Here is a 114112-nt window from a genome sequence, read left to right as displayed (position 1 = left end):
CAACGCCTCGGGCTCGATCACCGACATCTACTACTCGATGCGGTACGCCGGGCCCGTCGCCAACGCCCTTGGCGTCTCGCTCCAGGACACCGCCGCCGCAGTCGGCATGCTCGGCAAGAGCGGCATCCTCGGGCATACCGCCGGAACGAGCCTGCGCGGGATCTTCGCGAACCTCGCAGCACCGACCCCCCAAATGCAGGGCGCCCTAAAGGACTTGGGCATCGATGCCTGGGACGCCGAGGGAAAATTCCGCGGGCTCCGGGTGGTCATCGATGGTCTCTCCAAGGCCGAACACAACCTGTCCCAGAAAGACTTCACCGCGGGAGTCACCAAGGCGTTCGGCAAGCCCGCGCTCAGCGGCGCCTCAGCACTCGCCCACCAGGGAACCGAGTCCTTCGACGCCCTGTCGGTGGCGGTGCGCCAGACCGGTGCCGCCGCGACCATCACCGCCTCGCGCGGCCAGAGCCTGACCGGCGCGATGACCCAACTGCGCACCCAGGCACGGCAGACCGGTCTCGCGCTGTACGAGGGCATGGCACCTGGCCTGGAGTGGGTGACGCGCCTGCTGACGCGCGGCATGGCGGGTGCGACACCGTACCTGACCACGGCGCTGGAGTACGGGCGCAACCTTGCCGTGCTGTACGGGCCCGAGCTGAAGGCCAAGACGAGTGCAGGGCTCGGCGGGCTCATCGATGAGGCCCAGGCGCTGATCGGTCCGCTGAAGGAGCTCGGCGAACACACGCTGGCCACCGGCCTGAACCTGCTGATCAACGCGGGCCACACGCTCGGCGACGTCCTCAGCAACGCTGCCGACGGCGCGGAGCCGATCCTGAAGGCCATCTCCGGAATCGGACAAGACGGCGGGGCCGCTGCCGGCACGCTCGACATCATCGCGACCGTCGCCAACCTGGCGATGGACGCGGTCTCCGGACTGTCCGCCGTGCTGGTCCCCATCGGCCATGTCGTCGGTGGTCTCGTCAGCGCCTTCGGCGCGCTGCCCGCCCCCATTCAGTCGGCGGCCCTGGCGATGCTGCTGTTCCGCCGTGCGCAGCCGGGCCTGACCAACCTTGCCAACACCGTCACCGGACCTGTGCGCAGCGGCTTCGCCAGCTTCAACCAGCAGATGCGGGTCCAGCAGAGCCTGGCGGCGAGCGCGGGCGTATCGCTGTCCCGGTACGGGGCGGCGTGGGCGGCGGTGCAGGCCCGCGTCGGCTTCCTCGGCAACATGACCGCCGCGTTCCGCAGCGCGAACGGCGCGGGCGTGACGTTCATGGGGACGATGAACGGAGTGTCCCGCGCCGCCGGTTCGGGCCTGCGCTCGGCCATGTCCGGCATCTCTGGAGCACTGGGCGGGCCCTTCGGTATCGCGATGGCCGGCGTCTCCGTCGGCCTGGGGCTCCTCGCGGCCCGCCAGCAGCGCGCGGCGCAGGCAGCCGCCGAGCACCAGTCCCGGATCTCCTCCCTGACTTCCGCGCTGCGTGAGTCGGGCGGCCAGATCAACGGCAACGTACGAGGCCAGGCAGCTCAGGTTCTGCTCGACACCAAGGTCAGCCAGGGCCAGCTGACCAAGGTGATGGAAGACGCGGGAGTGTCGGTGTCCTCCCTGACCGACGCCTACCTCGGCCAGGGCACGTCCCTGGACGCGCTGCAGAAGAAGCTCCAGGCCACAGCAGACGAGAACAAGGAGTACGTCGACAAGGCCGGCGGGAAGGTGAGCACCCTCGAATACACCGACGTCGGGCAGCAGTACAAGGACGCCGCCGACGCCCTGGGCAGCGTCAAGGGCGAGATGGCCGAGTCCATCAAGAACGCGAAGGAACTGGCCAAGGCCACCAAGGGCGCGGGCGACGGCACCTCGGCGTACGACCGCCTCAAGGGCGCTGTCGGCGGCCTCGCCGACGAGACCGCCGACGCCGACACCCGCACCCGTTCCCTCAAGAGCGCCCTCGACCTGCTGTCGGGCGGACAGATCTCTCTCCAGGCCGCGAAGGCCAAGGTGAACAGCGCCGTCCTCGACCTGAAGGAGGGCGGCAAGAACGTCAACCGAGACCAGGGCTACGGCGGCAAGCAGCTCGTCAACGACGACAAGACCCTCAACACGACCACGCGCAACGGCCAGCAGCTCTACACCCAGCTCACCTCTCTGTCCGACGCGGCGGCCGATGCTTCCGTCGCCACCTTCGACCTGGCCAAGCGAAACGGTGAGACCCTGCCCGCCGCGCTTTCCAAGGCCCGCGGGGAGATGAGCCGGGCAAGAGCAGAGGCGATCCGGGCCGCCCGCGGCTACGGACTGACCAAGGCCCAGGCCGAGGCCGTTGCCGACAGCCTCGGCCTGCTGCCCTCCAAGGTCAGCCTCCTGCTCCAGACCAAGGGCATGGACTCCACCCTGGCCAACCTGATCGCCGTGCAGGCCGAGTTCCACCGGCTCCCGAAGGCGAAGACGATCAAGGTCGACTCGCTCTCGGACGGGGCGCAGAAGAAGCTCCGCGAACTCGGGTTCACGGTAGAGACCGTGCCGGGAACCCGGCAGATCAAGATCACCGCGCCGACCGCGGGGGCGAAGAAGAACCTCGACACCCTGATCGACAAGCTCGGGCAGACCCCCAGCAGCAAGAACGTGAAGGTGTCCGCGCCGACCGCCGCGGCGATCAAGAGCCTGGAGGCCGTACAGGCGAAGATCCGCGCGACGCCCGGAGCGAAGTCCGTCATCGTGTCCGCGCCAACGGCCGAGGCCCGCAAGCAACTGGAGGCGCTGGGGTTCCGGATCGAGAAGGTCCCCGGCTCGAAGGATGTCAAGATCACGGTGCCCACCAGCGGCCCGCGCAAGGCGGCCGACTCCATCCAGCAGCGCATCGACGCACTGCGCGGCAAGCAGGTCACGGTCACCACCCGGCACGTCTCGATCTTCGACGACCTCACCGAGCAGAACACCAACATTGCGGACGCCATCCGGCGCCAGGCCGACGCTCAGGCGCGCGCCGCCAAGAAGCACGCCGATGGCGCGGTGGTGGACTACTTCGCGGACGGCGGCGTCACCGGCGGTCCGCGCCGTGAGCGGCACGTTGCGCAGATCGCACCGGCCGGGAGCTACCGCATGTGGGGTGAGAGCGAGACCGGCGGGGAGGCATATGTGCCTCTAGCCGCGTCCAAGCGCGGCCGGAGCAAGGCGATCGTGGAGGAAGTGGTCGGCCGGTTCGGCGGCCAGGTCGAGTGGTTCGCCGACGGCGGCGTCCGAGGAGCCCGAGGCCGCGACTACACGCCGTTGCTCGCCAGCTCCTTCAAGCAGGCCCGAAGCGTCGCGGCCATAGCGGGCGTCGTGCGCTCCTTCGACCTGCGCACCGGTAGCGACCACGCCCGCACCCGAGTCGTCGACGCCCGGGCCGGCGGCCGGGTCCAAGTCGTGGTGGTGCGTGAGCAGCAGCCGCTGATCGGCTCGATGCCGGTCACCGTCACCGACAGCGCCGCCACCCCCGAGCAGATCGGCTCCGAGATGATGCGCACCCTGCGCAACGCGCAGCGGGGCGGGAGAGTGTGATGACCACAGCACCGAACAAGAACCCCGAACTGGCCCCGTGGCAGTACGAGATCGGCGGCGTCGTCCTCGGCACCGGCAGCCTCGTCCCGATCGGGAACATCGAAGGGCTCGGCTCCCCGGCCACCCGGCCGCAGGACGCCGACAACGCCAACGGCGACGGCACCGCGCCCGGCCGCGACTTCTACGGACCGCGCCCCTTGCGTTTCGAGGCGGGCATCAAGACACCCGGCGACCCGGTGAAGGCGGCCGAGACCCTCGCCCGGCTGGAGCGCGCCCTGGACACCCCGGACGCACGCACCAACCCGGACGGGCGCCACATCCTGCGCGGTCGGTGGCCCGGTCACAGAACACGCCGCATGTACGGGCGACTTCGCCGCATGGAGGCCACCAGCACCGCTACCGCCGTGCACGGATGGATACCCCTGGACATCGAATTCGTCGGCCTGGACAGCCCGCGCTGGTATGAGGACGAGCTGTCGAAGCTGACGCTCGGCCTCGACCAGGCCGCCCACGCGACCAGCGCCGACCGCACCGTTGACGAGGCGGTGGGCCGCGCCAGCGGCTGCCGCCCCTTCGCGCCGGAGCGTCGCCCGGCCGACGACAGGCCCGGCTGGGTCACCAACCACGGGGACGTGCCGACCTACCCGAGCCTGCGTGTGCACGGACCGGTCACCGCCCCGCGGATCTGGAACACCGCCACCCGCCGCGTCCTCGAACTCGATCTGTCGCTGCGCGAGGGCGAGTGGGTGGAGCTGGAGACCCGGCCCAACACCTGCTGGGCCCTGCGCAACGGCACCGTCAACGTCGCCAACGACCTGAGCCCCGCGAGCCGTCTCGACCTGTTCACGCTTCCGCCCGGTCGGTCCGAAATCGCCTGGACCGCGACCGACCCGTCCGGCACCGCGCGCCTCGAGGTGGCGTGGCGGTCCGCGTACACCTCCCTGTGAACGGAGCACTCGTGACGCTGCAACCCCCCATGATGGTGCGCGGGGCCGACCACTCAGCCCGTGCGATGCGCCTGATGATCCGCGACCTCGCCCGCGGCCGGCAGGGCGTCGCCGAAGGCGAGGACCTGAAGGTCCGGCCGCTGGAGACCCCCGGCCCCGGTATCCGCGTCGGTGACGGCTCGGCCCTCATCCACGGCGCCCGGCCGTGGCAGGGGGCCTATACCCAGAGCAACATCGGTGACGCCAGGGTCGATGTCGAGCCCACCGGTCCGTTCGCACGGACCGACCTGATCGTCCTGAGGATCGAGGACCCCGAGTGGGAAGGAGAACGCGACCCCCACACGCAGGAGATCGGCTACTTCCACGTCGTCAAGGGCGTGGTCCATGACGCTACCGCCGTGCCCGCGGACATGACCGGCCTCGTTCTTGCCCGCATCGCTCTGCCGCGCAACACCGCGGCGATCACCGCGGGGATGATCACCGACCTGCGACAGCTCGCGAATCCGCGCACCGAGCGCATCCTGCGCACCGTGCACCCGACGAAGACGGAGGAGGTGCCGGGCAAGCACGGCCAGTGGGCGGCATGGCCGCAAGAAGCCGCCTGGGATCTCGACGTCCCGGCCTGGGCGACGACGGCCACCGTCGTCGTCACGCTGTCCGGCCTGCGCTCGGAGGCGGGCTCGGTGTACGCCGAGCTGCGCACCCGCCTCGGGGAGCGCGCCGCAGCGCCGACCGTCGTGGACGACGACGGGACCACCACCCGCCGCTCCGGCGCGACCCTGGCCGACACCCTCGCCGTGCCGCCCGCCTACCGGGGCACCCGCCAGCGCCTGGCCGTCGAGATCAACCAGAACGACAAGTACGGGGACGGCAAGTTGACCGTGGCCAGGGGCACCACGGCCGTGCTCGACATCGCTTTCACGGAAGGGCCTGCGTGACTGACGATGGCCAATTACCGCTACATCGTCGCGCGGGCCGCGACGGGTGACGTCCTGCACTGGAACCTGCCGCTGAGCGAAGTCGAGTACGGCCCGGAGATATCCGGCCCCGGCTCGCTGAAGGCGACCTTGTCGACCGCGCTCCGCCGCTCGCTGAGCGACACGCTCGACGCCGGCGACACGGTGCTCCTGGTGGAGCGCAACGCCCGCCTCGACTGGGGCGGGGTCCTTTGGCGTGCCGAACCGGAGGGCAACGCCCTGCCCGTTGAAGCGTCCGGCTTCACCAGCTACCTCCATCGCCGATTCGACCTGCACGGCAACCTCGATGGCCGCGGCCCGTACATCGAGGCCGACCCCTGCCAGGTGATCCGCGACCTGTGGGCCTACGCCCAGTCCCAGCCGGACGGCGACCTCGGCGTGAGCGTGGACGACACGAAGTCGAAGGCGAAGACCGGCACCGCCAAGGACCCGTACACCACCTCCAAGACCGACCCGCGCAACCTCGGCGAGATGGTGGACGAGATGGCGGAGATCGATGACGGCCTGGAATGGTCGGAGTCGGTTACCTGGCGCGGGCGCCGGGCCGAGCGGCGCATCCTCCTCGGCGCACCTCGCCTGGGGCGGCGCCGGGAGGACCTGACGTTCACCACCGGCGCGAACGTCGTCGGCACGCCGCACGTCATCAAGGACGCCGACTCCTACGCCCAGTGGGTCATCGGCCTCGGCGCGGGCGAGGGCAAGAAGCGCAAGGTCGTCGTGGACGGCGTCCGCAACGGCCGCCTTCGACTGGAACACCGGCTGGAGACCAGCGAGAAGGACGAGGCGAAGCTGAAGCAGCGGGTGCGCCGCGAGCGGCTGGCTCGTCAAGTGCTTCCCTCGCTGACCGAGCTGGAGATCACCGACCACCCCGCGGCTCCCATCCACGCACTACAGGTCGGGGACGACATGCGGGTCCGCTTGTTCGAGCCCCATACCGAGTTCGACGGCTGGTGCCGGATCGTGGGGTGGACGGTGCGGCCCGGCGAAGGCGAGACCGCGGAGCGCGTGACGCTGAAGCTGGAGCGTACGAACAAGCCCGAGGACGAGGCGGGAGAGGGAGAGGAGCAGTAGATGCCGGACACGATCGCCACCCTCGGCCGCCGACTGGCCAAACTGGAGCGGAGGGTCACCACGCTGGAGCGCGCCCGCCGCGCGCCGTACCCGGAGTGGCGGGACCTCCCGCTCACCGGAGACACCGCCGTCCCGGACGAGGACCAGCCACCGCAGTTCCGCGCCAACCCGTGGAACACAACGGAGTTCTGCGGCCGGATCGGCCTGACCGCCGGCCAGGCAACGGACGGGCAACTCGTCGCGCTGCTGCCGGAGGGGTACTGGCCGGAAGTGCCGCGCACGGTCGACGTCGCCTCCGACGCTGCGCGCCGCGCCCTCCAGCTCGACGTCGACCCCAAGGGCCTGGTGCGGCTGCGTGTCCAGGGCGGCGGCAGCGTCCGAGCGACTTGGGTCAGCCTCGACGGCACGACGTTCCGCACCGACCACGACGACTCCTGACCGGCGGTGCTGCGGCCCCAGCCGGAGCACCGCCGGTAGCATGACGCGCGGGTGACCCTCCACCCGCTTCCCACTCCCGAGGGACCGGACCGCCGCGGCGGCCACGGCCGACTGCCATCCGGCGCAGGGGAGATGGACGAAGCGCGTGGCTACACCGCTGAGTGCGGACAGGTTCCTGTCCGTACTGAAGGGCGCCGGGCTCGCCGTGGTCGAGCACGGGAAGTGGCGCACCCACAACCGCGACACGCACGGCAACTGGGGTCCCGCGAACGGGATCATGATCCACCACACGGGGCCGTACAGCTCCGAGAAGGACATGGTGGAGCTGTGCCGAACCGGCTATGAGGACTTGCCGGGACCGCTGTGTCACGGCGTGATTGACCGCTCCGGCACTGTCCACCTGGTCGGCTACGGACGGTGCAACCACGCCGGGATGGGTGACACCGACGTTCTGCTCGCCGTCATCGCGGAGAAGACGACTCTTCCGCGCGACAACGAGGCGGATACCGACGGCAACCGGCACTTCTACGGTTTCGAGTGCATCAACACCGGCAGCCAGCCGTGGCCGACGGCCCAGTTCGATGCGATGGCGCGGGCGGCGGCGGCCATCTGCCGCGCGCACGGCTGGAACGAGCACTCCGTCATCGGTCACAAGGAGTGGCAGCCGGGCAAGCCTGACCCCGGTGGCATCGACATGGACGACTTCCGCGCTCGCGTCGCTCGGCACCTCAAGAACGACGGCAAGCCGAAGCCTGACCCCAAGCCCAAGCCCAAGCCGAAGCCGAAGCCGGGCCCGAAGCCCAAGCCGAGGCCGACGCCGAAGTATGCGGCCTACCCGGGTGCCCAGTTCTTCCGAGAGGGGCGTTCCTCCCCGGTGATCGCCGCTATGGCGAAGCGGCTGGTCGCGGAAGGGTGCGACTCCTACGACACCCCGCCCGGCCCGGTGTGGAACGAGGCGCACCGCCGCTCCTACGCGGCCTACCAGATCAAGCGGGGCCACCACGGTGCCGACGCCGACGGGATTCCCGGCCCGCAGACCTGGGCGGATCTCCACGTTCCGCATCAGGCCAGTGGCGACCCGGCCCCTACGACCCCGAACCAGGAGCACGACCCGATGCCGCAGGCCCTTGCCGATGTCGCTGAGCGCACCATCGCCACTTACCTTCAGTCGCTACTGGGCCTGATGGCGGCCTCCAGTACGACGGACATGGTGTCGTTGTCGGCGTGGCAAGCCGCCGCGGTCTCCGCGATGCCCGCTGCGCTCAGTGCGCTGAAGTCCACGCTCGGCACCATGCTCGGCAGGTCCGGCACGGCGTCGTGGCTGCCGATGAAGCGTGACCCCGCTACCCCCAAGCACTGACCGGCCAATGAGAGGAGAGTGGGAGACGGTGCCGGAGGGACAGGTCGCGCTCGCGCTGGCCGAGCTGCGCCAGACTCTGGAGGTCGGGTTCGCCCGCATCGACGGCCAGCTGGCCCTGCTCGTGCAGCGCAGCGACCAGACGGACAAGGCTCTGGAGGAGCTGGAGCAACGAGTGGCCGCGCTGGAGAGGACACGGTGGCCGCTGCCGACCGTCGCGGTGCTGGCCAGCATCACCGCCGTAGTGCTCACCGTGGTCAGCCTCGTGCGGGCGTGAGACGCCCCTTGGTGGGCCAGGAGGTGCTGTCCGACAGCGCGCTTAGCGTGAGGGCGCATTGTTCCTGCGGCCATGGGGGTCACGATGGATACGACACACCTGCTCGTCACCGACTTGGAGGTGGACACCGCGCTCGCGGACCAAGGGGTCCCGCCGGCGATCCGCGCGGTGTGGCAGTTGATCTGGGAGTCGGAGGTCGGGCTGGATGAGGTCCTGGCGTTCGATGTGCCGGATGCGGAGTTGGATGACCGGCTCGTCGTCATTCGGCACGCGAAGGAGGGCGGTGTCCTCGAGGCGGGGGTCACCGTCTCTGCGGCCAACGTGCTCCGTGAGCTGATTGGGGCGCGTACCGAGGGGCCGCTGTTCACCGTGGACGGGCGGCGGTTGACCAAGGCCGCGGCGGCGGCAGCTTTCCGGAAGGCGAGCGGCGGGCGCACGATCCACGCTCTTCGGTTCACGCGGCAGATGAAGGCGAGGCGTCCCGCCCGGCTCAGCGCCGGAGCAGGGCAGCCGGAGGAGAAGTCCGCGTGAGGCGCGCGGAAATGCACACGGCCCCCGCCGAGGCGGGGGCCGTTTGGCCTCTTGGAGAAGACCGCCGCCACCATAGCAGCGTCTCGCCGGCGTGCGCGTGCGGCTACGCTGCCCTCTGCATTCAGGACGGACAGCGGAGGACGGGGATGAGCCGGCACGAGCCCAAGCCGTACTTGGTCGGGCACCAGGAGTTCGCCGCGCTGTACCGCGTCGATCCGAAGCAGGTCGCGCAGTGGCTGGCCCCGAGCCGGGGCGTGCTGGACCCAGAGACCTCCATCGTCGTCAGCGGGGTGCGGTACTGGCCGCTCGGCTTCGCGGCCAGGTGGGGCGCGACGACCGCGCGGTTCCGCCAGGTCGACCTCGATGTCAAGGCGCGGATCATCGCGGAGCAGGGCAAGGGCTGGGAGGCGGACCTGGGAGATGAGCTGCCGCCGATCGTCGGCCAGCAGGAGGTCATCGAGCTGTTCCACCTGCCCGCACAGGGCAACTTGGCGACGACCATCGCGACAGGGCGGTTCCCGGAGCACGACTGGCTGCTTTCCGGGTCGATGCTCTGGATGCTGGACACCGTCCTGGAGGCAGTTCCCCAGCTCCGGGAGAGCGCCAGGAGCCTGCCGTGGGATGTGGACGAGGACGTCGCTGCCGCCTTGCGTGACGGCACGTACGACGGTCCCGGCAGCCGCGTCCTGACCCGAGGGCGTCACGCCCGAAAGGCCCTCTGACCTGCGCAGAAACTGTACTTAGCTCCGAAATGCGAATAAGATATAAGTAATCCCCTTCGGGGGTTCGGATTCGCCAAGGAGGCAGTAGTGCAGTTCATTGCGACGCAGGATGGCGGAGAGGTCGCCATCATGGACGCCCGTGAGGCCCTGGTTATGGAGGGTGCCCTCTCGCTCTACGTCCTGAAGCATCCCGACTCGAACGTCGCCATCGGTGCTCTGCGGGCGGCGTCGGCGGCCAATGAGGCGCGCGAGGCCCACATGGACGATGCGGCAGAGCGGGCCTCTGCCTGATGTGAGGCGGGGTGCGAAGTCGTCCCGGTAGCCGGTGGGGTTGATCATCTGTCCGCCGACCCGCAAGATAGGTGACATTCTTGAAAGATGTCACCAGGGGGTGGGTATGGCAGCCGTCCAGGACGAGATACCGGGCCTGGTCATCCACACCGTGAGGCAGCCGGAGGGCCAGCCCGCGTCGATCCAGGCTCAGTTCGAGACGTTCCACCAGCTCAACCCCTGGGTGCTCTGCGCCCTGGAGGCGTTGACCGCCGACTACTTGGAGCGCGGCGCAAGTCGCGTCGGGATCGGGATGCTCTTCGAGGTCCTGCGCTGGCGGTACGTCATGGCGACCGAGGGCGACGAGTTCCGCCTCAACAACAACTTCCGCAGCCGGTACGTCCGGTTGCTCATCGAGCGCCACCCCGAGTGGGCGCGCGCATTCGAGGTCCGCAGTCTGCGGACCGACTGACTCTTGGAGAGATCGTGACCGACGAACCATCCGCCGAGCCCGCCATCGTGGAGGGCATGGTGGTCGAGACCGCCCGAACGGCAAGCCCCGCCGTCCGGCCGAGCGCCATCGTCCTGCGCGCCGATCAGGACGAGTTCGACCACAAGCAGCTCTCGACGCTGGCCTTGATCAGCCCCGGCCTGTCCGGCGCTCCGCGCGGCCACCTGGCGATGTTCTTCCACTACTGCGTACGGACCGGACTCGATCCGTTCGCGCGGCAGATCTACATGATCGGCCGCACCAACTGGAAGGCGGCTGACAACCCCGACGAGCCCGAGAAGACCTGGACCATTCAGACCGGGATCGACGGCTTCCGCACTGTCGCCCACCGGGCAGCGGCGAAGGCCGGGGAGTCCATCTCCTACGAGGACACCGTCTACTACGACTCCGAGGGCACCGCCCACGACGTCTGGCTGTCCAAGTCGTACCCGTCGGCGGTCAAGGTCACCGTCGTGCGCGGTACCGCGCGCTTCCCGTTCATTGCCCGGTGGGACGAGTTCGCCCCGACGTACTACGACCGCAAGGCGGGCGCGTACGTCGTGGCGAAGATGTGGCAGCAGATGCCCGCTCACATGCTCCGCAAGTGCGCCGAAGCCGGATCGCTGCGCATGGCCGCGCCGCAGGATCTGTCGGGCGTGTACGTGGATGAGGAGATGGAGCGGGCCGACGCCGAAGCCGTCGTGCGCGAGGCGGAAGAGGCGACCCGACGGCTGCGCGAGGCCGCCGGACTGGAAGCGGGCAGCGACAAGGACGGTGAGGCGAGCAGCAAGCCCGCCGGCACCCAGGAAGCGGACCAGGGCGACGGCGCGGAGGAGCCCGCACCCAAGAAGCGGGCACGTGCCGCGAAGAAGGCCGCCCCGAAGCCCGAGCCGGAGTCCGCCCTCGAGCCCGACCAGGCCGAGGAGGCCCCCGCCCCGGCGAAGCGCGCACCCCGGAAGCGTCCCGCCGCGTCCCGCCGCGCCGCCTCCTGACCCTGACGACACCGGGTGCCGCTCGCTGTCGGCGGGCGGCACCCCATCCTCTTGGAGAACACCGTGACCACTATGGCCATCGCGCCCGAGCGGCCGGTCAGCCTGTGGCCCGCCGCTCACGCGGCGGACGCACGCCGTCCCCGTTCCCAGCAGACCAAGCTCGGCGCCAGCGACACCGTATGCGCACGCCGGGCCGGGTACCTTCTGCACGGCTGGACCCCCACCGACCTCGGCGAGAAGCGCAAGGCGATTCTCGGGACCTGGCTGCACGCCGGGATACTCGACGCCGCCCGCGAGGAGTACGGCTGGCTCGTCGAGCGCCGCGTCGAGGACCAGACTGTCCGGGGCCACATCGACGCCGTCCAGCTCGACCGCGCTACCGCCGCCCGTCTCCCGAAGCGGCTGCGCCCCACACTCCCCGCCGGGGAGACGACCGTCGAGGACGTGAAGACCAAGAGCACCTACCAGTGGGACAGCGTGCTGCGGTACGGGGCGAGCGAGGCCGAGCTGCGGCAGGTGTACCTGTACGCCGACCTGCTCGGCAGCGAGGGATTCGCCAGCGTCCGGGGGCAGCGCCAGCTCGCCCACCTCGGGCCGGTGCCGGTCGCCCGTATCCGCTTCAGGTTCATCAACCGGGACAACGGCGACGACCACGTCCAGGAGATCGCCTACGAGGCCGACCGTGCCCGCCGCGCCCGCTGGTGGGTCCAGCAGGTGCGCTCCGCCGCCTCTCCGGAGGAGCTTCCCCGCACCTTCCAGGGGCCGGGCATCTCCGCGATCTGCGACCACTGCCCGTTCCGCACCGCGTGCTGGGGGCCGCTCGTTGCCGGGCGTTCGCCGCAGAGCCTGCTCATCCACGACGACGAGGAGCGCGCCGCGGCGCTGACCGAATACGTCGAGGTCTCCGAGCAGATGAAGCCGCTCAAGGAGCGGCAGAAGGTCCTGCGCGCCCAGCTCGACGGTTCCGAGCCCGGCGTCTACGGCGACAACGCGTTGAAGTGGAGCGGCGGCAACCCGACCAAGGTCGATGACGTCGAGGCGATGGTCGCGCTATATCGCAGGGCGGGGCTTGAGGTGCCGATGGCCCCGGACGCCGCGGCGATGAAGGCGACGCTGAAGGAGGTGGGCATCCCCGTGCCCACGCGCCTCGACCGCGACCGGCGGACCGCGGTGAGCATCAACGTCACCGCGTGCAAGAAGCCCTGATCGCCAGGTGCGCGGGCGCGGGGCCGGCGTGCTCCGCGCCCGCGCGGGGCGGCAGGACCCGGACGCAATCACGGAGAGGTGCCGGTGAGCATCCAACTGATGGTGGTCGCTGCCTACTTGCCGAAGGAGGTGATCAACACCACGCAGAAGCTGGTCCTCATGAAGATCGCGGACTCGGCCGACGACCAGTCGAGGCTCGCCCGGCCGGGCCTGGAACGGATGATGGCCTGGGCCGGCGTGGGCGAGAAGCAGGTCATCACGGTGGTGACCCAACTCGTCGGGCTCGGCCTGGTCGAGCGGGTCACCATCGGTCGCGTGGGCCGCCGTGCCGAGTACCGCGTGTTCCCGCACGGCGTTCCGCCGATCCCGTCGACCGAGGAGTTGATCGAGCGGCGCCGTGCGGCGCAGCGCGCCCCGACCAACCCCCGGCTGGCCCGCAAGACCCCACGCCGCAAACCGTCGTCGGCGGCCCGTACGCAGCAGGACGTCGCCGCAAGGGAAGAGGCGCGGGCCGCCGCAGGGGCGGCTTCCGAGCCAGGGTTGCCCCGGGGGAACCCTGCGGGGGCCGAGGGCAGGGTTGCCGAGGGGGAACCCAGTGGGTTGCCGCAGGGAAACCGGGCGGGTTCCCCTGGGGAAACCTCTTCTCTTCCCTCTCCTTCCTCTTCTCTTCCTTACCCCCCTACCCCCACGGCTGGCGCCGCAGGGGAGCCGGGGGCGGGGCAGGAGGAGGAGCAGCGTGCGGGCTGCCCGAAGCACGCCGAACCGGTGGCGAACTGCCGGGGTTGCGGTACCAACCCGCGTGCGGGGCGCGAGCAGGCGCGACGCGAGGCGGCCGACCGGGAGCGCCGTGGCCAGCAGGACTGGCTGAGGGAGTTCTTCGCCGAGCAGGAGCGGCGCGTTGCGGAGACGGACCCTCAGGCGCTGGAGATGGCCCGCCAGCGGGTGAGGGACCTGGCCCGCATGGGGCGTGAGGCAGGGGCCAACTCCCGGCGTGGAGCTGGGCGTTCACGAGATCGGAAACATTGACGCCCAGGTGTATGCCATTAAGATATAAGTATGAGTTCGGAACTGGCCGAACTCGCCAACCTCTTGGAGACCGTCTTGACCGACACGCTCACCACCACCCCGGCCCCCGACGCCTACGTCGTGGTCGCCGAAGTCATCCACGGATCGCACCTCCCTCCGCGCCTCGGTCGCGGCCTGTACTGCTCGGCCGAGTGCGCCGAGCATGGCGTGCACGAGCTCGTCGGTGAGCTGGCCAAGGAGGAGGGTGGCAGCGGCTTCGCCCTGCCCTACGACGGGCGCACGATCGGCTGCGTCGTCACCCACGGGGGCCGGATATGGGCGGTGCAGATCCTCGCCCGCAGCGAGCTGCCCACCGGCTGACACTCACGTCACAGCAGATAGGTGACATTTTTCAATGGCGGTGCGCATTCTGCGTGCCCGCCGTGCACACCCTCTTGGAGAACGGCACATGACCACCACGATCGCGGCTCTGCCCGACCACAACGGCACCACCGACCCCCTGTGGCAGGAACTGTTCCGTCGCTACAGCCACGTCATCAGCCCGCTGCGCTACGCGGGCTGGGTCACCGACATGGAGACCTGCGGCGGCGAGTTCTCTGTCCGCGCCGACCTGCGCGACGGCACGGAACTGATCATCGCCTCCGAGCACAGCCTGCCCGCCGACCCCGCCGAAGTGCGGGGGTGGAACGTCGTCCGCCAGAACGTGCAGGACCCGAGCCGGCACACCGTCCTGTACGACTCCACCCCCAACGGCCCGCAGCGCCACCACGGCAACAGCCTCATCCCGCCGATGGTGCGCATCGACGCCCTGGACGTGCCCAGCCGGGGGCCCCGGCTGATCGTCTCGGCCACGCACATCGCTCCGTACGGCGCCAGCCACAACCAGGTCGCCGGGACCGAGGGCGCGGCGACCGCCCTCGCCCGCCACTCGGAGTGGTCGCAGCGGCTCACCGGCGATGAGGGCTACCGCCGCGTCTGGCAGCGAAGCGAACGCGAGGGCTACCCGCTGTCGGTGTTCGAGAGCGCCGGACACATCACCACCGTCCGCGTCACCCGCAGCGATGACTGACCGGCCGCGCCGCGCACCGCGCCCCGCCGGGGGCGCGGACCGGTGATCTGGCTGCTGATCGTGTGCGCCCTCGGACTGCTGGGGTTCACCGCCCTCGGCATCGAGGACAGCCGCCACCACCGCGCGTTACGCGCCACCGACCAGTCCTGACCACGGCCGCCCGGCCCGCACACCGGGCCGGGCGGCCCCGCCTCTTGGAGACCACGACCTTGCCCCGATCCATCCACCTGCTCTGCGGAGCGGGCGGAGATGGCCAGGGTCTGCTCGAAGCCGGATTCGAGCCGATCCTCGGCATCAATCACTGGCAGACCGCGATCGACACCTTCTCGATCAACCACCCGACCGCGTCGGCTCGCTGCGCCGACATCCAGAACTACCCCATGCGCTGGCTCCCCAAGGCCCTGGTGCTCTGGGCCTCGATCATCTGCACCGAGGTCAGCCCGGCCGGCGGGCGGAAACGCCCCGACCCCGTGCAGGACGCCCTCTTCGAGGAAGAGGAGCAGTGGCGCGAACTGCCGCCCGAGGCCTTTGAGATGACTCGGGTGACCGCCTGGTGCGTGCTGCGCGCCGTCGAGGCGAAACGGTTCCCCTGCGTCGTCGTGGAGAACGTCGTCGAGTTCATCACCGACTGGCTGTTGTTCCCCGAGTGGATTCGCGCGATGAAGAAGCTCGGCTACCGGGTCCAGATCGTCTCGGTGTCCTCCGCGCACATCGGCTCGGAGACCAATGCGTACGCCCCTCAATGGCGCGACCGCGTGTATCTGGTCTTCACCCTGTCCGGCATCCGCCGCCCCGATCTCGCGCCGCGCCCGCTGGCCTACTGCGTGGAGTGCGGGCGGGACGTCAAAGCGCGCCAGAGCTGGCGCGACCCCCGGGTGAAGGTGGGCAAGTACCAGCAGCAGTACGACTACCGGTGCCCGAACACCCGCTGCCGACACTCCCTGGTGGAGCCCTACGTCCGGCCCGCCTCCGACGTGATCCTGTGGGACAACATCGGCCAGCGGATCGGGGACCGCACCAAGCCGCTGGTACCCAACACCATGCGGCGGATCGCGGCCGGTCTCGACAAGTTCCCCTACGAGCCGTCCGTGGTCACGCTCACTCACGGCAAGGACGGAACGGACCGGGCCTTCTCCCCGCACACCCGGCCGCTGCCCACCCGCACGGCCAAGCTCGGCGAAGCCCTCCTGGTGCCGGTCGGCGGCTCGTGGAACGACACCGCCTCCTCGGCGGCCGAGCCGATGCGCACCCGCACCACCCGCGAGAGCGAAGCCCTCGTCACGGTGGACCCGTTCATCGTGGAGTTCCGCAACAACTGCGACGCCGCGCCGATCGACGCTCCGCTCAGCACGATTGCCACGGCCCGCCATCACGGCCTGGTCGTGCCTGATGGCGACGTGCGGACCAGGGCGCGCAACACCCTGGTCATCCCGTACCGCAAGGCGGCGCCGAAGACCGCGGCCGGGCCGCTGCACACCCTCTCCACCCGCGACTCGGCGGCGATCGTGCGCAGTGCCCCAGCCATCGATGACTGCTACTTCCGGATGCTTCAGCCCCGCGAGCAGCTGTCGGCCCAGCGGTTCCCCGAGACGTACGAGGTCGTCGGCACCAAGGCCGCCCAGACCCAGCAAGCCGGCAACGCGGTGAGCGTCAACGTCGCGCGCTGGATCGGTGAACGCCTCAAGCCCGTCCTCGCCTGACCCCCACCTCCGAAGAAGAAGGGACATCCCTGCCATGACACCGGCAGCCCACGACGCAGTGACCATCCTCGCCCAGCAGCGAGACCACCTGGCCCTCGCGCTCCGCCGAGCCGAGCAGGCTCACTGTCTGGGCATCACCGACCACCTTGCGGCCAAGATCCGCGCCCGTTGCCCCCAGGCCGCCTACGTGGCCTTCGACCGGAGCGGCGAACACCGCAGCGTCACCGTGCACGGCGTGCTCGGTGAGCAGACCAGACCGCTCGGGGGGTGCCCCTGGCTGTGGGACGGCACCGAGCCGGGCCATCCGCTCAACGAGATCGCCGAGGACATCGCCCTCGACACCGAGCACGCACTCATTCCCCCGACCTCACCGGCGTGGGCGCTCGTGCACCGCAACACGGCCATGGACGGCAGCTGGCTCCTGGAGCTGCCACCGGTCGACCGAGTGGCGCGCGTGGCCGAGCTGATACGCGGGCACCACCCGGCAGCCACGGCGGTCGTGGTGGACGGCCGCGCTGGCGGGGGCCGCGTCGTCGGAGTCGTCGAGGACCAGCACGACGGTGAGGAACGCGTTCCCGCGGTCCGGCCGCGCCTCAGCGACTCCTGCGACGACGCCCTCACCCGCCTCGTGGCGCAGATCTTCCTCCTGCCGCCGCTGGCTGACCGTCACCTCACACCGGTGCCGCCCGGCTTCGCCCACCCGTACGGCTCCAGCGTCAGTGACCAGGTGCGCCTGATGCCGCTGCCGCCGACCGCCTAGATACGAGAGGAGGAGCAGATGAGCGGCATCGGGTGGGCCGGCGAAGCCCCCTGCGCTGGGGACATCCGCTTCACGTCCGAGCGGATGGTGACCGAAGCCCCGACGGAGTCGCTGGTGCGCGCCCTCCTCGCGATCTGCCAGAGCTGCCCGTTCCGATCCCAGTGCATCGACCTGGTCCTGCCGAACATGAGCCTGTTCGACGGCGTGTGCGGCGGGCGGTTCTGGCGCAACGGGCGGGTCCTTGAGACCTGCAAGGGCGCGCGGCCCGCCGAACTGCTCGAACGCGGCCGTCGTCCGATCACCCACGGCACCGAAGCCGGTGCCCGTGCCCACAGACGGCGCAGGGAGCGCACCTGCTCCCTGTGTCTGGAAGCCGACAAGCTCGCCCAGCGGGCCCGCCGGGCCCGCAAGCGTACTTCCGGCTTCCGTCCTCACCCCGACAACTCCTGCGGAGAATAGCCGTGTTCAACATCAAGGCCCGAGACGTGGCGGTCGTCCTCGACCAGGCCGCCCCGCACCGCTACCAGGCCGACGACACCTGCGAGCCCGAAACTCTGATCCTCGACTGCGCCTCCCGCTACCTGCACGTCGTCGGATGCAGCGCCCGGACGCTCGCCGTCGCTCGCGCGTCGGGCGAGGGGAGCGACGTGTGGACGGCGCCTATCGGCTACGACGACGTCGCCGCGCTGCGCGGCTGGCTGGAGTCGTCCGACACCGTCACCATCGAGCACCTGACCGTCGAAGGCCACCAGCTGCTCCGCTTCACCGAAGGCGTCGCGCAGCTCACCGTTCCCGCCGCATCGCACCTTCACCGCCTGCCCTGGCGCGTGCTGCTGCGCATCATGCTCGACGCTCGCAACCACCCGCTGGCCCAGGGGCGCCCCGTGCAGCTCAGCCCCGATGACCTGTCCCGGTGGCTGAACGCCGGCGCCAACGGGGAGGCGATCGAGTTCCGCTCCCTGGGCCCGGTGGGCACCCTCGTGACTGCCGGAAGCGACTTCCTCGGCCTCCAGACCCCGCACGGCTGGGACGGCCCCGAGCCCGGCGCCGGGTGGTCCATGTCGCTGCGTGTCCGCCGGTTCTCCTTCTCCGGGCAGTTCCTCGAGGTCGGGGCGCGCTACGCCGATGCCACCGGCACGGTGTGGATCGTGCCCGGCAAGCCCGGCCGCGGTGAGGAACCGCACCTGGTCTCGGCCGACTTCGTGGCCGTCGCTCTCCCCATTTCCCAGGTTCTCGCGGCCGGGAAGTTCCTGGTCCGTGTGCACGACTGACTCAAAGTAGGTGACATTTATGAATCACCATATGTGCATTCGTGGTCCGGCCTGTGAGCAGTGCGCGGACCCCGGCTTCGGGCTCCATCCCTGGCCCGCGGCGTGGCGTGCGCGCCCCTCGACTCCTGCGATCCGCTCGAATCGGAAGGAAGACCCAGTGAACAAGGCCCAGCTCATCGAGGTGGTGGCCGCGGCGACCGGCGACCGCGCCCAGGCCAAACTCGCCGTGGAAACCACGCTCGACGCGATGGTCCGCGCCGTCGTCGGCGGAGAGGTCGTCTCCGTCACAGGCTTCGGCAGCCTGACGCCCGAGACGTGCCCGGCCCGAACCAGCCGCAATCCCCAGACGGGTGAGCCAGTGGAGATCGCTGAGCGCCGTGTCGTGAAGTTCCGCGCCGGCGCGCGGTTCCAGGACCTCGTCGCGCTCCGCCGGGCGATGCCCGAGTCCGGCAACTGCATCCAGAAGGACCCCAAGACCCCCAAGGCCGCCCGCCCGTAACGCTGCACACCTGGGGCCGTCTCGGCGTGCCGAGACGGCCCCACCGAAGGAGAACGACATGAACGACCGTTCCGTGGGCGTACAGGTCGAGGCCACTGCGAAGTGGCTGGAGGAGCGGGGCATGGTTGGCGCGGCCGGTCTGCTACGGCGCGTCGCGCGCCAGAGGGACGAGGCCGTGCGGCGGCTTGTCCTTCGCCCCTCCTCGCCCGCGCATCAGGCGGACGGTGGCGGGTGCACCACTTCGCGCGACCTGGACGCCGCCCTTGAAGCGGCAATGCTGCGCACCGACGTGGCGCGTTTCCAGGCCCTGGCCGAGCGTGCCGGCTGGGTGCCCGACCCGGACGCGAAGCGCCTGTGGAGCTGGCGCGACGGCTGGTGGGAACTCAGCTACCGCCGCAGGAATCCGAAGGACGGCTACCACGACACCGGCTGGTACCTGTGGGGGCCGCCCGGCAGTTATGACGGCGAGTGGACGGCCCGGGCCAAGACCGCGGCCATGGCTGAGGCCAACCGGCTTGTCGCCGTCCATCGCGCGGCAACCGACGAGGGTGATCGGTGACTGCCGAACTTCAGAGCGCGCCCGTGACCCTGCCGAGCGTCCAGGAACAGGGGGAGTGGCAGCCCCGCGTGGTGGGCCTTGACCTGTCGCTGACCTCGACCGGCATCGCGGGTACGGACTGGGCGCACGCCTGTCGGCCCGGCCGACGCCGAAGCCATGAACGGCTGGACTGGCTGGTCGCGGCCGTCGCGCTGAGCGTGAAGGACGGAGCGGACCTGGTGGTCGTCGAGGGCGCCGCGTACGCCCAGGGTGCGCAGGCCGGGCACCACGAGCTGGCCGGGCTGTGGTGGTTGGTCACCCAGTACCTGTGGCGGCACCGCATCCCGTACGCCGTCGTCACCCCGCACGGGCGGACGATCTACGCGACCGGCCGGGCGAACCCCGCTCAGGAGTGGCCTCGCAAGGACCGGTCCCGCGTCGCGAAGGGCATGGTGCGCTCGGTGGCCGTCGAGCGGTACGGGGTCGAGTGCGAGGGGCCGGGCCGCTACGACCAAGCGGACGCCACGATCCTCGCCGCGATGGGCCTCGACTGGCTCGGCTACCCCACCGTGCCCGTGCCCGACTCGCACCGCCGCGCGCTGGAGTCGGTCCGTTGGCCCGAGCTCATTCCGGCCGCCGCGAATTAGGGAATTGAATTGCGGAAACTAAATTCGCATTCGGTTGGGTGTACCTTGCTTTTGGGGTATTTGCCATTAAGATATAAGTAAGGAATTCGGGAAATGCCCGAACCGGAAGGGGAATTGGAAGTGGAAACCCAGAACCAGGGATGCGGCTGCGAGTGCAACAGCGGCGGCTTCTGCGGTGGCTGCGGCCACGCCGGATGCGGACGCCGCTAGCCCGGCCCGAACCCCAGAGAACCCCGCGCCCCCGGCTTCGGCCGGGGGCGCACCCATACGCGCAAGCGCCTCTTGGAGAACCCCATGAACGACTACTCAACCGGAGTCCTGCAACTCGCCCACGAGATAGGGCTCGACCCCGAACACGTCGCTCACGCCATGCGCCTCGCCTCGCGCACCTTCGCCCGGGTGCAGGTGTCGACCGGCATGACCCTCGACCAGTTCCGCCGCCTGTTCACCCAGGACCGGCACTCCATCGTCATCGTCGCCAACATCGCCATGCGCCACGCCGGCCGCCGCGAAGACGCACAACTCCTCATGGACATCTACAAGGCCGCCGTCGGCCGCCTGCCGTACGAGCGCCCCATCCACACCGGCGTCGGCACCCTGCCCGAGCACCACAGCCACCCGCACGTCCAAGAGGCCGTGCGCATCCTGACCGCCGCCGGAATGCCGCCCATCCACACCGACGGCATCCACGAACTGCGCCCCGGCTTCCAGGTCATGCCCGACGACACCGGCCAGTTTCCCGGCTGGGTGTTCATCCAGCCCGACCCCGGCGCCAAGGCCCGCACCGGCTTCGCCGGCGGAGACCTCGGCTACCTCGCCGTCATGCGCTGGGCCGGATGGGGCGTCATCACCGAACGCCTCCCCGGCGGCCTGTACGCCGCCTGCCACCCCGACCACAAGAGCGACCCCTTCCCCGCCGCCCCCACCTCCTGACCACACCCGCGCCCGGCCGCACCACGCGGCCGGGCACGGCCCACCCGAAAGGCACCAGCCCGTGAAGCTCCCCGTTGACGACGCCACCCTGACGTCCTGGGCCCAACTGCTCGGCCTCACCGACAACCAGACCGCAACGACCCTCGCCGAGATCGAAAAGACCCTGCGCGTCGGCTACGAGCACCGCCCCGACGAGCTGCGCGACTCCAGCTTCGACGAGCTCATCAGCGACATGGACGCCGAGGAGGCGGCCCTGATGTTCCTCATCGGCGGACTGCGTCAGGCCGGACACCCCGAAGCCGCGTACGCCATCGAGGTCCGCGGCATCTTCGCCACCCTCCGGGACCTCCAGCAGACCAGCTGATCCCGCTCCCAACCCCCTCCGCACCGCCCCGGTCGCGCACCGCGCACCGGGGCGGCCCCATGCGCGCCCGCAGAAAGGAATCCGCATCCATGTCCGACGACTTCTTGCCCCGCGCGGCAGCCCCGGCCACCGCCGCGCGGCCCGCGCCCTCATGGGCGAAGAAGCCCCCGCCCCGGCCCAAGGCCCGCTCCACGGGCAAGATCACAGCACGCCGCTACGCCGCCCCACGCGACCCGCACGAGCACGCCCGCAAGATCGCGGAGAACGTCCTCGACGCCTGGTATCAATCCTTCGGCGGCAGCAGCATCGACGTTCCCCTCGGCACCGTTGCCGGGCTCTCGCTGCTGCGCAACGTGCCCGGCCTGGCGGACTGGGTGCTCAACCTCCAGCCCGAGCAACTCCCGCAGCTGCTCAAGGAGATCTACCTCGGCCACTGGATCAAGCGCCCCGACCTGATCAACCGTGCGATACGCCTGCACGACTGGGCCTGGAACCCCGAGCCGGACAAGCAGCAACTCCGCGCCGTGCACACCGTCACCCGCGCCGCCATCAACACCGGCCTGATGGACCTCACCGGCCACGACGACGTCTGGCGACGCTCCGAGGCCGACGTCCTCAGCCCCCTGCTCACCGGCCTGCGCCACAAGAGCGACAAGAAGTGGCGCGGCGAGTACCACACGCCGGCGTGCATCACGGACCTGATGGCCAACATGACCGTGGACAAGGACTTCGCCAAGCCAGGCATGTCCTTCCGCGAACCCGCCGTCGGCTCCGGCACCATGTTCCGCTCCGTCGCCCAGCGCCTGCGCGACCTCGGCCTCAACCCGCACGACTTCCACTGGTACGGCAACGACATCGACTCGCTGTCGGCCGGGTGTGCCGCCGTCAACGCGATCATCTGGGACCTCGGCCCGCGCTGCCTCATCGGCTGCGCCGACTCCCTCGCGCCGGACGACGACTACGCCAAAACCCGTGCCGAAGCCGCCGAAGCCTTCGAGCAGCGCGACGAGTACATGGACACCGCCACCACCATCATCGCCCACCGTCGGGCCCTCGCCCTCCTCGACGAGCTCATGCCCAGCAAAGAGAAGGTCGCGTGACCGAGCCCGACCCATTCGCTCGACCCGGCACCACCCCCACAACACGCCGCCGACGCCCGGCCTTCGCCGGACCCCGCGACGAAATCGACGTGCCGCCCCTCGACCGCATCGCCCCCACCCTCGACCCGCCCTGGCACAAGGAGGACACCGACACACCCGAACGCACCGCCACCTACCACCACCCCGACGGGCACCGCATCGGCCTGCGCATCCAGTCCCGCGGCCTCGCCATCCAGGCCTGGATCACCGCGGGCCCCGACCTGCCGCCGATCCCCGGCGGCACCGACATCGAGCAGGCCGAAGCGCAAGCCGCCAACGACGCCCGGCTCCAGCCCGGCCGCACCTGGCACACCGTCCTGACCACCCGCACCAGCAAAGCCCTGGCCGCTGATCTCGGCGACATCGTCCGCGACCACGTCATCCCGGCACTCGCCTGCAAGCCCAAGCAGGTCAGCACCACCAGCACGACCACCGACGAACCACAGCCCAACGCCACCACGGAAGGACCCGCCACATGAACCCGTCGCCCCTGCGCATCGCCAGCGCCAGCGATTTCATCGAGTTGATGCCGTTCCTCCTCGGCCACACCCCGGAGAACTCCCTCGTCCTCCACGGCATCGTCAACAACGGCACCGCCGGACCCACCATGACCGTCCCGCTGCCCACCGACCCGACCCACTGGCACGCCGTCGCAGAAGCCGCTGCCCCCGAATTCCTCGCCTCCACCCGAGAGCGCGGACACGACCTGCTCGACGTCGTGGTGTGCCTGTACCGGACCCCGCAGCCCGGCCGCAGCTCTGAGGAGACCGCTCACCTCCTTGGTCACATGGCCGACTGGATGATCGACGCCTTCACCGAACTCGGCGATGCCCCCGTCAAGGTCGTCCTCGGCATCGTGGGCGACAAGTGGTGGGACTATGTCTGCGACTGGCCCGGCTGCTGCGAAGGCGAGCGACTGCCCGCCGGCGACCACCCCGAGAGCATCACTGCCCAACTCCGAGCACTCGGCCGTACCCCTGGACGACCCAGCAGCGAGATAGCCACCGAGTTCCGCCCCACAGACACCGACGCCGCCCGCCACCGCCAAGCCATCGAGCAGGCCAGCGCGACCCTCGCCCGAGACACGGGCACCCCGCGCGGGCAGCTCCTCGCACGCCAGCGCACCCTCAGCCTCATCGACACGGCCCTTCAGAACCTGCGCACCGGCAAGCCCATCAACGACGAAACCGCCGCGCGCATCATCCTCGGCCTCAACGACCGCCGCGCCCGCGACCGCGCCCTCTCCCACGGCCCGGACGAGGACCTGCCGTACGAACGGCACCTGTGGGCCAACCTCGCCCGCCGCTGCGTCCCCCCGTACACCGACCTGGCCCCCTCCCTGCTTACCCTCTTCGCCTGGGTGACCTGGCGGCAGGGCGACACGGTCACCGCGCGCCACGCCCTGCGCGAGGCCCTGGACACCAACAGCACCTACACGCTCGCCCAGCACCTTCACACGGCGATCAACCAGGGCATCCCCGCAGACGGCTTCCTCGACATCTGCCGCACCTCCGAACGCGAACAAGAAGCAGAGGACGAAGCCGCCCTCCGCAACAACTGACCACCACCGCGGCCCCGGCTGGCGCAGCCGGGGCCTACCCTCTGTAGGCCTAGCCCAAGGACGGATGTGCTGGCCGGCTGGCCTGCTGAAAGACGGTCACACAGTTGGCATGAGTGCCGTGTCAAGATTCTGCTTGAAGATGCGGACGAACGTCTCGAGAGACCGTGGTCTGTCGCCTGAGAACCATTCAAGAAGGACGTCGTAACCTCCGTGAGCATACTGGTTGAAATGCTTCACCCCTTCGTCGCTAAGGTTATGGGGCGCTGCAGGATCGACGAGTTTCGCGATTGAAGAGTGCACTTCCTTCTTTTCGTCCATGGTCACTCCGAGATATGCGAGCTCTCGGGTCAGGAACAGTGCGACAAGAAGCTTACCCCGTTCTGCGTATCGTCCAGGGAAGTTGGATACGAGCTCCGCCGTATGCTCGTTCGTGACAGGAAGCTTTCGAGTCTTGGCGACTCCGGCAATGAAGCAGAAGTAGAAGACGTCGAAGTCGATTTTGAAACTTTCATCATCGCGGAGGCCTTTGAACCATTCACGGGCATCTCTCCTGAGGCGGAAAGGCTGCATCAGGATGCCTCCTCAGTCTGGACTTGAAACTCGTTAAAGAAGGGCTCACCGTGGACGACGATCCCGTCACGGGTTTCTACGTGGTCGGAGGTCACTCGCGCAGCTTCGATTAGCTGCTCGTCGACCTTCCGGAACAGCGTGATGAACTGCACCCCGTCATCACATGCTGTTTTTAGATTCGGTACGAACTGCTCACGTTCGGAAGAGATAGTGAAAGCGATGAACTGCCGGGTGAGTCGAGGAATTAGAGGGCCAATTCGGGATCGATTCGCCAAGTCGATAGGGTTTGCCGGGCTATCAACGATGAAGGGAAGCTGATGCTCGGAACGATTGAATAGCGAGGCTAGGAATGCGTAGGCGATAGACAGGTTCTCCCCGACGCTTCCACCTTCTTTTCCAGCAAGCACCAGACACTTCTCGATGCGCATGATTTCAATCTCGTTATGCGGCATCAGTTCCCTGATCCGCTTATTCGCCTCCTCGCGGACTTCGTCCAAGATGCCTTGACGAGCGGTGTGATATGCCTCCCTGAGGATCTTTCTCAGGATATCTCGCTTGCGCTTGAGGGTGATGGTCTTCGTAATTTCTGCGACGTCGTCCTCCGCATCTTTGACCCGCACAGCAAGCACGTTCACATCGCGCGTATTTTCGCTGGTGTCTCCGTTGGTGTGCTGGTCCAGTTCATCCGAGATATCGGCTAGCCTCGTTTCAAGCCTTCTAATCTCCTCGCTAGCGTCCCGGACGGCTGGGTCAGCCTGTTCCGCTGCTCGCTGGAGGAGATCGACTTCGTTTCGGGCAGACCGTTCTTCCCCCATAGCCATACTGAGGTGATGCAGTTTACGGCGGAACTCTTCCTCGGCAGACTCGTGGGACTGGCCTACTGCATCCTGGATGGCAGTCTTCATAGAGTTAAGAAGAGTTACATCGTCGGAGCCCAGGTATTGCTCTGCTCGACTACGAATTTCCCCTCTGATGTGATCATCGATGGGCCTTCCGCAAACGCAGAATTCCTCATCTGCAAGCTCCGTAAAGAACTCGCGAGCAGCACTCTCCGGGAGTTTGACGCGATCCAGGCCAATTTTGAGATCATGGAGCGTTCTCGCGAAGATTGGCGAAAGGGCATTGGGGGACCGCATGACATCGAGGATGTCAAGTGCTTCCTCACGCACTTGCTTTCTTAGGGAGGCGGCTGTGTCTTTGCGTTGTTCCAGCTCTTGTGCCCGAGACTCTTCCTTGCTGATTTCCTGCTCGTAGGCAGCGTATTGCTGCTGCAGCCGGGCTGTAGTCTCGTCTCGCTTACCCTCAAGGTCTTCCTTCTGTGCCCTGCATCTGTTCAGGCGCTCACGCAGCCTTTTCAGCTTGTTTTGGCGTCTGGTGAGGGCTACCTCTTCGGTTGCAGATTTTTTGGTTACCTCATCCCAGTATTCGGTTATCTTGTCTTGAAGTTTCTTGAGTGTGCCAATCTGGAAGAGGTCCTCTACGATCTCCTCTGCGCGGAGATGCTTCTCATCCAGCAACCGTTCCGCCAACTCCCCATCGAATACGAAAGCCTCCACGAAGGCTTCACTCATGAAGCGTCGAAATTCGTAGGGTGGCTCAAAGCCATCCACCTGTCCTTCGCCTCGGGTGGTCTTGTAGCGAACCCGCGAAACTTCGAAGTCGAAGTTCATGATGATGGTGACCCGCTCGGAACCAAGCATGAGCCGTACTTCGAACGAACCATTAGTCTGATCGCTGCCGAGCTTCCGGTATTTCGTCATCTCGGTGCCGTCCCAGCCGCCTTTGGCGGCCGAACCCGACAAGGTGGCTCGCAGAAGACCCAAGGTCGTAGTCTTACCCGTTCCATTGGGCATCTGAATAAGGGAGACTCCGTGCGGAATGTCGCCAGACTGCCGGAAATCTACCTCGTGATCCGGGCATCGAAGTCCGTCGGCTTTCCACCCGAGGATCTGCATCACGGCAGACATTTAGAGGAGCCCTCCGCCATCTCGATTAGTGCCATCGATTTCCGTTGCTGCGAAGAGAAGGTCCAGCCGGCGGTCTGCGTCACTCGCGTCATTCGGATCAGCATTTCCCGAGGTCACCGCTTCCATCCAGGTGATCAGCCGATTTGCCAATACTGGTCCCTGCCCTGCCTTATCCACAGCTTCCCTGATTGCATGACTAATCTTTGGGTCGAGGCTCATACGGGAATATCCTTGCATCGTAGGGCAGTCAAGGCCATCAACCACTCCGCCCGATCCTGATCAGAGTTCTGAGTATCACCTGCAGAATCCCGAATGAAATCAATAACACGGGCCACTTTTTGAGGGTTCGCCGGATCAGATCGAAGGCACCTTCCAATCCGCTGAATGGTTTCTAGTCGAGCTCGCGCCGAAGAAAAGAGGATGACGGTGTTGAGGGACTGGATGTCAATGCCCTCCGAGAGTCGATGGCAAGTGATTAGGCATTGCAGATCACCCCGGGCGAATCTGCTTAGCGTCGCCGAATTCTGGGCGGTGAAGTATGTGTGGAAGTCGGGTCGGTATTTGTGAACGACGTCAAGAACCCGCCGCCCATACTCTTGAGTCTCAACAAAAATGATGCAACGTTCCAACAGTTCCTGGTGGGACGAAATGAATTCGTCGAAAACGGGAAGCTTGGCGAGGGATGTCTTGTGAACCTTCGCCAATTCGATCCAGACCTCTTCTTCTCGCATGGGATTGCCGGACGCAGCCCTGGCTGCTTGCTTTCGGTAGACGTCCCGCATTCGCTCGCGGTCTTGCTGGGTCAAATCGTATGGCAATGGATAGTATTCGAAGGGTGCAAGAATTCCGCGCTCGATCGCATCACCAAGTTCGAACGACATCAGCACCGGGCCAATGTGCTCCTCGATGAACGTGTTTCCCTCTTGGTCGTACTCGCGGTCCGGAGTCGCGCTCAAGCCCAGCCGATAGCGCACCGGGTCGGACAGTCCCGACAGGCGCTGCCTCGTTCCTGGGCTACCGAGCCGGTGGACCTCGTCGTGGATGAGTAGCGTTCGCTGAGCCGATCGGTTGTCCAGCTGCCGTAGAGCCGACGCAAGCGGGTCACGGCGTTCATCACCTCGGCGTGAGACAAGAAGAATGCGCTCCTGCGTCGACAAGGAAAATTCCTGCAACTCCTTGTGAAGGTCGTAGTCACGGTAGACGTGCGGTACCCGACCCAGCTGGCGCCGAGCGGACAACAGCTCGTTGTGCCACTGGTCCAAGAGATCGGTACCGTCCATCGCCACGATGACGTTGTCGATTTCTCCCGCTTCGAAGAGTGCCTTCGTGATCTTTAGCGCCGTGCGTGTCTTTCCTGTGCCCGTCGCCATGTTGAGGACGCCACGCCGTGCAGCGAGAAATGTGCGCAGAGCCTCTTCCTGATGGCGCCACTTGTCATGCCGCGACTGCTGAGCGCCCGCTCGAGCGCGATAGGCTTGCAAGAGCTTCTGCTTGGCCGCATCAGGGAACGAGTACACCTCGACTCCGACATCAGTGCCGGCCCAGACTTGTTCGAAGTGGTTTCGCTTACGCTGTGCCCGAACAGGTGAACCCCAAGCCGTATACACGTCTAGGCATTCACGGTTGTGCTCAAAGGCATTGCGCGACTCGTTTGATGATCCGCTGAACGCAACATAGTCGTGGTTGGCGTCGAAGAAGAGGCCAATCTTCTCGTGGTAAATACCCGTTCCGTGCCTTGGGACTGCGATACGGATCTCCAGTCGCCCCAACTCAAGCAGGCGGCTGAGCCGTGCGACCCCGTCACCGATGCCATCCGCGAACTCTTCTTCGACGATCTGCTGGAGCCGCTCGGCGCAGACCGTTTCTTTCGAGGCCCCTCTTGAGATGGCTTCCAAGTCTGTGTGAGTGAGCTGGACACTAGTGACCAAGCGGATCTCTCCGCCATTCATCACGAACTCGCCAAGCGGAGAGCCGAAGGACTCCAACGCGCTGCTTGAAAAGTAACCGACCGCCCGCCAGTACAACCTAGCCTCGCGGAGCGAAGGACGGAAGAAATCTTCGACCAAGTTGTTGTACCCGGAGCGGTAGTCCTCCTGGTATTCAACGCTCCTCAAGGCCATGGGCGTTGTGCGCTCCCTCCAGGCGTAAGCACACGAACACCACCTGGGAGTCCTCTGCGCGCTGGACGTTCATCCTCGATGATGTCGGTAGTTGCCCCTAATGTGCCGGGCTGTGCCGGATCATAGCCGAAGTCGGCGCTTCAGCTCGTACAGTTGAGCGTTCTGCCCACGCCCAACGTGCCCTGCACCCCGCGGCCGACTCAACGCCCGGCAAGGCACTCTCAACATCATCGACGGGGCCTTGAAGGACAGGCGCAACGGCACGCCCATCGCCGACGAGCGCGCCGCACGCATCATCCTTGGCCTCCAGGACCGGCGCGTCCGCGACGCGCCCTCTCCTGGGGACCGGAAGAGGACCTGCCGGACGAGCGGCAGCTCTGGGCCGACCTCGCCCGCCGCTGCGTGCCGCCCTACTCACCCTCCTCGCCTGGGCCACGTGGCGAGAGGACGACACCGCCGCGGCCCGCCTCGTCCTCTGCGAGGCCATGACCACCATCGACAGCGACTACACGCTCGCCCAGCACCTCCACCAAGGACTCAACCAGGACGTGCCAGTAGCCCGCTCCCTCGAGGTCTTCCGCACCACTGCCGCCCAGGACCACGCCGACTATGGAGCTGCGCTCCGCACCCTCTGACCGCCACCGTGGCCCCGGCCAGCACGCCGCCCGGGACCGCCCCGCACGGAGGCGAACCATGATCCACACGAACGAACCGCGCGGCGCCATTGCCTGGCACACCACCTATCTGCCCCTCTTCTGGGGGATGCAGGACAGTCACACCGCCTGGCGCATCGACTGGGACCACCCCCGCCACCACCAGTGCACTCCCGAGCGACCAGCAACCCACCGTCCTCGTACGCCGACGGGATGGCCCGGTGCTCCTCCTGAGCGGTTACTGGTTCTGGACCCACCACAAAATGCCCGCCACGAGTGCTGAGCCCAGTGCCCAGCATGCGCCACGGACCAGACTGAAGAGCGCGGCACGGCCCAGCTTGCGGGCTACGGGCGTGGTCATGTTCATGTGTTCCTCTCCTCGGTGTCCGCCGGCCGGGGGGGCCGGACAGGGATGACCGTGCCGCGTGCGGGTGGTGGATGTCCCAAAGGACGGGCAGGGCGGGCGAAGTGCCTCTACGCTCCTGGTCATTGCCGTGCCCGCTGTGCCCTGAGGCGGGCAGACGGGCGGCGGCGGCACTCTGGGAAGGCGGAGTAGGTGGGGGAGTCGTCCAAGGCTCGTGAGCTGTACGACGCGCTGCGGGCCCTGGAGGCCAAAGCCAAAGCTGCCCGCCGTCAGGCAGGGCAGGAGCATTCGCGTCGTGCTGTCGCCCGTGCGGTCGGCGGCCGTGATTCGAAGGTCGACCGGCGCCTGGCGGAGTGGCTGAACCCCGACTGGAACAGAGCGAAGACTCCGGATCCGAGCAGCAGTGAGCAACTGATCGCCGTGGTCCAGCAGTGGAGCAACTGGGCGAATGTGCGGTGTGACACGCGTTGGTGGCGCACCCTGTTGGATGACGCCCAGCCACTCCGTTCGCCTCTCGCGCCTGCGAAGCCGTCATCGTGGGGAGACGAGAGCCACGCCGCTTGGATCGAGCAGTACGTCCTTCCCGTGCAGCTGCTGGAGAGGGATGCCGAGCTACGGGAACTGAGCGCGTTCTGTACCGCAGCGGATTCTCCTGACACATCCGCGTACGGGTGGTGGCAGGCGCCTGCTTGGGCGGGCAAATCAGCCTTGGTCTCCGACTTCGTTCTCCGGCACCGGCCGGACGGCGTGGAGATCGTGTCCTGCTTCGTCACCGATCGCCTGGGCCGCAACGACCGGCAGGGATTCCTCCAGACGGTGATGCGGCAACTGGCGGCGGTCGCCCAGCGGGACGTTGGAACCGTGGGAAGCCGGCCCGAGGACTTCCCCGACCTCTGCCGAGCCGCAGCGGAGGTGTGCCAGGGCCGGGGGCGGCGCCTGGTGCTGATCGTGGACGGCCTCGACGAAGACCAGGGACCCGCAACCGACGGGCTGAGCATCGCCGCCCTGCTGCCGAAGGTCCCGCCAGGCGGCATGCGGGTGCTGGTCACCGGCCGGCCCAGCCCGCCCGTTCCGGACGACGTTCCTGCCGACCATCCGCTGCGCGCCCGACACGTCGTCCGCACGCTTGACCCTTGGTCTCACGCCCCGGGCATCAGCGCCTTCGCCCGGCATGAGCTGCATCGGCTCCTGGACGATGAGGAGGTCGGAGTCCCCCTCCTCGGCTTGCTGGTCGCGGCCCGCGGCAGCCTCACGGCCGCCGACCTGGCCCATCTTGTCAGCGTGCGCCCCTACCGGGTGGACAGGCTCCTGCGGGGGATCACCGGCCGCAGTTTCATCCCCGGCAGCCACGGCCAGGTCCTCGTGTCCGACTCTCCGACCGCCTCGCACGCCCATGCGCTGGGCCACGAGGAGCTTCGTCGGGAGGCCCTGACCGCCTTGGGCGACGTGACCGGGTTCGAGAGGCAGCTGCACGAGTGGGCGGATGGCTATCGCGCCAGGGACTGGCCGTCCGATACTCCGTCCTACCTGCTCTACGACTACCCGCGCATGCTGCACAGCGTCGGCGACATCCAGCGGCTGACCGAGATCGCACTCGACCCGCATCGTCAACGTGCCCTGTTGGAGCGCGCCTCACTGGATACGGCGTTCTCCCACATCGAGCTGACTGCTCAGACGGTCCGACGCCATCGTCCCGACGACTTGGTGGCGTTGACGGCGCTGGCGGCCTCCTCGGCCATGCTCGCCGAGCGGGCCAGGGCCCTGCCAGCAGGTGTCCCGGTGGCGTTCGCCAGGCTGGGACACGCTCGGCGCGCCATGGATCTTGCGCTCGTTGCACCCTTTCCGGCAGAGAAGGCTGTCCGGCTGGCGAAGCTGGCCCATGTGCTGGTCGGAATCGACGACCGGCACGCCGTTGAGGCGGCGTCGGAGGCCGCTCGATGGGCTGAGCGAGCCCGCCGGGAAAGTGCTCCGCCAAGCGGGGATGAGCAGGAGGCGGAGGAGGCCACCGGGGAGGCCGCTGTAGCACTGATGGCCGTCGGCGAGCTGCGACAGGGATGCGAACTGCTTGGCAAGCTCGGGGCGTCGGCAGCAGCCGGCGACGAAGCCGGGGCCACTGTGGTGGCCCGGGCCGCCCTCGCAGCCCAGTCTCACGACCCCGCTTTGGCTCAGGAGTTGCTGGAGCAGGCCGAGCGGTATGCCGAGGAGCTGGCCGACGGCTCTCCGGCCGATCCGAGCGCGCCCGTGTCGGCATGGGCCGCCGTCGCCGCGGCCGCCGAAGGCGAACAAGCCGACCGGATGTACGAACGGATCAGCCAGTACACCCAGGCGTTCCCCGCACGTCTCACCGCCTGCGCCGTCGACGCTTCCGCAGCCTCGGCCCTGGCCACCGCCCGCCCGCAACAGGCGGACACCCTGGCTGACCGGGCGGCACAACGCCTGGAGGCTGCGCTGGGAGACCCCGATGCCCTGTCGGCCGACGACGGACCCGATCTGACCATGCTCCTCAGCCCCATGCTGACCGCCGTCGTACGGGCCCTGGTGGACACCGGCTCAGTGGACCGCGCGCACGGTCTCGTAGCTTGCGTGCCGGAGGAGAGGCACATCGGGCTAATGGGTATGGACACGCTCGCCGGGGCCCGGGCCACGCTCGCCGATGGCCTCGACGACCCGGGCGAGGAACCATCGGCACAAACGCTGGCTCAGCAGGCATACCGACTCGCGGAGCGCAACGAGCCCGACGAGGCGAGTCGGCGGCTGTCCCAGGCGCTGGAAGCACTCGGATCTCCCCAAGACCGAGGCACCCGGCGCAACCAGCCGCTGGAGACCTGGCTCATCTCGTTGTGCGCCGCGCTTTCGGCCGTCGGCCGACAGCGTGACGGCGCGCAGTTGGCACGGAGTCTGCGGAACCCTGTCGAGCAAGTGCAGGCGCTCGCTGCGGCAGCCGCCACAGCCTCACCGGCTGGGTATCCCGAGGATGCTCGACGACTGGCGTGCGAGGCCGCCGACCGTACCCGGACGCTGGAAGGCGCGGGCAACTTCTCCTTCTTCGACGGCGCTCCGGGCCGGGAGGTGGCCGACGCGAAGGGCGCTGCTGCGCAGGCCCTGGCCCACGTCGGCGAACGTGACAGTGCCCTGGCCCTCGCCGAGGAGACCGGCCCGGCGGATCACGACAGAAGGCAGCGCGCGCTGGTGGCCGTCGCGGCCAGGCTGGTGTCCTACGAGCTGGCCACCGCCGTGGACCTCATCGACCGCCAACGAGAACGTCTCCTGACCGCGGACTCATCACCGCGTGGTTGGAGCGGACGTATGGCCGAGCTCGGTGAGCTCTTCGCCGCCATCGCCGATGCAGACGCAGGATGCGCTGACCGGCTTCACCAAGCCGCCGAACACGTGGCGCTAAAGCTCAAGGAATCCGAAACCTGGCTGGATACGGAGGACCTCCTCATGGTGCTCCTCCTGCATGCCCGGGAAGAACGCGACAACGCCCGTAACACGCTGACGTCGTGGGAGGAGAAGTCGACCGGCAACGCCCCGTGGGGGCTGCCAACCGGGGCCATCGCCATCGCCCACGCGGCACTCGGCAACCTCGACGCCGCACGCCATCGCGCAAGCCGACACAACGTCCCCTACGACCGTGCCGAGGCATTCGCGGCCGTGGCCGGCTATCTCACCCGGACACCGTCAGGCATCCGCGCCGTCTCAGCATCCACCAGCACAGCCTTCACCGACACGTTCCGAACACTCGCCATTGCCCGGATCCCGCCCGACACGGCGGAAACGGCGCAGGACGCCCGGCAATTCACGGCAAACGCGCTCGCCGGCGACGGCTGGCACCACGCCTTGCCCGTACTGGCCCGCATCGCCCCAGCCGCTGTAGAACGGGTGAGGGACATAGTCTTCGCTCACCGCCGCCTTCCGCTGCCGAGCTGCTGAACCGCGTGTGCTGCTTCGTGAAGGTCCTTTGAAACCGGAACCCCACGCTCTCCCTGGACCTGGCGGTCACACCCGTGCGTGCGGATGGCCTCACGTCGGCACGATTTCGAGTCCGAACTGGTGCAAGAGTCCTTCTGCGAGCTCGGTGGCACCGGCGATGAGGGCTTGATCGTCGGCGGAGGGCGCCAGATCGCTGTGGGCGGGCTGCAGGGCGGAGGGCTGCCGTGCCCATTCGGCTACCTCGGGGCGACTGTGGCCGAGGACGACGGGAGTGAAGCGGAAGAGTCCAGTGCGCTGCGTCCCGAGGACGGCCCGAAGCTCGATGGGAGCGTCCATGCGCAGCGCCAGTCGGTGCTCGTGGACGAGTGCGACCGTCTCGAAGACAGCACTGGTGAGTACCGGCGTGGCCACTGGCAGTCCGACTCCCGACTGCGGCGCTGGCAGGGCGTTGTGGGAGAGATCGACGGCAGTGACGACGGTGCCGTCGTGATGGAGCTCCACCAGCACGCCGCGTCGGCGCGTAGCGCGGGACGGGACGAGCATGTTGGTGTCGACCCAGCGCCGCAGGCCCTTGCGCGGATTGTTGTCGAGGAGATCATGGAAGAGCCGGGGGACCCGTAGCCGGGGCATCGGTACGGCGTCAGCGAGCAGGGCCTCCGCGCGCTTCCCGCTCTGGTACATGACATGCTGCGCCTCCGAGCGGGACAGCGGTGGCACCATCCTGGGGATGGGACGCGTGGGCCGTGCGGCGACGACCAGCCATGCCGCAGGGGCTTCCGACCCTCCCAGGACGAGGTCCGTGACGTGCTGGACGTGCTGGTCTAAAGCGGCTTCGGCGGCCGCCTGGCGGGCGAAGCGTTCCCGGAACGCAAGCTCGATCTGGTGCTCCGCCATGTAGTCGGTGTCGTCACGGTGCCGGAAGGGGGCGTTGAAGGTGGTCTTGTCCTTGTCCTTCTGCTGCCATCCGTAGAGGAAGTGCGGCGCCATCTCACTGGCCGGGACGTCGACAACGAGGATGTCCTTGGCGGTGCCGTCGGTAGCCGGGAGCTTGAGGTAGCTCACTCCGCTCACTGTGGGTTGCAGATGGACGCGCAGCCACTGGCCCAGCTGCTTGTCGTTGACCTCGTCCAGGTCGATGCCGACCATCGCGATGTCGTCGCTGACGCCGTAGACGAGCAGACCGCCGCGGGTGTTGGCCATAGCGGCGACGTCTTTGGCGAACTCGTTCCACTCGCCCTTGACTGGCGAGGTGGCTGGTAGGGCCTCCTTCCAGTCCAGGTCGTCGCTTTCGCCGAGCTTCCGCTGAACGGCCTCGGCGACCATCTCGTATGTCACCGGTCCCGGCGGGTGGCCGAGGAATTCGTGCAGCCGGGTCCACGATCGTGCCATCCACGCAGCCTAGTTCCCGAACGGGCGAGCATCCTTGAGGTTTTGACAACGGACGGACCGGGCTACAGGGGGCTCTGCCGCCTGGCGCACGAGCTCCGTCACCTGGTTCGGCACGTCGTACGCGTTGGGGAAGCAGCCATGCGCTGGTACGACTTCAGCGCCAGCAGCTGCGCGAGCTGGTGCTCGTTGAAGTCTGCGGCCTTCTCCGTTCAGGCCCGTTCCTCCTCGGACGACGTGAAGAACACATGCAGCTCGCGCGCGGTGATCAGTCGCTTGAACCGCGGATACGCGGTCCGCTCGATCGAAGTCATCCCCAGCCCACCGTGCGCGCTTCCGGTCCATACGGACTCCAACCATTGAGGTATGGCTTGAGGTCTTCAGGCTCGAACGCCAGCCCAGACGGCATAGTCGGTAGTTGTGTCAGCGGGTTCAGCGTCTCTACGTACTCGCGTGCCCACCGCAACCAGGCACGAGCCGATTCGACGTCGGCATCTGTTCCCGTCGGTGCGTCGAGTCTGAGTTCCAGGGCGTCGCAATACTGGCGGAGCGCGTGCGCTTCCTGCCACTGCTTTGCTTGCTCACGGAGGATTGTTCCCAACCGAGCCTGAGCAGCCTTTTCTTTGGCAGCGTCCATGGCCGCTTCCCAGCGGATGCGGCGCTCTTCTTTCGCGCGCTTCTCATCCAACTCCCTCTGCCGCTCCTCGACCGCCCGGGTCTCCAGCTCCTGAAGCACGATCCCCAGGACGTTTTCGAGTTTCGACCGCTTGCGGTCGCCCCAGTGGTGCTGCCTATGTGATCGGCTGTAACCGACCTCCAGGGCGAGCTGCTGGGAGCGATCTAGGTCAGCAGATTGGGGAAATTCCTGCTTGATCGTGACGCTACAGGTGAAGCCATCGATGACGATGTCCAGCACCCCTTCCCGGCAGCTCGCGGGGAAGTACCGGCCGTTGTAGCAGTGCGCTGAACGATTGTCACGCTCGGGGGCGGGATGCTCCCGGACCTTGTACCCCCGGCGCTCAGCCTCTGCGGCCAGTCCCTGGAGCAGCAACAGAGCTCGGCGTCGCAGGGAGGGTGGCATGAGAAGCCGGCGCTCGCTGTCTCGCAACCCCTCCACGACGCGGTGCGGTGAGCGCAGCTGCGCAGGTACTGGAACTCGCGGGTTGTCCACCGAGGACCTGTGCCCAGAGTTGGCGTGTGGGCCATCCACCAGCGATATCTGCAGGTCCCGACCCGCATTCCAAAGTCGCTGCTTCTCAATGCGCTTCCCCGCCGGAGCGAGTCCGTGCCGCTTGGCGAAGTCGACGACACGCCGCCACTCGGTCATCTCAGCTTCGTCCGGCTCCGAGATGACAACATGGCGCTCTGCGACCAATCGCTCGACGAGCCTGGTTGCCTGAGCCCGGCGCGCTACAGGGATGGGCCTTTCGCTGTAGGGCGTTGGCGGCTTCTTCTGCGCCGTCGTGCCCTTGCGCCGGCGCGATGTAGTTGTCGTCTCGGAATCGCGGCCTGTGCCCGTTGCCACGGTCACCCACGTCTTTGACCCTTCACCCGGAGCGCCGCCAAGTGTCGGATGCTCTGGATGATGACCGCGCTCCAAGTAGAACTGACCAGCCTCGGTGACCTGCGCCTGCCAACCGCCACCCTGACGGCTGACCGTCACCAGACCTCGATCGCGCAGCGCATAGGTTGACCGCCGCATGCCCGGGTCCTGGGCGCTGGGATCCTTTCCAACGGCGATGTTTCTGAGGAGGGTGAGCTGTCGGTCGTTCAACGCTGTCCAGCGGTGCATGCCACAAGTTCACAAGGGAACGGGGGCGCTTCACAAGAGCGACCGTCGCGGCGCTCGGCCATAGTTGCCAGTACTGGAGGGGCGACAGGCCGCTCTGGGGGGGGCCTTCAGCCCGGGGGCGCGGCCGAAGCGGTGGGATGTCGACGATGGGACTGTGGCGACATCAAGCGACTGCTGCCGAGGGTCGAGCGACGCTCACCCTGCGAAACCGTCGTCATCCGGAGCCAAGTGGCGCTAATGCGATGCCAGTCTATGGTGGTTTGTAGGGCTTGTGTGACGTGCGGACGAAGCCGATCCGGCTGAAGTCTGCGGAGCGACTCCTATCCCAGAGGCATGCCGTGAAGCCTGTCTTCCTCCTCCTTTTCGTCGGTGAGCCATCCCCCTCCGAACAGGAGGGCCTCCGCCTCGGACAGTCGGTGCAAGGGCCTGGGGGCCATGTATTGCGGACGTCCTATGGCCAGCCTGAAGACGTAGGGCGCTTCCTACACGAGGCACTTGCCAGTGGACGGGTGCGAAGTGCTGCCTTCCTGCCTGAGCTCCCGCCGGCGCATCTTCGATGGCTTGCCACTGAGTGGTGGGGCGCGCTTGTCGCCGACCTCGACCTCATCGATCTTGTCATCGGCGTGACGCGGAATCAATGGAGCCGGGAACAAGTTGACGAAGAGCGGCATGTTGCTGTCCTGCGGCCCAGCCGGGAGCACCCGGAGGGTAGACAGGCAGCAGCAGCGGTCCGCGAACTGGAGGGCACGGCAGCCGCTTACCAGCAGGCTCTATTCAGCGCCACACCCTCTGCGATGCGCGTGAGCTTGAGTGAAGTTAGACAGGACACCCGCGCCTGGTTCGGCGACCTCGCCGACCCCAATGTCGGTGGCGCGATCGCTTTGCTTACCCTCTCAGGTGCGCATCACTACTCGGACGACCTCGTACTGAGAAACCCTGCTGCCCTTGGCCTGGTCTGTGAGTATCCGGATGATTCACTCGCCGCACATCGACGAGATGGCAGGGTTCAGGTTTCGGCCGTCGGCACCAACGGGCAGGCGGCTCTTGGCCACCTGGCCACCTTTCGCACCCCAGCCGATGTCTGGGCGAGTGAATTGGCCGCACTTCGGGCCACAGAGGGTGCCATGGGGTACGTGGCCTTGCTGGAACTGACCGGGCTGAGTGATCCCGAAATTGTGATCGGTGAGGGGCTTGTTCTCGAACAGACAGGGCTTACTGGGGCACAGACTCTGGCCGCTACTCATTCCCGTTCTGTGAGGGTTGACGTCGGTGACATCGTCCCAGTAGCCCTTCCTGCGTGGTGCCTCAATGCCTCACTCAGGGCACCGGGGGGTGAGCCAGTCAGACCGACGCCGCTGCGTTTCGTTGCAGGTGGTTCACAGCAGAATGTGTGGGATGCGCAGTCGGAACTTCATGCACGGAGTCGGATATGAGGGAGCAACTCTTCATACCGCAACGCCTTCAGGGTGAGATCCGCAAGCATGTCATGAAGTGCTCTGAGACTCGCTTGGCGCAATTGGTCGACGAAAGCATGGACGAATACCGAAGTACCCCACTTGTCATCAAGTACACCTCGGCTCGGCTTGCCAGTAGCTATAGTGCTGGAAGTGGGCACCTTTATATATCCAATACTCCTGGGTTCACTTGGGGTGACGCCACCTATGTCACTCCGCTTGCCTTCCCGATCTCATCAGCCATCTTTGGGCGGGTTGGCGTGGTGGCCCGGTTCGATCCAACGAAATGGCTGGTCTACGATGCCACTCAGCCACTTCTGGAGGAGTTGTATATGAGGTGGACCGCACTTCAGCCTCGTAGCCGACAGTTGTTGCTTACGTGCCACTCGCAACTGGCCAATCAGTTCATGCGAAACCTCTTCAGGGCAGCCTTCCGGATCGATTGCGTGTTGTTTAAGCCCGACCAGCGCAACCGCTGGTATACGCGCCATGGTGATGTATGGATGGCCGTCTCGGACTGGGATTCAAGCCATGAGTTGGTGCATGTCGGTGCCAGCGGTTCCTTCACAGACGCGCGCGTCACGGTGCTCACGGAAGAGGAATTCGAACCAGTCCACTACGATCTTCGCCGAAATGCGCTGATCGGCCCACTGACCCCACGGGAGGCGAATCCGGTTGCCGCAGCGAAGATTCGTAAGGCTTACGCTGGAAATACCCTCGTACATCTCCACGCGTAAGGATTCTTGAAATGAAGGGGATCCTCGGACTAAGTGCCAACTTCATCGATTATATGACGAACCCTGTGCACGGAGACGAAATCAACCAGACATACGCTTCGCGATTCATCGAGCTCACTCAACGCGACGAAGGTCTGATCGGCCAGCTTGCAGCAGACGACCTATCCGCGAGTGACACAGATCTACTTTCGATGCAGTCCTGGCTTTGGTACCTGAAATGGCTGGCCACTCGGACAGCACTACCTCGGGACGAGTTCCTAACCGCCCTCTATGCGGATGCTGATGACTCCTTGATTCGCCTCATCATACTTGACTCAGTGTTGGCTCATCCAGCGGTGGTGCGCGCCTATAGCGACATCCAGGAGGGTCAATTCGTGCATCTAAATGAGCTTCCGCCGAGCTGGCCAAGGAACCTTCTTCTCAGTCTCGTTTCCGAAGGGCAAGCAACGGGTGGCGACGTCGGCGCCAGCCCGACTGAACAACTGGAAACGACTCTAGAGATAGCATCCTCCCTGCTTCAGATAACCAGTCCGTCCGCTATGGCGTTGCTGCGTGGGCTGCTGCAGTATCCGTGGCAAATGCAGGACGAAGTCGCTCGGTTGATCGATGGCGTACTGCAGTCTTCAGGCATGAGTGCCTCAGAAGTCGACCAATTGAGGCACAGGCTAGGGCTGATCTAGGTCGGATCTTTGACGGGGGGCGCATGGCGCGCGGCCGAGATTATGTGTGGCAGGGGAATCGTCGACGTGTGGTTCTGACGACCCGTTTGCGGAAGGCGCCCAGTCGGCGCCGGAGTAGGACACTGGTTCTGCTGCCTGCCACGCCTGGCTTACCACCAGCCACGTGCCCGGCCCAGCGCGGCCGCAGCGGCCATCCCGCCGACTGCCCACCGGCCTGCATAACCACGGCGCTGCATTGCGAGACGCACCGCCAGGCCGCGGGCCAGCACAAGGGTCGCGATGCGCAACGTGGCGCCCCATCCTTGGGTTGCTGCGCGTTCGTTCTCCGTCTCGCCCCGTATCTCGCCTCCGCTGGGCATCTGGCCCCCCGACGGGCCTGGCGGACGCTCCCATATGTCATCCATGCCCTCAGCGTCGCGTTTGGGGCGCCTATGAAAATAGTGGCTCTTTTATGAAACCCTTGATGGCAGAGCATCCTGGCAGGATGCGCGGTGCTGAGTCGGCAGGGGTGCGACAGTGTCCGGAGAGATTCGGCCCTTCAGCCAGGACGTGTGGTTCCTAGAAGGTGGGTTTCTCGACGCCCTGTTGATGGTGCGGGAGGTCATGCGAGCACGCGCCGAAGGTGATGCGGCACAAGAGCGCCGGGCACTGCGTGACGTCGCCGCGCACTCAGCGTTCGCCGGCGCCGGGCCTGCTGCCGAGGCGGTCGCCCGCGGGAAGTGGATCACTGAGCGCGTGCTGTCCGCGGTGGGTCGACTGCGCGAGGGCCTGCCTGCACTGGCCACCGAGCCTGAGGGTGAATCGGCTGACAAGGTAGTCGTCCTGTGGGAAAGCGCACTCTCAAGGGGACGGTCGCCCGGCGAGCTGGTGGCATGTTTCCCACGGATGTTCCCCGTCCGGGACAGCGGATCGCGGCGCTCCGACCGTGGTAAGACCGCTGCCGCGATGCGGGTGCGCGGGACGATGTGGCTGCGAGGCAATCGTGAGCTGAAGCGGGCCTGGCCAGGCATCGAGCGCCTCTACTACGAGGTCATGAACGCCGTGCGGATCCCGGTCGCCAGCCAGACCCCGCTCGCCGAGCCGGCTTTCGCCTACGAGTGGGACCGCCTGTCCAGCCGCCCGTCTGAGGAGCGCCAGCTGCTGACGGTGCTCGGCTTCCTGGCGCCGCGCCCCCTACCGTTGGTCCTCCTGGTTACCGGTTGGGAGGGTCTGCCCTCACCGCTGCGCCGGGTAGTACGCGACCCCGCCGCCGTAGGGCAGACGGTCGATGACCTTGCCGTACGGGGCCTAGTGGTCGCTGACGTGGACGGCGTGACCTGCGCAGAAGCCGTCCAAGACGCCGTGCGTCGCACGCTCGACGACAGGTCCGCGCGGTCTGCAGTGGCCTTCGCACTGCGTTTTCTACGTGCGGCGCTGCCACCCGACACGCACTTCCACGGTTCCTGGGCTGTGTGGCAGGAGGGACTGGCCCATCTGGAGGCAGCGATCGGGCACGCGGACGTTCTCGGCGTGCGACTGGAGGATGCCGCGTACCTACTGGACCGGGCCTCCGTGTACCGGAGAGAGGCAGAGTCCGACGCATCGACGGCCATCGAGACCTCTCAGCGGGCGCTCGCCTTGGCCGATCGGGCCGGCAGGCCCGATCCCATTGAGTACGCCATCTATTTGGGCAACCAAGCAATGGCCCTGCGTGCTGACCGCCAGCTCGGCCAGGCAGTCGCCGTGATGCGGCAATCGCTTGAGGTCACTCGCGCCAGCGTCGGCACCGACCACGAGGAATACGCGGGCAGCTTGAACATCCTGGGCAGCATGCTGGAGTCCTGGAAACGCTACGAGGAAGCTGAGGCCGCTCACCGCGAGGCACTGTCCATCATGCGTGGCCTGGAGTCCCGCAGCTCCGACTCGGCTGTGGTCCAAACGTTGGTGGAGGTGCTCAACGATTACGCGGCTCACCTACTGCGGGAGGACAATCCGGCCCGGCCGCCCGACGCCGACCAGCGTGCCGCCGACCTGCTGCAGGAGGCCTCCGCCTTGAAACGCCCTGGCGAGCATGGCTGGCGGCAGATCACCGCCAACACCGGCCATGCCCTGGCCCGCGCCGGGCGACTGCAGGAGGCCGAGTCCCGGTTCCGGGAGGTTGTACGGTACTGCGAGGAACACCATGGCGACCCCTCGTACGAGCTCTACGCGGCGCTGCGAGACCTGGCTGACGTTCTCCATGAACGTGGCGACCCCGAGGCCGAGCAGGTGTATCTGCGGGCGCACGAAGTCGACGACGCGGTAGGCCCGGACACCCCACCACCTTGATTAGACGGCACACCGCAGCCCAGCGCGCTGCGGAGGCCCACTGGCACGCACTCAGACCACGGCTTTCGTCAACAGGAAGGGCTGGCCGCTCCCGACGACGACTGCGTTGGTGGTGTCGACCCATACGCAGCTCCGCTGAGCAGCGCACTGGGGCGCAGGAGTGCGAGGCGGCAGCCGTCGCCCTCGGACGCGAGATCACGAAGCAAGGCTGGAGTTCCGGTCGCTGGAAGCAAGGCGGATACGCTGTGACCACCGGTTGACCTGCGAGGAAGCCGTGAGGCTCCACCCTCGGGCGAAGAGGGCGGAGCCCTTTTTCATCGGTAAGGCACTCCGCTGCGTGAGAGTTCGAAACCTCAACTGCCTGGTCGCTCAACCTGCGTTGATTCAGCCAGGCACCCCCAGCCACTCCAACAGGAGGGTTCTCGGGGGATCGCCAGTGGACACGCAGTGGACGGAAGGACCCGGAAGGATCAGGAAGGCCCGCGCAAAGCCAGAACGGCGGAGTGGCTCTGACCTGCAGTTATAGGAAGATCGAGGCAAGAGCAGGGACGGATCGGAAGATCCGATAAGGACTCATAATCCGTCGGCCGTGGGTTCGAGTCCCACCCGCCCCACCACTCGCTACGCGAGAAGAACCGTTTCCACCTGCGGGCTTGGCCGGCGTGGGGCGGTGGAACCGCCGGGCGGCCGCGGGGGATCCGGGACCGGGCTGTCGGCATCGGGATCGAAATCGCTGCGGAGCAAGGGCAGTTCGGCGGCCGCGGTCGGGCGGCGGGGCGGTGTGATGCTTGTCGGATTGCTGTGAAGGGGGAGCCTCCGCGGGCTGAACACGCGTACGCTCGCGCCGAAGGAGGGTCCATGGCCGCGCACGCGAAAGCGATCAACATGTGGTGGCTGGCCACGCTGACAGCCGTGACCGCGGCCGTCATAGCGGTCGTCCTCGTCATCCAGGCGGACTCCGGCGAAGCGACCGCCCCGGCACCGGGCAGTTCCCCCGCGAACGTGCCGAAGACGTCGACCGCGTTGCCCTAGGGCAGTTGGGACGGCCGGCCTCTCGGTAGGGTGGTGATCGTTCCGGTGACACGCGACGGTCGGCTGAAGGAGCGGGAATGCGGCTTCCTCGGGCCTTCGTGCTGTGCGCCGTCCTCGTCGTGTGTCTGAGCGGGTGCGGTGGGGTGCAGGGCGGTGTCCGGGTCGAGGGGCCCGCGGCGACGTCGATTCCCTGGTCGGGGCCCGTGTATGTGGCGGACTCCTACGGGCGGGCCTGGCAGCACCCCGAGACGATCTCCCTGGCCGAGCTCGTCCTGCTGGAGGGGATGAAGTGGCGGGGCTGGGGCTCGACGCGGGCGCGGGGCACCGGCGAGGTGCCCTGTCAGGCTGCCTGCTCCGGTGACGAACCCGGCAGCTACCGGGTCGAGGTGACCTTCAGTGATCGGGTGCGGCGCGGCTCCGTGTCGTACTACAGCGAGGTGGCGATCAAGCCCGTCGATCCCCCCGCGCCGGGCTGGGCGACCGGCATCGACAAGATGGGGACCCTGGATGTGCCGGACTCGTGACGACGATGCGAGAGCGGCCGTCGGGAAGGTCGCCGAGGTTGGCGAGGTCGGAGAGGAAACGTATGCACGATCCTCTGGGCGCCTGCGTCCGGCGGCCGCGCGCATGAGGGTGCCCGCCGTGAACGTGGGGACGAAGGTCGCGCTCGCCGTCGCCGTCGCGGCCGTGTGCGTCGCGGGTGCGATCGGGGTGCTGGTGCACCGGAGCACCGCCGCCGACCAGCTCGCCACCGCCCGCTCCGACCTGGACCGGCAACTGCTCGGCGCCGCCGATGACCTGGCGGCCGGCCGCCGCTCGCCGGGCTGGGTCGACCCGCCGGATCTGCCCGCTCCGGTGGCACGGGCGGTGCGCGGGAACGTCCGCGTGACCTATCTGCAGAGCGGGGGCGCGCATCGGAGGCTGTGGGCGGCGACCCGGATCTCGGGCGGGAAGGTGCTCGCGGTGCGCCGTTCGTACGCCCCCGAGGAGCGTTCGCTGTCCGCGCTCGACCGGACGCTGCTGCTCACGGGCGCGGCGGCCACCGTCGTGGTGTCGCTGGCGGGGCTCTTCCTGGGCGTACGGATGGGCCGTCGGGCCACGGTCGCGGCGCGCACGGCGGAGCGCATCGCCGACGGTGACCTCGACGCCCGGGTCCGTCCCGGCGGCCGGGACGAGATCGCCCGGCTCGCCGCCTCCGTCGACACCATGGCGGACGCGCTCGGCGCCCGGCTGGAGGCCGAGCGGCGGGTGACCGCCGACATCGCGCACGAACTGCGCACCCCGGTGGCCGGGATGACGACCGCGGTCGGGCTGCTGCCGCCCGGCCGGGCCTCGGAGCTGGTGAAGGAGAGCGTGGACAAGCTGCGCGGGCTGGTCGAGGACGTGCTGGAGGTCGCCCGGCTGGACGCGCAGGTCGCGGCAGTGGAGACGGAACCGCGTGAGGTCGGCGCGATGGCCCGGCGGGCGGGCGGTCCGCTCGAGGGGGTGGAGGTGCGCGTCGTGGCGGACACGGTCGTGACGACGGACCCGCGGCGCGTCGAGCGCATCCTGGTGAACCTGGCCGCCAACGCGCTCCGGCACGGTGCGCCGCCCGTGCTGGTCGAGGTCGACGGGGCGGTCGTGCGCGTCCGTGATCATGGTTCCGGCTATCCGCCGGAGCTGCTCGCGGTCCTGAACACCTCCGGTCCGCAGCGCTTCAGCAAGGGCTCCAAGACCGGCGGCACCGGCCTGGGGCTGACCATCGCGACCGGTCAGGCCCGGCTGCTGGGCGCCCGCCTCGACTTCCGCAACCATCCGGAAGGCGGGGCCGAGGTCACGTTGTCGCTGCCGGCGGACAAGGCCGCCGACCAAGGTACGGGCACGTAAGCCGCGGGCGCCTTCGGTGCTCAGCCCGCCTCCGCGCGGAGTCCGTCGCGCAGGTGGCGCAGGTCGTCGGCGTGGCGGCCCAGGCCGTTGAGGCGCAGGCGGACGGCCTCGGTGCGGGGGTCGGGACGCAGGGTGAAGGCCAGGTTCAGGGACTCGCGCAGCATCCAGAGGTCGAAGGCGAGGAGCCGGGCCGCGTGGGCCCGGGCCTGCAGCAGGTCCGGGTCGGTGAGCTCGAGGTCCTGCAGACGGGTGCGCAGGCGGTGCAGGGTGATGCTCTGTTGCCCGCACGAGCGTGCCGTCCCGCTGGAGACGGGACCCGGTTCGCCGCAGGCCGCCACCGCCGCGTCGGCCGGGGTCTGCGCGGCCACCGCCTCGTCCAGTACGGCGACCAGCGCGCGCACCTGGGCCGGGCGCGAGGGGCGGGCAGGGGCCGGGGCGCGTTGCAGACGCACGAGGATCCGTACGGCACGGTGCCACCGGACGGTGCCCGGAGGGGTGCGTATACGCATGGCTCCAGTGTGCGCCTCGCCGCCGGACGCGGGCCCTCGGTGGAGGGGCGGTCAGCCGTCGGTGGCTGTTTTGCGTTCCGTTTCGGTCAGGGGCGGGGCCTGCAGGTGGGGTCTTCTCGGGCCGAAGAGCATGGGGATCAGCATGTCCGGTGAGAAGAGGCGGGTCGCGGGTCTTTCCAGGCTCATGACGTCCAGGAGGGCGCCGAGGGCGCGCGGGTTGCGGGCTCCGGTGGCGACCGCGCGGTCGACGAAGCGGGCGAGAAAACGTTCCAGCGCGGTGGGCGGAGTGTCCGTGGCGCCGGGGTAGAAGGCGTCCTGGCCCACCGCCAGGTCCCAGGCGGCGGCGACCGGGCGGGCGGCGGCGCGCTGGAGGCGGCGGGCGGTGCCCGGCGCGGTGAGGGCGGCGGTGCGCAGGACGGTGCGCAGGGCGAGGGCGGACTGGGCGGCGACGGTGAGGCCGTGGCCGTAGACCGGGTTGTAGCCGGCGACCGCGTCGCCGAGGACGGTGAAGCCGTCGGGCCAGTGCGGGAGTTTCTCGTAGTAGCGGCGGCGGTTGGCGGTGGAGCGGGTGGTGGCGACGTCGCCGAGCGGCTCGGCGTCCTTGATCAGTTCGCCGATGACCGGGTCGCCGAGGCTGAGGGCGAAGTCCGCGAAGGCGGCGGGGTCGGAGGTGGGTTCGCCGCCGCGGGTGCCGGCGAGGGTGACGATCCAGCGGCCGTCCTCGACGGGCAGGATTATGCCGCCGCGGCCGGGGGGGTTCGCGGGGTTCGCCTGGACGTTGACGATCGGGAAGTCGATGTCGGCGCTGGCGCCCGGGGCCCGGTACAGGCGGGTGGCGTAGGCGACGCCGGCGTTCACCTCGCGCTCGGTGACCTGCGGCAGACCGAGCTCCGTCAGCCAGCCGGGGGCGTGGGAGCCGCGGCCGGAGGCGTCCACCACGAGGTCTGCGGTGAGGGTGAGTTCGTCGTCGGTGCGGACGCGGACGCCGGTCACGCGCGCGGAGTCGCCCGACAGCCCGACGGCGGTGGTGTTCTGACGGAGTGTGATGCGGTCGTCGGCGAGGACGCGGGTGCGTATCACGGCGTCGAGCAGGTCGCGGGAGCAGACCAGGTTGCGGTGGTGGGTGGCCGTGAAGCGGCGGAACCAGATCTCGTTGGGGGCCCGGGAGACCATGTCGCCCATGATGTGGGCCAGTCGGGCGCCGCTCGCGACGATCTCCCCGACCAGGCCGGGCAGCAGCTCGTCGAAGGCCTGCACACCGCCGCTCCACACGAGGTGCGCGTGCCGGGCCTGCGGGACGCCGCGGCGGGGCTCGGGCCCCTCCGGGAGCGTGTCGCGTTCGACGACCGTGACGTCGGCGAACTCGGTGAGCGCGGCCGCGGCGAGCAGGCCGGTGACGCTGCCGCCGATGACGACGGCGCGGGCCCGGCGGGCGGTGGGTCGGTCAGGCATGTGCGATCGGGCTTTCTGTACGGGCCACCCGCCGGCGGAGGGTGTGGATGGTGCGGGGGCGCTTCAGCGCCCGGGAGACGGACTCGATGTCGGCGCTCACGTGCGTGCCGGTCCGAGCGGCACCGGCACCGTCTGCCTGTGGGGCTCCCGCGCGGTGCGCGTCGAGCGCGGCGCGCACCGCGACCGCGCCGGCCACGCCACCCGCCTCCGCCTCGCCGAGCTCCGGCAGCGCGGCCTCGTACGCCTGCTGGTACAGGGCGGGGTCGAAGTACGGGTTGAGCAGGCGCAGTGCGTCGTGGATGTGCTGGCGGCGCTGCATCAGACGCAGGTCCAGCGGGGCCCAGCGGCCCAGGCGGGCGGGTGCCGCCGAGGCCCCGAGGACGCGGACCGCCCGCCACAGCGGCCGCAGCCGACGGTGCTCGCGGCCGTCCCGGACCCACTTGTGCAGGGACGGTCCCACCTGCGGCACCAGGAAGCCGAGCGCCACCAGGGCGGCCTCCATCAGCGCGAACGGCGGGGCCATGCGGGTGCTCAGGGCGTCCCAGTCGGTGCCCGACCAGCGGGCGGCGATCGCCGTGAGCTTCGCCGCGTCGAAGAGCAGGCCCGAGGCGAAGCCGAGCTGCAGCAGGACGACGCCCGACTTCAGCCAGCGGTCGGTGACTTCGGGGAACCACCTCCACAGCATGGAGGCGGCGACCAGCGAGGACACCATGTGCGCGGTGATGTAGAGCAGGATGTGCTCCCGCATCCACGGCGTCGAGGCGTAGTAGGTGTCCAGGTCGTAGATCCGCGGCTCGGGTGCGTGGGCCAGCAGGAACGTCCCCCACAGGGCGACGACGACGCCGGCGTAGACCCAGTAGATGCGGCGCATCCTGCGGCGGCGGCGCTCGGACGGTTCCTCCCGCCAGCGGATGATCATCGTCAGGCCGGTGGCGCAGAAGGCCGTGAGGAACGAATAGGCCCACGGGGAGGCGATGTTGGGCACGCCCGTCAGCTCGTTGAGCCGCCGGATGTTGACCGGGGTGATGACGACGAGGACGGCCGTGGCAAAGGTCAGCAGCAGGGTCGTCGCCCGTACGTCGGGGTCGCGCCAGGCGCGGGCGAACGTCGGGAGCTTCACGACGAGCGCCGTCGCCAGCAGCACGGTGGGCACGGCATAGGGGATGTGGAAGTGAAGGGCCGTCACAGGAGGCGTCCGCCGCGGTTGCTCAGCGACAGGTTGATACGGCCCTCCACGGTGGCCGGCGTGACCGGACCGCGCGCGTACCGGCCCGTCATCCACGTCCGCACCTCGCGGCCGAAGAGCAGGCCGAAGGTCTCCGCGTCCACCTCGTGGTCGTCGGCCGAGACCGAGCGGGCCGCCGCCGTCAGCCAGGCCTCGCGGGGGACCTGCGTCCCGGCGAGGATCTGCCGCGCGACACGCTGCAGCGACTCGGGCGTCTGGCCGGGGGCGAGGGCGCGGGCGGCCGCCGGGCCGGGGGTGTGGCCGTCGCAGGAGCCGTGCTCCTCGTGCCACAACTCATGGCCCAGGATGACCAGTTGGGCCTCCGGGACGGTGCCCTCCTCGACCACGATGATGGAGTGGTCCCCACAGTCCAGGCGCAGGCCGGAGACCGGGATGTCCGGCGGGAACGCCCGGAACACCAGCTGGATCGGCCGGCCGGTGCGCACGCTCATCGCCCGGCAGAACCCGTCCATCACGGCCCTCGGCTCCGCCGGCCGCCGGATCGACTTCGACGCCTCCCGGCCCAGCGCGGTGAGCAGGGACTTCATCGCCTTGACTCCGTTACGGTCCATCAGCGGCCGTACGAGATCCGGCTGTTCGGTATGCGGGGCTCCACGCCTGGCAGCTTAGGGGTTCCGGGGCGGGTCCTGGCGGCGGTTTATGGCCAAAAGTGATCGCCCGACGGCCAGGCTCTGTGCAACGCGAGGGGCGGGTGCCACACAGAGCGAGAAATGGGACGTGGGAGGACGATGGGAACAGCGGCGCCCGTGACGCGCCGGGTGTCCGGGGCCGCGGTCGAGGCAAGGAGGCGGCCATGGCCCGCGCCGGTTCTGCGACAGCGAAGAAGACAGCTCCCGCCCTCCCGTTCGGCCAGGTCGAACGCGAGGACCACCCCTGGGCGATCCAGCTCGTCAAGCATTCGGAACGCTCCGAGTCCGCGCACTTCCGCGCCGCGAAAGAGGTCGCGCACAAGATCCTCGACGAGCTGGCGAAGGACGAGCGGCCGTACGGGCCCGGTCCGTACGAGATGCACCACGGAGGCAGCCTCTGGGTGCGGACGGGCAGCGGCTGGCGGATGTTCCGGGCCCGGGTCGGCATCGAATGGAGCATGCAGTTCTGCGCCGACCCCGCGAAGATAGAGCGGCTCCGGCAGGAGGCCGCCGACCTCGTCGCCGCCTTCCCCGACACCCTCCCCGCCCTGGAGGCCCTCGGCTACAAGCGGGCCCGCAAGCTGCTGGACACCCCGATCACGGACGCCGACGGCGTCGCGGCCTGGACCGACTCGCTGTTCAACGCATGCGTGCCGCTGACCCGCGGGCACCACCAGGGGATCCTGCCCACCGCGGCCGGCGAGCACCACTACCCCTGGCCCATCAAGGGCGCGGACTACATCCGGTACGACGACTTCAACCTGTGGGTGACCCTGCCCGACGGCACCCACGCCGCAGTCGCACCCGTGAGCGCCCGGGGCTCCGGCGACGGACACCTGCGCATCGTGCACGCCCGGCACGGCACACCGGCCGGAAACGTCCTGGCCAAGGCGCAGCGGCGGCGGCTGATGGCCGTCCTGCCGCCGGACAGCCCCATGGCACTGGAGGCGTTCCAGCAGCAGATACCGCCCGGGGCGCGCACCGCCTCCGGCCGCCCGCGGTCCCGCACCGCGCGCGGCCGCACCCGGCAGAACGGCACTTAAAGGCGTGGGGGGACCCCCAGCGGCGTTGTCGTCAGTCGCCGACTCCCCCACTCTCGGCTTCGCTCGAGCGGGGGGACCCCCATCGCGTCGACGCCCTCCTCCGCCTTGCGGCTGCACGCTCTGCCACGCTCGAACGACCTCGCGCGGGGGCACCCCCATGACCACGCTCGGGGCGGCCAAGACGCGCCGTTCGCTGTAGCCGACCTGAGCCGGACAGGCCCCAGGCGGATTCGGCCACGTCGCGCACTCGCATCAGGGGGTCTCGGGGTCGGTGTCCTCCCCGGGGAGTAGCGGCTCATGCACCGGCTCATGCTGCGGAGGCATGACAAGTGCCTCCGTGGGCACGATGTGCCGAAAGGGCGCGCGGACCGGGCTGGTTCACGTCAGCCGGAGCAGGTCCGAGACCCGAGGAGGGCGTCATGAACCGCCAGATCCGCGTCCGCGTCACCCGCCGGCCGTCGGCCCCCCGCGACACCACCATCGACCGCAGGACACCGTCGGGACGGATCCTGCCGTACTGATCCCGCGCGCCGCTCTCAGTCCAGGCAGTGTGTGATCGCCGTACGCAGTGCCCGGCGCAGTTCCTCGGGCGGGGCCGGGCCGTCGGTCTCGGCGCCGGCCGTGACCGCGGCGGCGACGGTGTGCAGCTTGATGTTGGAGCGCTGCGAGGCCTCCCGCAGGATGTCGAACGCCTCGTCCGAGGTGCAGGAGTGGGTGGCCATCAGCACACCGCGCGCCTGGTCGATGACCGGGCGGGAAACGATCGCCCGACGCAACTGCTCGACCTCCTCGCGCAGTACGCCCAACTGCTCCGCGCGCTCCATTGCGACCGCGGAGACGGCGCGCGGGCCCGGCTCCGGGTCGGAGGGGTGGGCCCTGTGGTGCAGCGGGTCGGTGGTGTCCAGGCCGGCGAGCTCCAGGATGCGGCGCGGCTGGCCGTTCCAGTGCGTGGTCCGCACCGGGACGCGGTGCCGGTGGCCGTAGCTGTCGAGAAGGTCCAGGAACTGCAGTCCCGCCGTGTCCATGAAGACGACCCGGCCCATGTCCAGGTCGATCCGGCCGGTACCGTCCGGCAGTTCGGCCAGTGTCCTGGCCAGCGTCTCCGCACAGCCGTGGACCAGCTCTCCGCGAGGGATGAGGACCGCTCGTTCGGCGTCCACCCGGCTGTCGATCGTCAGGGCGTTCAGCCGCCCCACGAGAGGTGTGTATGTCACTGAGGTCATGGCCTGCGCCTCACTGCTCCCCGACAGTCGTCACGACGTTGAGTCACCTGGTGCCGTCGGGTCCGGCGCGGAGAGCCGTGGGTCGTGCTCCGCGGGGACCCGGCGGTGCTGACCATGCGCCTGCCCTGAGCCTCGCGGAGTACACGTGGACCGGGGGAATGACCGGTTCTTGTCGGGGGTACGGGGGCACACGTCCTGGGAGAAGAGGAAACCGGTGGGGGAAGCCGGACGAGAGGGAAGAACCGACCGGAGGAGGGCAGGAGGATGAGCGCCGCGACCGACCCCTTCACGCCCTTCGCCGAGGACCCCTTCGTCCACCCCGCGCTGTTCTACGCCGACGAGGAGGAGTACCTCGCGGGCATCGTCCCCTTCGTCCGCGAGGGCATCGAGGCCGGCGAACCCGCCGCGGTGGCCGTGCCCGCGGAGAACCTCCGGCTGATCCGGGACGCGCTCGGCGGCGCCGCCGGTGCCGTGCGGTTCCTGGACATGCGGGAGGCCGGGCGCAACCCCGGCCGGATCATCCCCGGCGTGCTGCGCGCCTTCGCCGACGCCCAGCCGCGCGGCACCCGTGTGCGCATCGTCGGCGAGCCGATCTGGGCCGGCCGCAGCCCCACCGAGTACCCGGCCTGCGTCCAGCACGAGGCGCTGATCAACGCGGCCTTCCAGGGGCGTACGGCGACCATCCTGTGTCCGTACGACCTCGAACGCCTCGACCCGCAGGTCATCGCCGACGCCCACGCCACCCACCCCACCGTCGTCCAGGGCGGCTCCGGGCGGGAGCGGCTCAGCGGCACCTACGCCCCCTCCGACGTCGTCGCCCGCTACAACGAACCGCTGCCGCCCGTGCCGGACGCGGTGGCCTTCCGCTTCGACGTCGGCTCCCTCGCCGTGACCCGGCACCTGGCCACCGACGAGGCCGTACGGCTCGGTCTCGCGCCCGCCCGCGCCGAGGACCTGGCGCTGGTCACCGCCGAGCTGACCACCAACAGCGTGGTGCACGGCGGCGGTTCGGGCGCCCTGCGGGTGTGGGCCGAGAACGGGCACGTGCTGTGCGAGGTGCGCGACAAGGGCCGCCTCACCGACCCGCTGGCCGGCCGCCGGCCCGCCTCCCGCGACCAGCGCGGTGGCCGCGGCCTGCTCGTGGTCAACCTGGTCGCCGACCTCGTCCGCGTGCACACCGGGCCCGAGGGCACGACGGTCCGCTGCTGGTTCGCCCGCCGACCGCGGGGCTGAGGGCCTGTCTTTCGGATCAGCTCGGCGTCGCGGGGTCTGGCACGCGCTCCCCCGGAGGGGGGACCCCCAGCGGCGTTGTCGTCGGTCGCCGACTCCCCCCCACCCTCGGCTTCGCTCGAGCGGGGGGACCCCCATCGCGTCGACGCCGTCCTCCGCCTTGCGGCTGCACGCTCTGCCACGCTCGAACAACCTCGCGCGGGGGCACCCCCAGGACCCCGCTCGGGGCAGCCAAGAAGCAGCGTTGCCCGGGGCCGACCTGATCCGAAAGACAGGCCCTGGCCGCGGCGACCGTCGTAGCGTGAGGGCATGCGGGTGCTGGTCGTCGAGGACGAGGAGCGGTTCGCGGCCGGGCTCCGGGACGGGCTCGAGGCCGAGGGCTTCGCCGTCGACGTGGCGCCCGACGGCGTGGACGGGCTGTGGCTGGCCCGCGAGAACGTCTACGACGCGATCGTCCTCGACATCATGCTGCCGAAGCTCAACGGCTACCGGGTGTGCCGGGCGCTGCGCGGCGAGGGCGACTGGACGCCGATCCTCATGCTCACCGCCAAGGAGGGCGAGTGGGACGAGATCGAGGGCCTCGACACCGGCGCCGACGACTACCTGACCAAGCCGGTCTCCTACGGCGTCCTCCTCGCCCGGCTGCGGGCGCTGCTGCGGCGCGACGCCCGCGAGCGGCCCGCCGTGCTCGCCGCCGGTGACCTGCGGCTCGACCCCGCGACCCGCACCGTCACCCGGGCCGGACGGGACGTCGAGGTCACCGCGCGGGAGCTGGCGCTGCTGGAGTTCCTGCTGCGCCGGGCCGGCGAGGCGCTGTCCAAGCGGACCATCCTCGACCATGTGTGGGGCGACGACTTCGAGGGCGACCCGAACATCGTCGAGGTGTATGTACGACGGCTGCGCAACAAGGTCGACCGGCCCTTCGGCCGGCGGTCGCTGCTGACGGTGCGGGGGCACGGGTATCGGCTGGTGCCCGATGACGGGTGAGCGGCGCGGGCAGCGCCGTCTGCGGGCCGTGCGCGTGCGGGCGACGCTCATCGCCGTGCTGGCCGTCGCGGTGGCGCTGGTCGCGGGCGGCACGGCCCTCGTCCTCGGGCTGCGCACCGAGCTCGGCAACGACGTACGGGACGCGGCGCGGGCCCGGGCGCAGGAGGTGGCCCGGGTGATCGAGGCGGGACGCGGGGTGCCCGCACCGACCGTGGCCGACCCCGACGAGGAGTTTCTGCAGGTCGTGGACTCGGCGGGCAAGGTCGTGGCGTCCAGCAGCAATGTGGAGGGGCTGCCGGCGCTGGCGAGGCTGAAGCCCGGTGAGCGCGCCTCCGTGAAGACGCCCCTCGACGAGGACCGCTTCCTCGTGGTCGCGGTCGGTGCCGAGGACGGCGACCGCAAGCTGGTCGTCCTCGACGGCCGTACGCCCGCCGGGGCCGCCGAGGCCGCCAGGACGGTCACCCGGCTGCTGCTCATCGGCCTGCCCGTGCTGCTCGTGCTCGCGGCCGCCGCGACCTGGGCCGCCGTCGGCCGGGCCCTGCGGCGCGTGGCCCGCGCCGAGGCGGCCCAGCGCCGCTTCGTCTCCGACGCCTCGCACGAGCTGCGCTCGCCCGTCGCCGCCGTCCGCCAGCACGCCGAGGTCGCCCTCGCCCATCCCGAGCGCGCCGACGCCCGGGCCCTGGCGGACACGGTCCACGAGGAGGCCGTACGGATGCAGCGCCTCGTCGACGACCTGCTGCTGCTGGCCCGCGCCGACGAGGGCGGCCGGGTCACCGCACCCCGTCCCGTGGACCTCGACGACCTGGTCCTGGAGGAGGTACGGCGGCTGCGGTCGGCCTCGCCCGGCCTGCGCATCGACGGCACGGGTGTGGGGGCGGCGCGTGTGACGGGCGACGAGGACGCGCTGCGACGGCTTGTGCGCAACCTCGGGGAGAACGCCGCCCGGTACGCACGCACGCGCGTGGCGTTCGCGCTGGCGGACACGGGGGACGGGCGGGTGCGGCTGGTCGTCGAGGACGACGGCCCGGGGATTGCGGAGGCCGACCGGCGCCGGGTCTTCGAGCGCTTCGTACGGCTCGACGAGTCCCGTTCGCGCGATGCGGGCGGCGCGGGGCTCGGCCTTGCGATCGTCGCCGAGGTGGCGGCGGCGCACGGCGGGAGGGCGCTGGTGGAGGACGGGGCGCGGTTCGTGGTGACCTTGCCGTCGGGGGAGTGAGCGGGCGGGACGTGGGGCGGCGGGGCAAGCGGAGCTGAACGCTCCGTCAGCTGCGTTCAGGGTCTGTTCAGCGGGCGCGAGGCACGCTCGGTGCAGTACGTCGAAGGACGTGGACGCCGAGGAGGCCGTCATGCGACACAAGGCCCTGCTGCCCGCACTGGGAGCCGCCGTCCTGCTGGCCGGCGCCTGTTCCGGGAACGCGAACAGCGACACGAACGCGAAGAAGAGCCCGTGCATCCACGTCGTCGACGAGGACACCGGCCGCACCGGATCCGCCTGTCTGCCGCTCGCCCCCGACAGCGCCCGCGTCGACGTCGCCGCACCGCACTTCACCCACCCGACCCCGATCACCAACCCGACGCACCCCACCTCCGAGGTCGCCCAGACCGTCTACGGCGGCCAGGAGTCCGGCAAACCCTTCCGCACCGAGGTCACCCTCCTCCCCGGCACCAAGACCATCACCTGGGGCGGCCGCACGATCCACGCGGCGATCTCGCAGTACGTCGCCTTCTCCGGCGGACGGATCCACGAGGTCGCCGACGACTGGTACGCCCAGGCCGACGACGGCTCGGTCTGGTACCTCGGCGAGGACGTCTTCAACTACGACAACGGAGTCGTCGCCGACACCGAGGGCACCTGGCAGGCGGGCCGCGACAAGGCCCCCGGCGCGATGATCATGCCCGCGCACCCGCGCAAGGGCGACGTCTACCGCACCGAGAACCTCCCTGGCGTCGTCTTCGAGCAGGTCACGGTCCGGGCCGTCGGGCGGAGCATCGAGGGGCCGTACGGGAGGATCCAGGGCGCGATGACCGTGCACGAGCTGCACATGGACGGCTCGACCGAGGACAAGGTCTTCGCTCCCGGGTACGGGGAGTTCTCCACGGGCTCCGCGAGCGGTGACCTGGAGGCGGTGTCGCTCGCCGTGCCGACGGACGCGAAGCGGGCGCCGGTGCCGGCGGGGCTCGGCGCGCTCACCGCGGCGGTGCGTACGGCTCACGCAGGCCCGACGTCGACCATGGTGCGCGCGGTGCGCGGGGCCTGGGACGCCTACCGTGCCTCCGACGCCGTACCGGCGCTGCTGGAGCGGCAGATGACGCGGGACCTGGACGCCTGGCAGAAGGCGCCGCGGGACCGTGCGGCGGCGCTGCGGGTCGAGCAGAACACGACGGATCTGCGGCTGCGGTACGAGTCGGTGAGGACCGTCGACCGGGAGCGATTCGGCATGTGGGCACGGCAGTTGGGGATCGACGCGGGCGCCGGGGACGAGGGAGCGGTCGCCGGGGACGTCACCGGCCTCGAACTCGTCCGGCAGCGGCTGACGGGCACCGACACCGCCAAGTCGGCTGTGATCACCGCCGACTTGAAGAAGGCCCGGGATGCGGCCGACCGCAGGGACACGGCGGCGGCCGGACGGCTGGCACGCCAACTGGCCCAGGACCTCGCCGCATTGAAGGGATGACGACGGGCCGCCGGGCTGTGTGTCAGGGGGCTGTGTTTCAGGTGGTCAGGTGGCGGACGTGTCGAGTGCCAGCGGCTCGATCTTGCCCTCCAGCATGTAGCCGAGGCCCTGTACGGCGCACACGTCCGGCCGTTCGGCGATGTGCACGGGCATGTGGGTGGCGTGCATCAGCATCTGGTCGAGGCCGGGGAGCAGCGCGCTGCCGCCGACCATCATGATCCCGCGGTCGGCCAGGTCGGCGACCAGGTCGGGCGGGCAGTCCCTGAGCACCCTGCCGATGCCGTCGAGCACGGCGGTCAGCGGGGTCTCGATCGCGTCGCGCACGGCGGCGGTGTCGACCTGCACGGAACGGGCGAGGCCGGTGGTGACGTCCCGCCCGTGGATCTCCGTCGACTTGGGGCCCTGCATGGTGAGCCCGTTGCCGGACAGGGCGAGGTGCAGCGGTCGTACGGACTGACTGGGGAGCATCAACGCGTGCTGGTGGCGCAGGTGTTGGACGATCGCATGGTCGACGGCCTCGCCGCCGACGGGAATGCGCTCGGCGGTGACGATCGAGCCGAGGGAGAGGACGGCCACCTGGGTGGCCGCGGCCCCGCACACCATGACCATGGTGGCCTCGGGCTGCTCGACGGGCAGCCCGCACCCCACGGCGGCGGCGATCAGCGTGTCGACGAGCTCCACGCGCCGCGCACCGAGCCCGACGAGCGTCTCGATGGTCGCGCGTGTGGCCAGCGGGTCGGAGTCGTGCGGGGTGCAGGCCGCGGCCCGCAGGAAGGGCTTGCGGCGCAGGGAACGGCGGATCCGGTCGCCGAGCAGCTGCCGGAGCATGCGCTGGGCCATCTCGATGTCGACGACGGTGCCGCCGGAGATCGGGCGGACGACACGGATGTAGTCGGGGGTGCGGCCCTGCATCTTCTCCGCGAACTCGCCCACGGCGATCAGGGCGCCGGTACGGGTGTTCATGGCGGCCACGGACGGCTGGTCGACGACGAGGCCGGCGCCCCTGACATAGACGCGGGTCCGGGCCGCCCCCAGATCGACGGCGAAATGGCAGCGGCGAAGCTGCTCCAGACTTGCGGTCATGCAGATCCTCCCGAGAGCGCAGAAGCGGGGCCGCCTGTGGGGCGGCGGGCCTCGTTCGTTCCATGGGGCCTGGGCCGCCGGGTGGCGGGCCTCTCTGGCATCGTGCGGGGACGAGGGGGCGGGCGCCGCTTGGAGGGGGCCGGGTGGGGGTGCCGCCGAATGGTGGGTTTCATCCCTTATGCCTGAAGTGAATGTCAAGTAAATACCGTATGAGGGTGTATGCGGTGCGGATGCCTGGCGGGAACCCACCACTGCGCCGACCCGCCACAGTGAGGTAGTCAGGGGCGGGGGTGGTCCGCGGCTCGGACGATGCCTCGGATCACTCCCAGCTCCACCAAGTCCTGGGGGCGGATGCGGAGCTGGTCGGCCGTCGCCTCGACCTGGTCCTGCGGTCGCTTGAGGATGGCTGCGGCCAGCTCCGGTGCGATGACGGAGAAGTAGCTGTCCGGTGTGGCCCAGGTGTTGCCGGCCGCGGCCAGTGCGAGGGCGCCGCCGGAGCCGCCCTCGCCGATGACCAGGGTGGTGACCGGGGTGCGGGCGGCCGCCAGCGCGCCGAAGAGTTCCGCGATCGCGGCTCCTGCGCCTTGGCGCTCCGCGTCCGCGTCGTTGGCGGCGCCGGGGGTGTCGACCAGGGTCAGTACCGGGATGCCGAGGCGGTCGGCGAGGCGTACCAGGCGGGTGGCCGTGCGGTAGCCCGCGGGGCGGGTGGGGGTGCCGGTCTGGGCGGCGAACGCGACGGTGCGTCCTGCGTGCTCGCCGAAGCCGCAGAGGATGCCGTCGGGGTCGGTGCCGCCCGAGCGGTCGCCGCTGATGGCTACGCGGTGGGTGAAGTAGGCGTCCAGGTAGGCGTTTGCTCGGGGGCGTCGAGGTGAGCGGGCGCGTTGGACTGCGGCCCAGCCGGTGGTGGGCGGCTCCTGTGCGGCGAAAGCGAACGGGAGTGGGGCCGCTGAGGGTGGTGCCGCGTTGGGGCGTTTGGCGTCTGCGGCTTCGTTGTGGCTGGTCGCGCAGTTCCCCGCGCTCCTATGGGGTGCGTACCGAACCGTCTCGCCTGTCAGTAGCCGTAGCCATCGGCCCAGCGTCTCTCGCAACTCACGCGGTGGCACCACCGCGTCCGCCGACCCCGCCGCCACCTGTGCCTCCGCCGTGTACGCCCTCGGGTCCGCGTCCGCCGGGCGGACCCGTGAACCCGCGAAGCCCACCTGCACCCCCGGTAGCGCGAGGATCACGTCGGCGCCCGCGCCCAGGGTGGCCCAGCCGCCGCCCGTCGTCGGGTCGCGGAGGACGGCGATCTGGGGGAGGCCGGCCTCGCGGGTCAGTGCCGACTGGCGGGCCACGCGCTGGAGTTGGGTCAGGGCGAGCATGCCTTCCTGCATACGGCTGCCGCCGGTGGCGACCAGCGGGACGACCGGGAGGCGGTGGGTGCGCGCGTAGGTGTATGCCGCCTCCAGCCGGTCGCCGGTGCGTTCGCCGAGGGAGCCGCCGAGGAAGCCGAACTCGAAGGCGATCAGCACCGCTTGCGTGCCCGCGACCTGAGCCGTGCCGCACACGACGGACTCCTGCTCGCCGGTGCGCTGGGCGGCCCGGGCGCGTGAGGCGTCGTAACCCTGCCAGGCGAGCGGGCCGTCGGGTGCGGACTCCCTTGTGGGGGAGGGGAGTTCGGTGAAGGTCGAGGGGTCGGTCAGCAGGGCCAGGATCTCGCGGGCGGAGAGGCGTTCAGTCACGGTTCAGGGCCCGCTTCATGATCTTTCCCATGTCGTTGCGGGGGAGGGCGGAGAGATGGTGGACGACGCGGGGGCGTTTGTGCGGGGCGAGGCGGTTGGCCACGTGGTCGGCCAACTCCTCGGCGGTGGGCGGTGATTGCGGGTCCGCCGGAACCACCCATGCCACGATCCGCTCGCCCAGGTCCTCGTCCGGCTCCCCGGTCACCGCCGCCTCCCGTACCCCCGGATGTTCCAGCAGCGCGTTCTCGATCTCGCCCGCCCCGATCTTGTAACCCCCGCTCTTGATCAGGTCGGTGGCCTTGCGGCCGACGATCCGGACGTACCCGTCGGGGTCGCGCACCGCCATGTCCCCGGTGCGGAACCAGCCGTCGGCCGTGAAGGCGGCCTCCGTCGCGTCGGGGCGGTTGAGGTAGCCGGTGAACAGGTTCGGGCCGCGCACCTGGATCTCGCCCACGGTTTCGGAGTCGTACGACGTGATCGGCGACCCGTCCTCCTCCATCAGCCGGAGCTCGACCCCCGGCAGCGGCACGCCCACCGTCCCGGCCCGCGCCTCGCCGTCCGCCCGCACGCTCGTGTTCATGAGGGTCTCCGTCATGCCGTACCGCTCGATGACCCGCCGTCCGGTCGCCGCCGTGATCCGCTCGTGGTCGTGCACGGGGAGGGCCGCCGAGCCGGAGACGAGCAGCCGCGCCCGGCCCAGCGCCTTCGCCAACTCCGGTTCCCCGGCGAGCGCCTGGGCGATCCGGTGGTACATCGTCGGCACCCCGAACAGCATGGTCGCGCCGCCGTTCAGCTCGCGCGCCACGCCCTCGGTGCCGAACCGCCCCAGGTGGCGGACGGATCCGCCGCGCCGCAGCGGGCCGAGGATGCCCAGCACCAGTCCGTGCACATGGAACAGCGGCAGCCCGTGGACCAGTACGTCGTCGCCGGTCCACTGCCAGGCGTCCGCGAGCGCGTCCAGCGTGGAGGCGATCGCGCGGCGCGGGATGACGGCGCCCTTGGGCGGGCCGGTGGTGCCGGAGGTGTAGACGATCAGGGCGGGGTCCTCGTCACCGACGGACGGGGAGGGGGCGGGGGTGGGTGTTGCCCCGCCCGGCAGGGCTGCAGGGACATCGACGCGTTCCAAGTCCCGTAGAGGAAGGGGGAGTTCGTCTCCCGGAGCCGCCAGTACCAGCGACGGCGTGCTGTCGGACAGGATGTGGCCGAGTTCCTTCTCGCCCGACTTCGGGTTGAGCGGCACCGCGGCCACCCCGGCCCGCAGCGCCGCCACCACGGCCACCGCCGTCTCCAGCGCGGGCGTGGCCCAGACGGCGACCCGTTCGGCGCCGGCGATCCGCTCCGCCAACGCGCCCGCCACGGCGCCGAGTTCCGCGTACGTCAGGGAGCGGTCGCCGAACTGCAGGGCCGGCTGCTCGCTCGGGCCTTCCAGGGCCGGGAAGAGAAGGGACACGCGGCGCACTCCTTGTGGCTGGGGAACGACACCACCGTTCCTACACCACCGCGGTCGAATCCCGGCGTCGTACCAGGGGCGACCCTCGTCACCGGCTTTCCACCACGTCCGCCACCACACAGCTCACGTTGTCCGGGCCGCCCGCCGTGTTCGCCTCGGCGACCAGGGTGCGGACCGTCTCGTCGGGGCCCGTGCCCGAGGCGAGCAGTTCGCGGATGCGGGGTTCGGGGACGACGCTCGACAGGCCGTCGGAGCACAGGAGGTAGCGGTCGCCGGGGGTGGCGTCGTGCAGGCGGAGGTCCGGGGTGCCGGTGCCGAGGGCCTTGAGGAGGAGGCTGCGCTGCGGATGGGCCGTGGCCTCCTCCTCGGTCAGCCGGCCCTCGTCGATCATCGACTGGACCACCGTGTGGTCGTGGGTGATGCGGAACAGCTCCCCGTCGCGCAGCAGGTAGGCGCGGGAGTCGCCGATGTGCACCAGGGCCAGGCGCGAGCCCGTCCACACTAGGGCGGTCAGGGTCGTGCCGTTGTCGTCGCTGCCGTCCGTGGCGTCGCGGAGGGCCTCCGTCGCGCCCTGTACCGCCTCCTCCAGGAGGTTCAGGACGTTGCCCGCGGGCAGCTCCTCGGTGTCCAGGAAGCGGAGGGCCGCCACTGCGGCGCTGCTGGCCGGTGCGCCCGCCGGGCCGAAGCCGTCGGCCACCGCCAGCAGCCGGGTGCCCGCGTACGCCGTGTCCTGGTTGGCGGGGCGGATCCGGCCGCGGTCCGAGTGGGCGAAGTAACGCAGTTCCAGCACGGTGTCGTCCTTCCTCGGGTCTTCCGACAGGTGATCCACGAGGAACGCGGCGAGATCCCGCCGTACCGCCGTCTCCGCCTCGACCCGCGCCCAGTACGCCCGGATCTCCCGCGCGGCGGCCGCCGGTTCGAGGGCGCACACCTCGCGGATACGGGCGAGCGGCATCCCGATCCGCCGCAGCCACGCCACCAGCCGTGCCCGCTCCAGCTGCCCGACCGCGTAGTAGCGGTAGCCGGTGTCCGGGTCGACCCGGGCGGGGCGCAGCAGGTCCAGCTCGTCGTACAGGCGCAGTGCCTTGGGCGACAGCCGGGACGCCTTGGCGAAGGCGCCGATCGTCAGCAGGTTCGTGTGCACTTCGGAGTCCTCCCCGTGTTTCCGCCACCGATGCTGGGGCTTCCCCGAAGGGGAAGGTCAATCGGGTTGCAGCGGTTGCGTGCCGTCTGGTTAACCTGCGGTGGTCCGCACCCGCAGCAGAACGGAGCCCCGGCCGTGCCTCGCGTCGCACTCGCCACCTATGACCCCGGTACGGCGCCGAGCAGGGACCGTGACCTTCCGGTGCTGGTGCGAGCGCTGCGGGACGCCGGGGCCGACGCCGTCGCACTGGCCTGGGACGACGACGGCACCGACTGGGGCGGGTTCGATCTCGTCGTCATCCGGTCGACCTGGGACTACAGCTGGCGGGCGGAGGAGTTCGTGGCCTGGGCGCAGAAGTGCGCCGCCGTCACTCGGCTCGCCAACCCGGCGGAAGTCGTGCGGTGGAACACCGACAAGCGGTACCTCGGGGACCTGGCGGCGGCCGGGGTGCCCGTCGTACCGACCCGCTATCTCGCGCCCGGTGACGCCTCCGACCTGCCCGGCGATCACGAGTACGTCGTCAAGCCGGCCTCGGGCGCCGGCGCGCGGTACGCCGCCCGCTACACGGCGGAGGACCACGACACGGCCGTACGGCATCTCGCGCGGATGCACCGCGAGGGGCTGACCGCGATGGTGCAGCCGTATCTGGCCGGCATCGACGTCAGCGGGGAGCGGGCGCTGCAGTTCTTCGGCGGGCGGTTCCTGCACGCCAGCCGCAAGGGGGCGGTGCTGGCGCCCGGGACGGCGTACGACGACGACAAGGTGGCCCACCCCGATCTGCGGCCGTGGACCCCGACCCCGGCCGAACTCGCCGTCGCCGAGCGGGCGTTGGCCGCCGTGCCGGACGCGCCGGAGCTGCTGTACGCGCGCGTGGACCTCGTGGACGGGGAGGACGGCGAGCCGTGGGTGATGGAGCTGGAGCTCGTCGAGCCGAATCTGTTCCTCGGTCTGCACCCCGGCTCGCTCGCGGTGGTCAGGGACGCGATTCTCGCGGCCGCGGGGCAGTAGTCGCGGTCGCGTCCGGGTGCAGGGTGCGCAGGCCCGCCAGGACGATCGCGAGGGCGTAGCCGAAGTCGTCGTCGGGGGTGGCGGCGGCCGCGTGGCGCTCGCGCAGGGAGCGGGCCAGGAGCGGGAACGGGAACGCCGGGTCGGCGATCATCGCCTGCTCGGTGCCCGCGTCGGCGCGCGACTGCTCCTCGACCACCCGGCCGACCGTGAAGTGCAGCACCGCCCCGGCCGCGCGCGAGGCGTCGGCCAGCGCGAAGCCCGACTCGTACAGGACCTCGGTGACGCGCTCGGCGTGCAGGCCCAGCGCGACGGCCCGGCGCAGGTCGGCGCCGGAGGCCACCGCGGCGCCGTCGCGGTGCGCGAGCAGGGCGCGGCGCAGGGCTTCGAGGGTGTCCCCCAGCCATTCCCACCAGGCCTGGCCGGGGCGCGGGCGGCCCAGGCGCGCGGCCGCGGGCGCGAGCATCGCGTCCGTCATGTGGTCCAACAGGGCGCGCTTGTTGGCGAAGTGCCAGTACAACGCGGGGGCCTGGACGCCGAGTTCACCGGCCAGCCGGCGCACGGTGAGCTTCTCCAGCCCGTCGGCGTCCAGCAGCCGCAGGGCGGTGCGTGCCGCGTGGTCCTTGTCGATGGCCACCGGGCCCCTTCCCGTCGTGCCCTGTCCTGAATGCGTCGCTCCGCGCTTGACACCTTAACAAGTTAAGGGAAGCGTTGAGGGTGCACTTAACTTGTTAAGGAGGGGTGGCCATGACCGACGAACCCGATGTGATCGTGGTCGGAGCAGGCCCCGTGGGACTGCTGCTCGCGGCCGAACTGCGCCTCGCCGGCGCCGTACCGCTGGTCCTCGAACGGCTCGCCGTCCGCTCACCGCAGCGCAAGGCACGCGGCGTGGGACCGCTCGCCGCCGAGGCCCTCGCCCGGCGCGGTCTGGGCGAGCGGCTGACCGCCGACCTCGCGGAGCGCTCCGCCGAGAAGGCCCGCGACCACGGCAGCGCGAAGGGCCACTTCTCCGCGATCCACAAGATCGACCCCGCCCTCCAGGACGAGCCCGACCGGCAGGGCGTGTGGATCTGGCAGCCGGAGCTGGAGGAGCTGCTCGCCGAGTTCGCGACCGGTCTCGGCGTCGAGGTGCGCCGTGAGCACACGGTGGTCGGCGTCGCGCAGGACGCGGGCGCCGTGACGCTGACGGTGGCCACCCCGCACGGCGAACGCCGGCTGCGGGCCGCGTACGTGGTCGGCTGCGACGGCGGCCGCAGCACCGTGCGGCGGCTCACCGGCTTCGACTTCCCGGGGACGCCGCCGATGATGACCGCGCGCCGCGCCGAGGCCGAGATCCTCGAGGGCGCCGACCGGCTGCCGCCGCCGGGCCGGCAGCACGGCGGCATCCTGCACCACGGCCACGGCATGCTCGCCACCTTCGACTTCGGCGACACCCCCGAGGACCGTGAAGCCCCGCTCACCGCCGAGGAGTTGGAGAACAGCGTCCGCCGCGTCACGGGCGTCGACGTGAGGGTCGCGCTCACCGGCGAGACCCTCCGCTTCACCGACCACGCCCGCCAGGCCACCACCTACCGCCGCGGCCGTGTCCTGCTCGCCGGGGACGCCGCCCATGTGCACTCCCCGATGGGCGGCCAGGGCCTCAACCTCGGCCTGATGGACGCGGTCAACCTCGGCTGGAAACTGGCCGCCGAGATCCGCGGCCACGCCCCGCCCGGCCTCCTCGACAGCTACACCGCCGAGCGCCACCCGGTCGGCGCCCGCGTCCTGCACAACACCCGCGCCCAGTCCGCGCTGCTGGCCCCCGGCCCGCACACCGACGCCCTGCGCGACGTCTTCGCCGACCTGATGGACATCCCCGAGGTCAACCGCCACCTGGGCCGGATGCTGTCCGGCCTCGCCGACGCCTACGACTTCCCGTACCCGAGCACCCACCCACTGACCGGCCGGCACTGCCCCGACCTGGCCTTCAAGGCCGGGGCGCGCGCCGACCGCCTGAGCCGGTACACCGTGTACGGGCGCTCCGTCCTCCTCGCCCCGGACGTGCGGGCCGCCGAGCCCTGGCGGGCGCGGGTCGACCTGGTCGAGGTCGAGAGCATCGCCCACGACGGCCTCGGCGCCGTACTCGTGCGACCGGACGGGGCGGTCGCGTGGGCGAGCGGCGGGCAGCCGGATGCGGAGGGGCTGGAGAGCGCTCTGCGGACCTGGTTCAGTCGTTGACCGCCGTGCGCTGCAGCAGGCCCCAGGTGAACTCGGCGACCACCTCGCGCCGTACGCCGTCCGCGTCCGGGGCCGTGAACGCCAGGCCCCAGCGGGTCGGGGCGGTGCCCTCCAGGGGGCGGGCGGGGGCGAAGGCGCGGGCCACCTCATCGACCGTGCAGGACCAGGGGGTGAGGTCGTCGAGGGTGTTCAGGGCCGGGCCCTCGGCGCCAGGGGCGCGGATCAGCCACTCGTTCCAGACGGCGCCGTTCGGGGCGAGCAGCACCTCGAAGCGCAGGTCGGGCCAGAGGGGGACGGGCCACAGGAGGGCCTCGCAGTCCAGGTCGCCGATCCGGCGGGAGATCTTCGAGTCGGGCTCGCCGAGGATCGAGCGGTAGCGGGAGGCGGCGGCGCGGGAGCGCGGGGAGTGCAGCATCGCCTGCCAGCGCTTGTTGGCCTCTCTCATGTCGGCGATGGACACGCCCAGGTCATGGCGGGCGTCCTCCACCAGGTCCGGGTTGTGGTCGGCCATGCGGCGCAGCAGCACCAGCTGGAAGTCGAGCGGGGTGAAGGGGCTAGCGGGGCGTTTTCCGGAGGGCATGGGCTCCATGGTCGCCCACGGCACCGACACCGGGGCGGCGGCCGGCGGGGAGGAACAGCACCGAGTTGACGTAGCGCGGATGGCGGCGGAAGGGCAGGACCCGGCCCAGCAGGCCCTGGCTGACGACGTGCGCGGCGCTCGCCTGGTGCTCCTCCAGGGGGAACCTCGCCAGCGGCACCCAGGTGGTGCCGGGCAGCACCCAGCCGTCGTAGCGCAGCAGCGACAGGTAGGTGACGACCGGGGCGATCGGCTGGATGCGCGACTCCAGCTCGACGAAGAGGGCGGGGCGGTCGCGGGCCAGGATGCCGGTCGCGCCGCGCAGGACCGCCAGTTCGTTGCCGTCCACGTCGATCTTGATGAAGTCGACGTTCCGCAGGCCGAGTTCGTCGAGGGTGACGCAGGGGACGTCGAGGGCGTGGGCGTGGATGTCGCGGCGGATCAGGGAGGACACGCCGCGGTCGCCGGCGTCGTCCGGCGGCAGCCACAGGCGGGCGATGCCCGGCTGGTCGGAGGCGGCGGCCTGGACGACGCGGACGTTGCCCGGGGTGTCGGCGGCCAGCAGCCGGGCCAGGTGCGGGACCGGTTCGACGGTCACCACCTGGCGGGCCCGCCCGGCCAGCCGCCGCGTCCAGGGGCCGTACCAGCCGCCGACGTCCACGGCGGTGTGGCAGCCGTGCGGGCACAGGTCGGACAGCCGGGCCAGCTCGGGCTCGAACCGCGGGTAGACCGCCCGGGCGGTGGCGGCGACCAGGCGGGTGGGCAGGAGCGGGGCCAGCCGGGCGGCCAGGGTGGGGCGCGTGGTCACTGGGCCATCCCGGGGGTCTGGGGGTTTCCCCCAGTAAGACGCAGCAGAAGCTCTTCGTGCTCGTCGTCCGACACCTGCTCCCCGGAGGAGGGCAGCAGCTGCGGGATGCCGTCGACGATCGGGTAACGGCGGTGCAGGCGCGGGTTGTACAGTGCCTCGTCCGCCGCGGGACCGTCCGGCACGAGGAGGTGCAGCGGGCCCTTGTCGAGTGGGCACGCCAGGATCCGCAGCAGCGGGTCGTCGGGGTTCATGGGGGTGTCAACTCCTTGGCACCGATGGGGGGTTGGGGTGCAGGTTTGTCGTGCTTGGGCATGGTCAGCAGCACGGAGACGGCGAGGGCGGTGCCCGCGAGGCGCAGGGCGAGCCGCAGGGGGTCGTGCGGCAGTGCCTCGCCGAACGAGAGGGTGCCGAGTACGGCCGTGTACAGACAGGTCACCGTCGTGCACACCGGCACGATCAGCGAGGCCCGGCAGCGCTGCAGCGCGGCCTGCGACATGACCAGCCCGAACGCGCCGGTGAACAGCAGGAGATAGGGATACGGCGACTCGAGTACGTCGACCACCGCACGGCTCAGGCCACTTGTGGTCAGGTAGCTCGACACGCCCTTGATCGCGAGTGAGCTGACGCCGTAGAGCAGGCCCACGGCCACGCCGTACTCCACGCCCGTGGTGGGTGCGCGGTGCCGGTGGCGGGTGCGGCGCTCGGCGGAGCCGTAGAGCCAGACGCCGGCCGCCAGCGAGGGCACGCACACCAGCAGGATCAACGGGTAGGGGGCGCTGTGGCTGACCGTGTCGGCGCTTGAACCGCTCTCCTTGAGCGACAGCACGACCATGAGCAGCGCGGCGAGGATCGCTCCGAGCGCGTACCGCTCCCGGCCGGTGGTCTCCTCGCCCAGCAGTCGGGCCGACAGCAGCACGAGCAGCACCAGGCCGGAGACGAAGATGCCCTGGGCGGCGGCGATCGGCAGGGTGCGGTAGACGACGAGCTGTGCGCCGAACCCGGAGGCCAGGGCGAGGGAGCCGCCGATCCACAGCGGGCTGCCCAGCACCAGCCGCAGCAGCCGGGCGGGTTGCCGGATCGACACCTCCGGGAGGGCGGTGAGCGCCCGTTTCTCCAGGACGAAACCGAGGCTGTACAGGGTGTTCGCCAACAGGGCCGCGGCCACTCCCCACCACATGGCTGAGCCCCCTCTACGTCTTTCGTGCGTGCAGGAGAAGGATCGAGGCGAGGGAGGCTCTGGAGCAGGCCAGCCGGTCGAGGGGGCGCAGCGGGCGCGGTACGCCGTGGAAGGGGGCCCCGGCGAGCCGTACGACCTCGAAGCCGGACGCGGCGACGAACTCCCGTAGCGCACGGGCGGTGTAGAGCCGCAGATGCCCGACGACCTCCGTGCCCGGCCGGCCGTGGATCGCGCGCAGGCTGACCTCGGAGAACACGGGCTGCACGCCGGCCAGCAGCAGAGCGCGATTGTACCAGGCGGCCAGGTTCGGCGTGGAGAGCATGAGGTGGCCTCCCGGGCGCAGGACGCGGCGGATCTCGTCGAGGGCCGCGTCCGGGTCGACGAGATGCTCGACGACCTCGCTGAACAGCACGGCGTCGGCGGAGTCGGACCTGAACGGCAGCCCGCCGCCGGTGAGTTCGCCGCGGACCGTGTACGACAGGTGCGTACGGGCGCGTTTGAGGGCGTCCTGGGACCAGTCGACGCCGACGAGGCGGTGGCCGGGGAGCAGCGGGGCGGCGGTGGCGGCCGCGGTGCCGTCGCCGCAGCCGATGTCGAGGACGGTCTGGGGCCGGGAGGTGCCGAGGGCGGCGGCCAGCATGCGGGCCTGGCGCAGGCTGCGCGGGGTGCCGGAGGCGACGGGGACGGACGGGTCCTCGTAGAAGTCGCGCAGCTCCTTGGGGCGGGGGTGGGGTGCGGTGGTGGTCATGGGGTCACCTCCGTCGTGTGGAGGTAGTGCTCGAACAGGTCCCGCAGATGGGCGCCGTCGCCGTGGCTGAGCAGGGCGCGGGACCAGCGCAGGGCGAGGTGGAGTCGGCCCGCGGTGGAGGCCGTGGTGACGGTCAGGCCGCGGGGCATCCGGGCGGGCGCCGAGAACCAGACCGCGTGCGCGCGGCCGGCCTCCTCGCCGAAGTCCAGCGGGTAGGGGATGCGGCCGATGTTGCTCAGGAGTGTGGTCGACGTCCAGGGCGCGGCCGCTCTGCGCAGGCCACGGGTGAGGGCGGCCCGCCAGGCCACGGGGGTGACCGGCGCGGTCAGGAGCGCGGCTCCGTGGCCGAGTTGGGGGCGGGGGAGGGATTTCAGGGCCCGGGTGCGGGTGGCCGTACGGCGGAGCAGGGCGGGCATCGTGGCCGGGTCGTGGGTGTCCAACTCCTCGGGGGAGAAGGGGACTTCGACCAGGCGGGTGCCGTTGCCGATGGGCATGGTGGCGTCCCGGGGGCGGTCGTCGACGGGCATGGTGATGCGCAGGGGGCGGGGGTGGGCGCCGTGCTCTCTGTTCCAGTGGGCGATGGTCAGCGCCGTGGTGACCATGAGCTGGTCGTTCACGGTGTAGGGGGAGCCCTTGGGGCGGTGCGGGAGGGGGAGTTCGGTGACGAGCATGCCGTTGCCGGGGGAGGGTTCGGGGGTGCCGGGGGCGACTCTGGCGGGCGGGGACCAGTTGGAGGGGGTTTCCTCCGCGGCTTGGGGGGTGTCGGGGGTGCGGGTGGGGGGTGCGGCGGGGGAGTTGTCGGTGCCGCCGTAGATTTCGGCGGCGGTGGCGAGCACGCGGAGGCAGGCGGGGCCGTCCAGGGCGGTGTGGTTGATGGTGAGGAACAGGACGGTTCCCTTGGTGTGCGGGGCGGGAGCCGCCCCGGCGGCACGGCTGCCCGCCGCAAGGCCGACACAGTCGGTCGCCTCGCTGCCCTCGGCCGGCCCCGCCCCCTCCACCACCTCCAGCCGTATCGGCGGAGACAGGCTCAGCGGTGGCGCAGTCGTCAGCGCCCGCGTCCGCGCATCCCGCAGTGCGTCCGGCCCCGGCGGCGGGAAGCTCACCACCTCCATGTCCGGTTCCGCCGTCAGCTCCCACTCGTAGCGGCGCCGGTACCAGTGGCCGGCGGCCTCGCGCATCAGGATGCGGGGATGGCGGCGCAGCGCCTGTGTGAACGCCGAGCGCAGCCGCTTCCGGTCGAGCCGTCCCGGGAGGTGGACCTCGATGTGGACGGTCTCCGGCTCCTCCTCCTGGAGGCAGTGCCGGGACACCTCGTCCACCACCGGGAACGGGATGCGGGCGGGCGGTCGTGCCGGGCCGTCTTCGGCGCGTGCGGGGTGATCGAGCGCGGTCATACGAGTCAGTCCCTCCCGCTGTCGTCGTCCGGCCGCTGTGTCTCCTCGGGCGGGGAAGTGGGCCGGAACCTGGGTTTGCGCAGGGGGATCCGCGCGGTCGGCGCATCCGGTTCGGGTCCGCCGGGCCCGCGTGCCGAGACGGTCGGCCCGGCGTCGGGGCGGTGCCGCTGCGGCAGTGGCGCCGTCGGTGCCTCGGAGTCGGGCGCGGGCGGCGCGGTCACCGGCGGCAGCACCGCCGTGTGTCCCGGCTCCTCGTCCAGCTCGCGCACGCTCACCACTGCCGCGAACAGCCCGATCAGCGCCAGCAGTTGGGCCGCGTGCCCGAACGCCCCCGCGCCCGCGCCCACCGGCTCCCCGGCCCCCGTGGCCGCCGCGATCCCCGCCCCCGCGAGGGCGACGAACGCGATCGGCACGAGCAGCGCATGCCGTCGCGACGCCAGGAGTGCCAGCGCGGGCACCAGCAGCGCGAACCACCCGGCGATCACGATGCCGACCGCCGTCAGCACCACCGTGCCGAGCCACAGCCCGGGCAGCGGCGGGAGCGGCTGCGGCGGGTCGGGGTTCGGGGCGCGACGGCGCCACACGACCAGGCCGATCAGCACCGCAAGGCCCGCAGCGCCGCCGATCAGCCCGCCCTCATAGGTGGTTGCGGGCTCGTAGGACAGCTTGATCGTGCCGCCGGACCCGGCCGGGATGCGCCAGCCCTGCTGCCAGCCGTCGAGGCGGACCGGCGTCAGCTCCTTGCCGCCGAGGGTGGCCTTCCAGCCGTCGTTGTAGTTCTCGTACGTGGTCAGGTACATGGCCACACCGGAGCCGACGCTCACCTCGCGGCGGTCGCCGAGCCAGTCCCGGACGGTCAGCTGCCGGGCCGCCGCGGTGGGCTCCGCGACGGTGCCGCGGGTGAGTGTCACGTCCGTCAGGGTGAGCGGTCCGGCGTCCCCCGCCTCGACCCGGTGCGAACCCGCCGTCAGCTCCAACTCGGTGTCGTTGCGCCCCCGTTGGCAGAGGGTCACGTCCACCGCCCGGCGTTCGGTGAGGTCTCGTACCGTCCCCTTCACGCTGGTCTGGTACAGCTCGCCGTCCACCGCCACGTCCGGGCCCTGCCCGCACGGCAGCGAGAACGTCCGGCTCTCCTTCGGCTGGGGCGTGCGGTACTGGTCGAGCGCCGGGATGTAGGCCTCGGACAGCCCCACGGGGAGTTGCAGGTCCTCGTCGGCGACCGGGTTGTGCAGGGTCAGCGGGGCCGTCTTGGTGATCGTGATGTCCAGGCGGTCCGTGGTGATCGGGTCGAAGCGGACCACACCGTTCTCGTCGACACCGGCGATGGTCGCGCCGTCCGGGGAGCTGATGTCGACCTGCGTGGCGCGGGTCGACAGGCCGCCCGCGGGGGCCAGCACCACTTCCCCGATGGGCTGTTTGCCGTTCCAGCGCAGATGGATCGTGGGGCGGTCGCCCGCGATCCACGCCGTCGTCAGATCGCCGTCGGTGAGATTGCGCGCGGACAGGCCCGCGCCGAGGCCGGCTGTCGAGTCGGCGGTGGCGACGATGCGGTTCTGCTGGTCGGGGGCGACCTCGTAGAGCAGCTTGTCGGCCTCCTCGCCCGGCACCGGCACCGCGCTCGCCTTGATCTCGTACGTCCCCGCCGTGGCCGTGGAGAAGCGCCGGTGCAGTCCGGCCTCCGTGCCCGTCGCGGAGAGGCCGGTGGGGTCGGGGGTGCGGTGCAGGGAGATCATCGAGGCGGCGGCGTCGGAGGTGTCGGCGTCCGTCGGGAGCCGCAGGAGCCGGGTCACCTGGATGTGCGGGAGGTCGACCTCGGAGAAGCCGGCACCCGTCAGACCCGAGTGGCGCGCCACCGAGTCGACGATGGTCAGTTTCATCCAACTCGTCTCGCCCGCGGGCGCCTTGATGCTCTGCGTCTGCCCGTTGGGACGCAGGAAGCTGGTCCGCGACCCCTTCTCCGTCTCCACCCGCACCTTGGTCGCCGCCGACCGCACGCTCTCCTGCGGCAGCGGTGTCACCTTGAACGACGACGGCATGTCGTACGAGTCGTTGAAGCCGATCCGCAGCCACTGCCCGTCCGCCGACTCCGGCGCACCCTCCGCCCATGCGGTGTCGGGGTTGCCGTCGAAGGCGTTCACCGGGTCGTACTGGGGGAGGTGGAACAGCCAGTTGCCGCTGGAGGAGGCCGTCACCGAGTGGGCGCCGCGCAGCTGGGCCACCGTCTGGTGGTCGAGGCCCTTGGTCGGCAGGATCTGGTGCGGCTCCTTGCCCGCGTCCTGCACGGCGTCGGGTGCGTTCCGTTCCGAACTCGTATAGGTGTAGGAGGTGTTGGCGCTCACCAGCCCGAACCGGGTGTCCGCGCGGCGCAGTCCGTCGCCGACGATCTGCAGCGGCGGCGAGCCGAGCCCGGGATGGTTGTCGCCGGTCAGGACGGTCGCCCGGCCGCGCAGCTCGGAGGCGAGCGGGAGCAGGGCCTCGGGGCCGCCGGAGACGACGGCGGTGTCCGCGACCGGGTACAGATGGGCCTGGCCCGGGCGGGTCACGTCCTTGTCGGAGGGCTCGTAGATCTCCACCGCCCGCTGCCGTGGATACAACCCCTCCACCTGCAGCGGAGCGTCGTGTGCGATCGTGCCGCCGGTCATGACCGGCCCGAGGCCCGTCACCCGCTCGTACCCGGACTGCTCCAGCGTCCGCTTCACGGTCGAGGTGGGCACCGAGCCGATCTGGTCGGGGTCCAGGTCGTTGCGTACGACGACGTAGTAGATGCCCGCGCGGCTCAAGTAGTCGGCGAGACCGGGGACTTCGCTGCCGGAGGTCAGGGCGTTCTCCACGGCGTCCATCGCGCGCCGGTTGCCGGGGGTGCCGAAGGGGACGTAATCCCGTTGGGCCCAGCGGGACTTGGCGAGGACGTCGAGGGGCTGGTCGATGGGGGCGCCCCAGGTGTAGAGGCCGTGCGCGGTCGCCGGGACGACGAGGGCACGTGAGTCGGGGGAGTACTTCTCCAGCCAACTGGCGGTGGTCTTCCAGTACCTGGGCAGTTCCTGGAAGGAGCCCGGGTTGAGGATCGAGCCGTTCAGGTACGGCCACATCAGGCCCGGGAGGATGAGGATCGCGGCGATCAGCGGGGCGAACCGGCGGCCGCGCACCTGGCGGGCCCCGCGCGGCTCGGCGGCGACACCGACCAGATGGGCCAGCCCCAGCACCAGTGCCAGAGCGAGCCCCGTCTGGAACTTGTAGATGTTGCGGAAGGGGACGAGCCAGCCGTTCAGCCAGTCCTGCACGACCCCGTGGAAGGGTGCGCCGAACGCGCCGCCGTACCCGGCGAGCAGCACCAGCACGCACGACACCACGGTCAGCACCAGCCAGCGCCGCTCGGGCATGTCACGTCTGGCCAGGCCCGCGAGGCCCAGCCCGGCGGCGAGCGCCGAGCAGACGATCACGACCACCGAGGCGGCGACCGTCCACCCGGCCGGCAGCCAGGCCTGGCCGAAGTGCAGATAGGCGACCCAGTTCCCGGCCCCGCGCAGCGCCTCCGTCGCCGACATGGTGGCCGTCGTGGTCTGCGAAGTCTCCACGTACGGCAGGAAGTTCTCGCCGTAGACACCGAGCATGACCAGCGGGATCCACCACCAGGCGGTCGCCACGATCACCCCAGGCACCCACCAGGCGATCAGCTTGCGCTGCCGCGGCCCGGGCGGACGGGACAGCAGATACAGCCCGACCGGGAGCAGCGAGGCGAGCGTGGAGGCGCCGTTGACACCGCCCATGAACGGCACGATCAGCGCCGAGCGCAGGGCTGCGACCCGGGCGGTGCAGCGCTCGTCGGTCAGCGGCAGCAGCACCCAGGGCAGAAAGGCACCGGGCAGCGCGGCCGCCGACGTGGAGCCGACGACGATGGTGAAGACCGGCCACAGCGCGTACGCGACCCCCGCGAGCAGCCGCGATCCGCCGCTGCCGATCCGCAGCCGCTCGGCCAGCCGCAGCGCACCCCAGAAGGCGACGGACACGATCAGCGACATCCACAGCCGCTCGGCCAGCCACACCGGCAGGTGCAGAACATGGGCCAGCCAGTAGAACGGCAGCATCGGCCACAGATAGCCGGCGTACTGGTCCTGGATCCCGCCGAAGGATCCCTGGTCGTGCCACAACTGCCCGAGATCCGAGAAGAACGCACCCGGGTCGACGGTCACACCCAGTTTGGTGTCGAAGGTCTGCCGCCCCGGGTGCACCACCAGGAACAGCAGGAACACCACGGCCCAGAACCCCACCAGCCAGCGCCGCGACCGCGGGCCCTCCGGCGGACCCGAGGTGCCTGCGGTGGTGGGGACGGCAGCCGGAGGAGGGGCCTGGACCGTGGTCGTCATGGGGGACACCGCCGGAGGATGAGGAGAAGGTTCCAGGTGGCGACCTCACGTATCCCCGGCGCTTTCACGACGGTCTCCGCGAGGAACGGCCAGTAGCGGGAGCGCGCCGAGACGACCGTGACGTCGTCGCGGGCGCGCACCTGCCGCAGAGTGGCGCCGATGTGCACGGCGAAGAGGTTCTCGCCGAGGGTGTGCTTGGCCGCTCGTCCGGTACGGCGCCGGTAGCGGGCGCGGGCCCGCTCGGCACCGAAGTAGTGCCACGGCGCCCACTCGTGGCCGCCCCACGGGGACAGCCAGTTGGTGAACGACACATAGATCAGCCCGCCGGGCCGGGTCACCCGGGCGAGCTCGCTCAGAAACGTCTGCGGGTCGGCCACGTGCTCGAGCACGTTGGAGGAGAAGGTCACGTCCGCGGCCCCGTCGCACAGGGGCAGCAGATAGCCGTCCGCGATCACGGCCCCGTCGGGCGGCTTCTCGCCGAGCTCGCTGATGTCGGGCTCGAAGAGATAGGCCTGAGCGCCGCGCCGCCGGAACTCCTCGGTGAAGTACCCGCCACCGCCGCCGACGTCCACGACCGTACGGCCGGCGACGGGCCCGTCGTAGGCCTCGACCTGGTCGGCGGCGTCGCGGGCGAGCAGTTGGTAGCAGGACTCGGGGTCGTCCTGCTCGTGCCGGAAGGCACGGAAGAGGGCGAGGGAGCGGCGTATCGAAGGGTCCTTGAGGCCGGTCACGGTGACCAGCTCCTCACCGCCTCGGCGGCCACCGCACGGAACTGTCTGACCGTACGGTGCCAGCGGTAGCGGGCGGCGCGGTCGCGGGCCGCCTTGCCCATCAGCTCGCGGCGGTGTCCCGACAGGGCGAGCGTGCACCAGGCCGCAGCGAACGAGGACTCCCCGTGCGCGAGCACCCCGGTCTCCCCGTCCACGACGGAGTCGCGCAGTCCGGGCACGTCGAACGCAATGGTCGGCGTCTCACGGGTGGCGGCCTCGGTGACGACCAGCCCCCACCCCTCCACGGCGGACGGATGCAGCAGCAGCCACGCCGCACACAGCAGCCGGTGCTTCTCCGCCTCGGACACGTGGCCCGCGAACTCCACGCCGGGACCGGCGAGTTGCTCCAGCCGCTCGCGTTCCGGCCCGTCGCCGACGATCACGAGCCGGCCGCCGGTGACCGGCCGCACCCGCTCCCAGAGTCTCAGCAGCAGATCGATCCGCTTGTACTCGACGAGTCTGCCCACCGCCACGAACAGCGGCTCGGCCGACCGGTCGGCCCGCGGGCCGGGCTCCTCGACCCCGTTGTGCACGACTCTGATCCGGTCCCGCTCGACCCCGATCGCCCGCAGGGCATGGGCCGTCGAGGGCGAGACGGCGACCAGCAGACTCCGGTGCTGGGCACCGGTCAGCGCCCACTGCTCGAGTCTTCGCCCGATCCGCGCGGCCGGCGTCAGGGGCCCGCCGAACCGCATCTTCCACAGGTCGGAGTGGACGTGGTTGACCAGGCACAGGGTGGGGCCGTGGTGCCACAGGGGCGCGAGGTACGGCATGCCGTTGCAGACCTCGACCAGCAGATCGGTCTCGCCGACCTGCCGGGCGAAGGCCGAGCGGGCACGCAGGTAGTGGGCGAACTCGCCGCCCGCCGACACGACGCGGTAGTCCCGGAAGGCCGCGGGTCCGCCGCACAGCAGCGTCACCTGGTGGCCGAGTCCGGTCAGGCCGTCGGCGAGCCGGTCGACCAGCAGCTCGGAGCCGCCGGCGGCCGGATTGCCGAGATCCCGATGGGCAAGGAAAACGATTCGGCGCGGTTGTGGGGGGAGCGCCGGAGGGTGTTGCTGCGACGCCAGGGGGAACGCGGCGGCGCGCAGCGAGGACGGCACGTGCTGGGGCATGGGTGCTCCAACTCGTCTCAGGGTGCGGAACTCAGTGGTGGCTTTCTGGACTTGCTGTGGGGGGACTGAGCTCTTCATGGGCGGGGGGTGTGGAAGGGTTGTGCTCGGGTGGGGATGGACAGTTTTCGCCCACCCGTTCGCCACGGCTACTCACGAAGGTGACAAATTCCCGGCTTATTAGAACTGACGTCATGTCACATCGTGAGCTGACTCTGGGATTCTTCGGACGAATCGGGGCGTTTACGTCCTCGTGCCACCAGAACCCCGCCAACCACCGCCAGTGCAAATCCGGCCACAGCGGCGCCGATCGGCAACGTCTGCCCCACCATGCGCAGTTGGCCACTCTCCTTCTTGGCCAGTTTCACCTGGGACTTCTGCGTCTCAGTGGTGAACCCCAGTTTCCGGCTGTCCAGCAGGACCACCGCGTCCTTCTTCGTGCCGGGGGCGCGCAGGGTGCGGCGCGGGCCGACCTGGGCGTAGAGCACCCGGCCGGTGCGCTGGTCGACGACCAGCTCGATGCCGTGGTTGGAGTACCACTCCTCGGCCAGGACCTGCGGTTTGTTCTTCTGTCCGACGATCGTGCCGGGCACCAGCCGCGTCCCGATCTTCACCGGTGAGACGGTCCCGGTGAACCGGTACCCCTGGTATCCCTGAATCTTCCTGGTGCCCGAGTAGTGCAAAGTGACGGTCGAGCCAAGGGAGTTGTCCCACCACTGGTACGAGCGTCGCTGCACGTCGAAGGGGAATTTCAGGTAGGCGTCGCCCTCGAAGTAGGGGTTCTCCTTGCAGCAGTGCACGGGCTGGTTGGTGTGCCGGTTGGTGACCCACCGGTTCAGGAAGAACTCCAGCGCATCGTGCGGATCGGCGGCCGGCAGCGACTTGTCCGTGTCCACCGTCGTCGTCACGTCCCACACCGCCCGCCCGCTCTTCTCGCTGTCCGCGACGTTGCCGCGCACCTGCTGGGTGACCGTGATCCGCTTGTCGTGCACGGTCTCGATCTCGTCGGTGTCGAAGTAACTGCCGGTGCCGCGGTAGACGGCTGTGGTGTCGATGTCGATCGGGTTCACGGCGGCCCGCGGCTCGACGTACCAGGCCAGCATCGGCGCCAGGACCAGCAGAAACGTGCCGAGTCCCAGCAGAATCAGAGAGAGGGGCGAGGCTGTACGGCGCATCCGGGCACTCCAGGGGCGTCAGGTGACGGAGTTCGGGCCGCTCTGGTCCTGTCTTTCGGGTCAGGCCGGCTGCGAGGAGCAGCACTTTTCGGCCGACCCGAGCGGGGTCTGGTGCGTGCAGCTGCAAGGCGGAGGAGGGCGTCGACGCGGAGCGTCGGCAACCGACGACAACGCCGCAGATGCGCGTGCCAGACCCCGCTACGCCGGACTGATCCGAAAGACAGGGCCTTTGTGGCCGGAGACCGTAGGCTGCTCTTGACGGGGTGTCAATGCTTGTCGAGACTGGGCCGACAGGCAGGGGTGGGGCACCGGGGTGGGGAAGACCTCCGGACAGAGAGGCTGACCCTGCGATGTCCAGACTGCTCGCCGCCGCGCTCACCGTCGTGGCCGCCGCGGCCCTCGCCGTCGGCGCTGCCTTCGGCATCGTCGCGCTGCTCGACGCGACGCCCGACCAGCCCAACACCCCCTTGATCACGTACGAGCAAGCCGGGCAAGGGAGTTGACCGTGACGCCCGCCCGCTCGCCGGCCGTCACCACCCGCTCGGCCTGGCACGACGTCCCCCGTCTCCAGGTCCGGCGCTTCGCCGCCCTGGCCATGGCCGAGGCGCCCGCGCTCGCCGAGGAGATCCTGAGCGAGATCCGCCGCGAGTACCCGCACCTGCCCGTCGTCCTCGACGAGTCGGGCGAGCCCATGGCCCTGGTCGGCATCCGCCGCGCCATCGAGGTCTTCGTCCAGCACCTGGAGCAGTCCGAGGGCCGCCCCTCGGTCCCACCGGGCGTCTTCCAGGAGTTCGGCCGCGGCGAGGGCCTGCACGGCCGCTCCCTCGACTCGCTGCAGGCGATCTACCGCATGGGCGTACGCCTGGCCTGGCGCCGCTTCGCCGAGATCGGCCAGCGCGTCGAGATCCCGCCACCGGCGATGTACGAACTCGTCGACGCGGGCTACGAGTACCTCGACGGCCTGGTCGACCAGTCCGTACGCGGCTACGCGGAGGCGGCGGCCCGCCAGGCCGGGGAGCGGCTGCGGCTCCAGCGCCGCCTGATGGAGCTGCTGCTCGCCGAGTACCACCGCGGCGACCCGGCCGACGCGCTCACCGAACGCGCCGCCCGCGTCGGCTGGCCGCTGCCGCACAAGGTCGCGGTGGGCGTGCTGCTGCGCCCGGCGCGGGAGGCGGTGGCACCCGCGGTGGGGCAGGGGGTGCTGCTCGACATGGAGTACGAGCAGCCCCGCATGGTCGTGCCCGAACCGGACGCCGCCGGGCGCCCCGAACTGCTGCACCGGGCGCTGACCGGCTGGTCCGGCGCGATCGGACCGCCCGTCCCGCTGGCCGACGCGGCGAAGTCGCTGCGCTGGGCCGAGGCGGCCGTACGCCTGATGGAACGGGGGCTGCTGCCCGCCGGGGACGTCCTGTACTGCACGCAGCACACCGAGGCGCTGGTCCTCCTGCAGCCCGAGGAACTGATCGACGACCTCGCCCTGCGCTGCCTCGCACCGCTCGCCCACTGCGGGCCGACGCACGGGCGCCGGCTTGCCGAAACGTTACTGGCGTGGCTGGAGACACGGGGCGGGGCGCCGGAGGTCGCCGCACGGCTCGGGGTTCATCCGCAGACGGTGCGCTACCGCCTGCGGCAGATCCGGGAGCTGTGGGGCGACGAGATCGACGACCCCGACCGCCGCTTCGAGCTGGAACTGGTGCTCAGGGCACAGAGGCTGAGGGGGGTGCTGGGGGAGACGGGGCGTCAGAGGCCGTAGCGGCTCTTCATGTGCCGCCAGAAGTCACGGAGCATCCACTTGTCGAACTCGGTGATCTGCGTGGCGCTGCCGGCGTTCATCAAGAAGCAGCACTGGCCGGTCGGGGTCCAGTCGTAGAAGTCGTCGAGGCCGAAGGTGTGCCCGACCTCATGCAGATAGATATGGATGTCCTCCTGGCTCAGCGCGCCGGTGAAGTACTCCTGCCCGACCCGCTGCCCCCAGTCCCCGCCGGCACCGCCCTGGAACCCCTTGGTCAGCCACAGTGACTGGTCGTAGTGACGGGCCGCGCCGCCCGGGCACTTGGAGTAGTTCCCGTCCTGGTGGAAGAAGCGCCCGCAGTCGGGGGCGCACTGCGGAGAGCCTCCGCTGTCCAGGTTCCCGGCGTAGACGTCGACGGAGTTGTCGCTCCACTGCAGGGTGGACCGGTTCTTGACCGCCCAGCCGACGATGTTGACGGGCACGGTGGTGTACGGCCAGGCGTTGGTGCCGGTGCCGTTGTCGAGCATGGCGGCCGTCCACTTGCCGAACTGCTTCTTCAGCGCGGTGTGGATCTGGTCGCGGAGGGCGGCGCTGACGGGGGCGTCGGAGTCCCAGCGGACGCAGTAGTTGACGCTTCCCTTGGTGGCCATGATCTGGTCCCAGCCGTAGTTGCGGAAGCCGTAGAGGTCGGGGTAGGTCGACTCGACGTGATGCCAGACCTCGTTCAGCGGCTGCACCAGACTGGCGGGCGGATTCCAGTTGTCGGCGGCCCGGGCGGGCGCCGCGGTCGTCCCGGCGGTGCCGATGAGGGAGACGAGGGCGGCGAGCAGGGTGACGAGACGCGCGATGCGGGTGCGCAAGGTGAACTCCCTTCGTGGGGGCGGGATTTCACCTGGAGGTTGCCGCCGGGGCGCAGGAGGTTGCCGCTCCGCGTCACTTTCCGCGCAGCGCACGCCACGCTTCGTAATGGTCCAGGACTGTCTCCTCGATCGGGCGGTAGGTGATCCCCAAGTCCCGGACGCTGCGGCCGTTGTCGACGCGGAACCTGATGCCGAGGTGCTTGCGGATGTAGTCCTGGGTGAGCCCGAAGGCGGGGCCGAGAACACGAACGGGCCAGTGGGGCAGCCGAGTTCGGGGAATCCGCAGATCCCTCGGATACCGGGTCCGGATGATGCGCGCCATGTCGTGGAAGGACGACATCGTCTCGGCGGCGAGGATGTAGCGCCCGTGCGCGTCGGCCTTCTCGGCCGCGGCGATGTGCGCGTCGGCCACGTCTCTCACGTCGACCGTGGTGAAGCTGAAGTCGGGGGCGCCGTAGAAGAAGTACCCCTTGAAGAGCTCCTCGAGAAGGAACAGGCTGCCGGACTCGGAGGCGGGCGTGAGCGAGGGCCCGAGCACGAGCCCCGGATTGACGGAAACCATGTGCCAGCGGTCCTGGGAGCGTTCGGCCTCCCAAGCGGCCTGCTCCGCGACGGTCTTGGCGTAGTGGTACGGATTGTTCTCGACGGTGCTGGTGGTGTTGAAGTAGTCCTCGCTCAACACCTGCCCCTCCATCGCCAGCACATCGACGTAGTCCCCGAAGACCGCACCCACGGTGGAGGTGAACACGAGCCTCCGTACCGTCGGCGTCCGCTCCACACTCCCGACGACATTCCGTGTCCCTACGAGCGCGGGCTCGACCATGTCCCGCTGCCCGTCCTTGATCTTCTCCGGCATGAAGAAGGGCGAGGCGACATGAAAGACGACCTCGCACCCCTTCATGGCCTCGTCGAAGGCCCCGTCGACGAGCAGATCGGCCTCGAACAGCTCCAGCTGACCGGGGAAGCGGTCCTGCAGCTCCGTCAGGGGCTTCACCTTCACGGCGTTGGACGTGCTCCGCACAGTGGCCCGCACGCGATACCCACGCTCCAACAGCCGCAGCACCAGATGACTCCCGACGAATCCACTGCCGCCGGTCACCAGCACGGGTTCCCCGACCGCGGCCCTGTCCATGCTGCCTCCTCGCGCTTCGATCCACTCCTGTACCGCATCCTGAGATCAGAATGAGGCATCCACTGGTCGGCAGGAATAGGGCGGTTATCGTTTGACCCGTCCACGGACGGCAAGCACGGCGAGACCGAGCAGGATCGGTTCGGTCAATCGGGACGCCATCTCGATGTATGTACCTGCCGTGGTCAGATTCTGGCCTGAAGTGCGAAAGATGACAGAGTTCATCACCACTCGGAGGCTTTGGTCTAATCGTTCGCCGGAGGACACAACCGGCTTTGCATGGCCGTGTCCTGCGGGAATTCCCCAGAGTGTCATCGCGAGGACCGTGGCTGTCATGGCGAGCAGGAGCCAGACGAGAGCGCGGGTCGCCCGCAGCCCGTAACCGGACAAAGCCCAGTACGCCGCGAGCAGACTGCGTTCGGCCCTGGGCGCCTCCGGTGCATGACGGCGCATTTCCATCTCGCCGTAGTAGAAGTCCGCGGCGCCGGGCTCGTTCTTGCTGTCCTCGAAGGATTTCCGCAGGGCCCGGTACACGGGTGCCAGTGCCGCGGGCCGAGCGTCCGCCTCGCCGGACTCGTCTCGTCTCCATTCCCGGGCGGCCGACGGCTGACTCGCGCGCCAGTAGTGCTCCTCGATCAGAGTGCGGCGCGCTGTGAAGCGCACGGGACGCCAGCGTTGCCAGTGGACTTGGGCCGGAACCTCGGCGAAGGAGCAGGTGCCTTCCAGCTTCAGTTGGTCCAAGTGCACGATCCCGGTGAAGGGGCAGCACGACAGATCAACATCGGCCAGAACCAGGTGTGCTGCGTCCACGCCATGCAGCGACACGATGCGCACGGTGGCGCTGCCGTCCGGGACGGGGTCGACCATCGTCTCGTCCAGGGGGCGCCCGGTGGCGAGAACAAAGGGCTTGGATTCAGCGGAGATACTGAGGGGGTATTCGAAGACCGCCAGTGCGAAGTCCGCGGTGGCATGGCGCAGGCGCACGCTGGTCAGCGAGGACCAACGCGTTCGTCGGCACACCAGGCGACATGCGGCGATGTTGATCGTCACGGGAGCGTTGAAGACGGCATCGGACAGTTGCAACTCCGCTGCGCACGACAGCGGTCCGAGCTGGGCGGTGCGCTCGAAGACCACCGATGTGAAGTTGGCGTCGCCGGCCAGGACCGTGGCGTCGAACCTGGTGTCGTGTGCGAACTTGGCCGAGCCGAACGTGGTCGCCCGTGCGAATGTCGCCGAGGCGAACCTGGCGTCCTTGAGGAAGTGCGCGAAGCTGAACTCGGCGCCATCTTGGAAGACCGCCGACTCGAACCAGGCTGAGCCCTCGAAGGTCGTACGGCTGAAGTCGGCCTCCACCTCGAAGCCAGACGAGTTGAACTCCGCATATTCCTCGAAGGTTGCGGCCTTGAACTTTGCGCCGCCGCAAAATCTGGCCGACTCGAATCTGGCATCTCCTTTGAAGGAGGCCGATTCGAATGTGACGTGGCCGTTGAACTTCGCCCAGGCGAATTCGGCTTCGTTGTTGAAGGTCGCTGAAGCGAATCCGGCGATGCCCTCGAAGCTCGTCGTCGACCCACCGAACCTGGCGGCGCCCTCGAAGACTGCAGATTCGAACCATGCGGATTTCCGAAAAGTCGCTGATCTGAACTCGGCGTCGCCCCAAAAAGTTGCCGAACCGAACCGCGCATCGCCCTGGAACACCGTCTCCTCGAAGCCTGCGGCCGTGTTGAAAGTCGCGGAGACAAAAGCGGCGTGGCCCTCGAAGGTCGCTGAGTTGAAGGCGGCGTCGCCGTCGAAGACTGCTGCATCGAAGTCGGCATAACCCTTGAAGACCGCCCGGCTGAAGGAGGCCGCGGACAGGCGGGGACGTCCGCTTTCCGGGTCGCGCACGGCGTTCAGCAACCGGCTGAGCAAGGAGGCGTCGAGGGTGGTGCCGCGGTGGTCGACGCGGCTCCCCGCGGACAGGGACGAGAGGTAGTCGTCACGGTCCGTGTCGGAGAGGTGAGCAAGACATTCGCTGTGAGGAGCGACTGCACGACCGGTACAGCCCTCCTCCCCGTCCGGCGAGTCCACCCCGTGACCGCAGCGCAGCCAGGAGATGGGTGGAGGTGTGAGCACCATGCCAGGGCAGACGCAGCGCCGTTCCGGGCAGTTGCAGTGGCATGCATACGCCGGACCTGTCCTGGCCATGAGGACCAGGACAGGCTCGCGTAACGGTGCAGGGCTGACGGCAGGGCGGGCTGCAGGATCAGCCCGTTGCGCTGCGCTCCTTCGCGGAAGTCCGCCGGGACGTCTGATCGTCCAGGTGGACAACGACAGTCGTATAGAACCGATTCACGGCATCGTCCACGCTGCGGATGAAGCCCGTTTCGGCGTTGCCGCGGCCGCTGCCCATGCTCTTCAAGAGGGACAGACGGAAACCGGTGATCCGGATGGCGGTGTTCTTGGGCAGCATGTCGGCCGGCTCTGGGCGCAGGCGCTCCAGGGTGCCGCGGGGGCCGCCCGTCTCGCCGTCGACCAGGGTTTCCACGTGAAGATCAGCCGGTGCTGCCTCCAGCCGGCGAATGAGGCGCTTGGCCCAAGTCAGCGGGTAGCCCTGGTCCGGCGCCGGAATCTCGAAGGACGTGCGCAGTTTGCCGGTCCGCAGGTCGGCGGCGACGGCGAGCAGGCCCGGCGTGCCTTCGATGCGCAGCTCCGCCTGGAGTCTGCCGTCGGCGCAGAGCCGGTCGGCCAGTTCGGAACGACGGGCTCCGGGATCCGTTCCGCGCTTGGCCCGCTGGACGGGCAGGACCTTCTGGCCGAGTTCGCCACCGAGGCCGAGGCACACCTGGCGGACGAGCCGCTCCCAGCTCTGCACCACTTCCAGCGCGCGCGGGTCACCCTGACACAGGGTCTCGTCGTCGATGCCGTTGCGTACGGGCACCCAGGCCGAGCCCATGTTCTGGAAGCCGTGGCACCCCGAGTTCTCGTGCTGCAGATAGTGCAGCAGTTCCTGGAGCAGCCAGGCGTGCGCCGCGTTCCCGACGCCCTCGTGGCGGATCAACAGCTGTGCCTGGTGGGCGACTTCGGCCCAGGAGAGATGCCGTAGAGCCACCTTGTGCTTGCGCCGTCCGTCGATCTTGACGTCGACGAGGGGACTGCCCTCCAGGGCGACGTCGTTCGACAGCGTGATGACCGCCTCGTAGCCACGGCGCGCGGCGATGTCCATGTAGGCCTGCACCTGGTCGGACTTGAGGGCGTTGCCGTTGGTCTTGGTCTCCACCAGCGCCGTCCACAGCTTCCCCGCCCGTTCGACGCGGATCACCCCGTCGGGGCGCCGGGGCGTGTCGCCGTGCGGTAGGGAGACCTCGGTGAACGTCTCCATACGGCCTGCCGGTGCCCCGAACGCCGCGGTGAGCCGTCTGCCGAACTCGGGCACCTGCGCCATCACCGACAGCAGTACCGAGGTGGCTCGCATCTCGCGGTCCCGGTCGCTCTTGAGCACGGAGACCGGGAAGAGCCGGGCTTCCCGCCACGACTCGTTCTCCGCCAGCGACTTCTTGGTCACCTTGGGCAGGGTGACCTTCTTCTTGGCCGTACGAGGGCGTGCGGCCGTCTTCTGCGGGGCGGCCGCGGACTCCATGTCGGGCCGCCGGGGAGCGGGGATGGCATCGAGCGCCGCCTGCGGAAGGGGTTCCACGGGCGGGGGTGCTGCGGAGGGGGCGAGGTCGGCCTGCGTGCCGTTCTCGGCACCGCTCAGCGTTTCGGCTTCGGTTGTCTCTGCCGCATCGTCGTCGATGTCGACGCCGAAGTCCGTTGCCAGTCCGGCCAGTCCGTTGTCGTAGCCCTGGCCGACGGCGCGGAACTTCCATTCCTGGCCGCGCCGGTACAGCTCACCGAAGATGATCGCGCTCACCGATCCGGCGTCGTCGATCGCGAAGCGCAGCAGGTGCTCGCCCGCAGCGTCGGCCAGCGTCACCTGCAGGTCGTCGAGTTCCCCGAAGCGGGCGCTCTCGTACCGGCTCGCGGCCACGACGATCCGGTCGACGTCGGCCGCCACCGCGGTGAGATCGAAGCTGATCCGGTCCTCGTTGCCGTCCTCCGTGGGCGTCTTGCCCAGCAGCTGCACGCTTCCGTCAGCGGCCACCGGGTTGTTGTAGAAGTAGAAGTCGGTGTCGCTGCGGACCTTGCCGTTCGCGTCCAGCAGCAGAACGGACACGTCCGCGTCGCCCTCGCCGCTCGGACTGGTCCAGCCGAGACCGACGATGACGGAACCGGCGTTCTCGCTCAGGCTCGTCAGAGACACGTTCGAGCCCTTGACCATTTCGTGCACGGAACCCCCCAATCACATACTCAGGGCGCCGTGGACCCCTCCCGTCCCGGCTGCCCAACGTGCGACATGACGTGACGTGTCGCACTTGGGAGACAGTAATACCCCAGCGGGCACAAGGCGGTCTGCGCAGAACCATTGCCCGGGCAAACAAGCTACGCCTAACCTGTGTTCGTCATGCCGATCGTCTGTTGAAATTTCGAACACAGACGCCTAGGAAAATAAGGGAGGGGGCCGGTCGTGGGACGCCTCGTACCTGCCGTGACCCGGGCTCTCGACATTCTCGAGCTCTTCCTCGACGGGGACGGGACGCTCTCCGCCCCCGACATAGTGCGCAAGCTGCAGCTGCCGCGCACCACCGTGCACGAGCTGGTCACCACGCTCGCCGCCCGGTCGTACATCGTCCAGGTGCCGGGGCAGCCCGGACGCTACCGGCTGGGTGTGCGGCCTTACCAGCTCGGCAGCCGGTACGCCGAGCAGCTGGACCTCGCCGCCGAGGGGCAGCAGGTCGCCCGGTCCGTCGCCGAGACCTGCGACGAGACCGTGCACGTGGCGATCCTCGAGGGCACCGACGTCATCTACATCGCCAAGGTGGACTCGACGCATGCGGTGCGGATGGTGTCCGCCGCCGGGCGCCGGCTGCCCGCGCACTGCACGTCCGTCGGGAAGATGCTGCTGGCCTCCCTTCCGGAGCAGGAACTCACCGCGCGCATCCCGGACGACGCCGAACTCGTCGCGATGACACCCAACAGCATCACCGAGCCGGCCGCCCTGCGCGAGGCCCTCGCACAGATCCGGCAGCGGGGGATCGCGGTCGAGAGCCGGGAGTCCAACCCGGACGTGAGCTGTGTGGCCGCGCCCGTGCGGGACCGTACGGGGCAGGTCGTCGCCGCACTTTCCATCTCCGTCCCCATGATCCGCTGGAGCGACGACCGCCGCGCCGAGCTGGAGCAGCTCGCCGCCAAGGGCGCCGTCGAGCTCTCGGAGCGCCTCGGCCACCGGACCGTCGCATGACGGCGTACGAGGTGGCGGTGCGCGCCGAGGCGACCCTGGGCGAGGGCCCGACGTGGGACGCGGACGCCGGGCGGCTGATCTGGATCGACATTCTGGGTGCACGGGTGTACACGTACGACCCTGTCTCGGGTCGTCGCACGGTGCGGGTGACCGACCAGCACGTGGGCGCGGCGAAGCCGAGGGCCGGCGGCGGTCTGGTCCTCAACCTCCGCGACGGCGTCGGGCTCGTCGACCCGGACGGCGGTTTCCGCTGGCTGCATCGCGAGGTCGTGCCCGGCCGGCGTGCCAACGACGCCGCCGTCGCCCCCGACGGCTCGCTGTGGGCCGGCACCATGCGCTACGACGAGGCCCCCGGCGGCGGCACGCTCTCCCGGATCACGGGGGAGGGGGATGTCGAGACGGTTCTCGACGACGTCGCCGTCAGCAACGGCACCGGGTGGAGTCCCGACGGGCGGCTCATGTACTACGTCGACTCGCCGACACGGCAGGTCGACGTCTTCCACCACGAGGGCGGCCGGGTCGCGGACCGGCGCCGGTTCGCGCAGATCGAGGAGGACGCCGGCTTTCCCGACGGGCTGACGGTCGATGCCGACGGCTGTGTGTGGGTGGCCCTGTGGGACGGCGCTGCGGTACGTCGCTACACGCCCGACGGCGAACTGGACCGCGTGATCGAACTGCCCACGCCCCGGGTGACCGCCTGCGCCTTCGGCGGCTCGGACCTGACCGACCTGTACATCACGACGGCCCGCGTCGGCCTCGCGGCACCCCACCCGGTGGCGGGCTCTCTGCTGGTCGTCCCCGGCGCCGGAAAGGGCCTGCCGCAGCCGGCGTTCGCGGGCTGAGCACGGGTGCGGGCCCCGCCGCGCGGGCCCGCACCGCCAGCAGGTCGTCGGGGCGGCGCAGGGCGCGGGAGACCGCGCCGATCTCGCGGAGCAGGTCCGTGGTGTCGGGGTCGTGCCCGCCCTCGCCGTCCGTCGACCAGCGCCGCGCCTCGACGGCGTCCTGGATCGCCACGGCGGAGGCGAGCGCCCTCGCCCGGTCCGGCTCGAAGCCGAGGGCGAGCGCTCCCTCGTACGCCCTGTGGCGCCCGTCCTCGTCGATGTGCCGGGCCAGCGGCAGCAGCACGTCGCGGATGAACGTCTCCCGGCGGATCAGCCGCAGCTCCGGCGTGGCGCGCAGGACGAAGGAGACGCCGCCGCCGTTCACGGTGCGCATCAGCAGGTACAGCGGTCGCAGCCGGTGGTGGGCGAGCCGCACCCGCCAGCGCTCGTGCAGGTACTGGCCGGCGTGCGGCAGGATGAACCCGACCGCGATCAGAAGGGCGGAGAGGCAGGCCAGCGGGGGTGCCACGGCCGTGCTCAGCCAGTCCAGGTCATGGCCGGTCCAGCGGGCCACCACCGCCGGCAACTTGACGGCGTAGAAGGAGAGTTGGGCCGCGTACCCGACGCCGAGGAACTTCAGGCCCCAGCGCAGCCAGGCGTCGAGCCCGTCGGTGCGCACCCAGTTCCAGATCAGTCCCGAGGTGATCACGGTGGCCACGGCCTGCGCGAGCAGGTAGAGCAGGATCATCTCGCGCATGTACGGGGTGTTGGCGTAGTACGTGTCCAGGTCGCGCAGTCGTTCCACCGGGGCGTCCGCCAGGGCGAACAGCACCCACAGGGCGACGATCACGCCGAGCGAGCCCGCGACGACCCAGCGCACGGCGCGGACGGTCGCCGCCGAGCGGTCGCCCAGGCCGTTGCGCCAGGCGATGATCAGCAGCAGGCAGGAGCCGCAGAACGCGGTCAGCAGCGAGTACACCCAGGGGGCCGAGATGTTCGGCACGCCGGTGATCCGGTTGACCCGGGCGATGGTCGACGGTGCCACGAACACGAACACCGCGCAGGCGACGAGCAGTACGCCGCCGACGGCGCGCAGCAGCGGGTCGCTCCACAGCCGGATGATGGTGGGCAGTTTGATCGCGAGGGCGGCGGTCAGCACGCCGGCCGGGATCCACCAGAACGACGGGTAGAACTCGTTGACGAACCCGGTGGGCGACCAGGCGAGTTGGGTCAGGGCCGCGGTCACCGCTGCGTTCACCGGCGCCCGCGGTAGCCGAGGGACCGCCGCAGCGGGTCGAGCGGGGTCTCGGCGGCCCGCCGCGTCAGCAGGGGCCTGAGCTCCGCGGCGAGCCGGTGCCCGAAGTCGTCCGCCTCCGCCTCGTCGTCCGCACGGGAACCGTCACGGGCCGCCACCGACAGCGCGTCGCTCTTGAGGTCCGTCCATTCACGGCGGCCGGCCAGTGCCGCTCCCGCCAGGTGATGGTGACTGTGCCCGGCGTGCAGATGCCACAACTCGTGTCCCAGGATGACCAGTTGCTGCATCGCCTCGGCCCGTTCCTCGACGATGACCAGGTCGAAGTCCTGGAAGCCCACCCAGAGGCCGGTCACCTCGATCTCGTCCGGGAAGCGCTCGAAGCGCAGTTCGACCGGTCGCCCGCCGCGCCGCGCGCTCATCTCCTCGCACAGTGCCCGGCACAGCTCCCGCGCGTCGGCCGGCGGGCATGGTCTCGCCCGCACCGCGGCGGCCAGGCCGGCGGTGAGCTCCCGCATCCCGGTGGCTCGTCGCGAGCGCCACAGCCGTAGACCGGCAGTGAACCGGGCGGTCCTCTGCCGCGCGCCCGCGAAATCCATCGCTCGGTTCCCCCTCTCGCCGCCGCACAGCAGGCGGTCCGAGACTACGCCGTCGTACCGGTCGTTCAACCCGGAACGACTGCCCCTGGCTGGAAAGTCCTGCCCAAACCATTGACTGGCAAGCGCTTCCTATTTACGGTCCCGTTCGAAGTTACGAGCACATTCCGATATATCGAACAGGACTCTGAGCGCGATTTCTCGAACAGTAAGGGCAGGGCATGGGACGACCTGACCTGAACCGCAGGCAACTTCTGGCGACCGCCGGCGCACTGGCCGTCGCCGGCAGCTTCGGCTTCGCCGCCCTCGGCACCGGCGCCGACGCGCTGGCCTCCGACGCGGACACACGGGTGCGGTACTGGAACCTCTTCAGCGGCGGCGACGGCGCCAACATGATTGCGATGCTGGATGCCTTCCGCAAGGAGCACCCCGGCATCGCGGTGAAGGACTCCACGCTCCAGTGGGGCAACCCCTTCTACACCAAGCTGGCCATGGCCGCCGCCGGCAACCGCGCCCCCGAGCTCTCGGTCATGCACATGGGCCGGGTCGCCGGCTTCTCACCGGGCCGGCTCCTCGACCCGTGGGACGTCGACCTGCTCGCCGAGTACGGCGTGCGGCAGGAGGACTACAACCCCGCGCTGTGGAGCCGCGGTGTCATCGACGGCAAGCTCTACGCCCTGCCGCTCGACATCCACGTCCAGCTCTGCTTCTACCGCAGGGACGTGCTGAAGAAGGCCGGCCTGCTCGGCGCGGACGGCCTGATGATCCCGGTCACCTCCACCGACGAGTGGTTCGACGTCCTGAAGAAGGCGAAAAAGGTCCAGAAGAAGGGCCTGCAGACCATCGGCCTGTGGACCAACGACCAGAACTTCCAGTGGTGGTTCTTCGTCGCCTTCTACACCCAGCTGGGCGGCGAGTGGTTCAACGACGCCCGCACCGAGGTCCTCTTCGACGTCGACAAGGCCACCCGGGTCCTGGAGTTCTTCCGGCAGCACGTCACCGACGGCTACGTCATCCCCGGTGCGCCCACCGGCGAGCAGTTCATCAACGGTGCCCCCTTCACCTGGGAGGGCAACTGGTCCGTGCCGGTCTTCTCCGGCGCCGAGCTGGACTACGGCGCCACCCCGCTGCCGCCCGTCTTCGGCAAGCAGGCCACCCACGCCGAGTCGCACTCCTTCGTGCTGCCCCACCGGTCGGGCCGCGGCGGTGCCACCAACCGGGCCGCGCACGAGCTGGCCGCGTACGTCGTCCGGCATGCCCTGCAGTGGGCGGCCGGCGGACACATCCCCGCGTACCGGCCGACGCTCTCCACGGCGGCGTACCGGAAGCTCACCCCACAGAACGAGTACGTGAGCGCCATGAACCACCAGGCCACCGAGCCGAAGGTGTGGTTCGCGGGCTCCACCGGCGTCCTCGCCCAGGACCTCGGACCGATGGTCGTCTCCTCGACGATGGGCTCCGCGCGGCCGGCCACGGTCGCACAGCGGATGAAGAAAGAGCTCGTCAAGCTGCTCGCCTCGAAGAACCCGATGGACGGCAGGACCGCCGCGCAGGGAGGTGCGGTCGCATGACGACCAGCGCTCAGACCGTCGTCGCGCCGGCGCGCGCACGGACCGCCGCCGCGACCGCGACCGTACGCCGCAAGCAGGGCTTCCAGCACGGGGGCTGGTTCATCGCCCCGTTCCTGGCGCTCTTCGTCCTGTTCGTGATCTGGCCGCTGCTGCGCGGCGTCTACCTCAGTTTCACGGACGCCAACATCTCCGGCGACGGCGCGAGCTTCATCGGCCTCGACAACTACCGCGAGGCCCTGCACGACCAGCTGATGTGGGACGCGCTCGGCCACAGCGCGTACTTCACGCTGCTGGTCGTGCCCTGCATCACGGTCCTCGCCTGTCTGCTCGCGCTGCTCGCGCACAACATCGAGCGCGGCAAATGGCTGTGGCGGCTGTGCTTCTTCGTACCGTTCCTGCTGCCGTCGACCGTCGCGGGCAACCTGTTCCAGTGGCTGTTCACCCAGGGCATCGGCATGTTCAACCACACCCTCGGCATCGACACGCCCTGGCTGACCGACAAGTCGTACGCCATGCTCGCCATCGTCATCGAGACGCTGTGGTGGACGGTCGGCTTCTCGTTCCTGCTCTACCTCGCGGCGCTCCAGGGCATCCCCGACCACCTCTACGAGGCCGCCAAGCTGGACGGGGCCAACGCCTGGCACCGCATGGTCCACATCACGCTGCCGATGCTGCGCAACATCACCGGCCTGGTGATCGCGCTCCAGGTCCTCGCCTCGCTCCAGCTCTTCGACCAGGCCGTCGTGATGATGGACTTCGGCCCGGGACCCGAACTCAGCACCCGCTCCTTCGTCCAGTACACCCTCGAACAGGGCTTCACCAGCTACCGCGTGGGCTACGCCTCCGCGATGTCCATCATCTTCTTCGTGATCATCGCAGTCGTCGCCCTGGCGCGGATGTGGCTGCTGCGCAACCGTGAGGAGGGCGGCCGATGACCACCGCCGAGACGACCGTACGCACCGTACGCACCAAGTCCCGCAAGCCCTGGACGCCCGGCCAGATCGTCCTCACGCTGCTCGGCGTCGCCGTCTCCGCCGTGTTCGTGGCGCCCATCGCGGCGGCCCTGCTCACCTCGCTCAAGTCCGAGGCCGAAGCCGCCGAGATCCCGCCGCACTGGCTGCCGAGGATCTGGACGGGCCAGGCGTGGAAAGCCCTCTACGAGACCGGCAACATCACCAACTGGTTCGTCAACTCGCTGGTCGTCTCGGTGTGTGTGACCACCGTCGTGCTGGTCGTGAGCGCCCTCGCCGGATACGGCTTCGCCCGCACCGAGTTCCGCGGCAAGGGCGTCCTCATGGGCATCGTGATGTCGGGCCTGATGATCTCCCCCGCCGTCCTCGGCGTCCCCCTCTTCACCACCGTCCAGCAGATGGGCATGGTCGACACCTACTGGGGGATGATCCTGCCGCAGTGCGCGCCCGCCGCGATGGTCTACATCCTCTACAAGTTCTTCCAGGGCCTCCCGCGCGAACTCGAGGAGGCGGCCTTCATCGACGGCGCGGGCCGCTGGCGGGTCTTCTTCACCATCGTCGTCCCGCTCTCGCGCCCCTCCCTCGCCGCGGTCGGCATCTTCACCTTCATCGCCTCGTGGAACAACTTCCTGTGGCCCTACATGGTGACCAACAACCCCGACCTGATGACCATGCCGAACGGCATCGCGACCGTCATGAACTCCTACGGCATCCAGTGGGCCCAGCTCATGGCCGGCGGCCTGATGGCAGGTCTCCCGCTGATCATCGTCTTCGTCTTCTTCCAGCGGCAGATCGTGGCGGGTGTCGCGCACACCGGCCTGGCCGGTCAGTAACCACCCCGAGGGGAGCTCGAGTTGAAGAGATTCAGACTCGCCGCGCTGCTCGCCGCCGCGGCCATCGCCCTGCTGCCGGCCACCGCGCAGGCGGACGTGACCTACCCCGACCCACTCCCGCTCACCGGCCAGCAGATCATCCACGACCCCACCGTCATCCACCTCGAGTCCGGCGGCTACGCGGCCTATTCGACCGGCGGCGTGATCGGCGCCCGCCTCTCGAAGGACCTGCACCACTGGGACGACGCGGGCAACGCCTTCGCCCAGCCGCCGAGTTGGTGGTACGAGTACAACGACACCGGGGACCCCTGGGCACCGGACATCTCCTACCGGTCCGGCAGGTACTGGCTGTACTACGCCGTCTCGTCCTGGGGCACGAACCACTCCGCGATCGGCGTCGCGACCTCCCCGTCCGGCCTCCCCGGCACCTGGACCGACCACGGCAAGGCCTTCACCTCCGAGACGACGGACACCTGGAACGCCATCGACCCGGCGGTGATCCGCGCCGACGGCAGGCTGTGGATGGCGTTCGGCTCGTACTGGACGGGCATCCGCATGGTCGAACTCGACCGCACGACCGGCAAGGCGATCCCGGGAGCGACGGTCGCCCACCTGGCGACCCGCCCGGACGCCCCGTACGCGGTCGAGGGCCCTTACGTGCTGAAGCACGGCCGCTACTACTACCTCTTCGCCTCCTACGACCAGTGTTGTGCGGGCGTGAACTCGACGTACAAGATCAGGGTCGGAAGGTCGACGGAGGTGACGGGCCCGTACGTCGACAGCACGGGCAAGCCGCTGCTGGAGGGCGGCGGCGACCTGCTGCTGGCCGGTCACGGCAGGTACATCGGTCCGGGCGGGGAATCGGTCTTCCGGGACCACGGCCGGGACTGGCTGGCCTACCACTACTACGACGCCGAGGACAACGGCACGCCGAAGCTGGGACTGAACCGACTGCGCTGGACACCCAACGGCTGGCCTGCCGTCCTCTAGGGGCGCGGGGCTGTATCAATTTGCGGCTCCGCCGCGTGGGCGCGACCAGCCACGAATCACCTGCAGACAAAACTGAACCTGAAAGGCCAAGATGAGCACCGCCCGCTTCACCCTCGACCCCGCCTTCACCGTCGGCGAGGTCAACCCCCGTCTCTTCGGATCCTTCGTCGAACACCTCGGCCGCTGCGTCTACACCGGCATCTTCGAACCGGACCACCCCACCGCCGACGACAAGGGCCTGCGCCAGGACGTCCTGGACCTCGTCCGCGAACTCGGCGTCACCGCCATCCGCTACCCCGGCGGCAACTTCGTCTCGGGCTACAAGTGGGAGGACTCCGTCGGCCCCGTCGAGGACCGCCCCCGCCGCCTCGACCTCGCCTGGCACTCCACCGAGACCAACCGCTTCGGCCTCTCCGAGTACATCGACTTCCTCCGCAAGGTCGGCCCCCAGGCCGAGCCCATGATGGCCGTCAACCTCGGCACCCGCGGCGTCGCCGAGGCCCTCGAACTCCAGGAGTACGCCAACCACACCGAGGGCACCGCCCTGTCCGACCTCCGCGCTTCCCACGGCGACAAGGACCCCTTCGGCATCAAGCTCTGGTGCCTCGGCAACGAGATGGACGGCCCCTGGCAGACCGGCCACAAGACGGCCGAGGAGTACGGCCGGGTCGCCGCCGAGACGGCCCGCGCGATGCGCCAGATCGACCCGAAGGTCGAACTCGTCGCCTGCGGTTCCTCCAGCCAGTCCATGCCGACCTTCGCCGAGTGGGAGGCGACGGTCCTCAAGGAGACGTACGACCTCGTCGACTACATCTCTCTCCACGCCTACTACTGGCCGGAGAACGGCGACATCGACTCCTTCCTCGCCTCCGCCGTCGACATGGAGTCCTTCATCGAGAACGTCGTCGCGACCGCCGACCACGTGGGCGCCCGGCTGAAGTCCAAGAAGAAGATCAACCTCTCCTTCGACGAGTGGAACGTCTGGTACCTGCCCGAGTGGGAGGAGCACGCCAAGACGTTCGAGCAGGACGACTGGCCCGAGGCCCCCCGCCTGCTGGAGGACAACTACAGCGTCACCGACGCCGTCGTCTTCGGCTCGCTCCTCATCGCCCTGCTGCGGCACGCGGACCGCGTCACCGTCGCCTGTCTCGCCCAGCTCGTCAACGTCATCGCCCCGATCATGACCGAGCCCGGCGGCCCGGCCTGGCGCCAGACCACCTTCTTCCCCTTCGCCCAGGCCGCCGAGCACGGCCGCGGCCAGGTCCTCGACGTCCGGGTGGACTCACCGACGTACGAGACGCAGAAGTACGGCGAGGCCGACCTGCTGCACGCCACCGCGGTGCGCGGCGAGGACGGCACCGTCACCGTCTTCGCCGTCAACCGCAGCCGCACCGAGGCGCTGCCGCTCGAAGTCGCCCTGAACGGCCTGGACCTGACGGCGGTCGTCGAGCACAGCGCCCTCGCCGACGCCGACCCGGACGCGCGCAACACCCTCGACGACCCCGAGCGGGTCGCCCCGCACACCGTCGAGGGCACCGCGCTGCAGGACGGCACGCTCAGCGCCGTACTCGAACCGCTGTCATGGAACGTGATCCGGCTGGCGTAGCCGCGGTCACTGCTCGATGTGCACCTGCGCGGGCGGATACGGCGAGGAGGACGTCGTGCCGACGGACCAGTAGCCGCCCGCGCCGGGCACGGACGCAAGTCCGATGGGCAGCACGGGAGTTGTGGAGGTCGGGCCGCGCTCGCTCACCCAACTCCCGTTCTCCCAGCGGAGGTAGTGGGCGCGGGTCTGGTCCCAGAAGTCCCAGCCGGCGATGCGGTCGGGGCCGCCCCGGCCGTCGTCGACGATGGCGGAGAGCATGCCGGCGGTGAAGGGGGCGGCGACGCTGCTCCAGGCGCTGCCGTCCCAGTGCTTGAGGGTGACGCCCGGGGGTTTGCCGGGCGGGCCGCCCACCCCGTAGTCGTAGCCGGTGAGCCAGATGTCGTCGGCGGTGACCGGCAGCAGGCCCGTGACGGCGGGGCGGATGCCGCCGGGCGCGGTCAGTTCGGTCCACGTCTCGCCGTCCCAGCGGGCGACGAACGCGCTGTCGTAGACCCAGACGTCACCGGAGAGCGTGACGCGGACGCCCGACGGGGTGGCGGTGGTCGCGCTCGGGGGCGGGGCCGTCCACGCCAACTCGCTGCCGTCGCCGTGCAGCAGCACTGAGCCGTCGCTGTTCCGGCCCGAGATCCGTACGCCGCCGTCGGTGCCGACCGCGACACCCGTGAGGGAGGTGCCGGATGTCGCCCGGCCCGGGAAGTCGGCCTCCTGCCAGGTGCTGCCGTCCCAGGCGAGGAGGTGTGCGGTGCCGCCCGCGTCGGCGCCCACGGCCCAGGCCGAGCCGTCGGGGGCGGCGGCGACGGAGCGCAGATAGCCGCCGTAGCCGAGGTGGGAGAGGTCGAGCCGGGTCCATGCCCCGCCGTCCCAGACGAGGGCGAGCGGGACGCCGCGCGTGCTGCCGTTGCGGCCCTCCTCACCGACGGCCCAGGCCAGGTCGGCACGGGCGGCCGCGACATCGATGAGCTGGGCGGCGGGCGTGCACGCCGGGGCCGTCACCGTCTGCCACTCATGGGGTCCCTGGGCGACCGCACGTGGTTCCGCCGCCGCCCTCGCACTTGCCGAAGTCAGCCCGAGCGCGGCCCCGGAACCGACTAATCCGCTGATGAAACGCCGTCTTCGCACGCCTTCCCCCTTCATCGCAGAAGTCTGCGGAGGCAACACGGTCAACCAGCGTGCCGAAGAAGGCAATGCACAGGAACGGCGTTTTCAGGTCAGAGCGGCACCCCGCCCGCCGCCGCCCCCAACAACGTCAGCCGCACCTCCGACGGCCCCGACGGTGTGCTCCCGTCGGACAGGACGGCCAGGGCGAGTGTGTTGGAACCACGTGTGCGCAGGATCCCGTTGGGGAGGGCGAAGGTGTGCTGCGGCCCTACGTCGTTGATGTACTGGCCCATGTTCCAGCCGTTCAGGAAGATCTGGACGCGGTAGGCACGGGCCGCGTCGTCGTCGAGGACCAGTCCGACGGAGGCGTCGATGCCGGCGTCCACGGCCAGCCGGAACCTCGTCCGGTACCAGGTCACCCCCTGCCCCTGGTCGGCCCGCGGCAGCCGCACCGCCTCCCAGTCGGCGTCGGCGAACTTCGGCAGATGCCAGCCGTGCCGCTCCCCGTGCAGCCCGCCGTTGTTCTGGGGCCCACGCACCGGGTCGGGCGCCGCCTCGCCCTGCAGCCGCCAACTCACCTGCGGCGCCGCCCCCGTGAAGGTGACCGCGGTCAGCCCGCGTGCCACCTTGTGCGTGTCCTGGGCCTTGCCGTCCTGGTCGTGCTGCATCCGGCGCACCAGGACGGACAGGACGTGCGCGCCCGCCGTCCGCAGCTCTTCCGGTACGGCGAAGAGGGCCGTGGCCGTCCAACTCCCCTGCCGGACACTGCTGTTGTCCGGGACCGGCATCCGGTGCGTCCCCAGCGGCCGCCCGTCCAGCCAGGCCATCAGCAGCCCTTGCGTGCCCGTGCTGTAGCCGAGGGACACCGACTGCGCGCCGCGTGCGTCGGTGAAGTGGCCGCGGTACCAGACGTCGCCGTAGTGGAAGCCGTAGTCGTCGGCGAAGAGGACGGGCTGTCCGGCGGGGATCGGTGTGGTGCTGTGGGAGGTGGTCCTGGTGGCGGGCTTCCAGGCGGAGTCGTCGTAGCCGGGGGCGGACTCCGGGTTCTCCGTCTTGCGGCGCCAGCCGTCGTGCAGTGCGGGCAGGTCGACCTTTCCGACGCCGGGCAGCGGTTCCGCGCTTCGCAGACTGGCAGTGGACGTGGCGCGGGTCTTCAAGTCCGCGCCGTTCCAGGTGACCTGGCGAACGCCCCGCGGGGCCCACACCTCCACCTCGGTGGCCCGGACGGTGTCCCCGGTGAGCCGGACCGTCTCCCCGCTGACGGTCGCGGTCCGCAGCAGCGCGGGCCCGTACACGAGCACCTGGCCGGAGGGGGTCTCGCGCGGCCACAGCCGTACGGAGGTCTCCTCGTCGGCCAGGAGCAGGAGGAGCGGGGTGGAGGTGCCGCCGCCGGTCACCGACACCCGTGTCAGCCCGTCCAGTCGGGCCTCGATCCGCAGCAGCCCGTCCGCGTACGAATGCTCGGCGTCCCCCTCCACCACCGTGACCGTCGGCAGGCTCGCGCACTCCAGCGCGGTCACCGTCTCCTCGCCCGACTGCCCGGTGAGCACGGCGATCTCCTGCCGCCCGGCGGTGAGGGCCAGCATGGGCCGGGCGTTGGAGTGGCGCAGCTTCCGGTGGCCCAGGGCGATTCCGGCGGCCAGCAGGCGTGCGTCCCGCGCCGGGACGGTGACCGGGAGGTCGGCGCCGGGGACCGGGAGGGTGGCGTCGACCGGTTCCGTGCCGTCGTTGCGCAGGACGTACACATGGGCGTGGGTGTCGGGGTTGGTCAGGTGGTACACCTTCAGCCCGTCCACCGTCACGTCGGCCGCGCGGTCCAGCTTGGCGAAGTCCGGTACGTGCCGCAGCAGTTGGCCCAGCTGGTGCATGGGGATCAGCTTGGCCGTGGGCTGCCGTCCCTCGTCGATGGCTGCCCCGTAGTCGTACGAGGTGTAGACGACCGGTGCGGGCAGCCAGCCCCAGGAGGTGCCGCCGAAGGTCATGTAGACGCTGTGCAGCGTGATGCCGTTGGCGAGGTTGGTGAGGTAGAAGCGCCGCTCGTACGCGGCGTCCCGCTGCCGCCGCGACTCCGCGTACCCCTTCCCGTCGAACCAGGCCCCGCCCCACGGGTCGAACCATCCGCCCCCGAACTCAGGGATGAAACCCGGCGTCCGCGGACTGGCCGTGGCCCCGCCCTTGATTCCGCCGGTTCCGAAGTGCCCCCAGTCGGGCGGGAGTTTGTCGGGTGACGGATAGCCGTCGAAGCCGTACAGCCAGCCCCCCGGCTCCCCGCCGGTGTCGAAGGAACCGGGGACCCAGTAGCCGTTGCGGCCCTTGTCGTTGTGGAAGAGGGGGACGTCGATGCCGTCGGAGCGCACCTTCTTGTACAGGTGGGCCATGTAGTCGCGGCCGGTCGGCTCGGTGACGTGGGAGTCGTACTCGTTCTCGATCTGGTAGAGCAGGACGGTCCCGCCGCCCTGGGTGTACAGGTGCCGGGCGACGATGGCGTTCACCTGGGTCAGCCACTCGTCGACGTACGAGAGATAGGTCGGGTCGGCGGTCCGCGCCGAGCCCTTGGTCGCCGTGAGCCAGCCCGGGAAGCCGCCGCCGTCGATCTCGGCGTTGATGTAGGGGCCGGGGCGCAGGATGACGTAGAGACCGGTCTCGGCGGCCATGCGCAGGAACAGGTCCAGGTCACGGATGCCGGTGAAGTCGTACTGCTGGGGGGCGGGGGAGTGGTAGTTCCAGGAGACGTAGATGCTGACCGCGTTGTAGCCGTGGGCGCGCATCTTCTGCAGGACGTCCCGCCACAGGGCCGGGCTCGGCAGCCGGAAGGGATGCATCTCGCCCGACCAGATCACCAGGCGCCGGCCGTCGACGAGGAGCGAGTAGCGGTCGAAGCCGATCGTGTGCCGCCGCCCGTCCGCGGCCGGCGGCGCGGGCGCGGGCCCCGTCGGTGCGGTGGGAGCGGCGTAGGCGCAGGTCACCGCCGCGCTGCCGCCGAGGGCGAGGCCCAGCGCCGTCGTGCAGGCGAGGGCGTTGAAGGTACGTCTGCTGAGCCCCAAGGGAGCCTCCCGTCGTGCCGGTCGGTCGGCGGCGCGTGCGGGGTCATTGTGTACGGGCCGACACAGCACAATGGTGCTATGAGGATCTCGGCACGGGCGGATTACGCGGTACGGGCGGTTCTTGAGCTCGCGGTGCGGCAGGAGGGTGGGCCGGTGAAGGCGGAGGCCATCGCCGCCGCGCAGGACATCCCGCACAAGTTCCTGGAGGGGATCCTCGGCGACCTGCGGCGCGGCGGTGTCGTCGACAGCCGGCGCGGTGGGGGCGGTGGCTACCGGCTGGCGCGCGAGGCCGGGAAGATCACGGTCGCGGACGTGATCCGCACCGTCGACGGCCCGATCGTCTCGGTGCGCGGCGAGCGGCCCACCGGCCTGGAGTACACCGGCTCCGCGCAGCCGCTGCTGCCCCTGTGGATCGCTCTGCGGGCCAATGTGCGGCGCATCCTGGAGGGTGTCACGATCGCGGACATCGCGGCGGACGCGCTGCCTGATCCGGTACGGGAGTTGGCGGCGGAGCCGGCGGCCTGGGAGAACCCGTAGGGGTCAGTTCTTCGACAGGCAGCGGGTCGTCTGCCTGACGGGGGAGACGAGCCGGGAGAGGTCGATCAGGGCCTCGTCGGTCCGGGTCGGGCTGTCGAAGACGACCTGGGTGGCCGGGGTGCGGCCGTAGGTGACGACGACCTTTCTGCCGTGGGTGGACTGGGCCTCGTCGTAGACCCAGTCCACGCCGTCGACCGCGAAGCACGGGTCGCCGGTCGGTCCGGGCGGTGTCACTCCGCAGCGCAGCACGATGTCCTGGTCGCCCCAGACGGCGACCCCGGGCAGGCTGCTGTCCCGGCGGGAGTGGCCGCCGAGGGAGGCCGGGGCGTGGTCGGCGATGCGGCGGCAGTGCGGGGTGCCGGAGGCCTTGGCGGGGGTGATGCCGGCGTCGGCGTCGTCGGCGAGGAGGACGTAGGCGGTGAGCGCGGCGCCGGCGGCGAGACCGCACACTCCCACGGCCACGGCGAGTCGGGTGCGGCGGATCGGGGGCATGGTCGGCGGCGGTCTTCCCGGGGCGAGGGCGGTCGGTTCCGACAGAACGTTAGACACCGCCGCGGTTGCGGAGGCCACCGCCCCCTGCCATCGCCCCCTGCCTCCGGTGGTCGGCTCGTGGAGGGGACAATGACCTTGTGGCGCGCGGCTGTTGTGCGGTGCGCCGGCGAAAAGGGGGAGTGACGTGACTGTCACCTGGCGCGGCGCGGTTTCCTACGCGCTCACCGTCGTCGTGGTGTCCTGGCTGGTCGGGGCGGCCGTGGACCTGGCCTGGTCGGCCGCTTCGGGAGACCTCGGGGCCTGGGTCTCGTTCTGGGCGAAGGACTCGTGGCACGCGGTCTTCGTCGCCGCCGCCACCGTGTCCCTGACCCTGGCCCGGCGCCTGCTGGCGCCCCTGCCGCGGTGGCGCGTGATGCTGGTCGACGGGTCCGTCTACCTGGTGGTGCTGCTGTTCTGCTGGGGGATCGCGGGGGCGGTCGCGGGCGACGAGGCACCGGCGGACACGGCGTTCGTGATGGCGATCCTCGCGCTGTTCACGCTGCAGCTGCCCGCGGCGTGGCTGCTGTGCGTGTGGCGGTCGGGGAGCCTGGAGGTCGTGCTCGGCCGGGCCGCGACCGACGACATGCACGGGGAGCCGACCGCGCGATGACGGCGACGACTCGACACACGTACGCGGTCGTGGTGGCGGCCTGTGTGCTCCTCGCGGGCTGCTCGTCGAAGGAACCGATCGGCGACACCACGCCAGGAGACCCGCTCAGCCGGACCTTCGAGGAGGGCGAGCGTCCCGCTGCTCCGGATCTTGCCGGGACCTCGCTGGACGGGAAGGCCGTCAGGCTGTCCGACTACCGGGGCAAGGTCGTCGTGCTCAACGCCTGGGCCTCCTGGTGCCCGCCGTGCCGGGCGGAGGCGCCCGGGCTGCAGGAGGTGCAGAAGAAGTGGGGCGGGCGCGGGCTGCAGGTCCTGGGTCTGGACAACGACGGCAGCCGCGCCGACGGGCTCGCCTTCCAGAAGCAGCACCGGCTGGGCTACCCGTCGCTGCACGACCCGTCGGGCAAGCAGATCCTGAGGCTGCCGCGCGGCCTGGTGAACACCAAGGGGCTGCCGTTCACGATCGTCGTGGACCGGTCGGGGAAGGTGGCGGCGACGCGGATGGGAGAGGTGACGCAGGCGCAGGTGACGAAGATGGTCACGCCGCTGCTCTGACGCGGTTCCTCATCGTCGTCTCAGGCTCTCCTCAGCTTGAGGTCCTATCGTCGCCTCCCGTTCATCCCTACCTCACCGGTGGGAAAGCTCGGAAACGGCAAACGGACGGGACCTCACATGCGCACGCTGATCCTGCTCGCCCTCGCGGGCCTCGGTGCCCAGCTCGTGGACGGCAGCCTCGGCATGGCCTACGGCGTGACCTCGACGACCCTGCTCCTGGCGCTGGGCACCAATCCGGCCGCCGCCTCGGCCACGGTGCACCTGTCCGAGATCGGTACGACCCTGATGTCCGGCGCCTCGCACTGGCGCTTCGGGAACGTCGACTGGAAGGTCGTCGCGAGGATCGGCGTACCGGGAGCGGTCGGCTCCTTCCTCGGCGCGACCGTCCTGTCCAGGCTCTCCACCGAGCTCGCCGAGCCGGTGATGTCGCTGATCCTGCTCGGTCTCGGCGTGTACGTCATGTCCCGCTTCACCCTGCGCGGTCTGCCCAAGGGCCAGTTGGGCAAGCCGCTGCGCAAGCGGTTCCTGGCACCGCTGGGCCTGCTCGCCGGGTTCCTGGACGCGACCGGCGGGGGCGGCTGGGGTCCGGTCGGGACGCCGGCGCTGCTGGCCAGCGGCCGTATGGAACCCCGTAAGGTCATCGGCTCGATCGACACCAGCGAGTTCCTGGTGGCGGTCGCCGCGAGCCTCGGCTTCCTCTTCTCGCTCGGCTCGCAGGGCCTGAAGTGGACCTGGGTGCTGGCCTTCCTGCTCGGCGGGCTGGTCGCCGCGCCGATCGCGGCCTGGCTGGTCCGGCTCGTCCCGCCGCGGGTGCTGGGCTCCGCGGTCGGCGGGATCATCGTCGTCACCAACGTCCGTACGCTGCTGAAGAGCGACTGGATCGCCGCGTCCGGCGGGCTCAGCACTTCGGTCTACGTCTTCCTCTACGCGCTGTGGGCCGCCGCCCTGGCGTACTCGATCCGCGCCCACCGTCAGGAGAGGGCGGCGGAGGCCGAGTCCGCCGAGGAGCGGCAGCCCGTCAGCGCCTGATCAGGCGGTGCTGACGCCCATCGTGAGGGTGGCCTTGTAGCCGTCGGACACGCTCGAGCCGAGCGCGGTGAGGGTCAGCAGCCCCGAGGAGGCGCCGCCGTCGTCGTAGATGGTGTCGTCGGCCAGCGACGTCTCCTTGGTGGTGTTGTCCGAGTAGGGCGAGATCGCCTGGATCTCCTCGTTGATGTCCGGGTCGAAGAACAGCTGACCGGTGTGAATGAGGTCGCCGCCGGTGTACGAGTCGTCGGTGAGCGTCACATCCGTGTGCACTCGCAGATGGACGTGCACGGCGCGGGAGACGTAGTGCCCCGGCCAGATGGAGGTGATGCCGGCCTGACCGTTGGAGTCGGTCATCTGACCGCCGCGCAGGAACGTGCCGTTGTCCTCCTCGGTGTGGCCGTTGCCGCCGACGAAACCGGAGTACTCGCCGAGGGAGTCGCAGTGCCAGATCTCGACGAGCGCGTCGGCCAGCGGTGCGCAGTCGTTGTCCTGGTCGACGACCGTGAGGGTGTACTGCACCTCCACGCCTTCCTTGTCCTCCCTGATGTCCTCGCGGACCAGGGCGCCGTCCAGGGAGTACGGGCCCTCGGTGACCTCGGCGGTCAGCGTGCAGACGCTGCTGGAGGCGGACGCCTGCGGGGACGCGGTGGTCGACGTCGCCGAGTCGGTGGTCGAGGAGCTGCCCGTGTCGGCCGAGGCGAAGCCGGCCACCGCGAGGCCGCCGACCACGGCCGCGGTGCCGCCGCCGATCAGTACACGGCGGCGCTGGACGCCCTTGTCCCGGCGGTGCCGCCCGGGCTGGTTGGTGTTGTCGAGTTGCTCGTTGTGCTCGTTGTTTCCCGTCATGGGCAGGGAAGTTAGGGACGTACCTGAAGGATTCCTTGATGTGCGGCTGTGAATGACCTGGGGATGGAACCCTCAACGGACCGCTATTTCAACAGAGTTCGGACACGTGCCCAGCATGTGAAATCCACATCTGTGAATGGCTTGAGTTCGCCCTGACCACTGCATGTGTGTCTCCCTACGATGCGGATCGCCTCCGGCCTTCACAGGAACCCCACTGTTTCTCCAAAGGTTTCCAGCCGGGCCGGGGTGTGCCACCCCCCACTCACAGAACCGGAGAGACCATGACTGGTGGACTCCTTCTGAGCGGTGCCGTAGCCGCTCTGCTCACCACCGCGATACCCGCGCACAACCCGTCGGGCGGGTTCGACGACCCGCCGCCGGACAAGATCATCATCAAGGTCGCCACGGTGAACGGCTCGGGCTGCCCGCAGGGCACGACCGCGGTCGCCGTCTCGGAGGACAACACGGCCTTCACGGTCACCTACAGCGACTACCTCGCCCAGGCGGGCGGCGGCTCCGACCCGACGGCGTTCCGCAAGAACTGCCAGCTCAACCTGGTCGTCCACGTCCCGCAGGGCTTCACGTACGCCATCGCCAGCGCCGACTACCGCGGCTTCGCCTCGCTCCAGTCCGGTGCCAACGGCACGCAGAGAGCCTCGTACTACTTCCAGGGCTCCCCGAACACCGCACAGAAGACGCACCCCTTCAGCGGCCCCTACAACGACAACTGGCAGGCCACCGACCAGACCGACTGGGCCCAACTGGTCTGGGCGCCCTGCGGCGTTCAGCGCAACTTCAACATCAACACGGAGCTGCGGGTGACGGCCGGCTCGACCTCCGCGGACAAGGTCAGCTTCATGACCATGGACTCGACGGACGGCGACATCAGCACGGTGTACCACCTGGCGTGGAAGGAGTGCCCGAGCTCCTGACATGAGCGAAAGGGGGTGGCCCGCGGCGTGGGCCACCCCTGTCGCTGCGGGCCGGTTCAGCTCTGCTCGACGCCCAGTGTCAGCGTGCCGGAGTAGCCGGAGGAGGTCGAACTGCCCAGGGCCGTAAGGGTCAGCAGGCCCGAGGCGGCGCCCCCGCCGTCGTAGATGGAGTCCTGGGAGAGCGTGGTGCGGGTGACCGTGTTGGTCGAGTAGGGCGAGACGGCGGCGACCTTGGTCGTGATGGACTCGTCGAAGAAGAGCTGTCCGGTGTGGAGTTCCTGACCGCCGGTGAACGAGCCGTCGGAGGTCAGCGTGACGCCGGTGTGCACCTTGATGTGGATGTGGATGCACCGGCCGCGGTACCAACCGGGGTAGATCGTGGTGATGTTGGCGACGCCTGACGAGTTGGTCAGTACGCCGCCGCGCAGGAAGGTGCCGTCGTCCGGTTCGCTGTGGCCGTTGCTGCCGACGAAGCCGGAGTACTCGCCGAGTGCGTCGGCGTGCCAGATCTCGACGAGGGCGTTGCTGATCGTGGCGCAGGTGTCGTCGTCGACGACGGTGAGGGCGAGCTTGAGCGGGATGCCCGCCTTGGACTCGGTGATGTCGGAGCGGACGAGCGCTCCGTCGAGGTAGTAGGGGCCTTCGGTCATCTCCTTCGTGAGGGTGCAGACGGCCGCGGCGGCGACGGGTTCGGTGTCACCGGTGTCCACGGCTGCGGGGGCTCCAGGCCCTGCCGCGCCCACGGCGACGGCGGCGGCCGTGGCGCCCGTGGCGATCAGCACGGTGCGGCGCCCGATCGGGCTTGCTGCCTCTGGGGTGTCTGTCATGGACACGGCACCGTAGGAGCGGATGCTGTTGATGGGCTGTCAGTTGGGCAAAGTGACGGTTCGTCAAGTTCCTTGCAGGACAGGTCGGGACGCCACGGTGCGTGCGCCGCTCGACGTGTCAGCCGCGGCCGTCGGCGGCGAACGAGACGAACACTCCCCAGGCTTCTGGGGAGAGGGTCAGATGAGGCTCCTCCGGCGTCTTGGAGTCGCGGATGCGGATGGTGGCGGGGGTGAGGGCGACCTCGACGCAGTCGCCGGAGCCGCTGCTGCTGTGACTGGACTTGCGCCAGTCCAGAGCGACCTCAACACAGTCTCCGTCGCCGCTGCTGCTGTAGCTGCTTTTGAACCAGGCCAGTTCGGACGTGCTCATAGCGCTCCTCGCATCCGCTCCAACAGGCTCACGGAGTCTTCGAGGGTGAGAGCCTGCGAACGCATCCTGGCATACCGCCTCTGGAGCACGCTGATCTCTTTTGAGTCGGCGACGAACATGCCCCCGCGCTGGCCCTCGCAGTAGGCGAACCACTTGTTGTCCGGAGTCTCCAGCAACTGCACCGGGCCCGCCAGGCCTGCATGGGATTCCTGCACCAACGGCATGATCTGGACCTCGACGTTCCGCAGCGCGGCGATCTCCAGCACGTGATCGATGAGTTCCCGCGTGACCTGCACGCCGCCCGTGCGACGCAGGAACAGTTGCTCTTCGAGGATGAAGCCGAACGCCGTGTTGGGCTGTTTCCGCAGCAGCTGTTGCCGCTCCGCCCGTGCCACCCACTGTGCCTCGATCTGCTCGTCGCTCAGAGGCGGCAGTTGGTCGGTGAACAGCGTCCGCGCGTACGCCTCCGTCTGCAACAGCCCCGGAATCAACCGGCATTCGTACGTGTACAACGTGATCGCGGTCGCCTCCAACCGCGCCCACCGTCGAAACCACGCCGCCAGGCCCGGCTGCCGAGTCAGGCAAGGCGCAGCCTTCCGTAGCGCACCCGTGTTGCCCAGCACCGTCTCCGCCCGTTCCGCGAAGTCCGGATCCGGCATGCGCCGCCCCAACTCGATGGAGGCCACGGTGTGTTTGGAGAGGCCCACCAGGTCCCCGAACTCCTCCCGGCTCAGCCCCTTGTGCTCCCGCAACGCCTGGACGACCGCCCCGAACGTCCGCAGGCTGTCCGAAGACTCCGGCTCGCCGCCCGTGCCCACCGCACCCTCGACCACCATCGGTCACCTCCCGCGCCCATGGTTACGGTCGGTCACGCGTACTGTCCACCCTGTCACCGCGTACGCTCCCGCAGCGTACGCGGCGCTGAGCTGGTGAACTGCCCTGCCCGCCCGCCAGATTGGGTCCATGGCAGCTCCCCCCACCCCCCAACCGCCCGTCACCGTACGTACGTTCGCCCAGCGGCTGACCGCCACCCCGCGTGCCGCCCGCCTCGCCCGGCACCTCGCCGTGAACCAGCTGCACGCCTGGGGCGTCCCGTACGGCACGGACCCCTCGGACGCCGTCGCCCTGATCGTCGCCGAACTCGCCGCCAACGCCGTCACCCACGGCCGTGTCCCCGGGCGGGACTTCGAACTGCGGCTCTCCCTGGTCGCGGGCAGCGTCCGTATCGAGGTCACCGACACCCGGGCCGACCGTCACGCGCACGTGCTCCCACCCGCGAAGCTCCTCGACGAGAGCGGCCGGGGTCTCCTCCTGGTCGACGCGCTCGCCGACCGCTGGGAGGTGCTGGACCGCGACCCACCGCCCGGCAAGACCGTCCGCGCCGAGGTCGACCTGCCGGGGTGGCTGTCTCTGGCCAGGCGGGCGAAGCGAGCCTGAACCCTCTGGGCCTCGCATCCACAGGTTTCCCCCAGGAGCGCTTCAGGTCCGTCATGGAGTTTGGTGCGCATGCACGGACACCGATCACGTACCCCCGAAGCCGAACGCAGCCGCCGCTGGTTCATGAACAAGGCGCTGCTCGCCGGCGGTGTCGCCGCGGTGGCGGCCATGACCGGCTGTTCCTCGAACTCCTCCGACACGGCGGGCGGTTCGAGCTCCTACGGCGGCCCGGGCGGCATGCCGTCCGGTGGTCCGTCCGGAGCTCCCGGCGGCGGAGCGGGCGGTATGGGGCCCGGCGCCAGTGAGGTGAAGTACGCCGACTTCAAGGGCGTGACGAGTGACGGCAAACTCGTCGACGACCTGTACTCGATCCACTCCACCGACGTCTCCACCGACGGGATCGTCAAGGCGGCGCAGGCCTTCCTGGACGGGCTGTCCGCCAAGGAGCGAAAGTCCGCCACCTTCGACGTGGACGACGACGAGTGGCTGGCCTGGAGCAATGTCGACGGGTACCAGCGCAAGGGCGTGCGGATGGGCGACATCACCGAGAAGCAGCGCGACCTCGGCTACACGCTGCTCGGCGCCGCGCTCTCCGCCGACGGCCTCGCCCAGACCCGCAACATCATGAAGCTCAACGCGTTCCTGGGCGACTACAGCGGCGGCGGCCGGGCCACCCTCACCGAGGGCGCGTACTTCTTCACCTTCATGGGCACCCCCTCCACCACCAAGCCCTGGGGCTTCCAGTACGAGGGCCATCACGTCGCCATCAACTACTTCGTACTCGGCGACCAGGTCGTCATGACGCCCACCTTCATGGGCTCCGAGCCGACCTCGGCGACCTACAAGGGCGAGAAGATCACCCTGTTCAGGAAGGAGACCAAGGCGGGCCTGACGCTGCTGCGTTCCCTGACCTCCGCCCAGCAGAAGAAGGTCATCTCCTCGGAGAGCAAGGCCGGCGACAACTTCAAGGCCGGCGCCGGACAGGACAACGCGCAGATCGCCTACCAGGGCCTGGCCGCCAAGGAGTTCACCGACGCCCAGCGGAACAAGCTCCTCGAGCTGGTCCGCGTCTACGTCGGGAACATGAACGACGGGCACGCCGACGTGAGGATGACCGAGGTGGAGGACCACCTCGACGAGACGTACTTCTCCTGGATCGGCGAGACCAAGGACAGCTCCGCCTTCTACTACCGCGTGCACAGCCCGGTCGTACTGATCGAGTACGACGCCCAGTCCCCGATCGCCTACGAGACCGACAACCGCAACCCCTCCCAGCGGCACATCCACACCATCATCCGCACCCCCAACGGCGGCGACTACGGCGTGGACCTGCTCAAGTTGCACCTGGAGAACGATCACTGAGGAGCGGCGGTCGTGCCGAACGCTCCTGGCGGAAGCCGCTCGGCGTCTCCCCGGTGTACGCCTGGAAGGCCCGGCTGAAGGCGCTCGCGCTGTCGAAGCCCACGGCGATGGCGGTACCGAGGACCGTGCTGTCGCCCTCGACGAGCAGGGCCATGGCGTGCAGCAGCCGGCTGTGCAGGAGGTACTGGCGCCAGCTCATCCCGGTGGAGGCGCGGAACCGCCGTCGCAGGGTGCGCTCGGAGACGGCCACGGCGCGGCAGACCTGGTCGAGACTCACCGTGGCGAGGTGGGTGTCGGTGTGCCGCATGACCGCGGTGATCAGGGGGTCGGTGCTGGTCGGGAGGCGGAACGGAAGCTCCTCGTCGAGGCGTTCGCGCACCAGGTGGGACAGGGCCTCGAAGTAGGAGTCGGCGACCGCGTCACCGGTCGTGCGGCCGATCGGCCAGCGGGTGGCGTAGATGAGCATCGCGCGCAGGATCGGGTCCACGGGCAGCACCCGGACCCGGCCCCCGGTGTCCCGCAGCAGCAGGGGATCGAAGAAGACCGAGACCGTCCTGGCCCGGTCGAAGGAGCTCTGGTGGGCGAGGCCGGCCGGTATCCACACCGCCTGGCGTGACGGCAGCCGGTGGCGTGCCGTCGCGGTCTCGACGCCGACGATCCCCTCGGCGGCGTACTCGAGCTGGTGCTGGTTGTGACGGTGCCAGGAGGTCGTCCCGTCGCCCTCGAAGGTGAACGTCCCCGCGGCCACCCCCGTCCCGCCGGGCAGCGATGCCCAGCGGGAGTTGGCCGCGGAAGGCATGGATGTGGCCGTTCGTGCGGAGCCGGTCATCGTCCGGAGTATGTACGAATGAAGGCATGACGTCCATGAATCAGGCGCATCTGACCTTCCTGGCCTCCCCGGAGTGGGCCGACACGCTGCGCACCAGGCTGCTGCCCTGGCTGCGGGAGACGGTCGTACTCGGCGACGACGTACTGGAAGTCGGCCCGGGCCCCGGCCTCACCACCGACCTGCTCCTCCAGCTCACCGAGCGCATCACGGCGGTCGAGATCGACGCCGACCTCGCCCGGCAGCTGGCCGAACGGCTCCACGGCACCCGTGCCGAGGTCGTCCACGGCGACGCCACGACCGTCGACCTGGAGCCCGACCGCTTCTCCGCGGCCACCTGCTTCACGATGCTGCACCACGTCGAGTCCCCCGAGGCCCAGGACCGGTTGTTCGTACGGGTGTGTCAACTGCTGTGCCCCGGAGGGGTGTTCGTGGGTGCCGACTCCGTCGCGAGCGACGAACTGCGCGACTTCCACGTCGGCGACACCTATGTCCCGGTCGATCCGGACACCCTCGAACTCCGGCTCACCACCGCGGGGTTCACCGACATCACCGTCATCAGGCCGCCCGGCGAAGGCCACTTCCGCTTCACCGCTCGCAAGCCGCGCGCCTGAGGCTGCACGGACCATTGACGCGCAAGGGGTTCGATTCTACGGTCCGTCCGAGGTTCTGATCGACGACCGACATACCGAACGGACCGTATCCCCCCACCCGTTGGGAGCGTCAGCGTGAGCCGCACCTCTCGCAGAACCACTCTCCTCGCGATCCCCGCCGCCGTCGTCCTCGCCCTGATCCCGAGCACGGCGTCGGCGTACCCCAACCCCGGCAAGGTCACCGGCGACGTCGTCGTGCACGACCCGACGATGATCCGCACCTCGTCCGGCCGCTACCTGCTGTACTCCACGGGCGGCGGCCTGGGCTACAAGACCTCGACCGACCGCATCGCGTTCAGCGCCGGCAGCGACGCGTTCTCCACCAGGCCGGGCTGGTGGTCGTCGTACGCCACCGAGGCCTGGGCGCCCGACATCTCGTTCCACGGCGGCAAGTACCTGATGTACTACGCCGTTTCGACCTTCGGCTCCAACAAGTCGGCCATCGGCCTGGCGGGTTCGTCGACGGGTCTGCCCGGCTCCTGGACCGACTACGGCGTCGTCTACACCTCCACCACGTCCAGCGACTACAACGCCATCGACCCGAACCTCTTCGTCGACGACGACGGCAAGTGGTGGCTGTCGTTCGGCAGTTGGTGGACGGGTATCAAGATGATCCGGATCGACCCGGGCACCGGAAAGCAGCTCTCCTCCGACACCACCCGGTACTCGATCGCCTCCCGCCCGACCGGGACCAAGGCCGTCGAGGCGCCGTACATCGTCAAGCGCAACGGCTACTACTACCTCTTCGCCTCGTACGACGTCTGCTGCCAGGGCACCAGCTCGACGTACAAGGTCAAGGTCGGCCGCGCCACGAGCATCACCGGCCCGTACTACGACAAGAGCGGCGTCGCCATGACGAACAACGGCGGCACCCCGGTCCTGGAGTCCCACGGCAGCATCATCGGCCCCGGCGGCCAGTCCATCATGAACGACTCCGACGGCGACCTGATCGTCTACCACTACTACGACGCCACCGACAACGGCACACCCAAGCTGGGCGTCAACTTGCTGAACTGGAGCACGGGTTGGCCTGTGGCCTACTGAGCAGGGTCGGACGGTGAGTTGGCGGCCGCGGGCTCGTGGTGGCCTGTCGCGCAGTTCCCCGCCCCTGAGGGGGTTGCAGATCACCGGCGTCAGCAACAGCCCCCATAGGGGCGCGGGGAACTGCGTGATCAGCCGCAACGAGCCCGCAGTCGGCCACGCACCGTACCCCTGTGGCGATCAGCCGGCTTGTCCCATGCCCGCAGCGTTGGGCCAGCTCTGGGCGTTGGGCCAGCCCGTCGCGGGGGCCGGGGTGAGGCCCGGGGCTGGCCCGGTGGTACCCCGTACCTGCGCGGCAGTAAGGCCTCCCCGGGCCGGGACGCCGGGCGGAGTAGGGCCGGTCTGGGCGGCGGGAGCCATCGGCGCCGGGGCGGGTGCGGCAGCCGGTGCCTGCATCGGAGCGGGCGCAGGCATCGGCATCTGTGCAGGCATCTGCATAGCAGCCGGCATGGGCGCCGCAGGCACAGGCACAGGCACGGGCTGCGGCCCCGCCGAAGCAGCCGCAGGCATGGGCATGCCGGTGCCGGCGGCCGGGGCGGCTGCGAGCCCCGGATATCCGCCGGCACCGACGGCCTGAGCGGCAAGGCCCTGCATGCCCGCCCCGTTGGTCGCGCCGACCAGCCGGTCCACGGCCGCCGTACCCGAGCTGTAGCTGGTCCCGGTGCTCAGCTCGGGTACGGCGGCTCCCCTCCTGGTCCCGTAGAGCACCTGTTCCAGGCCGGACACCAGGCGACGCACGTCCACCTGGGGGCGCACCACGAGCCTCAGGAAGCGGCTGGACGAACCGATCTTGTTGCCGCATTCGCGGACCAGGATCCGGTGCTCGGTGAGCATCCGGTCCCGGACCACCGTGCCTTCGGCGCCCACGGGGAGGCGCACGAAGAGGAAGTTGCCCTGGGAGGGGTAGACGGTCAGACCGGGGAGTGCGGAGAGCTGGCTGGCCATGTCGAGGCGGTCGCGGCGGACCTGCTGGAGGCTCTGCGCGTACTCGGCGCCGTGCTCCTTGAGCATGAACACGACGTGCTCGGCGAAGGAGTTGAGGTTCCACTTCGGCAGCATCGAGCGGATGCGGCCCGCGAGCGCCGGGTTGGCGACCAGGTAGCCGAAGCGTATGCCGTGCAGGCCGAAGTTCTTGCCGAGGCTGCGCAGGACCACGACGTTCGGCCGGAGCATCGCCTCCTGCACCACCGAGGGCTCGGCCTCCGCGTCGGCGAACTCCAGGAACGACTCGTCGATGACGACCAGGTCCAGGTCCGCCATCGCGTCCATGAACTGCACGAGCGCGTGCTTGTGGAGGAAGCCGCCGTCGGGGTTGTTCGGGTTGCAGATCACCGCGACGCGGGTGCCCCGGGCGCGGATGAACTCGGCGTACTGGGCCAGATCCAGAGCGAAGCCGCTGGATTCCTGCAGCGGGAACATGTCGACCCGCTTGCCGGTCTCCATCGGCTGGTCGGTCCAGCGGCCGAAGGTGGGGACGGGGATGGCGAGGGACTCGCGGACCATCAGGTGGTCGATCCAGGTGATCAGTTCGGTCGAGCCGTTGCCCATGGCCACGCACTGCGGCGGCAGCTGGAGCAGGTTGCACAGCTCGGCGGTGATCGTGTCGGCGCTGCTCGGGTAGTACGTGATGATGTCGCGGAGGCGGGCCGCCATGTCCTCGAACATCGCCGGGGTGGGGAAGTAGGGGTTGCAGGGGATGCAGAAGTCCACCGGGCCGACGCCTTCGCCGCCCTCTCGCGTCAACGCCGCCATCGACGGGCTGTGAGCCGCAGTGTTGCGGAACAGCGAGGAGACGTTGTCGGCCATGGAACCTCCGTATGGGGCGGGCCCGCGGGGACGACCGGGCCCGTCGTCTTTGGGTGGCCCGCGCGGGGGAGCACGGGCCGCCCTTACATACGGAGGCAGGGGTGGCGCTGTTCAACGGTTGTGAAACTAGTGTGACTTCGGGAACCGGAAGGCCTTGCTCAACGTCCCCGCCCGGGTGCCCGCCGTCACACGCCTACGAGTGCACGGTCAGGCGCTGAAGGTGTGCACCGTCGTCGTCTTGTACGTCTGCCCCGGCCGCAGCACCGTCGACGGGAAGTTCGCGTGGTTCGGCGAGTCCGGGAAGTGCTGCGTCTCCAGGCACAGGGCGTCACCCTGGCGGTAGGTGCGGCCGCCGGTGCCGGTGAGGGTGCCGTCGAGGAAGTTGCCCGAGTAGAACTGCAGGCCCGGCTGGTCGGTGGCGATCTTCAGGGTGCGGCCGGAGCGCGGGTCGCGCAGGGTGGCGACGTGCTGGGGCTTGGCGGTGATGCCCTTGTCGAGGACCCAGTTGTGGTCGTAGCCCTTGGCCTGCACCTGCTGGACGTGGCCGTCGCGGATGTCGCGGCCGATCGTCTTGGTCTTGCGGAAGTCGAACGGGGTGCCGTGCACCGTCGCCAGTTCGCCCGTGGGGATCAGGCCCGTGTCGGTGGGCGTGTAGCGGCCGGCGGCGATCGTGAGCTCGTGGTCCTCGATCGTGCCGCTGCCCTCGCCGGCGAGGTTCCAGTAGACGTGGCTGGTGAGGTTGACCACGGTGGCCTTGTCGGTGGTGGCCTCGTAGTCGATCCGCCAGTCGCCGTGCTTGGTGAGGGTGTACGTCACCTTCGACTTCAGCGTGCCGGGGTAGCCCATCTCGCCGTCGATGCTGGTGTAGTGCAGGACCAGACCGACGTCGGAGCCCTTGGTGAAGGGCTCGATGTCCCATACGCGCTTGTCGAAGCCCTTGACGCCGCCGTGCAGGCTGTTGACGCCGTCGTTGACGGAGAGCTGGTAGCTCTTGCCGTCGAGGGTGAACTGGCCCTTGGCTATGCGGTTGCCGTAGCGGCCGATCAGGGCGCCGAAGTACGGCGTCTTGGCGACGTAGTCCTCGATGTTGTCGAAGCCGAGGGAGACGTTGGCGTAGCGGCCGTGCCGGTCGGGGATCTCCAGGGACTGGACGATGCCGCCCCAGGACAGGACCTTCAGCCGGGTGCCGCCGTTCTCCAGGGCCCAGCTGTAGATCTTCGTGCCGTCGGCGAGCTTGCCGAAGAGCGACTTCACGGGCTTCTTGCCTCCCGAGGCGGCCTCGGCACTGCCGGTGCCGAGGGTGGTCGCGGCGATGCCCGCGGCCGCTGCTCCTGCGATGACTGTGCGTCTGTTCAGTTCCATGTGCGGCTCCCGTAAAGGGGTGGGGCCCCGCCGTTTCTGACGGGGCCCGAGCTGGACTTACGAACCTGACTTGCGCTTGTTCCACACGTCGAAGCCGACCGCGGCCAGCAGGGCGAGGCCCTTGATGACCTGTTGCCAGTCGGTGCCGACGCTGAGGAGGTTCATGCCGTTGTTCAGCACGCCGAGGACGAGACCACCGATGATCGCACCCAGGACGGTACCCACACCGCCGCTCATGGACGCGCCACCGATGAACGACGAGGCGATCGCCTCGAGTTCGAAGTTGAGACCCGCCTTCGGCGAGGCCGCGTTCAGACGGGCGGCGACCACCAGACCCGCCAGGGCCGCGAGCACGCCCATGTTCAGGAAGACGTAGAAGGTGACCTTCTTGTCCTTGACGCCGGACAGCTTCGCCGCCGGCAGGTTGCCGCCGATCGCGTAGATGTGCCGGCCGAAGACCGCGTTGCGCATGACGTAGCCGTAGCCGACGACCAGCACACCGAGGACGATCAGGATGATCGGCGCGCCCTGGTAGCTGGCGAGGATCATCGTCACTGCGAGGACGGCGGCGGCGATGGCGGCCAGCTTGAGCAGGAAGGCGTTGCGCGGCAGCACGTCCAGGGAGAACTCCTGCTCGCGCTTGCGG

At 69.7% G+C, this 114112-nt stretch carries 105 protein-coding genes and 1 pseudogene (2 of these 106 cut by a window edge); 62 read left to right on the top strand and 44 right to left on the bottom strand.

Annotated elements, in window-relative coordinates:
• The 28 genes from ABZ880_RS16700 to ABZ880_RS16565 form a co-directional block, all read left to right on the top strand.
• On the top strand, nucleotides 1–3535 hold the 3' portion of the coding sequence (locus tag ABZ880_RS16700; RefSeq protein ID WP_361262579.1) for a phage tail tape measure protein. The gene continues 734 nt to the left of window position 1, outside the view; the window shows 3535 of its 4269 coding nt (coding positions 735–4269); the start codon falls outside the window, past its left edge; it ends in the stop codon at nucleotides 3533–3535.
• Entirely contained in the window at nucleotides 3535–4482 is a 948-nt protein-coding gene (locus ABZ880_RS16695) for a hypothetical protein (RefSeq protein ID WP_361262576.1), read from the top strand. The genes ABZ880_RS16700 and ABZ880_RS16695 overlap by 1 nt, the downstream gene beginning before the upstream one ends.
• An 11-nt stretch (nucleotides 4483–4493) precedes the next feature.
• Complete coding sequence (locus ABZ880_RS16690; protein WP_361262573.1) at nucleotides 4494–5420, top strand: hypothetical protein; 927 nt, start codon at nucleotides 4494–4496, stop codon at nucleotides 5418–5420.
• A 6-nt stretch (nucleotides 5421–5426) separates the two neighbouring features.
• The gene (locus tag ABZ880_RS16685; protein WP_361262570.1) at nucleotides 5427–6530 is read left to right on the top strand and encodes a hypothetical protein; all 1104 of its coding nucleotides are present in this window, start codon (nucleotides 5427–5429) and stop codon (nucleotides 6528–6530) included.
• Nucleotides 6531–6968: a hypothetical protein gene (locus ABZ880_RS16680; RefSeq protein WP_361262568.1), complete on the top strand. Its 438-nt coding sequence runs from the start codon at nucleotides 6531–6533 to the stop codon at nucleotides 6966–6968. It abuts the gene before it with no gap.
• A 145-nt stretch (nucleotides 6969–7113) separates the two neighbouring features.
• A complete protein-coding gene (locus ABZ880_RS16675; RefSeq protein ID WP_361262565.1) occupies nucleotides 7114–8328 on the top strand; it encodes a peptidoglycan-binding protein in 1215 nt (404 codons plus the stop codon).
• A gap of 28 nt (nucleotides 8329–8356) precedes the next feature.
• Complete coding sequence (locus ABZ880_RS16670; protein ID WP_361262562.1) at nucleotides 8357–8602, top strand: hypothetical protein; 246 nt, start codon at nucleotides 8357–8359, stop codon at nucleotides 8600–8602.
• An 84-nt stretch (nucleotides 8603–8686) separates the two neighbouring features.
• Nucleotides 8687–9133 (top strand): hypothetical protein, encoded by a 447-nt coding sequence (locus ABZ880_RS16665; RefSeq protein ID WP_361262559.1) that lies wholly within the window; start codon nucleotides 8687–8689, stop codon nucleotides 9131–9133.
• Nucleotides 9134–9279: 146 nt separating this feature from the next.
• Complete coding sequence (locus ABZ880_RS16660) at nucleotides 9280–9855, top strand: hypothetical protein (RefSeq protein ID WP_361262556.1); 576 nt, start codon at nucleotides 9280–9282, stop codon at nucleotides 9853–9855.
• Between the two features lie 87 nt (nucleotides 9856–9942).
• Complete coding sequence (locus tag ABZ880_RS16655) at nucleotides 9943–10146, top strand: hypothetical protein (protein ID WP_361262554.1); 204 nt, start codon at nucleotides 9943–9945, stop codon at nucleotides 10144–10146.
• A 106-nt stretch (nucleotides 10147–10252) separates the two neighbouring features.
• Nucleotides 10253–10597 (top strand): hypothetical protein, encoded by a 345-nt coding sequence (locus ABZ880_RS16650; protein ID WP_361262551.1) that lies wholly within the window; start codon nucleotides 10253–10255, stop codon nucleotides 10595–10597.
• A 14-nt stretch (nucleotides 10598–10611) separates the two neighbouring features.
• Nucleotides 10612–11607 carry a recombinase RecT gene (locus tag ABZ880_RS16645; protein ID WP_361262548.1) on the top strand — a complete coding sequence of 332 codons (996 nt, stop codon included), beginning with the start codon at nucleotides 10612–10614 and terminating at the stop codon, nucleotides 11605–11607.
• A gap of 72 nt (nucleotides 11608–11679) precedes the next feature.
• Complete coding sequence (locus tag ABZ880_RS16640; RefSeq protein WP_361262733.1) at nucleotides 11680–12813, top strand: PD-(D/E)XK nuclease family protein; 1134 nt, start codon at nucleotides 11680–11682, stop codon at nucleotides 12811–12813.
• A gap of 84 nt (nucleotides 12814–12897) precedes the next feature.
• Complete coding sequence (locus tag ABZ880_RS16635) at nucleotides 12898–13839, top strand: helix-turn-helix domain-containing protein (protein ID WP_361262545.1); 942 nt, start codon at nucleotides 12898–12900, stop codon at nucleotides 13837–13839.
• Between the two features lie 30 nt (nucleotides 13840–13869).
• Entirely contained in the window at nucleotides 13870–14199 is a 330-nt protein-coding gene (locus ABZ880_RS16630) for a hypothetical protein (RefSeq protein WP_361262542.1), read from the top strand.
• Between the two features lie 88 nt (nucleotides 14200–14287).
• Nucleotides 14288–14908 carry a hypothetical protein gene (locus ABZ880_RS16625; protein WP_361262538.1) on the top strand — a complete coding sequence of 207 codons (621 nt, stop codon included), beginning with the start codon at nucleotides 14288–14290 and terminating at the stop codon, nucleotides 14906–14908.
• Between the two features lie 209 nt (nucleotides 14909–15117).
• Nucleotides 15118–16608: a DNA cytosine methyltransferase gene (locus ABZ880_RS16620; protein ID WP_361262535.1), complete on the top strand. Its 1491-nt coding sequence runs from the start codon at nucleotides 15118–15120 to the stop codon at nucleotides 16606–16608.
• 34 nt (nucleotides 16609–16642) lie between these two features.
• Nucleotides 16643–17368, top strand: a complete 726-nt coding sequence (locus tag ABZ880_RS16615) for a hypothetical protein (RefSeq protein ID WP_361262532.1) — start codon at nucleotides 16643–16645, stop codon at nucleotides 17366–17368.
• A gap of 18 nt (nucleotides 17369–17386) precedes the next feature.
• Nucleotides 17387–17827: a hypothetical protein gene (locus ABZ880_RS16610; protein ID WP_361262530.1), complete on the top strand. Its 441-nt coding sequence runs from the start codon at nucleotides 17387–17389 to the stop codon at nucleotides 17825–17827.
• Nucleotides 17828–17829: 2 nt separating this feature from the next.
• Nucleotides 17830–18639, top strand: a complete 810-nt coding sequence (locus ABZ880_RS16605; protein ID WP_361262527.1) for a hypothetical protein — start codon at nucleotides 17830–17832, stop codon at nucleotides 18637–18639.
• A 157-nt stretch (nucleotides 18640–18796) separates the two neighbouring features.
• Entirely contained in the window at nucleotides 18797–19138 is a 342-nt protein-coding gene (locus tag ABZ880_RS16600) for an HU family DNA-binding protein (RefSeq protein WP_361262524.1), read from the top strand.
• A gap of 58 nt (nucleotides 19139–19196) precedes the next feature.
• The gene (locus ABZ880_RS16595) at nucleotides 19197–19697 is read left to right on the top strand and encodes a hypothetical protein (RefSeq protein ID WP_361262521.1); all 501 of its coding nucleotides are present in this window, start codon (nucleotides 19197–19199) and stop codon (nucleotides 19695–19697) included.
• Nucleotides 19694–20323: a hypothetical protein gene (locus tag ABZ880_RS16590; protein ID WP_361262519.1), complete on the top strand. Its 630-nt coding sequence runs from the start codon at nucleotides 19694–19696 to the stop codon at nucleotides 20321–20323. Before ABZ880_RS16595 ends, ABZ880_RS16590 begins: the two co-directional genes overlap by 4 nt.
• Before the next feature lie 294 nt (nucleotides 20324–20617).
• On the top strand, nucleotides 20618–21256 hold the full coding sequence (locus tag ABZ880_RS16585; RefSeq protein WP_361262516.1) for a hypothetical protein: 639 nt from the start codon (nucleotides 20618–20620) through the stop codon (nucleotides 21254–21256).
• A 61-nt stretch (nucleotides 21257–21317) separates the two neighbouring features.
• The gene (locus ABZ880_RS16580) at nucleotides 21318–21620 is read left to right on the top strand and encodes a hypothetical protein (protein WP_361262514.1); all 303 of its coding nucleotides are present in this window, start codon (nucleotides 21318–21320) and stop codon (nucleotides 21618–21620) included.
• A gap of 89 nt (nucleotides 21621–21709) precedes the next feature.
• The gene (locus tag ABZ880_RS16575; RefSeq protein ID WP_361262511.1) at nucleotides 21710–22720 is read left to right on the top strand and encodes an N-6 DNA methylase; all 1011 of its coding nucleotides are present in this window, start codon (nucleotides 21710–21712) and stop codon (nucleotides 22718–22720) included.
• Nucleotides 22717–23238 (top strand): hypothetical protein, encoded by a 522-nt coding sequence (locus ABZ880_RS16570; RefSeq protein WP_361262508.1) that lies wholly within the window; start codon nucleotides 22717–22719, stop codon nucleotides 23236–23238. The genes ABZ880_RS16575 and ABZ880_RS16570 overlap by 4 nt, the downstream gene beginning before the upstream one ends.
• Nucleotides 23235–24320 (top strand): DUF4192 domain-containing protein, encoded by a 1086-nt coding sequence (locus tag ABZ880_RS16565; RefSeq protein WP_361262505.1) that lies wholly within the window; start codon nucleotides 23235–23237, stop codon nucleotides 24318–24320. The genes ABZ880_RS16570 and ABZ880_RS16565 overlap by 4 nt, the downstream gene beginning before the upstream one ends.
• A gap of 96 nt (nucleotides 24321–24416) precedes the next feature.
• On the opposite strand, the gene ABZ880_RS16560 is transcribed toward ABZ880_RS16565, so the two are convergent.
• From ABZ880_RS16560 to ABZ880_RS16545, 4 genes are read right to left on the bottom strand one after another with little or no spacing between them, the layout of a single operon-like run.
• Entirely contained in the window at nucleotides 24417–24890 is a 474-nt protein-coding gene (locus tag ABZ880_RS16560; RefSeq protein ID WP_361262502.1) for a hypothetical protein, read from the bottom strand.
• Nucleotides 24890–26848: a hypothetical protein gene (locus ABZ880_RS16555; RefSeq protein WP_361262499.1), complete on the bottom strand. Its 1959-nt coding sequence runs from the start codon at nucleotides 26846–26848 to the stop codon at nucleotides 24890–24892. The genes ABZ880_RS16560 and ABZ880_RS16555 overlap by 1 nt, the downstream gene beginning before the upstream one ends.
• 9 nt (nucleotides 26849–26857) lie before the next feature.
• A complete protein-coding gene (locus ABZ880_RS16550; protein ID WP_361262496.1) occupies nucleotides 26858–27076 on the bottom strand; it encodes a CxC ATPase DNA modification system associated small protein in 219 nt (72 codons plus the stop codon).
• Nucleotides 27073–28977, bottom strand: a complete 1905-nt coding sequence (locus ABZ880_RS16545; RefSeq protein WP_361262493.1) for a DEAD/DEAH box helicase family protein — start codon at nucleotides 28975–28977, stop codon at nucleotides 27073–27075. The genes ABZ880_RS16550 and ABZ880_RS16545 overlap by 4 nt, the downstream gene beginning before the upstream one ends.
• 299 nt (nucleotides 28978–29276) lie before the next feature.
• Between ABZ880_RS16545 and ABZ880_RS16540 the strand changes: the two genes are divergently transcribed.
• Nucleotides 29277–29612 (top strand): DUF4192 family protein, encoded by a 336-nt coding sequence (locus tag ABZ880_RS16540; protein ID WP_361262490.1) that lies wholly within the window; start codon nucleotides 29277–29279, stop codon nucleotides 29610–29612.
• A 256-nt stretch (nucleotides 29613–29868) separates the two neighbouring features.
• On the opposite strand, the gene ABZ880_RS16535 is transcribed toward ABZ880_RS16540, so the two are convergent.
• Complete coding sequence (locus tag ABZ880_RS16535; protein ID WP_361262487.1) at nucleotides 29869–29991, bottom strand: hypothetical protein; 123 nt, start codon at nucleotides 29989–29991, stop codon at nucleotides 29869–29871.
• A gap of 195 nt (nucleotides 29992–30186) precedes the next feature.
• Here ABZ880_RS16535 and ABZ880_RS16530 point away from each other — a divergent pair, with 195 nt between their 5' ends.
• Nucleotides 30187–33927, top strand: a complete 3741-nt coding sequence (locus ABZ880_RS16530; protein ID WP_361262484.1) for a hypothetical protein — start codon at nucleotides 30187–30189, stop codon at nucleotides 33925–33927.
• Nucleotides 33928–34017: 90 nt separating this feature from the next.
• Here the strand turns inward: ABZ880_RS16530 and ABZ880_RS16525 are convergent, their stop codons facing one another.
• Together ABZ880_RS16525 and ABZ880_RS16520 are read right to left on the bottom strand one after the other, a co-directional pair.
• On the bottom strand, nucleotides 34018–35316 hold the full coding sequence (locus ABZ880_RS16525; protein WP_361262481.1) for an ATP-binding protein: 1299 nt from the start codon (nucleotides 35314–35316) through the stop codon (nucleotides 34018–34020).
• A 307-nt stretch (nucleotides 35317–35623) separates the two neighbouring features.
• Nucleotides 35624–37105 carry a hypothetical protein gene (locus tag ABZ880_RS16520; protein WP_361262478.1) on the bottom strand — a complete coding sequence of 494 codons (1482 nt, stop codon included), beginning with the start codon at nucleotides 37103–37105 and terminating at the stop codon, nucleotides 35624–35626.
• A 509-nt stretch (nucleotides 37106–37614) separates the two neighbouring features.
• Between ABZ880_RS16520 and ABZ880_RS16515 the strand changes: the two genes are divergently transcribed.
• The 7 genes from ABZ880_RS16515 to ABZ880_RS16485 all read left to right on the top strand — a co-directional run bounded on the left by ABZ880_RS16515 (nucleotide 37615) and on the right by ABZ880_RS16485 (nucleotide 45181).
• Nucleotides 37615–38538 (top strand): hypothetical protein, encoded by a 924-nt coding sequence (locus ABZ880_RS16515; RefSeq protein ID WP_361262475.1) that lies wholly within the window; start codon nucleotides 37615–37617, stop codon nucleotides 38536–38538.
• Complete coding sequence (locus ABZ880_RS16510; protein ID WP_361262473.1) at nucleotides 38535–39296, top strand: hypothetical protein; 762 nt, start codon at nucleotides 38535–38537, stop codon at nucleotides 39294–39296. The genes ABZ880_RS16515 and ABZ880_RS16510 overlap by 4 nt, the downstream gene beginning before the upstream one ends.
• 11 nt (nucleotides 39297–39307) lie before the next feature.
• Entirely contained in the window at nucleotides 39308–39976 is a 669-nt protein-coding gene (locus ABZ880_RS16505) for a hypothetical protein (protein WP_361262470.1), read from the top strand.
• A gap of 516 nt (nucleotides 39977–40492) precedes the next feature.
• Nucleotides 40493–42283 (top strand): tetratricopeptide repeat protein, encoded by a 1791-nt coding sequence (locus tag ABZ880_RS16500; protein ID WP_361262468.1) that lies wholly within the window; start codon nucleotides 40493–40495, stop codon nucleotides 42281–42283.
• An 858-nt stretch (nucleotides 42284–43141) separates the two neighbouring features.
• Nucleotides 43142–43315, top strand: coding sequence for a hypothetical protein (locus ABZ880_RS16495; RefSeq protein ID WP_361262465.1), 174 nt, complete (start codon nucleotides 43142–43144; stop codon nucleotides 43313–43315).
• Between the two features lie 77 nt (nucleotides 43316–43392).
• The gene (locus tag ABZ880_RS16490; protein WP_361262462.1) at nucleotides 43393–43839 is read left to right on the top strand and encodes a hypothetical protein; all 447 of its coding nucleotides are present in this window, start codon (nucleotides 43393–43395) and stop codon (nucleotides 43837–43839) included.
• Nucleotides 43840–43957: 118 nt separating this feature from the next.
• A complete protein-coding gene (locus ABZ880_RS16485) occupies nucleotides 43958–45181 on the top strand; it encodes a HAMP domain-containing sensor histidine kinase (protein ID WP_361262459.1) in 1224 nt (407 codons plus the stop codon).
• A gap of 20 nt (nucleotides 45182–45201) precedes the next feature.
• Here the strand turns inward: ABZ880_RS16485 and ABZ880_RS16480 are convergent, their stop codons facing one another.
• The 4 genes from ABZ880_RS16480 to ABZ880_RS16465 are packed head-to-tail and all read right to left on the bottom strand — an operon-like array spanning nucleotide 45202 to nucleotide 48939.
• A complete protein-coding gene (locus tag ABZ880_RS16480; RefSeq protein ID WP_361262456.1) occupies nucleotides 45202–45690 on the bottom strand; it encodes a hypothetical protein in 489 nt (162 codons plus the stop codon).
• A gap of 51 nt (nucleotides 45691–45741) precedes the next feature.
• Nucleotides 45742–47142 carry an FAD-dependent monooxygenase gene (locus tag ABZ880_RS16475; protein ID WP_361262453.1) on the bottom strand — a complete coding sequence of 467 codons (1401 nt, stop codon included), beginning with the start codon at nucleotides 47140–47142 and terminating at the stop codon, nucleotides 45742–45744.
• Nucleotides 47135–48328, bottom strand: coding sequence for an MAB_1171c family putative transporter (locus tag ABZ880_RS16470; protein WP_361262451.1), 1194 nt, complete (start codon nucleotides 48326–48328; stop codon nucleotides 47135–47137). The genes ABZ880_RS16475 and ABZ880_RS16470 overlap by 8 nt, the downstream gene beginning before the upstream one ends.
• Complete coding sequence (locus ABZ880_RS16465) at nucleotides 48325–48939, bottom strand: toxin (RefSeq protein ID WP_361262450.1); 615 nt, start codon at nucleotides 48937–48939, stop codon at nucleotides 48325–48327. The genes ABZ880_RS16470 and ABZ880_RS16465 overlap by 4 nt, the downstream gene beginning before the upstream one ends.
• A 242-nt stretch (nucleotides 48940–49181) precedes the next feature.
• Between ABZ880_RS16465 and ABZ880_RS16460 the strand changes: the two genes are divergently transcribed.
• Nucleotides 49182–50060 (top strand): DUF6424 family protein, encoded by an 879-nt coding sequence (locus ABZ880_RS16460; protein WP_361262447.1) that lies wholly within the window; start codon nucleotides 49182–49184, stop codon nucleotides 50058–50060.
• Between the two features lie 551 nt (nucleotides 50061–50611).
• Here ABZ880_RS16460 and ABZ880_RS16455 read toward each other — a convergent pair.
• Nucleotides 50612–51283 (bottom strand): annotated as a pseudogene (locus ABZ880_RS16455) (ANTAR domain-containing protein); the annotation flags it as partial.
• A gap of 264 nt (nucleotides 51284–51547) precedes the next feature.
• Here ABZ880_RS16455 and ABZ880_RS16450 point away from each other — a divergent pair.
• From ABZ880_RS16450 to ABZ880_RS16435, 4 genes are all read left to right on the top strand, one after another.
• On the top strand, nucleotides 51548–52516 hold the full coding sequence (locus ABZ880_RS16450; RefSeq protein WP_361262445.1) for an anti-sigma factor RsbA family regulatory protein: 969 nt from the start codon (nucleotides 51548–51550) through the stop codon (nucleotides 52514–52516).
• Between the two features lie 306 nt (nucleotides 52517–52822).
• On the top strand, nucleotides 52823–53500 hold the full coding sequence (locus ABZ880_RS16445) for a response regulator transcription factor (RefSeq protein ID WP_361262442.1): 678 nt from the start codon (nucleotides 52823–52825) through the stop codon (nucleotides 53498–53500).
• Nucleotides 53490–54716, top strand: a complete 1227-nt coding sequence (locus ABZ880_RS16440; RefSeq protein WP_361262440.1) for a HAMP domain-containing sensor histidine kinase — start codon at nucleotides 53490–53492, stop codon at nucleotides 54714–54716. The genes ABZ880_RS16445 and ABZ880_RS16440 overlap by 11 nt, the downstream gene beginning before the upstream one ends.
• A gap of 130 nt (nucleotides 54717–54846) precedes the next feature.
• A complete protein-coding gene (locus ABZ880_RS16435; RefSeq protein ID WP_361262437.1) occupies nucleotides 54847–56175 on the top strand; it encodes a hypothetical protein in 1329 nt (442 codons plus the stop codon).
• Nucleotides 56176–56220: 45 nt separating this feature from the next.
• On the opposite strand, the gene ABZ880_RS16430 is transcribed toward ABZ880_RS16435, so the two are convergent.
• The 4 genes from ABZ880_RS16430 to ABZ880_RS16415 form a co-directional block, all read right to left on the bottom strand.
• Nucleotides 56221–57258, bottom strand: coding sequence for a rod shape-determining protein (locus ABZ880_RS16430; RefSeq protein ID WP_361262436.1), 1038 nt, complete (start codon nucleotides 57256–57258; stop codon nucleotides 56221–56223).
• Between the two features lie 278 nt (nucleotides 57259–57536).
• Complete coding sequence (locus ABZ880_RS16425; RefSeq protein ID WP_361262434.1) at nucleotides 57537–58979, bottom strand: carboxyl transferase domain-containing protein; 1443 nt, start codon at nucleotides 58977–58979, stop codon at nucleotides 57537–57539.
• Complete coding sequence (locus ABZ880_RS16420; RefSeq protein ID WP_361262430.1) at nucleotides 58972–60429, bottom strand: acyl-CoA synthetase; 1458 nt, start codon at nucleotides 60427–60429, stop codon at nucleotides 58972–58974. Before ABZ880_RS16420 ends, ABZ880_RS16425 begins: the two co-directional genes overlap by 8 nt.
• An 88-nt stretch (nucleotides 60430–60517) precedes the next feature.
• On the bottom strand, nucleotides 60518–61573 hold the full coding sequence (locus ABZ880_RS16415; protein ID WP_361262427.1) for a MerR family transcriptional regulator: 1056 nt from the start codon (nucleotides 61571–61573) through the stop codon (nucleotides 60518–60520).
• 135 nt (nucleotides 61574–61708) lie between these two features.
• On the opposite strand from ABZ880_RS16415, the gene ABZ880_RS16410 reads away from it, so the two are divergent.
• Nucleotides 61709–62581, top strand: coding sequence for a hypothetical protein (locus ABZ880_RS16410; protein WP_361262424.1), 873 nt, complete (start codon nucleotides 61709–61711; stop codon nucleotides 62579–62581).
• Here ABZ880_RS16410 and ABZ880_RS16405 read toward each other — a convergent pair.
• Nucleotides 62547–63215: a TetR/AcrR family transcriptional regulator C-terminal domain-containing protein gene (locus ABZ880_RS16405; RefSeq protein WP_361262422.1), complete on the bottom strand. Its 669-nt coding sequence runs from the start codon at nucleotides 63213–63215 to the stop codon at nucleotides 62547–62549. The two genes, ABZ880_RS16410 and ABZ880_RS16405, sit on opposite strands and share 35 nt — an antisense overlap.
• A 110-nt stretch (nucleotides 63216–63325) precedes the next feature.
• Here ABZ880_RS16405 and ABZ880_RS16400 point away from each other — a divergent pair, with 110 nt between their 5' ends.
• Complete coding sequence (locus ABZ880_RS16400) at nucleotides 63326–64795, top strand: FAD-dependent monooxygenase (protein ID WP_361262419.1); 1470 nt, start codon at nucleotides 63326–63328, stop codon at nucleotides 64793–64795.
• Here the strand turns inward: ABZ880_RS16400 and ABZ880_RS16395 are convergent.
• The 10 genes from ABZ880_RS16395 to ABZ880_RS16350 all read right to left on the bottom strand — a co-directional run bounded on the left by ABZ880_RS16395 (nucleotide 64785) and on the right by ABZ880_RS16350 (nucleotide 76920).
• Complete coding sequence (locus tag ABZ880_RS16395) at nucleotides 64785–65384, bottom strand: hypothetical protein (protein WP_361262416.1); 600 nt, start codon at nucleotides 65382–65384, stop codon at nucleotides 64785–64787. The two genes, ABZ880_RS16400 and ABZ880_RS16395, sit on opposite strands and share 11 nt — an antisense overlap.
• Nucleotides 65350–66180: an FkbM family methyltransferase gene (locus tag ABZ880_RS16390; protein ID WP_361262414.1), complete on the bottom strand. Its 831-nt coding sequence runs from the start codon at nucleotides 66178–66180 to the stop codon at nucleotides 65350–65352. Before ABZ880_RS16390 ends, ABZ880_RS16395 begins: the two co-directional genes overlap by 35 nt.
• Complete coding sequence (locus tag ABZ880_RS16385) at nucleotides 66177–66431, bottom strand: Trm112 family protein (protein WP_361262411.1); 255 nt, start codon at nucleotides 66429–66431, stop codon at nucleotides 66177–66179. The genes ABZ880_RS16390 and ABZ880_RS16385 overlap by 4 nt, the downstream gene beginning before the upstream one ends.
• The gene (locus tag ABZ880_RS16380; protein ID WP_361262730.1) at nucleotides 66428–67345 is read right to left on the bottom strand and encodes a hypothetical protein; all 918 of its coding nucleotides are present in this window, start codon (nucleotides 67343–67345) and stop codon (nucleotides 66428–66430) included. Before ABZ880_RS16380 ends, ABZ880_RS16385 begins: the two co-directional genes overlap by 4 nt.
• Before the next feature lie 25 nt (nucleotides 67346–67370).
• Complete coding sequence (locus tag ABZ880_RS16375) at nucleotides 67371–68105, bottom strand: class I SAM-dependent methyltransferase (RefSeq protein ID WP_361262409.1); 735 nt, start codon at nucleotides 68103–68105, stop codon at nucleotides 67371–67373.
• Nucleotides 68102–69499, bottom strand: a complete 1398-nt coding sequence (locus ABZ880_RS16370; RefSeq protein ID WP_361262406.1) for a condensation protein — start codon at nucleotides 69497–69499, stop codon at nucleotides 68102–68104. The genes ABZ880_RS16375 and ABZ880_RS16370 overlap by 4 nt, the downstream gene beginning before the upstream one ends.
• Before the next feature lie 5 nt (nucleotides 69500–69504).
• Complete coding sequence (locus tag ABZ880_RS16365) at nucleotides 69505–73863, bottom strand: alpha-(1->3)-arabinofuranosyltransferase family protein (RefSeq protein WP_361262403.1); 4359 nt, start codon at nucleotides 73861–73863, stop codon at nucleotides 69505–69507.
• Nucleotides 73860–74594, bottom strand: coding sequence for a class I SAM-dependent methyltransferase (locus tag ABZ880_RS16360; protein ID WP_361262400.1), 735 nt, complete (start codon nucleotides 74592–74594; stop codon nucleotides 73860–73862). The genes ABZ880_RS16365 and ABZ880_RS16360 overlap by 4 nt, the downstream gene beginning before the upstream one ends.
• On the bottom strand, nucleotides 74591–75748 hold the full coding sequence (locus ABZ880_RS16355) for a glycosyltransferase family 4 protein (RefSeq protein ID WP_361262398.1): 1158 nt from the start codon (nucleotides 75746–75748) through the stop codon (nucleotides 74591–74593). The genes ABZ880_RS16360 and ABZ880_RS16355 overlap by 4 nt, the downstream gene beginning before the upstream one ends.
• Nucleotides 75749–75942: 194 nt before the next feature.
• Nucleotides 75943–76920: a DUF3068 domain-containing protein gene (locus tag ABZ880_RS16350; protein WP_361262395.1), complete on the bottom strand. Its 978-nt coding sequence runs from the start codon at nucleotides 76918–76920 to the stop codon at nucleotides 75943–75945.
• A 350-nt stretch (nucleotides 76921–77270) separates the two neighbouring features.
• Here ABZ880_RS16350 and ABZ880_RS16345 point away from each other — a divergent pair, with 350 nt between their 5' ends.
• Together ABZ880_RS16345 and ABZ880_RS16340 are read left to right on the top strand one after the other, a co-directional pair.
• Nucleotides 77271–77423, top strand: a complete 153-nt coding sequence (locus tag ABZ880_RS16345; protein ID WP_361262392.1) for a hypothetical protein — start codon at nucleotides 77271–77273, stop codon at nucleotides 77421–77423.
• A 2-nt stretch (nucleotides 77424–77425) separates the two neighbouring features.
• Nucleotides 77426–78673 (top strand): helix-turn-helix domain-containing protein, encoded by a 1248-nt coding sequence (locus ABZ880_RS16340; protein WP_361262389.1) that lies wholly within the window; start codon nucleotides 77426–77428, stop codon nucleotides 78671–78673.
• Here the strand turns inward: ABZ880_RS16340 and ABZ880_RS16335 are convergent.
• The 4 genes from ABZ880_RS16335 to ABZ880_RS16320 form a co-directional block, all read right to left on the bottom strand.
• On the bottom strand, nucleotides 78661–79512 hold the full coding sequence (locus tag ABZ880_RS16335; protein ID WP_361262386.1) for a hypothetical protein: 852 nt from the start codon (nucleotides 79510–79512) through the stop codon (nucleotides 78661–78663). The genes ABZ880_RS16340 and ABZ880_RS16335 overlap by 13 nt on opposite strands.
• Nucleotides 79513–79585: 73 nt before the next feature.
• Complete coding sequence (locus ABZ880_RS16330) at nucleotides 79586–80644, bottom strand: NAD-dependent epimerase/dehydratase family protein (protein WP_361262384.1); 1059 nt, start codon at nucleotides 80642–80644, stop codon at nucleotides 79586–79588.
• An 84-nt stretch (nucleotides 80645–80728) separates the two neighbouring features.
• Entirely contained in the window at nucleotides 80729–82711 is a 1983-nt protein-coding gene (locus tag ABZ880_RS16325) for a pentapeptide repeat-containing protein (RefSeq protein WP_361262381.1), read from the bottom strand.
• 175 nt (nucleotides 82712–82886) lie between these two features.
• Entirely contained in the window at nucleotides 82887–84941 is a 2055-nt protein-coding gene (locus tag ABZ880_RS16320) for a TerD family protein (RefSeq protein ID WP_361262727.1), read from the bottom strand.
• Between the two features lie 246 nt (nucleotides 84942–85187).
• Here ABZ880_RS16320 and ABZ880_RS16315 point away from each other — a divergent pair, with 246 nt between their 5' ends.
• Both ABZ880_RS16315 and ABZ880_RS16310 read left to right on the top strand, forming a co-directional pair.
• Nucleotides 85188–85961 (top strand): IclR family transcriptional regulator, encoded by a 774-nt coding sequence (locus tag ABZ880_RS16315; protein WP_361262378.1) that lies wholly within the window; start codon nucleotides 85188–85190, stop codon nucleotides 85959–85961.
• Nucleotides 85958–86803: an SMP-30/gluconolactonase/LRE family protein gene (locus ABZ880_RS16310; protein ID WP_361262375.1), complete on the top strand. Its 846-nt coding sequence runs from the start codon at nucleotides 85958–85960 to the stop codon at nucleotides 86801–86803. The genes ABZ880_RS16315 and ABZ880_RS16310 overlap by 4 nt, the downstream gene beginning before the upstream one ends.
• Here ABZ880_RS16310 and ABZ880_RS16305 read toward each other — a convergent pair.
• Nucleotides 86697–88016, bottom strand: coding sequence for a DUF6545 domain-containing protein (locus tag ABZ880_RS16305; protein ID WP_361262724.1), 1320 nt, complete (start codon nucleotides 88014–88016; stop codon nucleotides 86697–86699). The genes ABZ880_RS16310 and ABZ880_RS16305 overlap by 107 nt on opposite strands.
• 20 nt (nucleotides 88017–88036) lie before the next feature.
• Nucleotides 88037–88633: a toxin-antitoxin system, toxin component family protein gene (locus ABZ880_RS16300; protein WP_361262372.1), complete on the bottom strand. Its 597-nt coding sequence runs from the start codon at nucleotides 88631–88633 to the stop codon at nucleotides 88037–88039.
• A 218-nt stretch (nucleotides 88634–88851) separates the two neighbouring features.
• Between ABZ880_RS16300 and ABZ880_RS16295 the strand changes: the two genes are divergently transcribed.
• The 5 genes from ABZ880_RS16295 (at nucleotide 88852) to ABZ880_RS16275 (ending at nucleotide 94601) form a co-directional block, all read left to right on the top strand.
• The gene (locus ABZ880_RS16295) at nucleotides 88852–90201 is read left to right on the top strand and encodes an extracellular solute-binding protein (protein WP_361262370.1); all 1350 of its coding nucleotides are present in this window, start codon (nucleotides 88852–88854) and stop codon (nucleotides 90199–90201) included.
• Nucleotides 90198–91136: a sugar ABC transporter permease gene (locus ABZ880_RS16290; protein WP_361262367.1), complete on the top strand. Its 939-nt coding sequence runs from the start codon at nucleotides 90198–90200 to the stop codon at nucleotides 91134–91136. Before ABZ880_RS16295 ends, ABZ880_RS16290 begins: the two co-directional genes overlap by 4 nt.
• A complete protein-coding gene (locus ABZ880_RS16285) occupies nucleotides 91133–92005 on the top strand; it encodes a carbohydrate ABC transporter permease (RefSeq protein ID WP_361262364.1) in 873 nt (290 codons plus the stop codon). The genes ABZ880_RS16290 and ABZ880_RS16285 overlap by 4 nt, the downstream gene beginning before the upstream one ends.
• A gap of 21 nt (nucleotides 92006–92026) precedes the next feature.
• Nucleotides 92027–92995 carry an arabinan endo-1,5-alpha-L-arabinosidase gene (locus tag ABZ880_RS16280; protein ID WP_361262361.1) on the top strand — a complete coding sequence of 323 codons (969 nt, stop codon included), beginning with the start codon at nucleotides 92027–92029 and terminating at the stop codon, nucleotides 92993–92995.
• A 91-nt stretch (nucleotides 92996–93086) separates the two neighbouring features.
• On the top strand, nucleotides 93087–94601 hold the full coding sequence (locus tag ABZ880_RS16275) for an alpha-N-arabinofuranosidase (protein ID WP_361262358.1): 1515 nt from the start codon (nucleotides 93087–93089) through the stop codon (nucleotides 94599–94601).
• 6 nt (nucleotides 94602–94607) lie between these two features.
• Here the strand turns inward: ABZ880_RS16275 and ABZ880_RS16270 are convergent, their stop codons facing one another.
• Both ABZ880_RS16270 and ABZ880_RS16265 read right to left on the bottom strand, forming a co-directional pair.
• Nucleotides 94608–95594 (bottom strand): hypothetical protein, encoded by a 987-nt coding sequence (locus ABZ880_RS16270; protein WP_361262355.1) that lies wholly within the window; start codon nucleotides 95592–95594, stop codon nucleotides 94608–94610.
• A gap of 215 nt (nucleotides 95595–95809) precedes the next feature.
• Nucleotides 95810–98743: a beta-galactosidase gene (locus tag ABZ880_RS16265; protein WP_361262352.1), complete on the bottom strand. Its 2934-nt coding sequence runs from the start codon at nucleotides 98741–98743 to the stop codon at nucleotides 95810–95812.
• Between the two features lie 78 nt (nucleotides 98744–98821).
• On the opposite strand from ABZ880_RS16265, the gene ABZ880_RS16260 reads away from it, so the two are divergent.
• The gene (locus ABZ880_RS16260; RefSeq protein ID WP_361262349.1) at nucleotides 98822–99280 is read left to right on the top strand and encodes an Rrf2 family transcriptional regulator; all 459 of its coding nucleotides are present in this window, start codon (nucleotides 98822–98824) and stop codon (nucleotides 99278–99280) included.
• Between the two features lie 3 nt (nucleotides 99281–99283).
• Here ABZ880_RS16260 and ABZ880_RS16255 read toward each other — a convergent pair whose 3' ends face one another.
• Nucleotides 99284–99772 carry a DUF3515 family protein gene (locus ABZ880_RS16255; RefSeq protein WP_361262346.1) on the bottom strand — a complete coding sequence of 163 codons (489 nt, stop codon included), beginning with the start codon at nucleotides 99770–99772 and terminating at the stop codon, nucleotides 99284–99286.
• 184 nt (nucleotides 99773–99956) lie between these two features.
• On the opposite strand from ABZ880_RS16255, the gene ABZ880_RS16250 reads away from it, so the two are divergent.
• From ABZ880_RS16250 to ABZ880_RS16240, 3 genes are all read left to right on the top strand, one after another.
• Entirely contained in the window at nucleotides 99957–100421 is a 465-nt protein-coding gene (locus ABZ880_RS16250; RefSeq protein ID WP_361262344.1) for a hypothetical protein, read from the top strand.
• Nucleotides 100418–100975: a TlpA disulfide reductase family protein gene (locus ABZ880_RS16245; RefSeq protein WP_361262341.1), complete on the top strand. Its 558-nt coding sequence runs from the start codon at nucleotides 100418–100420 to the stop codon at nucleotides 100973–100975. The genes ABZ880_RS16250 and ABZ880_RS16245 overlap by 4 nt, the downstream gene beginning before the upstream one ends.
• 117 nt (nucleotides 100976–101092) lie before the next feature.
• Nucleotides 101093–102004, top strand: a complete 912-nt coding sequence (locus tag ABZ880_RS16240; RefSeq protein ID WP_361262338.1) for a sulfite exporter TauE/SafE family protein — start codon at nucleotides 101093–101095, stop codon at nucleotides 102002–102004.
• Here ABZ880_RS16240 and ABZ880_RS16235 read toward each other — a convergent pair whose 3' ends face one another.
• On the bottom strand, nucleotides 102005–102850 hold the full coding sequence (locus tag ABZ880_RS16235; protein WP_361262335.1) for an intradiol ring-cleavage dioxygenase: 846 nt from the start codon (nucleotides 102848–102850) through the stop codon (nucleotides 102005–102007).
• A 281-nt stretch (nucleotides 102851–103131) separates the two neighbouring features.
• Between ABZ880_RS16235 and ABZ880_RS16230 the strand changes: the two genes are divergently transcribed.
• Nucleotides 103132–103782 carry a DUF4360 domain-containing protein gene (locus tag ABZ880_RS16230; protein ID WP_361262332.1) on the top strand — a complete coding sequence of 217 codons (651 nt, stop codon included), beginning with the start codon at nucleotides 103132–103134 and terminating at the stop codon, nucleotides 103780–103782.
• Between the two features lie 56 nt (nucleotides 103783–103838).
• On the opposite strand, the gene ABZ880_RS16225 is transcribed toward ABZ880_RS16230, so the two are convergent.
• The 3 genes from ABZ880_RS16225 to ABZ880_RS16215 all read right to left on the bottom strand — a co-directional run bounded on the left by ABZ880_RS16225 (nucleotide 103839) and on the right by ABZ880_RS16215 (nucleotide 105815).
• Nucleotides 103839–104609: an intradiol ring-cleavage dioxygenase gene (locus ABZ880_RS16225; RefSeq protein WP_361262329.1), complete on the bottom strand. Its 771-nt coding sequence runs from the start codon at nucleotides 104607–104609 to the stop codon at nucleotides 103839–103841.
• 118 nt (nucleotides 104610–104727) lie between these two features.
• Nucleotides 104728–104979: a DUF397 domain-containing protein gene (locus tag ABZ880_RS16220; RefSeq protein WP_361262327.1), complete on the bottom strand. Its 252-nt coding sequence runs from the start codon at nucleotides 104977–104979 to the stop codon at nucleotides 104728–104730.
• Nucleotides 104976–105815, bottom strand: coding sequence for a helix-turn-helix transcriptional regulator (locus ABZ880_RS16215; RefSeq protein ID WP_361262324.1), 840 nt, complete (start codon nucleotides 105813–105815; stop codon nucleotides 104976–104978). The genes ABZ880_RS16220 and ABZ880_RS16215 overlap by 4 nt, the downstream gene beginning before the upstream one ends.
• 127 nt (nucleotides 105816–105942) lie before the next feature.
• Between ABZ880_RS16215 and ABZ880_RS16210 the strand changes: the two genes are divergently transcribed.
• Together ABZ880_RS16210 and ABZ880_RS16205 are read left to right on the top strand one after the other, a co-directional pair.
• Nucleotides 105943–106416, top strand: a complete 474-nt coding sequence (locus ABZ880_RS16210; RefSeq protein WP_361262323.1) for an ATP-binding protein — start codon at nucleotides 105943–105945, stop codon at nucleotides 106414–106416.
• Nucleotides 106417–106485: 69 nt separating this feature from the next.
• The gene (locus ABZ880_RS16205; protein WP_361262320.1) at nucleotides 106486–107778 is read left to right on the top strand and encodes a DUF3500 domain-containing protein; all 1293 of its coding nucleotides are present in this window, start codon (nucleotides 106486–106488) and stop codon (nucleotides 107776–107778) included.
• Here the strand turns inward: ABZ880_RS16205 and ABZ880_RS16200 are convergent.
• Nucleotides 107750–108607 carry a helix-turn-helix transcriptional regulator gene (locus ABZ880_RS16200; RefSeq protein WP_361262317.1) on the bottom strand — a complete coding sequence of 286 codons (858 nt, stop codon included), beginning with the start codon at nucleotides 108605–108607 and terminating at the stop codon, nucleotides 107750–107752. The two genes, ABZ880_RS16205 and ABZ880_RS16200, sit on opposite strands and share 29 nt — an antisense overlap.
• A 26-nt stretch (nucleotides 108608–108633) precedes the next feature.
• On the opposite strand from ABZ880_RS16200, the gene ABZ880_RS16195 reads away from it, so the two are divergent.
• Entirely contained in the window at nucleotides 108634–109218 is a 585-nt protein-coding gene (locus ABZ880_RS16195) for a class I SAM-dependent methyltransferase (protein ID WP_361262314.1), read from the top strand.
• A 114-nt stretch (nucleotides 109219–109332) separates the two neighbouring features.
• Nucleotides 109333–110301: an arabinan endo-1,5-alpha-L-arabinosidase gene (locus tag ABZ880_RS16190; RefSeq protein WP_361262311.1), complete on the top strand. Its 969-nt coding sequence runs from the start codon at nucleotides 109333–109335 to the stop codon at nucleotides 110299–110301.
• Between the two features lie 177 nt (nucleotides 110302–110478).
• Here the strand turns inward: ABZ880_RS16190 and ABZ880_RS16185 are convergent, their stop codons facing one another.
• The 3 genes from ABZ880_RS16185 to mmsB form a co-directional block, all read right to left on the bottom strand.
• The gene (locus tag ABZ880_RS16185; protein WP_361262309.1) at nucleotides 110479–112104 is read right to left on the bottom strand and encodes a histidinol-phosphate transaminase; all 1626 of its coding nucleotides are present in this window, start codon (nucleotides 112102–112104) and stop codon (nucleotides 110479–110481) included.
• A 207-nt stretch (nucleotides 112105–112311) separates the two neighbouring features.
• Complete coding sequence (locus ABZ880_RS16180; protein ID WP_361262307.1) at nucleotides 112312–113466, bottom strand: aldose epimerase family protein; 1155 nt, start codon at nucleotides 113464–113466, stop codon at nucleotides 112312–112314.
• A 57-nt stretch (nucleotides 113467–113523) separates the two neighbouring features.
• Nucleotides 113524–114112, bottom strand: partial view of a multiple monosaccharide ABC transporter permease gene (mmsB, locus tag ABZ880_RS16175; protein WP_361262304.1) — the end only. 659 nt of this gene lie beyond the right edge of the window; only the last 589 of its 1248 coding nucleotides appear in the window; the start codon falls outside the window, past its right edge; its stop codon occupies nucleotides 113524–113526.

Origin of the sequence: Streptomyces sp. NPDC047043 (assembly GCF_040644055.1) — a bacterium.
Classification (GTDB): Bacteria; Actinomycetota; Actinomycetes; order Streptomycetales; family Streptomycetaceae; genus Streptomyces.
The sequence above is the reverse complement of the archived record's forward strand: the minus strand, read 5'-3'. Positions and strand labels throughout refer to the sequence as shown.

Coding starts and splice junctions, on each gene's coding strand:
- ABZ880_RS16695 (WP_361262576.1), top strand. CDS start 3,535: ATGACCACAGCACCGAACAAGAACCCCGAACTGGCCCCGTGGCAGTAC.
- ABZ880_RS16685 (WP_361262570.1), top strand. CDS start 5,427: ATGGCCAATTACCGCTACATCGTCGCGCGGGCCGCGACGGGTGACGTC.
- ABZ880_RS16680 (WP_361262568.1), top strand. CDS start 6,531: ATGCCGGACACGATCGCCACCCTCGGCCGCCGACTGGCCAAACTGGAG.
- ABZ880_RS16665 (WP_361262559.1), top strand. CDS start 8,687: ATGGATACGACACACCTGCTCGTCACCGACTTGGAGGTGGACACCGCG.
- ABZ880_RS16660 (WP_361262556.1), top strand. CDS start 9,280: ATGAGCCGGCACGAGCCCAAGCCGTACTTGGTCGGGCACCAGGAGTTC.
- ABZ880_RS16650 (WP_361262551.1), top strand. CDS start 10,253: ATGGCAGCCGTCCAGGACGAGATACCGGGCCTGGTCATCCACACCGTG.
- ABZ880_RS16640 (WP_361262733.1), top strand. CDS start 11,680: ATGGCCATCGCGCCCGAGCGGCCGGTCAGCCTGTGGCCCGCCGCTCAC.
- ABZ880_RS16630 (WP_361262542.1), top strand. CDS start 13,870: ATGAGTTCGGAACTGGCCGAACTCGCCAACCTCTTGGAGACCGTCTTG.
- ABZ880_RS16625 (WP_361262538.1), top strand. CDS start 14,288: ATGACCACCACGATCGCGGCTCTGCCCGACCACAACGGCACCACCGAC.
- ABZ880_RS16615 (WP_361262532.1), top strand. CDS start 16,643: ATGACACCGGCAGCCCACGACGCAGTGACCATCCTCGCCCAGCAGCGA.
- ABZ880_RS16610 (WP_361262530.1), top strand. CDS start 17,387: ATGAGCGGCATCGGGTGGGCCGGCGAAGCCCCCTGCGCTGGGGACATC.
- ABZ880_RS16595 (WP_361262521.1), top strand. CDS start 19,197: ATGAACGACCGTTCCGTGGGCGTACAGGTCGAGGCCACTGCGAAGTGG.
- ABZ880_RS16585 (WP_361262516.1), top strand. CDS start 20,618: ATGAACGACTACTCAACCGGAGTCCTGCAACTCGCCCACGAGATAGGG.
- ABZ880_RS16575 (WP_361262511.1), top strand. CDS start 21,710: ATGTCCGACGACTTCTTGCCCCGCGCGGCAGCCCCGGCCACCGCCGCG.
- ABZ880_RS16565 (WP_361262505.1), top strand. CDS start 23,235: ATGAACCCGTCGCCCCTGCGCATCGCCAGCGCCAGCGATTTCATCGAG.
- ABZ880_RS16560 (WP_361262502.1), bottom strand. CDS start 24,890: ATGCAGCCTTTCCGCCTCAGGAGAGATGCCCGTGAATGGTTCAAAGGC.
- ABZ880_RS16550 (WP_361262496.1), bottom strand. CDS start 27,076: ATGAGCCTCGACCCAAAGATTAGTCATGCAATCAGGGAAGCTGTGGAT.
- ABZ880_RS16545 (WP_361262493.1), bottom strand. CDS start 28,977: ATGGCCTTGAGGAGCGTTGAATACCAGGAGGACTACCGCTCCGGGTAC.
- ABZ880_RS16535 (WP_361262487.1), bottom strand. CDS start 29,991: ATGACCACGCCCGTAGCCCGCAAGCTGGGCCGTGCCGCGCTCTTCAGT.
- ABZ880_RS16525 (WP_361262481.1), bottom strand. CDS start 35,316: ATGGCACGATCGTGGACCCGGCTGCACGAATTCCTCGGCCACCCGCCG.
- ABZ880_RS16520 (WP_361262478.1), bottom strand. CDS start 37,105: ATGCACCGCTGGACAGCGTTGAACGACCGACAGCTCACCCTCCTCAGA.
- ABZ880_RS16510 (WP_361262473.1), top strand. CDS start 38,535: ATGAGGGAGCAACTCTTCATACCGCAACGCCTTCAGGGTGAGATCCGC.
- ABZ880_RS16505 (WP_361262470.1), top strand. CDS start 39,308: ATGAAGGGGATCCTCGGACTAAGTGCCAACTTCATCGATTATATGACG.
- ABZ880_RS16495 (WP_361262465.1), top strand. CDS start 43,142: ATGGCCGCGCACGCGAAAGCGATCAACATGTGGTGGCTGGCCACGCTG.
- ABZ880_RS16490 (WP_361262462.1), top strand. CDS start 43,393: ATGCGGCTTCCTCGGGCCTTCGTGCTGTGCGCCGTCCTCGTCGTGTGT.
- ABZ880_RS16480 (WP_361262456.1), bottom strand. CDS start 45,690: ATGCGTATACGCACCCCTCCGGGCACCGTCCGGTGGCACCGTGCCGTA.
- ABZ880_RS16475 (WP_361262453.1), bottom strand. CDS start 47,142: ATGCCTGACCGACCCACCGCCCGCCGGGCCCGCGCCGTCGTCATCGGC.
- ABZ880_RS16465 (WP_361262450.1), bottom strand. CDS start 48,939: ATGGACCGTAACGGAGTCAAGGCGATGAAGTCCCTGCTCACCGCGCTG.
- ABZ880_RS16460 (WP_361262447.1), top strand. CDS start 49,182: ATGGCCCGCGCCGGTTCTGCGACAGCGAAGAAGACAGCTCCCGCCCTC.
- ABZ880_RS16450 (WP_361262445.1), top strand. CDS start 51,548: ATGAGCGCCGCGACCGACCCCTTCACGCCCTTCGCCGAGGACCCCTTC.
- ABZ880_RS16445 (WP_361262442.1), top strand. CDS start 52,823: ATGCGGGTGCTGGTCGTCGAGGACGAGGAGCGGTTCGCGGCCGGGCTC.
- ABZ880_RS16440 (WP_361262440.1), top strand. CDS start 53,490: ATGACGGGTGAGCGGCGCGGGCAGCGCCGTCTGCGGGCCGTGCGCGTG.
- ABZ880_RS16435 (WP_361262437.1), top strand. CDS start 54,847: ATGCGACACAAGGCCCTGCTGCCCGCACTGGGAGCCGCCGTCCTGCTG.
- ABZ880_RS16430 (WP_361262436.1), bottom strand. CDS start 57,258: ATGACCGCAAGTCTGGAGCAGCTTCGCCGCTGCCATTTCGCCGTCGAT.
- ABZ880_RS16400 (WP_361262419.1), top strand. CDS start 63,326: ATGACCGACGAACCCGATGTGATCGTGGTCGGAGCAGGCCCCGTGGGA.
- ABZ880_RS16395 (WP_361262416.1), bottom strand. CDS start 65,384: ATGGAGCCCATGCCCTCCGGAAAACGCCCCGCTAGCCCCTTCACCCCG.
- ABZ880_RS16385 (WP_361262411.1), bottom strand. CDS start 66,431: ATGAACCCCGACGACCCGCTGCTGCGGATCCTGGCGTGCCCACTCGAC.
- ABZ880_RS16375 (WP_361262409.1), bottom strand. CDS start 68,105: ATGACCACCACCGCACCCCACCCCCGCCCCAAGGAGCTGCGCGACTTC.
- ABZ880_RS16370 (WP_361262406.1), bottom strand. CDS start 69,499: ATGACCGCGCTCGATCACCCCGCACGCGCCGAAGACGGCCCGGCACGA.
- ABZ880_RS16365 (WP_361262403.1), bottom strand. CDS start 73,863: ATGACGACCACGGTCCAGGCCCCTCCTCCGGCTGCCGTCCCCACCACC.
- ABZ880_RS16355 (WP_361262398.1), bottom strand. CDS start 75,748: ATGCCCCAGCACGTGCCGTCCTCGCTGCGCGCCGCCGCGTTCCCCCTG.
- ABZ880_RS16350 (WP_361262395.1), bottom strand. CDS start 76,920: ATGCGCCGTACAGCCTCGCCCCTCTCTCTGATTCTGCTGGGACTCGGC.
- ABZ880_RS16345 (WP_361262392.1), top strand. CDS start 77,271: ATGTCCAGACTGCTCGCCGCCGCGCTCACCGTCGTGGCCGCCGCGGCC.
- ABZ880_RS16330 (WP_361262384.1), bottom strand. CDS start 80,644: ATGGACAGGGCCGCGGTCGGGGAACCCGTGCTGGTGACCGGCGGCAGT.
- ABZ880_RS16320 (WP_361262727.1), bottom strand. CDS start 84,941: ATGGTCAAGGGCTCGAACGTGTCTCTGACGAGCCTGAGCGAGAACGCC.
- ABZ880_RS16310 (WP_361262375.1), top strand. CDS start 85,958: ATGACGGCGTACGAGGTGGCGGTGCGCGCCGAGGCGACCCTGGGCGAG.
- ABZ880_RS16300 (WP_361262372.1), bottom strand. CDS start 88,633: ATGGATTTCGCGGGCGCGCGGCAGAGGACCGCCCGGTTCACTGCCGGT.
- ABZ880_RS16295 (WP_361262370.1), top strand. CDS start 88,852: ATGGGACGACCTGACCTGAACCGCAGGCAACTTCTGGCGACCGCCGGC.
- ABZ880_RS16290 (WP_361262367.1), top strand. CDS start 90,198: ATGACGACCAGCGCTCAGACCGTCGTCGCGCCGGCGCGCGCACGGACC.
- ABZ880_RS16285 (WP_361262364.1), top strand. CDS start 91,133: ATGACCACCGCCGAGACGACCGTACGCACCGTACGCACCAAGTCCCGC.
- ABZ880_RS16275 (WP_361262358.1), top strand. CDS start 93,087: ATGAGCACCGCCCGCTTCACCCTCGACCCCGCCTTCACCGTCGGCGAG.
- ABZ880_RS16260 (WP_361262349.1), top strand. CDS start 98,822: ATGAGGATCTCGGCACGGGCGGATTACGCGGTACGGGCGGTTCTTGAG.
- ABZ880_RS16255 (WP_361262346.1), bottom strand. CDS start 99,772: ATGCCCCCGATCCGCCGCACCCGACTCGCCGTGGCCGTGGGAGTGTGC.
- ABZ880_RS16245 (WP_361262341.1), top strand. CDS start 100,418: ATGACGGCGACGACTCGACACACGTACGCGGTCGTGGTGGCGGCCTGT.
- ABZ880_RS16240 (WP_361262338.1), top strand. CDS start 101,093: ATGCGCACGCTGATCCTGCTCGCCCTCGCGGGCCTCGGTGCCCAGCTC.
- ABZ880_RS16235 (WP_361262335.1), bottom strand. CDS start 102,850: ATGACGGGAAACAACGAGCACAACGAGCAACTCGACAACACCAACCAG.
- ABZ880_RS16230 (WP_361262332.1), top strand. CDS start 103,132: ATGACTGGTGGACTCCTTCTGAGCGGTGCCGTAGCCGCTCTGCTCACC.
- ABZ880_RS16225 (WP_361262329.1), bottom strand. CDS start 104,609: ATGACAGACACCCCAGAGGCAGCAAGCCCGATCGGGCGCCGCACCGTG.
- ABZ880_RS16220 (WP_361262327.1), bottom strand. CDS start 104,979: ATGAGCACGTCCGAACTGGCCTGGTTCAAAAGCAGCTACAGCAGCAGC.
- ABZ880_RS16215 (WP_361262324.1), bottom strand. CDS start 105,815: ATGGTGGTCGAGGGTGCGGTGGGCACGGGCGGCGAGCCGGAGTCTTCG.
- ABZ880_RS16210 (WP_361262323.1), top strand. CDS start 105,943: ATGGCAGCTCCCCCCACCCCCCAACCGCCCGTCACCGTACGTACGTTC.
- ABZ880_RS16205 (WP_361262320.1), top strand. CDS start 106,486: ATGCACGGACACCGATCACGTACCCCCGAAGCCGAACGCAGCCGCCGC.
- ABZ880_RS16200 (WP_361262317.1), bottom strand. CDS start 108,607: ATGACCGGCTCCGCACGAACGGCCACATCCATGCCTTCCGCGGCCAAC.
- ABZ880_RS16195 (WP_361262314.1), top strand. CDS start 108,634: ATGACGTCCATGAATCAGGCGCATCTGACCTTCCTGGCCTCCCCGGAG.
- ABZ880_RS16185 (WP_361262309.1), bottom strand. CDS start 112,104: ATGGCCGACAACGTCTCCTCGCTGTTCCGCAACACTGCGGCTCACAGC.
- ABZ880_RS16180 (WP_361262307.1), bottom strand. CDS start 113,466: ATGGAACTGAACAGACGCACAGTCATCGCAGGAGCAGCGGCCGCGGGC.